Source organism: Demequina silvatica, from assembly GCF_000971215.1.
Classification (GTDB): Bacteria; Actinomycetota; Actinomycetes; order Actinomycetales; family Demequinaceae; genus Demequina; species Demequina silvatica.
Genome location: NZ_BBMA01000002.1, coordinates 113,686 through 225,477, shown reverse-complemented (window position 1 = coordinate 225,477; position 111,792 = coordinate 113,686). Strand labels below are relative to the sequence as shown.

Below are 111,792 nucleotides of genomic sequence, written 5' to 3'. Positions count from 1 at the left end.
GCCGTGGTCGTCGGTGAGGTCGTCGACGGACGGGCTGTGGGGGACCGTGGTGAGGGAGTCGTCGGGGGTCGCGCTCGAGGACGACGACGGCTCGGGGGTCGAGTCGTCCGACGAGTCGACGACGACGGCGTCGCCCACCGTGGGGTCCGGCTCCGCGCCGGAGCCGGAGCGCGACAACGCCGTCGCCCCGACGCCGACCCCGAGCAGGACCGCGGATGCTGCGGCGATCGTCGCCGCGAATCTTGCTGCTGAGGTGTTCATGGCTCCAGCCTGCTCGCCGGAGTCTGAGAGCTCTCTCAGGCTGCCGCCGCGGCTCGGGCACGCGCCCGGTCGGGGAGGATGGCGACGACCTCGGGGATGCGCTGGCCCGCCACGTGGCGGGGTGCGTCGCGCCTCGGTGGGCTGGGGACCGAGGTCGCCGCCGCATCGTCCCGTGACGGCGTGTACGGTGCGCGTGCCGCGACCGCGGGCGGTCCGGCGAGGAGCGAGCCCGTGGCGATGAGCGTGACGGCGATGCGGGTGGCGGTGCGCTTCATGCCGTCAGCATGGGGCGCGGACCCTGGCAGGCGCCGCAGAGGCCGCTCAGGGGAGGCTGTCAGTTGTCGTCGTGCCGGGTCCACCGGAAGGTGCGCACCGCGACGATCAGGCCCAGGACCATCCACGCGGCGAGCACGATCGCCGTCGCGGGATGCTGCCACGACCCGCTCGCCTCGGCCGCCTCGAAGCTCTCGGGCAGGAACACCGACCGCATGCCCTGCGCGAGCCACTTGAGCGGGAACACCGCGGCGACGTGCTGAAGGAACGTCGGGATCTGCGTGTAGACCAGGAACACGCCGGACGTGAACTGCAGGAAGAGCACCAGCGGGGTGAGGATCGCGGACGCGGCCTTCGCGTTGCGGAGCAGCGAGGACATCGCGATGCCGAGCGTGGTCGACGCCGCGGTGCCCAGCAGGAAGACCCAGGCGAACGTCCACCAGCCGCTGCCGGACGGCAGCTGCGCGTCGTAGAACGCGACGCCGATCGCGACCAGCGCCGCGATCTGGACCACCGACACCGCGAGCACCTGGGCCACCTTCGCCGCGAAGAACGCGGTCGCCGGCAGCGGCGTCGCGTGGACGCGCTTGAGCGCGTCCGAGTCGCGGTCGATCGCGATCGAGATCGCCAACGACTGGAAGCCCGTGTTGAGGATTCCCGAGGCGATCATGCCCGGCAGGAAGTACTGCGCGAACGACACCCCGTCCGCGATCTCCTGCCCGCCGAACACCGACCCGAACAGCACGAGCAGCATGATCGGGAAGAAGAAGATGAAGACCATCTGCTCCCGGGTGCGCGTGAACTCCTTCACCTCGACCACGAAGCGCCCACGGGTCATGGACATCCAGGTGGGGGCGGACGATGCGGTGGTCGCGGTCATGCCGAGGCCTCCTCGGTCGCGGTGCCGGTGGGGTGGGCGGCCGCGCTCGCGGCATCGCCGATCAGCCGCAGGTACACGTCCTCGAGGGAAGGGTGGACCACCTCGAGGCCCTCGATCTCACCCGACGTGCGGGCGAGCAGGTCGCGCAGCAGCGCGGTGGGCGTCGGGGTCTCCTCGGTGCGGGAGGTGCCGTCCTCGACCCACGTGACCCGCGCATCGGCCGCCCGCGCGCGCAGCCCCGCGGGGGTGTCGAGCGCCACCATGCGGCCCGCGGCGATGATGCCGATGCGGTCCGCGAGGTGGTCCGCCTCGTCCAGGTAGTGGGTGGTGAGGAGGATGGTGGTGCCGTCGCCGCGGACGGACTCGATGAGCGTCCAGAACTGGCGGCGGGCCTCGGGGTCGAAGCCGGTGGTCGGCTCGTCGAGGAACACCATCTCCGGGCGGCCGATCAGCGCGAGGGCGACGTCGAGCCGCCGCCGCTGGCCGCCCGACAGCGTCGCCGGCTTCGACCCGGCCTTCTCCGTGAGCCCCACCGCCTCGAGCATCTCGTCGACGCCGCGCGGGGACGGGTACAGGCTCGCGGCGTACCCCAGCGCCTCGCGCGCCGTGAGCGAGCCGCGCTCCGACGTCCCCTGGAGCATGATGCCGACGCGGTCGCGCCACTGCTTGGTCGCGTGGTGGGGGTCGACGCCCAGCACGCGCACGTCGCCGGCGGTGCGCTTGCGGAAGCCCTCGAGGATCTCGACCGTGGTGGACTTGCCGGCGCCGTTGGGGCCCAGCAGCGCGAACACCTCGCCGCGCGGGATCTCGAGGTCGAGGCCGTCGACGGCGTGCAGGTCGCCGTAGTGCTTGCGCAGGCCGGCGATGGCGATCGCGGGTTCCGTCATGCCGTCGAGCCTAGCCAGCCCGCGCGCCGGGTGCCTCCGCCGGAAGACGGAAGGGGCGCATCGTCCCGGGGGACGATGCGCCCCTTCCGGGCGTCGCAGACGCGTGCGGGCGGTCAGCCCGCGAGCAGGTTCTGGATGCGGCCGACGCCCTCGACCAGGTCCTCGTCGCCGAGCGCGTAGCTGAGGCGCAGGAAGCCGGACGGGCCGAACGCCTCGCCGGGGACCACGGCGACCTCGGCCTGCTCGAGGATGACGGTCGCGAGGTCCGCGCTGGACGCGATCTCCACGCCGCCGACGGTGCGGCCGATGAGGCCCTCGACGCTCGGGTAGGCGTAGAAGGCGCCCGTCGGGGTGGGGCACACGACGCCGTCGATCTGGCGCAGCATGTCGACCATGGTGCGTCGGCGGCGGTCGAACGCCTCGCGCATCTGGTGGACCTCCTCGAGACCGCCCTCGAGCGCCGCGATGGCCGCGCGCTGGGACACGTTGGCGACGTTGGACGTGAGGTGGCTCTGGAAGTTCGCGGCCGCCTTGGTGACGTCGGCGGGGGAGATCATCCAGCCCACGCGCCATCCGGTCATCGCGTAGGTCTTGGCGACGCCGTTGAGCACGATGGTCTGGTCCGCGAGCTCGGGGACCGCCTTGACGATCGGGGTGAACGCCGCGTCGTCGTAGGTGAGGTGCTCGTAGATCTCGTCGGTGAGGACCCAGATGCCGTGCTCGAGGGCCCACTCGCCGATCGCCTTGGTCTGCTCGGGCGAGTAGACGGCGCCGGTCGGGTTGGACGGGCTGCAGAACAGGAGGGCCTTGGTCTTGTCGGTGCGGGCCGCCTCGAGCTGCTCGACGGTGACCAGGTACTCCTGGTCGGCGCCGGCGAACACCTCGACGGCGCTGCCGCCGGCGAGGGCGATCGCCTCGGGGTAGGTGGTCCAGTACGGGGCGGGCAGGAGGACCTCGTCGCCCGGGTCGACGATCGCGGCGAAGGCCTGGAACACGGCCTGCTTGCCGCCGTTGGTCACGATCACGTTCGCGGGGTCGATCTCGTAGCCGGAGTCGCGCAGCGTCTTCGCCGCGATCGCCTGCTTGAGCTCGGGAAGGCCCGCCGCCGGGGTGTAGCGGTGGTTCTTGGGGTCGCGCGCGGCCGCGACGGCGGCCTCGACGATGAACTCGGGCGTGGGGAAGTCGGGCTCGCCCGCGCCGAACCCGATGACGGGACGGCCGGCGGCCTTGAGCGCCTTCGCCTTGGAGTCGACGGCGAGGGTGGCGGACGGCGCGATGGCGCCGAGGCGGGCAGAGACGCGGCGTGCGGGCTTCATGCGCGCCATTGTTCCACCTGAGCCCTCGAGGCGGTGTCCGCGATGTGGGACGCGCGGGCGCGAGTGCGGTGCGGGTGGTTCGGCGGGCGTGTCGACGGGTGTCAGGCGAGCGCGCGCGCCTTGAGCTGCGCGAACTCCTCCGGGGTGATGGCGCCGGAGTCGAGCAGCGCCTTGGCGCGGGAGATCTCGGTGGCGGGCTGCCGCTTGAGCGCGTCGATGTCCGCGTCGTCGTACGCGAGGCTGCGGGTGAACTCGACCTCCGCCGCGCGGTAGTCGCGCGCCGCCGCCATGTCGCGCTCCGTCATGCCCTTGCCGCGCGCGAGGAGGTAGATGAGCGCGCCGAGCGCGGGCAGCAGGATCAGCAGCAGCGTCCAGCCGACTTTCGCGCCGGTGCCGATCTCGTTGTCGCGCCACGCGTCAATGACGAACCTGATCATCAGGAAGATGAACATCACCCAGATCGTGACCCACAGGGACCACCAGAGGATGTCGAGGAAGTTGTCGAAGAAGTCCATGACGGTGCCCCCTTGTGTCGCGCGCGAATCGCACTCGATCTCACGGTAGTCCCTGGCACGTCCAGGCGCGCGGGGTGGTGAGGGAGTGGTGAGGGTGGTGGTGAGCGCCGCGGCGGCGACTCCCCATGACACTTGTGACGGATGGGACACGGATCGACTCGTGAGACGGTCACATCCTTCACGCGTGAACACACGAGTCCCAAGTGTCATGGGGAGTCCACGCGATGCACCCACCCGACGCACGCGGCGCTCGCACCCTGTGCCGTCCGCTACTCTGGTCCGGCGCACATGGCGGGCGGCGACGAGGCCTCCCAGCAACCCGGGTTCGACTTCTCTCCCGGAACCGCGTAACATGTGACGTCGGCGATTGACTTTCGTCAGGCTGGTTCGCGCCTTCGGGCGGGTCGCAGCATGGTGAAGGCGGACGTCGCGGGGCCCCGTCAGGGATCCCGAAGGGCAGTGGCGCAATTGGTAGCGCACCGGTCTCCAAAACCGGCGGTTGTGGGTTCGAGTCCCTCCTGCCCTGCGTACGCGGGGATCTCCCGCGAGCGCAATCCAGAGAGAAGGACTTTTCGGTGAGCGAATCTGCCGTGACGGATTCTGGAGAGAAGGACCCGCGGCACGAGTCGCGCGAGGGTCTGAACATCTTCGGACGCATCGCGCTGTTCGTGCGCCAGGTCATCTCCGAGCTGCGACGTGTGGTCACCCCCACGCGCCAGGAGCTGATCCGCTACATCTGGATCGTTCTCGGCTTCGTGGCCGTGATGATGATCCTGGTGTTCGGGCTGGACTTCGTGTTCGGCTGGGTCTCGGCGAAGGTGTTCGGCGGCTGAGGCCGCCTCAAGGGGAGTGAGTGATGAGCGACGAGAAGACTGACGAGACTGTGACGACCGAGATCGACGGCCTGGAGCCCGAGGTCGCCGAGGCGACCCCCGCGGACGAGCAGATCGCGGACGCCCCGGTCGAGGACTCGACCGAGACCGACGCCGAGGTCGAGGCCGACATCGACGCCCCGATCGCCGACCCGGTCGCCGAGTTCAAGTCCCGCCTCCGCACCCTCGAGGGCGACTGGTACGTGGTGCACAGCTATTCGGGTCACGAGAAGCGCGTGAAGGCCGCGATCGAGCACCGCATCGAGAGCCTCCACATGGAGGACTACATCTTCCAGGTCGAGGTGACCATGGAAGAGGTCGCCGAGATCAAGGGCGGCCAGCGCAAGCTCGTCACCCGCGTCCGGATGCCCGGATACGTCCTGGTGCGCATGTACCTCACGGACGAGTCCTGGGGCGCCGTGCGCAACACCCCGGGTGTGACCGGCTTCGTCGGCCACGCCCACAACCCCGTCCCGCTCACCATCGACGAGGTCTACTCGATGCTGGCGCCCAAGGAGGTGGCCGAGGCGGCCGCAGCCGAGGAGTCCGCCACCACGCAGACCCCCGTCGAGGTCGAGTTCGAGGTCGGCGAGTCGGTCACCGTCATCGACGGCCCGTTCGCGACCCTCCCGGGCACGATCTCGGAGATCTCGGCTGAGAGCCAGAAGCTCCACGTGCTCGTCTCCATCTTCGGCCGGGAGACCCCGGTCGAGCTGTCGTTCACCCAGGTCACCAAGATCTAGCTCGCGACAGCGAACCAGCGGCCGCCAAGCCGCACAGGCAACAAGATAAGGACCCTCAACATGGCACCCGCGAAGAAGAAGAAGGTCACTGGGCTGATCAAGCTTCAGATCCAGGCCGGCGCCGCCAACCCTGCCCCGCCGGTCGGTCCGGCGCTCGGTCAGCACGGCGTCAACATCATGGAGTTCTGCAAGGCGTACAACGCCGCGACCGAGTCGCAGCGTGGCAACGTCGTGCCCGTCGAGATCACGGTGTACGAGGACCGCTCGTTCACGTTCGTGCTCAAGACGCCTCCGGCCGCCGAGCTCATCAAGAAGGCGGCCGGCGTCGCCAAGGGCTCGTCGACCCCGCACACCGTCAAGGTCGCGAACCTGACCGACGCTCAGGTGCGTGAGATCGCCGAGGCCAAGATGGCCGACCTCAACGCCAACGACATCGACGCCGCCGCGAAGATCATCGCCGGCACCGCCCGCTCCATGGGCATCACGGTCTCCTAAGGACCTCCCACCTCAGTGGCAGGGCCGCGCTGGCCCGCACCACGAACTGCAAAGGAACAACGCAGATGACCAAGCGCTCCAAGGCTTACCGCGACGCAGCCCAGCTCGTCGACCGTGGCCAGCTGTACACGCCGATCGAGGCCCTCCGCCTCGCTCAGAAGACGTCCTCGAAGAACACCGACTCGACCATCGACGTCGTGTTCAAGCTCGGCGTCGACCCCCGTCACGCGGACCAGATGGTCCGTTCCACCGTCATCCTGCCGAACGGCACCGGCAAGACCGCCAGGGTCCTGGTCTTCGCCAACGGTGACAAGGCAGAGGCTGCCCGCGAGGCGGGCGCCGACATCGTCGGTGGCGACGAGCTCATCGAGGAGGTGGCCGCCGGCCGCCAGGACTTCGACGCCGTCGTGGCGACGCCCGACCTCATGGGCAAGGTCGGCCGCCTGGGCCGCGTGCTCGGCCCCCGTGGCCTCATGCCGAACCCGAAGACCGGCACCGTGACGATGGACGTGGCCAAGGCCGTGTCCGACATCAAGGGCGGCAAGATCGAGTTCCGCGTCGACAAGCACGCCAACCTGCACACCGTGCTGGGCAAGGCGTCCTTCGGCGACGCGAAGCTCCTCGAGAACTTCCAGGCCGTGATCGACGAGGTGCTCCGCGCCAAGCCGTCCGCCTCGAAGGGCCGCTACATCGTCAAGGCCTCGATCTCGGCGACGCAGGGTCCCGGCATCCCGATCGACGCCCTCGCGAAGTCCGAGGCGTAAGCAGCGGGCAACCCCAGACTCTCGCGCCCCGACCGGCGACCCCGGCACGGACGCGGAGCACGAGCGGCCCACGCGACGCCACCGCGTCCCGCGCGCCGCTCCTGGCCCGGCTCCCCTTTCGGGGGAGCCGGGCCTTCTCGCTTCCCCGGGCACGATGCGCGGGTCACCCGGGCGCGCGGGGCGACCGCCGCATCGTCCCCCACCTTCGATTTGCGGACGATGCGCTGGTCCCGTACCATGGACGAGCCCAAGACCGCCGGTCGTCGGGCCCGGGTTCCCCGGGTTCGGCCGAAGTCCCGCTCATGCGGGGTCCAGCGCAGGTGAAGCTGAAGCGCCGAGTGCGCGAACGTCTGGGCGGCCCACGGGCCGCCCTTTCTGTTCGCGGGCCAGGCCCCCGGCCCCGCCTGCGCGGGGCCTTTCTCATGTGGGGGATGGGACGGGCGGTCATCCGAAGGAAGGACAAACATGGCGACGCCAGACAAGGTGAACGCTGTTGCAGAGCTCGCGGACGACTTCCGCAGCTCCGCGGCGGTGCTGATCACCGAGTACCGCGGCCTCTCCGTCCCGCAGCTCGCGAAGCTGCGCGGTGAGATCCGTGGCGCCGCGACCTACAAGGTCGCGAAGAACACTCTGACGGCGCTCGCGGCCAAGGACGCCGGCATCGAGGGTCTCGACGACCTTCTGACCGGCCCCACGGCCATCGCATTCGTGACCGGTGACCCGGTCGAGGCTGCGAAGGGTCTCAAGGCTTTTGCCAAGGAGAACGACAAGCTCGTCATCAAGGGCGGCGTTCTCGAGGGCAAGGTGATCTCTGCTGATGAGGTCAAGAAGCTGGCGGACCTCGAGTCCCGCGAGGTTCTGCTCGCCAAGGCTGCCGGCGCCATGAAGGCGTCGCTCTTTGGTGCTGCATACCTGTTCCAGGCGCCGCTCGCTCAGGCAGCGCGCGCCGTCGACGCCCTGCGTGCGAAGCAGGAAGACGCGGCCTAAGGGCCGCACCCCACTACACACATCTGCTTCACGCAGGCAAGAGAGAAGGAAGTCATCATGGCTAAGCTCACCACCGAGGAGCTCATCGAGCAGTTCAAGGAGCTCTCGCTCATCGAGCTCTCGGAGTTCGTGAAGGCGTTCGAGGAGACCTTCGAGGTCACCGCCGCCGCTCCGGTCGCCGTTGCCGCCGCCCCCGCCGCCGGCGGCGAGGCTGCTGCCGAGGTCGAGGAGAAGGACGAGTTCGACGTCTTCCTCGCCGCCGTCGGCGACAAGAAGATCCAGGTCATCAAGGAGGTCCGCGCGCTCACCGGTCTCGGCCTGGGCGAGGCGAAGGCGCTCGTGGACGAGGCCCCCAAGGCCGTCCTCGAGGGCGCGAAGAAGGACGACGCCGAGAAGGCCAAGGCTCAGCTCGAGGCCGCCGGCGCGACCGTCGAGCTCAAGTAGCTCGTCCGGCTTCAGCCGAACCTTCTGAACGGGGTCGGGTCCGCGAGGACCCGGCCCCGTTCTGCCGTTCTCGGGGGACGATGCGGTGGTTCCGTGCGCGCCCGGGCCCGCCCGTGCATCGTCCCGGGTCGCAATTCGGGAACCCTCGGCGTGTCGGCTGGCGCTGCGGCGGCGCGGGAGTGGACAAACCTTGCGCGGCGCTGTAGTCTGACGACTTGCGCTGTCTATCGCCCTGCCCTCAAATGCCTACCTGGCGTGCGTCCGCTTGTAGCGGGTTTCGCCCCAGGATCCGGTGGAGCCGCGGCTAGGCATCGTGGTCACGCACGATCATAAAGGGAAGGAACCACCCTTGGCTGCCTCGCGCACCGATTCCGCCATCTCCAACCGTTCCGCATCGCGCCGTATCTCCTTCGCACAGATCCAGGACCCCATCGAGGTCCCGAACCTGATCGGTCTCCAGACCGAGAGCTTCGACTGGCTTCTGGGCAACACCGCGTGGCAGGCCCGTGTGGCCGCCGCCAAGGAGCACGGCCGGAACGACGTCCCGGAGGTGGCAGGCCTCCAGGAGATCTTCGAGGAGATCTCTCCGATCGAGGACTTCGGACAGACCATGTCCCTGTCCTTCTCGGACCCGTACTTCGAGGAGCCCCGCTACACGCCGGAGGAGTGCAAGGAGAAGGACTTCACCTACTCCGCTCAGCTGTTCGTGACCGCCGAGTTCATGAACAACACCACCGGCGAGATCAAGTCGCAGACCGTCTTCATGGGCGACTTCCCGCTGATGAGCAGCCAGGGCACGTTCATCGTGAACGGCACCGAGCGCGTCGTCGTGTCGCAGCTGGTCCGTTCGCCCGGCGTGTACTTCGAGCGCACGCCCGACAAGACGTCCGACAAGGACATCTTCACCGCGAAGGTGATCCCCTCGCGCGGCGCCTGGCTCGAGTTCGAGATCGACAAGCGTGACGCCGTGGGCGTCCGCGTCGACCGAAAGCGCAAGCAGCCCGTCACGCTCTTCCTCAAGGCCCTCGGCATGACCGAGGACCAGATCGCCGAGGAGTTCGCGCAGTTCCCGGCCGTCCTCGAGACCCTCGCCAAGGACACCGTCCACGGCCACGAGGAGGCGCTCGTCGACCTGTACCGCAAGCTGCGTCCGGGCGAGCCGCCGACCGTCGAGGCGGGCCAGAACCTGCTCGACAACTTCTACTTCAACTCCAAGCGCTACGACCTCGCCAAGGTGGGCCGCTTCAAGCTCAACAAGAAGCTGGGCCTCGCGAAGGAGCTCGGCGACTCGGTGCTGGGCCTCGACGACATCGTCGCGACCATCAAGTACATCGCCGCCGCCCACGCGGGCGTCGCGACGCTGGACGGCGCCGAGGGCGACGTGCGCGTCGAGACCGACGACATCGACCACTTCGGCAACCGCCGCATCCGCGCGGTGGGCGAGCTGATCCAGAACCAGATCCGCACCGGCCTGTCGCGCATGGAGCGCGTGGTGCGCGAGCGCATGACCACGCAGGACGTCGAGGCGATCACGCCGCAGACGCTCATCAACACGCGCCCGGTCGTCGCCGCCATCCGCGAGTTCTTCGGCACGTCGCAGCTGTCGCAGTTCATGGACCAGAACAACCCGCTCGCGGGCCTCACGCACAAGCGCCGCCTCTCGGCGCTCGGCCCCGGCGGCCTCTCGCGTGACCGCGCCGGCATGGAGGTCCGTGACGTCCACGCGTCGCACTACGGCCGCATGTGCCCGATCGAGACGCCTGAGGGCCCGAACATCGGCCTCATCGGCTCGCTCGCGTCCTTCGGCCGCATCAACCCCCTCGGCTTCGTCGAGACCCCGTACCGCAAGGTCGTCAAGGGTGTCGTGTCGGAGCAGGTCGACTACCTGACCGCGGACGACGAGGACCACTTCGTCATCGCGCAGGCGAACGCCGGGCTCGACGCCAACGGCCGCTTCACCGACGAGCGCGTGCTCGTGCGTGGCCGCGGCGGCGAGGTCGAGTTCGTCGCCCGTGAGGCCGTGGACTACATGGACGTCTCGCCGCGCCAGATGGTGTCGGTGGGTACCGCCCTCATCCCGTTCCTCGAGCACGACGACGCGAACCGCGCTCTCATGGGCGCGAACATGCAGCGCCAGGCGGTGCCGCTGGTCCGCTCCGAGGCGCCGCTGGTCGGCACCGGCATGGAGCGCCGCGCGGCGATCGACGCCGGCGACGTGGTCATCGCGACCAAGGAGGGCGTGGTCACCGAGGTGAGCTCGGACCTCGTCACCGTCGCGAACGACGACGGCACCACCGGCTCGTACCGCATCGCGAAGTTCCAGCGCTCGAACCAGGGCACGTCCTACAACCAGCGCGTCGTGGTCGACGAGGGTGCCCGTGTGGTCCCCGGCTCGGTCATCGCCGACGGTCCCGCGACGGACGAGGGCGACCTCGCGCTCGGCAAGAACCTGCTCGTGGCGTTCATGTGCTGGGAGGGTCACAACTACGAGGACGCGATCATCCTGTCGCAGCGCCTCGTGCAGGACGACACGCTCTCCTCGATCCACATCGAGGAGCACGAGGTCGACGCGCGCGACACCAAGCTCGGACCCGAGGAGATCACCCGCGACATCCCCAACGCCTCCGAGGAGGCGCTGGCTGACCTCGACGAGCGCGGCATCATCCGCATCGGCGCCGAGGTGCGTGCGGGCGACATCCTGGTCGGCAAGGTCACCCCCAAGGGTGAGACCGAGCTGACCCCGGAGGAGCGCCTGCTGCGCGCGATCTTCGGCGAGAAGGCCCGCGAGGTCCGCGACACGTCCCTCAAGGTGCCCCACGGCGAGTCCGGCACCGTCATCGGCGTGCGCGTGTTCACCGAGGAGGACGGCGACGACCTCCCCGCCGGCGTGAACCAGCTGGTCCGCGTCTACATCGCGCAGCGCCGCAAGATCCAGGAGGGCGACAAGCTCGCCGGCCGCCACGGCAACAAGGGCGTCATCTCGACGATCCTGCCGGTCGAGGACATGCCGTTCCTCGAGGACGGCACGCCGGTCGACGTCATCCTCAACCCGCTCGGTGTGCCCGGCCGTATGAACGTCGGCCAGGTCCTCGAGACCCACACGGGCTGGATCGCGAAGCACGGCTGGGACGCCACGGACGCCAAGGGCGAGTGGACCAAGAACCTGCCCGAGGGCGCCGTCACGTCGGAGCCGGGTACCCCGGTCGCGACGCCGGTGTTCGACGGCCTGCGCGAGGACGTCCTCGGCGGCCTCCGCACGGTGGTCAACCCCAACCGTGACGGCGTGCGCCTGGTCAACCAGGAGGGCAAGGCCCGCCTGTTCGACGGCCGCACCGGAGAGCCGTTCCCGGAGCCGATCGCGGTGGGCTACAAGTACATCCTCAAGCTCCACCACCTGGTCGACGACAAAATCCACGCGCGCTCGACCGGTCCGTACTCGATGATCACGCAGCAGCCCCTGGGCGGTAAGGCCCAGTTCGGCGGCCAGCGGTTCGGCGAGATGGAGGTGTGGGCCCTCGAGGCGTACGGCGCCGCCTACGCGCTTCAGGAGCTCCTGACCATCAAGTCGGACGACGTCACCGGTCGTGTGAAGGTCTACGAGGCGATCGTCAAGGGTCAGAACATCCCGGAGCCGGGTCTGCCCGAGTCGTTCCGCGTCCTCATGAAGGAGATGCAGTCGCTCTGCCTCAACGTCGAGGTCCTCAACCACGAGGGCCACGTCATCGAGATGCGCGAGACCGACGACGACGCCTACCAGGCGGCAGAGTCGCTCGGCATCTCCCTGTCCAGCCGTCCCGATGCCTCGAGCGTCGACGAGATCTGACGAGCTTCGAGCTCACTCCGTACAGAAGAAGTTTTCGGTGCCGGCACACCAGCCGGCAGTAAGGAAGTAGAACCTTGCTCGACGTCAACGAGTTCGGCGACCTTCGCATCGGCCTCGCGACCGCGGATGAGATCCGCAACTGGTCGCACGGTGAAGTGAAGAAGCCCGAGACGATCAACTACCGCACGCTCAAGCCGGAGAAGGACGGCCTGTTCTGCGAGAAGATCTTCGGCCCCACCCGCGACTGGGAGTGCGGCTGCGGCAAGTACAAGCGCGTCCGCTACCGCGGCATCGTCTGCGAGCGCTGCGGTGTCGAGGTGACCCGCTCGAAGGTCCGCCGTGAGCGGATGGGCCACATCGAGCTCGCCGCCCCCGTCACCCACATCTGGTACTTCAAGGGCGTCCCGTCGCGCCTCGGCTACCTGCTCGACCTCGCCCCGAAGGACCTGGAGAAGGTCATCTACTTCGCGGCGTACATGGTCACCGAGGTGGACGACGAGGGCCGTCACGAGGACCTCCCGCAGCTCCGCAACGAGCTGGAGAAGGAGAAGAAGGTCCTCGCGAACGACCGCGACGTGCAGATCAACGCGCGTGCCGAGAAGCTCGAGAAGGACCTCGCCGAGCTCGAGGCGGAGGGCGCGAAGTCCGACGTCAAGCGCAAGGTCAAGGACGGCGCGGAGCGCGAGATGGCGAACGTGCGCAAGCGCGCCGACGCCGAGATCGAGCGCCTCGACGCGATCTTCGACCGCTTCGCAGGCCTCAAGGTCCAGGACCTCGAGGGCGACGAGATGCTCTACCGCGAGATGTCGCGCCGCTACGGCTCGTACTTCAAGGGCTCGATGGGTGCGGAGGCGATCCAGAAGCGCCTCCAGACCTTCGACCTCGAGGCCGAGGCGGAGAAGCTGCGCGAGATCATCGCGACCGGCAAGGGCCAGCGCAAGACCCGCGCGCTCAAGCGCCTCAAGGTGGTCAACGCGTTCCTCACGACCACCAACTCGCCCGAGGGCATGGTGCTCGACTGCGTGCCGGTCATCCCGCCGGACCTGCGTCCAATGGTGCAGCTGGACGGTGGCCGCTTCGCGACGTCCGACCTGAACGACCTGTACCGCCGCGTGATCAACCGCAACAACCGCCTCAAGCGCCTGCTCGACCTCGGTGCGCCCGAGATCATCGTGAACAACGAGAAGCGCATGCTGCAGGAGGCCGTGGACTCGCTGTTCGACAACGGCCGTCGCGGCCGCCCCGTCACGGGCCCCGGCAACCGCCCCCTCAAGTCCATCTCGGACATGCTCAAGGGCAAGCAGGGTCGCTTCCGTCAGAACCTGCTCGGCAAGCGCGTCGACTACTCGGGCCGTTCGGTCATCGTGGTCGGCCCGACCCTCAAGCTGCACCAGTGCGGCCTGCCCAAGCAGATGGCGCTCGAGCTGTTCAAGCCGTTCGTCATGAAGCGTCTGGTCGAGCTCAACCACGCGCAGAACATCAAGTCCGCGAAGCGCATGGTCGAGCGGTCGCGCTCCGAGGTGTGGGACGTCCTCGAAGAGGTCATCCGCGAGCACCCGGTGCTGCTCAACCGCGCGCCCACGCTGCACCGCCTCGGCATCCAGGCCTTCGAGCCCCAGCTGGTCGAGGGCAAGGCCATCCACCTGCACCCGCTCGTCTGCGGCGCGTTCAACGCCGACTTCGACGGTGACCAGATGGCCGTGCACCTGCCCCTGTCGGCGGAGGCGCAGGCCGAGGCCCGCGTGCTGATGCTCTCGAGCAACAACATCCTCAAGCCGTCCGACGGCCGCCCGGTGACCATGCCCTCGCAGGACATGATCATCGGCCTCTACCACCTGTCGCTCCTCAAGGAGGGCGAGAAGGGCGAGGGCCTGGTCTTCGGCACGCAGTCCGAGGCCGTCATGGCGCTCGACGCGGGCACCATCCACCTCAACTCGGAGATCCGCCTGCGCGTGGACGGCGACACCGTCCCGCCGGTCGACTTCGAGCTGCCGGAGGGCCACGTCGAGGGCGAGCCGTTCATGCTCACCACCACGCTCGGCCGCTCGCTGTTCAACGACCTGCTGCCGGTGTCGTACCCGTACGTCAACCGCAACGTCGACAAGAAGGTGCTGGGCGACATCGTCAACACCCTCGCGGAGCGCTACCCGAAGGTCGAGGTCGCGGCCTCGCTCGACGCCCTCAAGGCGGCGGGCTTCCACTGGGCCACGCGCTCGGGCGTGACGATCGCCATCGGCGACGTCGCCACCCCGGCGAACAAGCAGGAGATCCTCGAGCGTTACGAGGCGCAGGCCGCGAAGGTGCAGGACCAGTTCGACACCGGTCTCATCACCGACGACGAGCGCCGTCAGGAGCTCATCGAGATCTGGACCCAGGCGACCAACGAGGTCGACAAGGCCATGCGCGAGTCCTTCCCCAAGCACAACACCGTCCACACCATGGTCGGCTCGGGTGCTCGTGGTAACTGGATGCAGGTCCGCCAGATCGCCGGTATGCGCGGCCTCGTGGCGAACCCGAAGGGTGAGATCATCCCGCGCCCGATCAAGTCGAACTACCGCGAGGGTCTGTCCGTTCTCGAGTACTTCATCGCGACCCACGGTGCCCGCAAGGGCCTCGCGGACACCGCGCTGCGTACCGCGGACTCCGGCTACCTCACGCGTCGCCTGGTCGACGTCTCGCAGGACGTCATCGTCCGCGAGGAGGACTGCGGCACCGAGCGCGGCCTGGCGATGCCCATCGCCGAGCTCACCGCCGCCGGCGATCGTGTGAAGCACGACCGCGTCGAGACCTCGGTGTTCGCCCGCACGCTGGCGACCGACGTCGAGGACGCGGACGGCACCGTCGTGGCGAAGGCCGGGGCGGACGTCGGCGACGTCATCATCGACGCGCTGATCGAGGCCGGCGTCGACTCGGTGAAGGTCCGCTCGGTCCTCACCTGCGAGTCGGTGGTCGGCACCTGCGCGAAGTGCTACGGCCGTTCGCTCGCGACCCGCGAGCTCGTCGACATCGGCGAGGCCGTCGGCATCATCGCGGCGCAGTCGATCGGCGAGCCCGGCACCCAGCTCACCATGCGTACGTTCCACACCGGTGGTGTGGCGTCCGCGGACGACATCACGCAGGGTCTGCCGCGTGTCCAGGAGCTCTTCGAGGCCCGCACCCCCAAGGGTGAGGCACCGATCTCCGAGGTCACCGGCAAGCTCAAGGTCGACGACTCCGAGGCGACCCGTCGCCTCGTGGTCACCCCCGACAACGGGGACGAGCCGGTCGAGTACCCGGTCACCAAGCGTGCGCGCCTCCTGGTCCAGGACGGCGAGCACGTCGAGGTGGGCCAGCAGCTCGTCGCCGGTGCGGTCGACCCCAAGAACGTGCTCCGCATCCTCGGTCCCCGCGCCACCCAGAAGCACCTGGTGGACGAGGTCCAGAACGTGTACCGCTCGCAGGGTGTGGAGATCCACGACAAGCACATCGAGGTCATCGTGCGGCAGATGCTGCGTCGCGTGACCGTGCTGGACTCGGGCGAGACGAACCTGCTTCCGGGCGAGCTCGTCGAGCGCAGCCGCTTCGAGACCGCGAACCGCGAGACCGTGACCGCCGGCGGCAAGCCCGCCTCTGCGCGTCCCGAGCTCATGGGCATCACGAAGGCGTCGCTCGCGACGGAGTCGTGGCTGTCGGCGGCCTCCTTCCAGGAGACCACCCGCGTGCTCACCGAGGCCGCGATGTCGGGCAAGTCCGACTCGCTGCTGGGCCTCAAGGAGAACGTCATCATCGGAAAGCTCATCCCCGCCGGTACGGGCCTCGCCCAGTACCGCACGGCGACGGTCGAGCCGACCGAGGAGGCGAAGGCCAACCTGTTCCCGACCTTCGGTTACGAGGAGTGGGACGGCCAGTTCTTCGGAGAGGGCACCGGCGAGGCCGTGCCGCTCGAGGAGTTCGACATCCGAGACTGACCTTACGACGGGGCCGGCGGACGCCGTCCGCTTTTGACGGCGGCGCGGAGCGCAGGTATCTTAGATGCTTGTGCCCGCGTCGCCGGGCCCCCGAGTCGCGCCCACGGTGCGACACCCGATGGAACGACACGCCCGGGCGCGGGGGTCGGGCCGACACGAATAGAACGTTCCCGCAGAACCACAGAGACACGGAGAAGTAGTGCCTACGATTCAGCAGCTGGTCAGGAAGGGCCGCCACCCCAAGGCCTCGAAGACCAAGACCCCGGCTCTTCAGTCGAGCCCCCAGCGTCGCGGCGTGTGCACGCGCGTCTACACGACGACCCCCAAGAAGCCGAACTCGGCGCTCCGCAAGGTGGCGCGTGTCCGCCTGTCGACCGGCATCGAGGTCACCGCGTACATCCCCGGTGAGGGCCACAACCTCCAGGAGCACTCGATCGTGCTCGTGCGCGGCGGTCGTGTGAAGGACCTCCCCGGTGTCCGCTACAAGATCATCCGTGGCTCGCTCGACACCCAGGGTGTCAAGAACCGCAAGCAGGCTCGTAGCCGCTACGGCGCGAAGATGGAGAAGAAGTAATGCCTCGCAAGGGACCGGCCCCCAAGCGGCCGATCATCAACGACCCCGTCTACGGCGCTCCGGTCGTCACGCAGCTCATCAACAAGGTCCTCCTCGACGGCAAGAAGTCGACGGCTGAGGCCATCGTGTACGGCGCCCTCGAGGGTGTCCGCGAGAAGTCGGGCCAGGACCCCGTCGTCGTGCTCAAGCGCGCGCTCGACAACATCCGCCCGGCGCTCGAGGTCCGCAGCCGCCGCGTCGGTGGCGCGACCTACCAGGTCCCCGTCGACGTGCGCCCCGTGCGTCAGACCACGCTCGGCCTGCGCTGGCTGGTCGACTTCTCGCGCCAGCGTCGCGAGAAGACCATGACCGAGCGCCTCATGAACGAGATCCTCGACGCCTCGAACGGCCTCGGCGCCGCTGTCAAGCGCCGCGAGGACATGCACAAGATGGCCGAGTCGAACAAGGCGTTCGCGCACTACCGCTGGTAGTCGCTGACCCGTTCGACGGAACACCAAGGAGATCCCACGTGGCACAGGACGTGCTCACGGACCTGAACAAGGTCCGCAACATCGGCATCATGGCTCACATCGATGCCGGCAAGACGACCACCACCGAGCGCATCCTGTTCTACACGGGTGTCAACTACAAGATCGGTGAGACCCACGACGGCGCGTCGACGACCGACTGGATGGAGCAGGAGCAGGAGCGCGGCATCACCATCACCTCTGCCGCGGTGACCTGCTTCTGGAACAACAACCAGATCAACATCATCGACACCCCCGGCCACGTGGACTTCACGGTCGAGGTGGAGCGCTCGCTGCGCGTCCTCGACGGCGCGGTCGCCGTGTTCGACGGCAAGGAGGGCGTCGAGCCCCAGTCGGAGACCGTCTGGCGTCAGGCCGACAAGTACGACGTCCCGCGCATCTGCTTCGTCAACAAGATGGACAAGCTCGGTGCGGACTTCTACTTCACCGTCGACACCATCAAGTCGCGCCTCGGTGCGAAGCCGCTCGTCATCCAGCTGCCCATCGGCGCGGAGAACGACTTCCTCGGCGTGATCGACCTGGTGCAGATGAAGGCCCTCGTGTGGCCCGGCGACGCCAAGGGCGACGTGACCATGGGCGCCAAGTACGAGATCGAGGAGATCCCCGCGGACCTGGCCGACAAGGCCGAGGAGTACCGCGCGGAGCTGCTCGAGACCGTCGCGGAGTCCGACGAGGCGCTGCTCGAGAAGTACCTCGGCGGCGAGGACCTCACGGTCGACGAGGTCAAGGCCGCCATCCGCAAGATGACGATCAACTCGGAGCTCTACCCGGTGCTCTGCGGCTCGGCGTTCAAGAACCGCGGCGTGCAGCCGATGCTCGACGCGGTCGTGGACTACCTCCCGGGCCCGCTCGACGTCCCCGCCATCCAGGGCCACGACGTCCGCGACGAGGAGAAGATCGTGGAGCGTCACGCCGACGCCGACGAGCCCTTCTCGGCCCTCGCGTTCAAGGTTGTCGCGCACCCGTTCTTCGGTCGCCTCACCTACATCCGCGTGTACTCGGGCAAGCTCGAGTCGGGTGCGCAGATCATCAACTCGACCAAGGGCAAGAAGGAGCGCATCGGGAAGATCTTCCAGATGCACGCCAACAAGGAGAACCCGGTCGACGGTGTGACCGCCGGTCACATCTACGCCGTGATCGGCCTCAAGGACACCACCACGGGTGACACGCTGTGCGACCCGAGCGACCAGGTGGTCCTCGAGTCGATGACGTTCCCCGAGCCCGTCATCCACGTCGCGGTCGAGCCCAAGACCAAGGGCGACCAGGAGAAGATGTCGGTCGCGATCCAGAAGCTCGCCGAGGAGGACCCGACCTTCCGCGTCCGCCTGGACGAGGAGACCGGTCAGACCGTCATCTCCGGCATGGGCGAGCTGCACCTCGACATCATCGTCGACCGCATGCGTCGCGAGTTCAAGGTCGACGCCAACGTGGGCAAGCCGCAGGTCGCGTACCGCGAGACCATCCGCGGCAAGGTCGAGAAGTACGACTACACCCACAAGAAGCAGACGGGTGGCTCCGGCCAGTTCGCGAAGGTTCAGATCACCATCGAGCCGCTCGACGCCGACTCGGAGCTCATGTACGAGTTCGACAACGCCGTGACCGGTGGTCGCGTGCCGCGCGAGTACATCCCGTCGGTCGACGCCGGTATCCAGGACGCCATGAACGTGGGCATCCTCGCCGGCTTCTCCATGGTCGGCGTCAAGGCGACCCTGGTCGACGGCGCGTACCACGACGTCGACTCGTCGGAGATGGCGTTCAAGATCGCCGGCTCGATGGCCTTCAAGGAGGCCGCGCGCAAGGCCAACCCGGTCCTGCTCGAGCCCGTGATGGCCGTCGAGGTCCGTACGCCCGAGGACTACATGGGCGACGTGATCGGCGACCTCAACTCCCGCCGTGGCCAGATCCGTGAGATGTCCGACGCCGCCGGCGTCAAGGTCATCAACGCTCTGGTCCCGCTGTCGGAGATGTTCGGCTACGTCGGCGACCTGCGTTCCAAGACGCAGGGCCGCGCGGTGTACTCGATGACCTTCGACAGCTACGCCGAGGTTCCTCGCAACGTTGCCGAGGAGATCATCGCAAAGACCCGGGGCGAGTAGTCCCACCGGTTGAGAATCAGCAACAATAACGACCAGTAGGGATGCGCCCCACGATGGCAGCGGCCATCGGCAGTCGGATCCTCTACCCGAGTCTCACAACCCAATCAGGAGGAAGCCACCATGGCTAAGGCCAAGTTCGAGCGGTCCAAGCCGCACGTGAACGTCGGTACGATCGGTCACGTCGACCACGGCAAGACCACGCTGACCGCTGCGATCTCGAAGGTCCTGCACGACAAGTACCCGGACCTCAACCCCTTCACGCCTTTCGAGGACATCGACAAGGCTCCCGAGGAGCGCGAGCGCGGTATCACGATCAACATCGCGCACATCGAGTACCAGACCGAGAAGCGCCACTACGCGCACGTCGACGCGCCGGGTCACGCCGACTACATCAAGAACATGATCACCGGTGCCGCGCAGATGGACGGCGCGATCCTCGTGGTCGCGGCGACCGACGGCCCGATGGCCCAGACGCGTGAGCACGTGCTGCTCGCCCGCCAGGTGGGCGTGCCCTACCTGCTCGTGGCCCTCAACAAGTCCGACATGGTCGACGACGAGGAGATCCTCGAGCTCGTCGAGGTCGAGGTGCGCGAGCTCCTCTCCTCGCAGGGCTTCGACGGCGACAACGCCCCCGTGATCCGCGTCTCCGCGCTCAAGGCGCTCGAGGGCGACCCGGAGTGGGTCGCCTCCGTGCAGGCGCTCATGGACGCCGTGGACGAGAACGTCCCGGAGCCCGTCCGCGACATGGACAAGCCCTTCCTCATGCCGATCGAGGACGTCTTCACGATCACCGGTCGTGGCACCGTCGTCACCGGCAAGGTGGAGCGCGGCAAGCTCAAGATCAACTCGGAGGTCGAGATCCTCGGCATCCGCTCGCCGCAGAAGACCACCGTCACCGGCATCGAGATGTTCCACAAGCAGATGGACGAGGCGTGGGCCGGCGAGAACTGCGGTCTGCTGCTCCGCGGCACCAAGCGTGAGGACGTCGAGCGCGGCCAGGTCGTGGTCGCCCCCGGCACCACCACGCCGCACACCCAGTTCGAGGGCAAGGTCTACATCCTCAACAAGGACGAGGGTGGCCGCCACAACCCCTTCTACACGAACTACCGTCCGCAGTTCTACATCCGCACCACGGATGTGACCGGCGTCATCTCGCTGCCCGAGGGCACCGAGATGGTCATGCCGGGTGACACCACCGAGATGTCGGTCGAGCTCATCCAGCCGATCGCCCTCGAGGAGGGTCAGGGCTTCGCGATCCGCGAGGGTGGCCGCACCGTCGGTTCGGGCACCGTCACCAAGATCATCAAGTAGGTCCACGGCTTACTGAGAGCGAGGGCCCTCGGCTTCGGCCGGGGGCCCTCGTCCTTGCCCCGGGACGATGCGGTGACCACCGCATCGTCCCGTAGCAGGGGAGCGCCGGGTTCCGTTTGCGCGCCACGCGCGAATCTGGCACAATATTCAGGTTGCCTATCGCGGGCAGCCACACCTTCACCCGAGGCCCGGCAGAGATGTCACAGGCGCGCGTGTGTCCCACTTAGGCGACACGCCCGAGCGCGGGGGTCGGGGTGATGACCATAGTTGTATCGAGAGATAAGGCAGAACCACGCCATGGCGGGACAGAAGATCCGCATTCGGCTGAAGAGCTATGACCACGAGGTCATCGACTCGTCGGCCCGGAAGATCGTCGAGACGGTCACGCGCGCAGGTGCCTCGGTCGTGGGCCCCGTGCCGCTGCCGACCGAGAAGAACGTGTTCTGTGTGATCCGTTCGCCCCACAAGTACAAGGACTCCCGCGAGCACTTCGAGATGCGCACGCACAAGCGCCTCATCGACATCGTGGACCCGACGCCCAAGGCCGTCGACTCGCTCATGCGTCTCGACCTGCCCGCGGACGTCAACATCGAGATCAAGCTCTAAGAGCTTCTACAGAAGGACTACCACCGACATGACTACGACTTCCAATGCCCAGCGCGCGGTCACCGCGCTGCTCGGTACGAAGCTGGGCATGACGCAGGTGTGGGACGCCGAGGGCCGCGTTGTGCCCGTCACGGTGATCCAGGTCGACACCAACGTCATCACCCAGGTGCGGGACGCCGAGCGCGACGGCTACGCCGCCGTTCAGCTCGCCTTCGGCGCCGTTGACCCGCGCCGCGTCACCAACCCGCTCAAGGGCCACTTCGAGGCCGCCGGCGTCACGCCGCGCCGCCACGTCGCCGAGGTCCGTACCGACAACGCGTCCGAGTACGCGCTCGGCCAGGAGATCACCGCCGAGGTGTTCGAGGCCGGCCAGCTCGTCGACGTGACCGGTACCACCAAGGGCAAGGGCACCGCCGGTGTCATGAAGCGTCACGGCTTCTCCGGCGTGGGCGCCTCGCACGGTGCGCACCGCAACCACCGCAAGCCGGGCTCCATCGGTGGCGCGTCGACGCCTTCGCGCGTCTTCCGCGGCCTCAAGATGGCCGGCCGCATGGGCAACGCCCGCAAGACCGTCCAGAACCTGCGCGTCCACTCGGTGGACGTCGAGAAGGGTCTCGTGCTCGTCAAGGGCGCGGTTCCCGGCAACAAGGGCGGCGTCGTTCTCATCCGTTCCGCCGTGAAGGGCGCGTGATAGCCATGGCTACCGCTAAGACCGTCGAGCTCCCCGCCGACATCTTCGACGTCGACACGAACGTCCCCCTCATCCACCAGGTCGTCGTGGCGCAGCTCGCTGCCGCGCGTCAGGGCACGCACGCCACCAAGACCCGCGGCGACGTCCGCGGTGGTGGCAAGAAGCCCTACAAGCAGAAGGGCACCGGCCGCGCCCGTCAGGGCTCGACCCGCGCCCCGCAGTTCGCCGGCGGTGGCACCGTCCACGGCCCGCAGCCGCGGGACTACTCGCAGCGCACCCCCAAGAAGATGAAGGCCGCCGCTCTCCGTGGCGCCCTGTCCGACCGGGCCCGCGCGAACCGCGTGCACGTGGTCGACTCGATCGTCTCGGGTGACGCTCCGTCGACCAAGGCCGCCATCGAGGCGCTCGCCGCGATCACCGCGGGCCGCTCGGCCCTCGTGGTCATCGAGCGCTCGGACGAGCTCACGATCCTCTCGCTGCGCAACGCGGCGAGCGTGCACCTCATCGCGGTCGACCAGCTCAACACCTACGACGTTCTCGTGAACGACGACACGGTCTTCACCAAGGGTGCCTTCGACGCGTTCGTCGCCGGCCCCGCCACGGGCAAGTCCGTGAAGGCCGTCGCGACGGAGTCCGAGGCGGAGGAGAAGTAACGTGACCACGCTGAACAAGGACCCGCGCGACATCATCGTCCGCCCGATCGTCTCCGAGAAGACGTACGGCCTCATGGACGAGGGCAAGTACACCTTCGAGGTGGACCCGCGCTCGAACAAGACCGAGATCAAGATCGCCATCGAGCAGATCTTCGGTGTCAAGGTCGCGTCCGTGAACACCATCAACCGCAAGGGCAAGGCGCGCCGCACCCGCTTCGGCCTGGGCAAGCGCAAGGACGTCAAGCGCGCGATCGTCACCATCGCTGGCGACGCGGGCATCGACATCTTCAGCGGCCAGGCCGGCTAGAAGGACAGGTAAGCACTCATGGCTATTCGCAAGTACAAGCCGACGACGCCGGGCCGCCGTGGCTCGTCCGTCGCCGACTTCGTCGAGGTCACCCGTTCGGAGCCCGAGAAGTCGCTCGTCCGCCCGCTGCACAAGAAGGGCGGCCGTAACAACACCGGTCGCATCACCACCCGTCACCAGGGTGGCGGTCACAAGCGCGCCTACCGCGTGATCGACTTCCGTCGTCACGACAAGGACGGCGTGCCCGCGACCGTCGCGCACATCGAGTACGACCCCAACCGCACGGCGCGCATCGCGCTCCTGCACTACGCGGACGGCGAGAAGCGCTACATCATCGCCCCCGAGAAGCTCGGCCAGGGCGACCGCGTCGAGGCCGGTGCCGGTGCCGACATCAAGCCCGGCAACAACCTGCCGCTGCGCAACATCCCGGTCGGTACGGTCATCCACGCCATCGAGCTCAAGCCCGGTGGCGGCGCCAAGATCGCGCGCTCGGCCGGTGCCTCGGTCCAGCTCGTGGCGAAGGACGGCCCGTACGCGCAGCTGCGCATGCCGTCCGGCGAGATCCGCAACGTCGACGCGCGCTGCCGCGCGACCATCGGCGAGGTGGGCAACGCCGAGCAGTCGAACATCAACTGGGGCAAGGCCGGCCGCATGCGCTGGAAGGGCAAGCGCCCGACCGTCCGCGGTGTCGTCATGAACCCGGTCGACCACCCGCACGGTGGTGGTGAGGGCAAGACGTCCGGTGGTCGTCACCCCGTCTCGCCGTGGGGCAAGCCCGAGGGCCGCACCCGCAAGGCCAACAAGGAAAGCGACAAGCTCATCGTGCGTCGCCGCAAGACCGGCAAGAACAAGCGATAAGGGAGCCTGGACATGCCTCGTAGCCTCAAGAAGGGCCCCTTCGTCGACGACCACCTTCAGAAGAAGGTGGACGCCCAGAACGACGCGGGTACCAAGAACGTCATCAAGACCTGGTCGCGTCGTTCGGTCATCACGCCGGACTTCCTGGGTCACACCTTTGCCGTGCACGACGGCCGCAAGCACGTCCCGGTGTTCGTCACCGAGTCGATGGTCGGCCACAAGCTGGGCGAGTTCGCCCCCACGCGCACGTTCAAGGGCCACGTCAAGGACGACCGCAAGGGCCGCCGCTAAGGCGCCCGAGCGAAGTAAAGGGAGTAAAGAACATGGAAGCCAAGGCGCAGACGCGGTACATCCGCGTGACCGCCCAGAAGGCTCGCCGCGTCGTGAACCTGGTCCGTGGTCAGAACGCCGTGGAGGCCTCGGCCTCGCTCAAGTTCCAGCCGCAGGCCGTCGCGACCGATGTGCGCAAGCTCATCGACTCGGCGATCGCCAACGCGCGTGTCAAGGCCGACAAGGCCGGCGAGCGCTTCGACGAGCGTGAGCTCGTCATCAAGGAGATCTTTGTGGACGAGGGTCCGACCATGAAGCGCATTCAGCCGCGCGCTCAGGGTCGTGCGAACCAGATCCTCAAGCGCTCCTGCCACATCACCGTCACCGTCGCGACCCCGGTCGCTGCCAAGTAAGGGGCCAAGTAATGGGACAGAAGGTCAACCCCCACGGCTACCGCCTGGGCATCACGACCGACCACCGTTCGCGCTGGTTCGCCGACTCGACCAAGACGGGCGAGCGCTACCGCGACTACGTGAACGAGGACGTCAAGATCCGCAAGATGATGTCGGAGGGCCTCGAGCGCGCCGGCGTGTCGAAGGTCGAGATCGAGCGCACCCGTGAGCGCGTTCGCGTCGACCTGCACACCGCGCGTCCGGGCATCGTCATCGGTCGCCGCGGCGCCGAGGCCGACAAGCTTCGCGCCAACCTCGAGAAGCTGACCGGCAAGCAGGTCCAGCTCAACATCCTCGAGGTCAAGAACGCCGAGGTCGACGCGCAGCTCGTCGCGCAGGGCATCGCGGAGCAGCTCGCCTCGCGCGTGTCCTTCCGCCGTGCGATGCGCAAGGGCATGCAGTCCGCGCTCCGCGCCGGTGCGAAGGGCATCCGTGTGCAGTGCTCCGGCCGTCTCGGCGGCGCCGAGATGTCGCGCTCGGAGTTCTACCGTGAGGGCCGCGTGCCGCTGCACACCCTCCGCGCGAACATCGACTACGGCTTCTTCGAGGCCCGCACCACCTTCGGCCAGATCGGCGTGAAGGTGTGGATCTACAAGGGCGACATGACGGAGAAGGAGTGGGCCGCCGAGCAGGCGAAGGCTCCTCGTCCCCAGCGCGGCCGTGGCGGCCGCGGCGACCGCGGTGACCGCGGTCCGCGTCGTGACTCCGCCCCCCGTCAGGCCGAGGCCCCCGCGGCCGAGGCCCCCGCTGCCCCGGCTGCCGCCGAGGCCGGTAAGGAGAGCTGAGCATGCTTATCCCCCGTCGAGTGAAGCACCGCAAGCAGCACCACCCGAAGCGTTCGGGCGCCGCGACCGGTGGCACCAGCATCGCCTTCGGCGACTTCGGCATCCAGGCCCTCGAGCCCGCCTACGTCACCAACCGCCAGATCGAGGCGGCCCGTATCGCGATGACCCGCCACATCAAGCGTGGCGGAAAGGTCTGGATCAACATCTACCCGGACCGCCCCCTGACCAAGAAGCCCGCCGAGGTCCGCATGGGCTCCGGTAAGGGCTCGCCCGAGTGGTGGGTCGCCAACATCAAGCCGGGTCGCGTGATGTTCGAGCTCGCCGGCGTGCCGGAGGAGCTGGCCCGCGAGGCCATGCGCCGCGCGCAGCACAAGCTCCCCATGAAGACCCGTTTTGTGACCCGTGAGGGTGGTGACATCTAATGGCCATCGGTACCAAGGACCTCATGCCCTCCGAGCTGGACGGCATGGAGAACGAGCGCCTCGTCGAGGAGCTGAAGAAGGCCAAGGAGGAGCTGTTCAACCTGCGCTTCCAGTCGGCCACCGGTCAGCTCGAGAACCACGGTCGCCTCAAGGCCGTCAAGCGCGACATCGCGCGCATCTACACGATCCTGCGTGAGCGCGAGCTCGGTATCCGCACCGCGCCCTCCGCGAAGGCATAAGGAACAGACATGTCGACCAAGAAGCACACGACGGCGACCGAGGAGCACCGCGCCTACCGCAAGACGCGCCGCGGGTACGTCACGTCGGACAAGATGGACAAGACCATCACCGTGGAGATCGAGGACCGCGTCAAGCACCCGCTCTACGGCAAGGTCATGCGCCGCACCAGCAAGATCAAGGCCCACGACGAGCTCAACACCGCCGGCATCGGCGACCTCGTCGTCGTGATGGAGACCCGCCCGCTGTCCGCTTCCAAGCGGTGGCGCCTGGTCGAGATCGTCGAGAAGGCCAAGTAACTAGGTTCGACCAGGCTCGCTGAGGACTCGGCGAGAACCAGACGACAGGAGACAAAGACATGATTCAGCAGGAGTCGCGACTCCGCGTCGCCGACAACACGGGTGCGAAGGAAGTCCTCTGCATCCGCGTGCTCGGTGGCTCGCACCGTCGCTACGCCGGCATCGGCGACATCATCGTCGCCACCGTCAAGGACGCGATCCCCGGCGGCAACGTCAAGAAGGGCGATGTTGTCAAGGCGGTCGTCGTGCGCACCACCAAGGAGCGCCGCCGTCCCGACGGTTCGTACATCCGTTTCGATGAGAACGCTGCGGTGATCCTCAAGAACCTCGATGGTGACCCCCGTGGCACCCGCATCTTCGGCCCCGTGGGCCGCGAGCTGCGCGACAAGAAGTTCATGAAGATCATCTCGCTGGCACCGGAGGTCATCTGATGGCGAAGATCAAGAAGGGCGACCTCGTCGTCGTCATCGCCGGCCGTGACCGCGGTCAGCAGGGCCGCGTGCTGTCGGTCGACCCCGTGCGCGAGCGCATCGTGGTCGAGGGCATCCAGCGCGTCACCAAGCACATCAAGCCGGGTACCCGCCGCGACAACGCCGAGGGTGGCCTCGTGACCGTCGAGGCCGCGATCCACATCTCGAACGTGATGCTCGTGGACCCGGAGACCAAGAAGGGCACCCGTGTGGGCTACCGCACGGAAGAGGTCGAGCAGGACGGCCGCACGCGCACCAAGCGCGTCCGCGTCGCCAAGCGCTCGGGTAAGGACGTCTGATGGCCACCGCGACCACCGCTCCGCGCCTCAAGGACAAGTACCGCAACGAGATCATCGCGCAGCTGCGCGAGGAGTTCGCGCACGAGAACATCAACCAGGTCGGCGGCCTCGTCAAGGTCGTCGTCAACATGGGTGTGGGCGACGCCGCGAAGGACTCGAAGCTGATCGAGGGCGCGATCGCGGACCTCACCGCGATCACCGGCCAGAAGCCGCAGGTCACCAAGGCCCGCAAGTCCATCGCGCAGTTCAAGCTGCGCGAGGGTCAGCCGATCGGCGCGCACGTCACGCTGCGCGGCGACCGCATGTGGGAGTTCCTCGACCGCCTGATCTCGATCGCGCTGCCCCGCATCCGCGACTTCCGCGGCCTCAGCCCCAAGCAGTTCGACGGCAACGGCAACTACACCTTCGGTCTCACCGAGCAGTCGATGTTCCACGAGATCAACCAGGACAAGATCGACCGCGTGCGCGGCATGGACATCACCATCGTGACGTCCGCCACCACCGACGACGAGGGCCGCTCGCTGCTCAAGCAGCTGGGCTTCCCGTTCAAGGAGAAGTAGGACATGGCCAAGACCGCGCTGAAGAACAAGGCCGCCGGCAAGCAGAAGTTCGCCGTCCGCGCCTACACCCGGTGCCAGAAGTGCGGCCGTCCGCACTCGGTGTACCGCAAGTTCGGCCTCTGCCGCGTGTGCTTCCGCGAGATGGCTCACCGCGGTGAGCTGCCCGGCATCACCAAGAGCAGCTGGTAAACCACTACGCCACAGGTCCCCTAGGGAAACCACGGCGAGGAAGAGTTCAACACTCATGACGATGACTGACCCGATCGCAGACATGCTGACGCGTCTGCGCAACGCGAACGCGGCGTACCACGAGACCGTGTCGATGCCGCACTCCAAGCTCAAGGCGAACATCGCCAAGATCCTGGAGGCCGAGGGCTACATCTCCGGCTCCGCCGTCGCGGACGCCGAGGTGGGAAAGACCCTCACCCTCACGCTGAAGTACGGCCCCAACCGCGAGCGCTCGCTCGCCGGTGTGCGCCGTGTGTCGAAGCCCGGTCTCCGCGTCTACGCGAAGTCCACGAACCTGCCCAAGGTTCTCGGCGGCCTCGGCGTGGCCATCCTGTCCACCTCCTCCGGTCTGCTGACCGACCGTGAGGCCGAGAAGAAGGGCGTCGGCGGCGAGGTCGTCGCGTTCGTCTGGTAACCGGAAAGGAAGCACTGAACAATGTCTCGCATTGGAAAGATCGCCGTTCCGGTTCCCGCCGGAGTGGACGTCACCATCGAGGGTGCCGACGTCACCGTGAAGGGCCCGAAGGGCACCCTCACGCACGTCGTGCCGTCGCCGATCACCGTGGAGAAGGGCGACGAGGGCCTCGAGGTCAAGCGCCCGAACGACGAGCGCGTCTCGAAGTCGCTTCACGGCCTCACCCGCACGCTCATCGCGAACATGGTGACCGGCGTGACCGCCGGTTACGAGAAGAAGCTCGAGATCGTCGGCACGGGTTACCGCGTCGCGCTCAAGGGCTCGGACCTCGAGTTCGCGCTCGGCTTCTCGCACCCCGTCGTGGTGAGCCCGCCGCAGGGCATCACCTTCACGGTCGAGGGCCCCACCAAGTTCACCGTTGCCGGCATCAGCAAGCAGCAGGTGGGCGAGGTCGCGGCGAACATCCGCAAGATTCGCAAGCCCGAGCCGTACAAGGGCAAGGGCGTCCGCTACGCCGGCGAGCAGGTTCGCCGCAAGGCAGGAAAGACGGGTAAGTAAGACATGGGTATCGCAATCAAGGGCAAGGGCAAGGCGATCCAGCGCAAGCGTCGCCACTTCCGCCTGCGCAAGAAGATCTCCGGCACCGCTGCTCGTCCCCGCCTCGTGGTCTCCCGTTCCTCGCGCCACATGGTCGCGCAGATCGTGGACGACACCGTCGGCAAGACCATCGCGTCCGCGTCGACCCTCGAGGCCGACGTCCGCGCGATGGACGGCGACAAGTCTGCCAAGGCGTCGAAGGTCGGCCAGCTGGTCGCCGAGCGCGCCAAGGCCGCGGGCATCGAGGCCGTGGTCTTCGACCGTGGCGGCAACAAGTACCACGGCCGCGTGGCTGCCGTGGCCGACGGTGCCCGAGAGGCGGGCCTCGCCCTCTAGGGCGCGGCCAGGAGTGAGGAATTATGGCTGACAACAACAGCGGCCGCCGGGGCGGCAACCGCCGCGACAGCGAGCCGGAGAACAAGTTCGTCGAGCGCGTCGTCACCATCAACCGCGTCGCCAAGGTCGTGAAGGGTGGTCGTCGCTTCAGCTTCACCGCTCTCGTGGTCGTGGGCGATGGCGAGGGCAACGTCGGCATCGGCTACGGCAAGGCGAAGGAGGTGCCGGCCGCGATCTCGAAGGGTGTCGAGGAGGCCAAGCGCAACTTCTTCCGCGTCCCCCGCATCCAGGGCACCATCCCGCACGCCGTGCAGGGTGAGGCCGCCGCGGGCGTCGTGTTCCTGCGTCCCGCGTCGCCGGGTACCGGTGTGATCGCCGGTGGTCCGGTGCGCGCGGTGCTCGAGTGCGCCGGCATCCACGACGTGCTGAGCAAGTCGCTCGGCTCGTCCAACGCGATCAACATCGTGCACGCGACCGTCGACGCCCTCAAGCGCCTCGAGCGCCCCGAGGCCGTCGCGGCCCGTCGCGGCAAGGCCGTGGAGGACGTGGCTCCGGCCGCGATGCTCCGCGCCCAGGCAGCGGGGGTGAACTAGTCATGGCACGACTCAAGGTCGTTCAGAAGAAGTCGGCGATCGGCACGAAGCCGCAGCACCGCGAGACCCTGCGGTCGCTCGGGCTGAAGCGCATCGGCGACATCGTCGTCAAGGAGGACCGTCCCGAGATCCGCGGGATGGTCAAGGCGGTGGACCACCTGGTCACCGTTGAGGAGGTTGACTGATGGCTGAGGCCAAGAAGCCGGCGGACGACGCCGTCGAGGAGAAGCCCGCCAAGAAGCCGGCCGCCAAGAAGGCTCCGGCGAAGGCTGCGGCTGACAAGCCCGCTGCCGCGAAGAAGCCCGCTGCCAAGAAGGCCGCGACCGACGAGGCCAAGCCGGCCGCCAAGAAGCCGGCCGCCAAGAAGGCCGAGCCCAAGGTGGAGGAGCCCGCGGAGAAGGTGGCGACCCTCAAGGTCCACCACCTCCGTCCGGCCCCCGGCTCGCACACCAAGAAGACCCGCGTGGGTCGTGGTGAGGGCTCGAAGGGCAAGACCGCGGGTCGCGGTACCAAGGGCACCGGTGCCCGCTACCAGGTTCCGGAGCGCTTCGAGGGTGGTCAGACGCCCATCCACATGCGCATCCCGAAGCTGCGTGGCTTCAAGAGCCCGTTCAAGGTGTACTACCAGGTCGTCAACGTGGGTCAGCTCTCCGAGCTGTTCCCGCAGGGCGGCGACGTGACCAAGGCGGACCTCGTGGCGAAGGGCGCGGTGCGCCGCAACCAGCCCGTCAAGGTCCTGGGTGACGGCGAGATCGCCGTCAAGGTCACCCTGGTCGACGCCGACAAGGTCTCGCAGTCCGCGAAGACCAAGATCGAGGCCGCTGGCGGCTCGGTCAACGAGGGCTAGCAGTGATCGCACCGGGCCCGTCCTGAAGGACGGGCCCGGTCGCGTATCCTCTTCCTGTTCTGATTTCCCTGGAGGATCAATGCTGAGTGGCTTCATGAGTGCGTTCCGCACTCCGGATCTTCGGAAGAAGCTCCTCTTCACCATCGGCATCATCGCCGTCTACCGCCTCGGCGTCGCGATCCCCACGCCCGGCGTGGACTACGGCAACGTCGAGCTCTGCCTGGCGCAGACGAGCACCAACGCCGGCTTCGCGATCCTCAACCTCTTCTCGGGCGGCGCGCTCCTGCAGCTGTCCATCTTCGCGCTCGGCATCATGCCGTACATCACCGCGTCGATCATCGTGCAGCTGCTGCGCGTGCTGATCCCTCGTTTCGAGACGCTCCACAAGGAGGGCTCCGAGGGTCAGGCCAAGCTGACGCAGTACACGCGCTACATCACCGTCGGCTTCGCCGCGATCCAGTCCGCCTCGTACATCACGATGGCGCGCAACGACATCTTCTTCCCCGGCTGCTCGGTCCCGGTCATCCCGAACGACTCGTGGAACGTCATCCTCACCATGGTGCTCACCATGACCGCGGGCACCATCTTCATCATGTGGCTCGGCGAGCGCATCACGGAGCGCGGCGTCGGCAACGGCATGTCGCTCCTCATCTTCACGTCGGTCGCGGCGGGCTTCCCCGGCATCGTCTCCTCGATCTGGAACTCGTCGAACGGCCCGCGCAACACGCTGTTCACCGCGATCGTGCTGCTGATCGTCATCGCCGCGGTGGTCTTCGTGGAGCAGTCCCAGCGCCGCATCCCGGTGCAGTACGCGAAGCGCATGGTCGGCCGCAAGATGCTCGGCGGCTCGTCGACCTACATCCCGCTGAAGATCAACATGGCGGGCATCATCCCCGTGATCTTCGCGTCCTCGCTGCTCACCATCCCGCAGGTGATCATCCAGTTCCAGGCGGACGACCCGTCCGGCTGGGTCGTGTGGCTCAACGACCACGTCGCCTCGCCGAGCGCTCCGCTGCACATCGCGCTCTACATCCTCCTGATCGTGTTCTTCGCGTACTTCTACACCGCGATCACGTTCAACCCGACCGAGGTCGCCGACGACATGAAGAAGTACGGCGGCTTCATCCCTGGCATCCGTCCCGGCACCCCCACCGCGGAGTTCCTCGACTACGTGCTCTCCCGCATCACGGCCGCCGGCTCGCTGTACCTCGCTCTCGTCGCGCTGGTGCCGACCCTGCTGTTCGTCGCGCTCGGCCTGTCCGCCTCGATCCCGTTCGGCGGCACCTCGATCCTCATCCTCGTGGGCGTGGGTCTCGACACGGTGAAGCGCATCCAGTCCCAGCTCGAGCAGCACCACTACGAAGGGTTCCTCAAGTAATGCGTGCAGTCCTCCTTGGTCCTCCCGGTGCCGGCAAGGGCACCCAGGCCGCCCGCCTCACGGAGCGGTTCGGCGTCCCCGCGATCTCGACGGGCGACATCTTCCGCGCGAACGTCAAGGGCGGCACCGAGCTCGGCCGCAAGGCACAGGAGTACATGAACGCGGGCCAGCTGGTCCCCGACGAGGTCACGAACGCCATGGTGCGCGCCCGCCTCGCGGAGGACGATGCGGCGGCCGGGTTCCTCCTGGACGGTTACCCGCGCAACCCCGAGCAGGCGGTCGAGCTCGACTCGATGCTCGCGGACCTGGGCGTCGAGCTCGACGTCGCCATCGAGATCACGGCCGACTTCGACGTGGTGACCGAGCGCCTCCTCAAGCGCGCCGAGATCGAGGGCCGCGCCGACGACACCGAGCCGGTGATCCGCAAGCGCCTCGAGGTGTACGCGACCTCCACCGCGCCGCTGACCGCGTTCTACGCCGGCCGCGGGCTGCTGGTCCAGGTCGACGGCCTGGGCGAGATCGACGAGGTCACCGAGCGCCTCGTCGCCGCCGTCGCCCGCTGACGATGTCGGGACGCATCCAGCTGAAGTCCCGCGAGGAGATGCGGGTGATGGCCCGCGCCGGCGTGATCGTCCAGCGCGCGCTCGCCGCCGCGAAGGAGGCCGCCGTGCCCGGCGCCACCACCGGCGACCTGGATGCCGCCGCGTCACGCGTCATCGCGGAGGCCGGCGCCACGTCGAACTTCCTCGGCTACCACGGCTTCCCCGCGACCGCGTGCGTCTCCGTCAACGAGGAGGTCGTCCACGGCATCCCCGGCGACCGGGTGCTCGCCGAGGGCGACCTGGTGTCGGTGGACTGCGGTGCGATCGTCGAGGGCTGGCACGGCGACAGCGCGATCTCCTTCATCGTGGGGGAGCCGCTCGCGAAGGCCGACCTCGCGCTCGTGAAGGCGACCGAGCGCGCGCTGTGGGCCGGCATCGCCGCCCTCGCCACCGCGGATCGCATCTCCGACGTCTCGGCCGCGATCGAGGACGTGGCCGACGAGGCCAGGCTCCACCCGCTCGAGGGCTATGTGGGCCACGGCATCGGCACCGAGATGCACATGGAGCCCGACGTCCCCAACTACCGGGTGCGCGGCCGCAGCCCGCGCGTGAAGCCCGGCATGTGCCTCGCGATCGAGCCCATGCTGGTGATCGGCACCCCCGATTCGGCGGTCCTCAACGACGAGTGGACGGTCGTCTCGCTCGACGGCTCGCGCGCCGCCCACTGGGAGCACTCGATCGCCGTGCACGAGGACGGCATCTGGGTGCTGACCGCCGCCGACGGCGGCGCGTCCCGGCTCGCGCCCCTCGGCGTCACGCCCGTCGCGCCCTAGGGGAGCGGCGACCCGCGCATCGTCCCTGGTGTGGCCCACCGCACACGCGTTCACGCAAGCGTTACCTCCGCGGTATCCAGGCGCAAAACAGGCGGGTTAGCGTCGCCTCAACCGGCGCTCCCGACGCCGGCCTGCTGAGGAGGGGCGCCATGGCGCGAGGGTTTTCCTATGCTCCCGGAGCGAGCGCGGACGTCGAGGAGGCGGCCGCACCGGGGCTGGCCAAGGAACGGATCCAGGAGCTGGGCGGATCGCGCAACGCGCTGGTGCGTGAGGCGATCGCCCGGCGCGAGGACTGCCCGTTCGGGCTGATGGTGACGCTCGCGCACGACCACGCGGTGCCGGTACGGGCCGCGATGGCCGCGAACCCCAAGGTGCTGCACTCGATCCTCGATTACCTCGCCCACGACCGCCAGCCGGCGGTGGCGTGCGCGGTCGCGGGCAACCCGGCGGTCACGCAGGACGTGCTCGAGATCCTCGCGTCGCACAGGAAGGGCGAGGTGAGGACGGCGGCCGGCGCGGCCCTCGACGCCCGTGCCCTCGCCGCGGCGGGCGAGGACCGGCACACGCCCGAGCTGCGTGACCGCGTGTTCGAGGAGTCGCAGGCGCGCCGCGCGGCGATGCTGGCGGAGAGCGCCGCGGCGAGCCTCGAGGCGGCCGCCGATGAGGCGATGGCGGCGGCCGATCCGCACGTCGAGCAGGGTGAGCCGCTGATGCCCCGGCCCACGCGCACGGCGCCGGTCCGCGGCTTCCGTCCGCCCATCGACGCTTAGGCCCGCTACCCACGCTTCGCCCGCTCGCAACCGGCCCGTCACCTGAGCGACAGGCGTTGCTCATCCGCGGCGCCTAGCCTCCCGTCACCGAGAGCGGGAGGACACGGTGGGCGACGACGGGTGGTCCCGGGCGCTGATGGCAGCATCCGGAGTGCCGGTGGCGGGCGAGGCGCGCGACGACGGCCTGCGGGCGGTGGTCATGGAGGCGCGGTCCGACGGGCTGCCGCGCGAGCGCCTGTTCGTGCTGGTGGAGCACCGTGAGCCCGCGGTGCGCGAGGCGATCGCGGCGCGTCCCGACTGCCCGCTGGGCATGCAGGCCACGCTCGCGCACGACAGGCGCGCCTCCGTGCGGGTGGCGCTCGCGTCGGGCGCGGGACTCGCGGGAGCGATCGCGGGGGTGCTCGCGCTCGACCGCGATCTGTCCGTGCTCAAGGCGCTGGCGCGGAACTCGGCCACGCCGCGCACGGTGCTCGAGCGGCTCGCGGCTCACCGTCGCGAGGAGGTGGCGCGGCTCGCGCGCCGTTCGCTCTCGGGCGAGGTGGTCGCCGCCCCGGGCGGGACCTCCGGCGTCGCGCGGGGCGCGGGCCTCGCCGAGCTCGCGGACCGCCCGTCGACCCCGCGGGGCGCGCCGCCGCAGGAGCGCTCGCCCGTGGGGGACCGCCCCGACCGCGTGCTCCCGCCTAGGCCCGCCGTGCCGCCTCGGCAGCCCCCGCGACCCGCGCACTGACGGGAGCGCGCGGGCCCCCGCCGGAGGAGCCGTGTGTCGGATACGTGACGGCATGTCTGATTCCTCACAGAGATTTGCCCGGATCCAGGGGACTCGGAGGATACTTTCCCAAAGGACAAGTGCGGGAGGTACGCGGTGGTGGTTCCGGCCAGCGGGGCATCCGAGGACGTGGTGCGGGCGCTCAACCCTGAGATCAGCGGCTCCGAGCTCCTGCCGCTCGCGGTCCATCGCGACCCGCACGTGCGGGCGGCCGTCGCCGCCCGCAGCGACTGCCCCATGGGCGCCCTCGTGTCGCTGGGACACGACTCGAGCCTCGACGTGCTGAGCGCGCTGCTCGGCAACGCGCGCACCCCCTCGTCGGTGGTCCGCCGGCTCGCCGACCACCGCGACCCGCGCATCTCGGGTCTCGCGGTGCAGCGCCTGCGCAACTCGTTCCGCTGACAGGCTGACGGGGCGGCGTCGCCCGGCGTCCCCGTGCCCGCGCGACGATGCGCGGCGCCGGTTGAGACGGGCCGGAGATTGCCGTATAGTTTTCCGTTGGGCGTTTTTGCGCGCCCGCATTCCCTGTCAACCAACGTTAGCGGAGTAATGGCCAAGAAAGACGGAGTCATCGAGGTCGAGGGCGTGGTGGTGGAAGCACTGCCGAACGCTTCGTTCCGAGTGGAGCTGACGAACGGGCACCTGGTGCTCGCTCACATCTCCGGCAAGATGCGCCAGCACTACATCAGGATCCTCCCCGAGGACCGCGTGGTGGTGGAGCTCAGCCCCTATGACCTGTCCCGCGGCCGGATCGTCTACCGCTACAAGTGAGCCGCCGTCCGAGCGCACCCGTGCGCGACGACGACGCAGGAAAGAACCATGAAGGTTAAGCCCAGCGTCAAGCCCATCTGCGACAAGTGCAAGGTGATCCGACGCAATGGCCGAGTGATGGTCATCTGCGAGAACCTGCGCCACAAGCAGCGTCAGGGCTAGACACACCCAGAACATCCTCGTTCGACCCTATGCATCAAACCCCCGGCTCGGAGGCCGGGGCCCGCGACTGATCAGCGGGGCGGTCGAGCGTCAGACCTCCGACTACTGATGGAGTAGAACCAGCAATGGCACGCATCGTCGGTGTCGACATCCCGCGCGACAAGCGCATGGTGATCGCACTTACCTACATCTACGGCGTCGGCCGCACCCGCGCCGAGCAGATCCTCGCAGCGACCGGCATCAGCCCGGACCTGCGCGTCAAGGACGCGGACGACGACCAGCTCGTCGCGATCCGTGACTACATCGAGGCCAACTTCACCGTCGAGGGCGACCTGCGCCGCGAGGTGGCCGCCGACATCCGCCGCAAGGTCGAGATCGGTAACTACCAGGGTCTCCGCCACCGCCGCGGCATGCCCGTCCGTGGTCAGCGCACCAAGACCAACGCCCGCACCCGCAAGGGCCGCAAGAAGACCGTCGCCGGAAAGAAGAAGTAAGACATGGCCGCTCCTACTCGCAAGCCGCGCAAGAAGATCAAGAAGACCGTCGCGCACGGTCAGGCGCACATCAAGTCCACCTTCAACAACACGATCATCTCCATCACGGACCCCTCGGGTGCCGTCGTGTCGTGGTCGTCGTCGGGCCAGGTCGGCTTCAAGGGCTCCCGCAAGTCCACCCCGTACGCCGCGCAGATGGCCGCCGAGGCCGCCGCGCGCCGTGCGCAGGACGCGGGCATGAGCAAGGTCGACGTGTTCGTCAAGGGCCCGGGCTCGGGCCGCGACACCGCGATCCGCTCGCTGACCGCCGCCGGCCTCGAGGTGACCTCCATCAAGGACGTCACCCCGCAGGCGCACAACGGCTGCCGCCCGCCGAAGCGCCGCCGCAACTAGCACGCCCGCGCGTGGAGACACGCGCTCCCGGTCGCGGGCCGATGCAGCGCATCGGCCCGTGGCCGCACCATTCCAGGCTTCTGGCCCCCGCCGGACCGAACCCGGCGGGGAACGCTCGAGCATCAGATAGCGGATGCTCGGAAAGGAAACAACCGTGCTGATCGCACAGCGTCCCACGCTGACCGAGAAGGTCATCTCGGAGAACCGTTCGCAGTTCTCGCTCAAGCCGCTCGAGCCGGGCTTCGGCTACACGCTCGGCAACTCGCTCCGCCGCACGCTCCTGTCGTCCATCCCGGGCGCGGCCGTGACGTCGGTGCGCTTCGAGGGCGTCCTCCACGAGTTCACCACCATCGACGGGGTGAAGGAGGACGTGACCGAGATCCTGCTCAACCTCAAGAACCTCGTGGTCTCGTCGGAGAACGACGAGCCCGTCGTGATGTACCTGCGCAAGTCGGGCGCGGGCGTCGTCACCGGTGCTGACATCCAGCCCCCGGCCGGCGTCGAGATCCACAACCCGGACCTCCACATCGCGACCCTCAACGCGAAGGCGAAGTTCGAGGTCGAGCTCACGGTCGAGCGTGGTCGCGGCTACGTGCCCGCGGCGATGAACAAGAGCTACGACGCGGAGATCGGCCAGATCCCCGTCGACTCGATCTACTCGCCCGTCCTCAAGGTGACCTACAAGGTCGAGGCCACCCGTGTCGCGCAGCGCACGGACTTCGACGAGCTGGTCATCGACGTCGAGACCAAGTCCTCGATCTCGCCCCGTGACGCCGTGGCGTCCGCAGGCGCGACGCTCGTCGAGCTCTTCTCGCTCGCCCGCAGCCTCAACGAGGCCGCCGAGGGCATCGAGATCGGCCCGTCGGACACGGACGAGTCGCTCGAGGAGGACTACAACCAGCCGATCGAGGAGCTCAACCTCACGCAGCGGTCCTACAACTGCCTCAAGCGCGAGGGCATCCACACCGTGGGCGAGCTCACCGCGCGTTCCGAGGCGGACCTCATGGACATCCGCAACTTCGGCCAGAAGTCGATCACCGAGGTCAAGGAGAAGCTCGCCGAGCTGGGCTTCTCCCTGAAGGACAGCGCTGTCGAGTACGACAGCAGCTCGTCCGTGTACTTCTCGGGCAGCGACGAGTAACAAGGAGAATTCTCAATCATGCCTACCCCCACCAAGGGCGCCCGCCTGGGCGGCGGTCCCGCGCACGAGCGTCACATGCTCGCGAACCTCTCGCAGAGCCTGTTCGAGCACGGCCGCATCACCACCACCGTGACCAAGGCCAAGCGCCTGCGCCCGTACGCCGAGCGTCTCGTCACCTTCGCCAAGCGCGGCGACCTCGCCTCGCGCCGCAAGGTGCTCGGGATCATCTCGGACAAGGGCGTCGTCCACAAGCTCTTCGCGGAGATCGGCCCCGGCTTCGCCGAGCGTGACGGCGGCTACACCCGCATCACCAAGGTCGGCAACCGCAAGGGCGACAACGCCCCCATGGCCGTCATCGAGCTCGTCGAGTTCGGTGCCCCTGCCAAGAAGGCTGTGACCAAGGAGGCCGAGAAGGCCGCCAAGAAGGCCGCGCCGAAGAAGGCCGAGAAGGTCGAGGAGGCGCCCGTCGCCGAGGAGACCGTCGAGGTTGTCGAGGAGACCGAGGCCCCCGCGGCCGAGGCGACCGACGACGCCGCCGAGACCAAGTAGTCTCCGCCTTCCTTGAAGGTGACCCGAGGCGGGTCCGCATGATCACATCCGGGATCGTGCGGGCCCGCCTCGACCTTTCCTACGACGGCACCGAGTTCTCCGGCTGGGCGACCCAGCCGGGGCTGCGGACCGTCCAGGGCGTCCTCGAGGACGCCCTCGCGCGGATCATCCGTCAGGACGAGCGTCCCCGCGTGACCGTGGCCGGCCGCACCGACGCGGGCGTCCACGCCCGCGGCCAGGTCGCCCACGTCGACATCGACGCCGCCGCCTGGGAGCGGATGCCCGGGCGCGCGCAGCGCACCCCCGCGGAAGGCCTCCTGTCGCGCCTCAACGGCGTGCTTCCGGACGATGCGGTGGTCCGGGCGGTCTCGATCGCGCCGGAGGGATTCGACGCCCGTTTCTCCGCGACCCAGCGGCGGTACGCCTACCGCGTCACGGACGGGGTGCCCGACGTGCTGACCCGGCGCCACGTCCTGACCGTCGACCGCCCGGTGGATGTCGAGGCCCTCAACCGCGCATCGTCCACCCTGCTGGGCCTGCGCGACTTCGCGGCCTTCTGCCGCGGCCGCGAGGGCGCCACCACCATCCGCGACCTGACCGAACTTTCGTGGCGCCGCGAGACCGAGGGCCCCGACACGGGCCTGGTGGTCGCGACGGTGCGCGCGGACGCGTTCTGCCACTCGATGGTGCGCTCGCTCGTGGGCGCGCTGCTCGCGGTGGGGCAGGGCAGGCGCGACGTCGACTGGCTCGCCATGGTGGCGGCCACCGAGGGCCGCTCGCAGGCGATCGCCGTGGCGCCGGCGCACGGCCTCACGCTCGAGGAGGTGGCGTATCCGGACGATGCGCTGCTCGCCGCGCGCGCCGAGGCTACCCGAGGGCGTCGCACCCTCCCGTGACCGACGCGCGTCACGCCCTCGCCCGGATTGAGATTCCCGCCTGACGCGCGTATGATGGTGCGTCGTTGTGCGTTCCCTCGTGGACGGTGCCTCCCACTCGCCGCCGCAGGACCCGCCGACCGAATTGCTTCGCGGTGCCTCGGCACCGTCCACCGAATCGAGTAGAAGTAAGGCTTCACAGTGCGTACGTTTTCTCCCAAGCCGGGTGACGTGACCAAGAACTGGTACGTCATCGACGCTACTGACGTGGTCCTCGGTCGTCTGGCCTCCCAGGCCGCTTCGCTGCTCCGCGGCAAGCACAAGGCGACCTTCGCGCCCCACGTCGACGGCGGTGACTTCGTCATCGTCATCAACGCCGAGAAGATCGCGATCTCCGGCAACAAGCTCACCGACAAGATGGTGTACCGCCACTCGGGCTTCCCGGGCGGCCTCTCCGCCGTCCCGATCGGCGAGCTCCTCGAGAAGAACCCCCGTCGCGTGATCGAGAACGCGGTCAAGGGCATGCTCCCGAAGACCAAGCTCGGCGCCGCCCAGCTCAAGCACCTCAAGGTCTACGCCGGCGCGGAGCACCCGCACGCCGCGCAGCAGCCCGAGGTCTTCGAGATCTCCCAGGTCGCGCAGTAAGCGCCGCAGCAGTTAAGGATTGATGAAAGTGGCAGATGTGACGACCGAGGTCGACAACGAGACCCCGACCGAGTACACCTCCGAGACCGCGGTCGAGCGCGGCAAGGGTGTCACCAACCTCGCCCCCGGCGCCGGCCTCGGCCGCCGCAAGGAGGCGGTGGCCCGCGTTCGCCTGGTGCCCGGCACCGGCAACTGGGTCATCAACGGGCGCACCCTCGAGGACTACTTCCCGAACAAGGTGCACCAGCAGCTGGTGAACTCGCCGTTCGCGCTCCTCGACATCGAGGGCAAGTTCGACGTGCACGCCCGCATCCACGGTGGCGGCCCGTCCGGCCAGGCCGGCGCGCTCCGTCTGGGTGTCTCCCGTGCGCTCAACGAGATCGACGAGGACAACAACCGCCCGGCGCTGAAGAAGGCCGGCTTCCTGACCCGCGATGCCCGCATCGTGGAGCGCAAGAAGGCCGGTCTCAAGAAGGCCCGCCGCGCGCCGCAGTACTCGAAGCGTTAACCTCTCGCGCATGGCGCGACTCTTCGGCACGGACGGTGTCCGGGGCCTTGCCAACCGTGACCTCACCGCGGAGCTGGCCGTCGACCTCTCGGTCGCGGCGGCTCACGTGCTGGGCGAGCGGGGCGAGTTCTCCGGCCACCGTCCCCGTGCCGTCATCGGCCGCGACACCCGCGTCTCAGGCGAGTTCCTGAGCGCGGCTGTCGCGGCCGGTCTTGCTTCCGCCGGCGTCGACGTGCTCGACGTGGGCGTGGTGCCCACCCCCGCGGTGGCGTACCTCACCGCCTCGACCGAGGCGGACCTGGGTGTGGTGATCTCCGCGTCCCACAACCCCATGCCGGACAACGGCATCAAGTTCTTCGCGCGCGGCGGCCACAAGCTCGACGACTCCGTCGAGGAGGCCATCGAGGCGCGCGTGGGCGAGGCCTGGGAACGGCCGCTCGGCAAGGCCGTCGGGCGGATCGTGCCGTCCGCCGCGCTCGCCGGCGAGTACGTCGACCACGTGGTCTCCGCCGTCCGCTCCTTCGCGGGCTCCGACGCCCCGCTCGATGGCGTCCACGTGGTGGTCGACGCCGCGCACGGCGCCGCGTCCTCCGTGGGTCCCGCCGCCCTCGCGGCCGCGGGCGCCCGCGTGACCACCATCAACGCGTCCCCCGACGGGCTGAACATCAACGAGGGCGTCGGCTCGACGCACCTGGGACCGCTGCAGGCGGCCGTGGTCGAGCACGGCGCCGACCTGGGCGTCGCCTTCGACGGCGACGCCGACCGCTGCCTCGCGGTCGACCACACCGGCGCCGTGGTGAACGGCGACCAGATCATGGGCCTGCTCGCCATCGCGATGCGCGATGCCGGCACGCTGTACCGCTCCACGTTGGTCGCGACGGTGATGAGCAACCTCGGGCTGCACCAGGCGATGCGCCGCGAGGGGATCGACATCGTCGAGACCGCGGTGGGCGACCGCTACGTGCTCGAGGCGATGCGCGACGCCGGGTACACGCTCGGCGGCGAGCAGTCCGGCCACATCATCGTGTCCGACTACGCGACCACCGGCGACGGCGTGCTCTCCGCGCTGCTGGTGGCGGCGCGCGTGGCGGCCAAGGGCCGCCTGCGGACCCAGTGCGCCGGCATCGAGACGCTGCCGCAGGTGCTCATCAACGTGCGCGGCGCGGACCGCTCGCGGGTGCACACGGACCGTCCGCTGCACGACGCGGTCGCCGCCGCGCGCCGCGAGCTGGCAGACTCGGGCCGCGTGCTGCTGCGCCCGTCCGGCACCGAGCCGCTGGTGCGCGTGATGGTCGAGGCGTCCACGCCCGAGGACGCGCAGCGGCACGCGGAGGCGCTCGCGGCCGTGGTGCGCGACCGCCTCTCGCTGTAGGCGTCCGGCGCGAGGCGCGCGGCCTGCGGTTCATCCCCGCGGCGCCGCCGATCAGGTGATCCCCCCATCGCGGGGCCCGCACCCACCTGGGAGACTGAGCGCGTGAACGAGCTCTGGCACATCCTGGTCGACGGCATCGACGCGGTCGAGGTCTGGGTCGAGTCCCTCATGGAATCGCTGTGGATCTACCCGAGCGTCTTCGTGCTCTCCCTGGTCGACGGCATCTTCCCCGTCCTGCCCAGCGAGTCGGTGGTCATCGCGACCGCGACCGCGTGGAAGCAGACGGGTTCGCCGTGGGTGTGGCTGATCTGGATCCTCGCGGCGGCGGGCGCCTGGTGCGGCGACCAGCTGGCTTACTTCATCGGGTCCAAGTTCGATGTGCGCAAGCACCCGTTCTTCGCGCGCGCCGGGATGCGCAAGACGCTGGACTGGGCGGAGTCGACGCTCGAGCGCCGCGGCACCACGTTCATCATCGCGGCCCGCTTCATCCCGATGGGGCGCGTGGCCGTCAATCTCACGGCGGGCGCGCTGCGGTATCCGCGGCAGTGGTTCATGATCGTCGACGCGGTCGCCGTGGTGATCTGGGCGACCTACGGGACCGCGCTCGGCATCTGGGCGGGATCGATCTTCGAGAACCTCCTCGTGTCCATCTCGGTGGGCGTCGTCGGCGGCATCGTGATCGGGATCCTCATCGACAAGATCCTGGCGCGGCTGGGCTTCGCGGAGCCCGAGATGCCCGACCTGTCCGCGCAGATCGAGGAGCGCATGATGACCGGCGAGCTCCAGGTGCGCCCGCCGCGCCGCGAGCGTCGCCGGGGCGAGGACGAGGACGGCGCCTGATGGCGGACCCCGTCGACGGCGTCGACATCCCCTGGGAGCAGGCGCGCGCGACCAACCTCGCCAACTGGGACTCGCGTGTCGCGCTCCATGTCGAGGCGTACGGCCTCGAACGCTACCGCGAGGACCCCGCGCACCTGTCGACCGTGGTGCGCACGGACCTCCGCACCCTCGAGCGCCACCTCCCGGCGGGCACGCTCGAGGGGCTGTCGCTGTGCCACCTGCAGTGCCACATCGGCACCGACACCGTCTCGCTCGCCCGGGCCGGCGCCGCGGTGGTCGGCGTGGACTTCTCCGCGCCGGCGCTCGAGGCCGCCGCGGCCTTCGCGAGCGAGCTCGGCGTCGACGCGACCTGGGTCCATGGCGACGTCCTCGAGGCCCGCGCGCTCGTGGACCGCGAACTCGGCGCGGACGTCCGCTTCGACGTTGTCTACACGAGCATCGGCGCCATCACGTGGCTCGAGGACCTGGCGGCGTGGGCGCGGCAGATCGCCGCGCTGCTGCGTCCCGGCGGGGTCTTCTACATCCGCGACGGGCACCCGTTCCTCTACTCGCTCGACGAGACGCGCGAGGAGCTGGTCGCGAGGTACCGCTACTTCACCGACGGCCGCGCGCTGCAGTGGGAGGACGCCACCACCTACGTGGGCGACGGCGTGGTCACCGCGCCCCGCACGTACGAGTGGAACCACCCGCTCTCCGAGACCGTGACGGCGCTGCTCGACGCCGCGCTGGTCATCGAGGCGATGGAGGAGGGGCGGACGCTGCCGTGGCGCTTCGCCGACCGGATGGTCGAGCTCGAGGACGGCGACTTCGCGTGGCCGGGCGCCGAGGCGGACGTCATGCCCTGCACCTTCACGATCGTCGCGCGCCGCCCCGCCTGAGACGGCGTGCGAGCACGTTCTTGATGCGATTCAGCAATGCGCTTTGTGTTTTCTTTACGTTCTATTGTAGAATGATTCTCAAGAAGCGGACCTGATCGCTGGCCCCGACGCGTGAGCTCCGCCCGACTGAGGAAGAGGACACCCCATGGGACCAGCGATCATCTTCGCGCGCCCGCGCGCGCTCATCACCGGTGCGGCCGTGCTCACGCTCGCGTGCGGCGCCGTCGTCGCGGCCGCGCCCGGTGCGACCGCGGACGGCGACACCATCCACCCGTTCGCGGATGCGGGTGGCTTCAGCGTCTACGTACGCGAGGACGCGACGCTGCTCAACTCCGAGATCGAGGGCGCGCTCGCCGTCGGCGGCACCCTCCAGGGTGCGGTCTCCGGCTCGCGCCTGCCGATCATGCACAAGATCGCCGGCACGTCCGCGTACGACCTGCCGCTGGTCGACGGCGACGCTACGAGACTGCTGGTGGGATCCGTGTCCGCTAGAAGCGGCATCATCGACGTCGCCGGCCGCGACGCGGACACGGGCACTGCGTGGGGGTTCGCCAAGGTGGTCTCGCCCGACGAGCCCGCTTGGACGTTCGCGGCGCGCGGCGACTACACCCAGTACCGGCTCGACGTCTCGGGAAGCGAGGCGACCGGGCCCGTGGTCGAGGCGAAGAACCAGGAGTGGGCGACCGGCGGTCGTGACTCGATGCTGACGGCGGGCGATTCCGTCGCGGGCTATGTCGAGGGCGGCGAGGGCTTCTCGGCGACCTCGCGGTGCCTCGCGGACCTCGCGACCGGTGAGCGCGAGGACGTGCACCGCGTCGGCGTGACCGAGGATGGCGGCAAGGCGGTCCTCGACCTCGAGGCCGGGAGGGTCAACGTGCTCGACTACGCCGACCTCACGATCGCGACGGGCTTCGCTTCCCAGGTGGTGTACCTCGACGACGTCCCGGCGGCCGACACGCCCGTGATCGTGCGGGTGGCGCCGGGCACGACGGCGATGCACGGCATGGAGTTCGGGACCGAGGGCCAGTACCCGCGGTATGTGATGTGGGACCTTTCCGCGGTCACCGGTGCCGTATCGATCACGGACAAGAGCGGCGGCGTGGGGCGGATCGATGGATCGATCTACGCGCCGTACGCCGCGCTCACCGCGTCCTTCGGGCCGCTCGACGGACAGGTCATCGCACGTAGCCTCACCACCACGATGGGCAGCGGCGAACTGCACGCCTACATGTTCGCCTCGCCGCTCGACTGCGGCGCCGCGCCGGCGCCGGAGCCGACGCCCGAGCCGACGGCGGAGCCGTCGGCCACACCTACGGTCCAGCCGACGCCCGAGCCGACGGCGGAGCCGTCGGTCACACCTACGGTCCAGCCGACGCCCGAGCCGACGCCCGAGCCGACGCCCGAGCCGACGCCCGAGCCGACGCCCGAGCCGACGGCGGAGCCGTCGGTGGCGCCCGGACAGACGCTCCCGACCCCGCAACCGACGGAGCCGACGTTGCCAGAGTCCGAGGTCGCGGCCGAGGGCGGGGCGCAGGGCGGCGCGGGCACGTCGGACGATGCCGTGGACGACGCCGCCTCAGCGCAATCCGGGGGCGCGCTCGCGTGGACGGGTGCCGCCGTGGTGCCGTGGCTGCTCGCCGCCGGCGCGACGATGGCTGCGGGAGCCGCCCTTCTCCGGGCCGCCGCGTCGCGCAGGCGGTGACCCGCTCATCGTCCCTCCCGACCGCCGCGTCAGAGCTTGCGCATGCGCACCGACTCGACGCGGTGGTCCGGCCCCTTGCCCAGGATGATGGTCGCGCGCGAGCGCGTCGGCGCGATGTTGCGGGCCAGGTTGGGCGCGTTGACCGTGTCCCAGACCTGTCCGGCGACGGCGACCGCCTGCTCGTCGGTGAGCGTCGAGTACGAGTGGAAGTAGGAGTCCGGCTTCGCGAACGCTGACTCGCGCAGCGCGAGGAAGCGCTCGATGTACCAGCGGCGGATGTCGTCGGGATGGGCGTCGACGTAGATCGACACGTCGAAGAAGTCGCTCACCGCGAGCTGCGACGCGCCCGGCTCGCGCGCGCCGGAGGTCTGCAGCACGTTGAGCCCCTCCACGATGAGGACGTCGGGCTGGCGGACCACCACCTGCTGGTCGGGCACGATGTCGTAGACCTGGTGCGAGTACACCGGCGCCCGCACCTCCGCCGCGCCCGACTTCACCTTGAGGATGAAGTCGCGCAGCGCGCGCCGGTCGTAGGACTCGGGGAAGCCCTTGCGGGCCATGATGCCGCGCTCGGTCAGCACCTCGTTGGGGTAGAGGAAGCCGTCCGTGGTGACGAGCGCAACGTGCGGCGAGCTGGGCCAGCGGGCCATGAGCTCGCGCAGCAGGCGCGCGGTGGTGGACTTGCCCACCGCGACCGAGCCGGCGACCCCGATCACGAACGGCGTGCGTGACGCGCGCTCGCCCAGGAACTGGCTGGTCGCGCTGTGAAGCAGGCCCGTCGCGCCCGAGTACAGGTCGAGCAGGCGGGACAGCGGCCGGTAGATGCGGTCCACCTCGGCGATGTCGATCGGGTCGCCCAGTCCGCGCACGCGGGCGACGTCCTCCGCGGTGAGCGGCAGCGGCGTCGCGTCCGCGAGGGCGGCCCACTCGTCGCGCGTCAGGGTGACGTAGGGGGTCCCGGCGTCGGACCGTCGTGCCTCGTTCACCCGCCCATTGTTGCGCATGGTCCGGGAGGGTCGGGTGCGGAGGGACGATGCGCGGGTCGGGCCTGCGCGGGAGGTCCGGGGGCGGCATCTAGACTGGCGCGCATGTGCGGAATCGTCGGATATGTGGGGTCGGGCGCGCCCGGCGGCCGCCCGCAGGGCGTGGTGATGTCGGGTCTGGCGCGGCTGGAGTACCGCGGATACGACTCCGCCGGCGTCGCCGTGGTGACCGAGGACCCGTCCCGCGTGGGCATGCGCAAGAAGGCCGGCAAGCTGGTCAACCTCGAGAAGCAGCTCGCGGAGCGCCCGCTCGACGCCGCCACGGCGGCGATCGGCCACACGCGCTGGGCCACGCACGGCGCGCCCACGGACGCGAACGCGCACCCGCACCTCGCGGCGGGCGGTCGCATCGCCATCATCCACAACGGCATCATCGAGAACTTCGGGGCGCTGCGCGCGGAGCTGCTCGACCAGGGCGTCGAGTTCCTGTCCGAGACCGACACCGAGGTCGCGGGGCACCTGCTCGCGCGCGAGGTGGACTCCGGCAAGTCGCTCGCCGACGCGATGCGCGCCATCACACGCCGCCTCGACGGCGCCTTCACGCTGCTCGCCGTGGACGCGCACGAGCCGCGCACCGTGGTGGGAGCGCGCCGCAACAGCCCGCTGGTGATCGGCCTGGGCGAGGGCGAGAACTTCCTGGGCTCCGACGTGGTCGCGTTCATCGAGCACACCCGCACGGCGCTCGAGCTGCACCAGGACGAGGTGGTCGAGATCACCCCGGACCACGTCACCATCACCGACGTGCGCGGCCTGGTGGTCGAGCGCGAGCCGTACCACGTGGACTGGGACGCCTCCGCGGCGCAGAAGGGCGGCTTCGCCACCTTCATGGAGAAGGAGATCCACGATCAGCCCACGGCGGTCGCGGACACGCTCCGCGGCCGGATCGACGAGCACGGCCGCCTCCAGCTCGACGGCGGCATGATCGACGAGTACGTCCTCAGGTCCATCGACAAGATCATCATCATCGCGTGCGGCACCGCGTCGTACGCGGGCCTGACCGCGCGGTACGCGATCGAGCACTGGACGCGGATCCCCGTCGAGGTCGAGCTCGCGCACGAGTTCCGCTACCGCGACCCGATCGTGTCGATCAAGACGCTCGTGGTCGCCATCAGCCAGTCGGGCGAGACCATGGACACGATCATGGCCGTCCGCCACGCGCAGCAGCAGGGCGCGCCCGTGATCGCGATCGTCAACGCGCAGGGCTCGACCATCGCGCGCGAGGCCGACGCGGTGCTCTACACCCGCGCCGGGCCGGAGATCGCGGTCGCGTCGACCAAGGCGTTCCTCGCGCAGATCACCGCGGGCTACCTCCTCGGCGTCTACCTGGCCGAACTGCGCGGCAACAAGTTCCCCGACGAGATCGAGGCGCTGCTCGAGCAGCTGGACGCGATCCCCGCGAAGATCCAGCGGGTGCTCGACACCTCGGAGCCCATCCGGGAGCTCGCGCGCTCCATGGCGGACGAGCGGACGGTCCTGTTCCTGGGCCGCCACGTGGGCTTCCCCGTGGCGCTCGAGGGGGCGCTCAAGCTCAAGGAGCTCGCGTACATCCACGCCGAGGGCTTCGCCGCCGGCGAGCTCAAGCACGGGCCCATCGCGCTGGTCGAGGAGGGCCAGCCGGTGTTCATCGTGCTGCCCAGCCCGCGCGGCCGCGAGTCCCTGCACTCCAAGGTGATCTCCAACGTCCAGGAGGTCCGCGCGCGCGGCGCCCGCACGTTCGTCATCGCGGAGGAGGGCGACACCGAGGCCGCGAACTATGCGGAGCAGGTGTTCTACGTGCCCTCGGCGCCCGTGCTCATGACGCCGCTGCTGTCGGTGGTGCCGCTGCAGATCTTCGCCCTCGAGCTCGCGGCCGCCAAGGGCTACGACGTCGACCAGCCTCGCAACCTCGCCAAGTCCGTCACGGTGGAGTGAGCGTGGCGATCCTGGGGCTCGGCATCGACGTGGTCGAGATCGCCCGCTTCGAGGACGCTCTCGAGCGCTCGCCGGGCTTCCTCGACCGCGTGTTCACGCCCGCCGAGCGCCACCTGGGCCACGCGAGCCTCGCCGCCAACTGGGCGGCCAAGGAGGCGCTCGCGAAGGCGCTCGGCGCGCCCGCGGGCCTCAGCTGGCACGACTGCGAGGTGCTCCGCGAGGACGGCGGCCAGCCCCGCCTGTCCGTCACCGGCACGGTCGCGGCGCGCGTCGCCGCGCTCGGCATGACGCAGCTGCACGTGTCGCTGTCCCACGACGCGGGGATCGCCTCCGCCGTGGTCATCGGGGAGGGCTGATGTCCCGTCTGAACGTCACCGTCGACCACGCCGCGATCACGCGCAACGTCGAGCGCCTCGCGGCGCACGCTCCCGGCGCGGAGGTCATGGCCGTGGTCAAGGCCGACGCGTACGGCCACGGCCTGGTCGGCGCCTCGGCGGCCGCGCGCGCCGGAGGCGCGACCTGGCTCGGGGTCGCGCAGCCCGACGAGGCGATCGCGCTTCGCGAGGCGGGCGACGCCGGCCGCCTGCTGTGCTGGCTCTACGGCCCCGAGGCGCCGTTCCGCCTCCTGATCCGCCGTGGCGTGGACCTCAGCGCGTCCTCGCTCGAGGTGCTCGACATGATCGTCGCGGCCGCCCGCATGGCCGGCGAGGTCGCGCGCGTCCACGTGTGCCTCGACACCGGGCTGTCCCGCGAGGGCGTGCGTCCAGAGGGCCTGTCCGCGCTCCTGGACGCCGCGCTCGCGGCGGACGATGCGGTGGTGGTCGTGGGCGCATGGTCGCACCTGGCGTGGGCGGACCAGCCCGGCCACCCCACCATCGACCGCCAGGCCGACGTGTTCCGCGACGGCGTCGCCGCCATCGAGGCGCGCGGCATCGCCCTCGAGGTGCGTCACCTCGCGAACTCCGCCGCCACCCTCACCCGACCCGACCTCCACTTCGACCTGGTGCGCCCCGGCATCGCCGTGTACGGCCTCCCGCCGGTGCCCGACGCCGACGGCGGCGACTGGGGTCTCGAACCCGCGATGCGCGTGACGGCGTCGCTCGCGCTCGTCAAGGACGTGCCGGCGGGGGAGGGCGTGAGCTACGGCCACGAGTACACGACTCCGCGCGACACGCGCCTCGGGCTGGTCACCGCGGGCTACTCCGACGGCATCTTCCGTGCCGCCGGCAGCGGCCGCGGGCCTGTCGCGATCGGCGGCCGCCGCCACGTGATCGCGGGCCGGGTGTGCATGGACCAGGTGGTGCTGGACCTGGGCCCCGACGCGCCCGAGCGCGCGGGCGACGAGGTGGTGCTCATCGGCGCCGACGGCCCCTCCGCCCGCGAGTGGGCCGAGGCCGCGGGCACCATCGACTACGAGATCGTCTGCCGCTTCGGCGGCCTGAAGGAGAAGCTGCCGGCATGACCGACCCGACCCCCGCATCGTCCACCTTCACCGTCGCCGACGGCGACGCCATGCGCGCCCTCGCGCGCGACGTGCTCGCCCCGCAGCTGCGCGCGGGCGACGTGGTGATCCTCAGCGGCGACCTGGGCGCTGGCAAGACCACGTTCACCCAGGGGCTGGGCGCCGCGCTGGGCGTGCGCGGGCCGGTCGCGAGCCCCACGTTCATCATCGCGCGCACCCACCCGTCCGAGGTGGGCGGGCCCGCGCTCATCCACGTGGACGCGTACCGCCTCAACTCGCTCGCCGAGCTCGACGACCTCGACCTGGACACCACCGTCGAGTCCTCGGTGACGGTGGTCGAGTGGGGCGAGGAGAAGGCCGAGCAGCTGTCGCAGGACCGTGTGCACGTGGTGATCGCGCGCGAGGTGGGCGGCGAGGTCGACATGGAGCGCCCCGACGAGGGCCTGCGCACCGTCACGTTCACCACCCACGGCGACCGCTGGGCCGGCGTCGCGCTCGTAGGCTAGACCCGTGATCCTCGCCCTCGACACGTCCTCCGCCATCGCCGTCGCGCTCGTCTCCGAGTCGGGGGAGGTGCTGGCGCGTCGCTCCGAGTTCAACCCGCGCGGCCACTCCGAGCTGCTCGCCGGACTCATCGAGTCCGTGCTGGGCGAGGCCGGCGTCGCGGGTACGGAGGTGACGCGGATCGTGGTGGGCACGGGGCCGGCCCCGTTCACCGGGCTCCGGGTGGGCCTCATGACCGCCCGCACCCTGGGCCACGTGTGGGGCGTGCCGGTCGACGGCGTGTGCTCGCTCGACGCGCTGGGCGCATCCGCAGCGGGCGAGGTCACCGCGGTGGGCGACGCGCGCCGCCGCGAGGTGTACTGGGCGACCTACCGCGACGGCGTGCGGGTGTCCGGCCCCGAGGTGAGCGCGCCGGGCGACGTGCCCGTCGCCGGTGCCGTGGTGGGCCGCGGCGCGCTGCTCTACCCGGACGCCTTCCCCGGCGCGGTCGAGGGTGACCCGGACCCGGCGCTGCTGGTGAGCGTGGCCGCGCGGCTCCGCGCGGCCGGATCCGATCTGCCGACGGAGCCGCTCTACCTGCGCCGCCCCGACGTGCACGGGGTTCCCGGCGCGTGATCGAGCTGCGCGATCTCACGGAGGCGGACCTTCCGTGGATGGCGGAGGTCGAGCGGGAGCTGTTCGGCGCGTCCGCGTGGTCGCGTGAGCTGATCGAGCACGACTACCTCTACGGGCTCACCCGGTATCGGGGGCTCTGCGTCGATGGCGAGCTGGTGGGCTACGCGGTCTACGGCTACGACGGCGACGCGTTCCACCTCATGAACCTCGCGCTGGTGCCCTCGGTGCGGGGGCGGGGGCTGTCGCGCGTCCTCATGGACGACTTCCTCGCGGAGGCGCGTCGCGAGGGCGCCGCGGATGCCTGGCTCGAGGTCGCCGTCGACAACGTGCCGGCGCTCGCGCTGTACCGGGCGTACGGATTCGAGGACGTCCGCATCCGCCGCAAGTACTACCAGCCCGAGGGCGTGGATGCGCTGGTCATGAGGGTGGAGCTGGCGGGGTATCAGCCGGGGGTGTGACGCGACCGGGCGGGTGGGTGGGCGGGCGGGTGTCGCCCGCGGCGCCCCGATCCGGGCGGGACACTCACCGTGCTCTTTCGCGCCGGTGTGTGCCGGGCGGGAAGCTTGCGCAGGACCGGACGGCGGGCATTCTGAGGGAGTGTCCCGTGCGGCGCATGAGCCCGAGGAAAAGCACGGTGAGCGTCCGGGCGGGCACCGGGGCTGGCGGGCGAGCGCTCAGACCTCGCGGACGCCCGTCTCCGCCGGGATGCGGCCGCGGCGGTCGCCCGACTGGTCGTCGCCCTCGGCGGGGTGGCCGACGCCCAGGATGACCTCGGACCGCCAGCCCTCGGGCATGAGCGCGGAGTCCAGCGCGGCCTTGTCGAAGCCGCCGTACGGGCGCAGCGCGAGACCCTCCGCGCGCAGCGCGATGATCAGGTAGCCCAGCTGCAGCATCGCGCCCGAGTGCGCGAGCGAGGCGCGCATCTCCGGGTTCGCCTCGAAGCGCTCCGCGATCTGGGGCATGCCGGGCGCCCAGGTCTCGTGGAGGTCGTGGAACCGGTCGTCGTGCGCGGCGACCAGCAGCAGCGGGGCCTGCTCGAGCTTGGGCCGGTTGAACGGCGCCGCGGCCTCGATCACGGCGGCGCGGGCGGCCGGGGTCCGGGCCGCCACCACGCGCAGCGGCTGCGTGTTGTTGCTGGTGGGTCCGAACTTCGCGAGGTCCCACGCGCGGGTCACGAGGTCCGCATCCACCTCGCGCCCGTCGAACGCGATCGCCGAGCGCGCCTCGGTGAACAGCGCCTCGCGCGCGTCCTGGTCGAGGGAGAAGGCGAAGGTCGGCTGGGGGAGGTTCGCGGTTGTCATATCAACAATTGTGCGCCTGCAAGGGGCGTGCTCGCGACGGCCGGAGGTCCCGGCCTCCACAGGCGTGGGCGTGGCGCTGGACCGCGTGGTAATACCGGGTGATACTCGAAGGGTGAAGACGGCGATCTCCCTTCCCGACCCCGTGTTCGAGGCGGTCACGGCACGCGCCAGGCTGCTCGGGGTGAGCCGCTCCGAGTTCCTCGCCGTCGCCGCGCGGCGCTACCTGCGCGAGCTCGACGAGCAGGCGCTGACGGGACGGATCGACAGCGTGCTCGAGCGCATCGCTGTCGCCGAGGACGAGTCGACACGGTTTGTTGCGGAGGCCGGTCGCGGCCTGCTGGAACGCGAGGAGTGGTGACTCCGCGGGAGCCCGTGCTGCGTGGGTCGATCCGGTGGGTGGACCTGGGTCCGGCGGTCGGCAGCGCACCCGCACGCCGCCGCCCCGTGCTCGTGGTGCAGTCCGACGCGTACAACCGGTCCCGGCTCGGCACCGTGAGCGTGCTCGCGATCACCGGCAACAACGCGCTGGCCGAGCTGCCGGGCAACGTGTTCCTGCCTGCGGATGCGACGGGCCTCGCGAAGGACTCCTGTGTCAACGTCACGGCGGTCGCGACGGTCGACAGCGCCGCGCTCGAAGGTGCAGCAGGGCACCTTCCCGCGCACCTCATGGACGAGGTCGACCGTGGCCTGCGCACCTTCCTCGCCCTCTGACCGCGCCCGCCGCACGCCCGACTACAGTTGACCCGTGGCATTGGTACTGGGACTCGAGAGCACCTGCGATGAGACGGGCGTCGCGCTCGTCGAGGACGGCGAGCTGCTCGCCGACGTCGTCGCCTCCTCCATGGACGAGCACGCCCGCTTCGGCGGCATCGTCCCCGAGGTCGCCTCCCGCGCGCACCTCGAGGCCGTGCTGCCCACGCTCGACGAGGCGCTGAGCCGCGCCGGCCGCACCCTGTCCCAGGTGGACGCGGTCGCCGTCGCCGCCGGCCCGGGCCTGGTCGGCTCGCTCACCGTCGGCAACTCCGCCGCGAAGGCCCTCGCGCTCGGCCTCGGCAGGCCGCTCTACGGCGTCAACCACGTGATCGGCCACGCCGCCGTCGACCAGCTGGTGCACGGCGCGTTCCCCGACCGCACCATGGCGCTGGTGGTCTCCGGCGGCCACACGTCGCTGCTCATGGTCGACGACATCGCGACGAACGTCCGCGAGCTCGGGCACACGCTGGACGATGCGGCGGGCGAGGCCTTCGACAAGGTGGGACGCCTGCTGGGGTTGCCTTACCCCGGCGGGCCGCACGTCGACCGGCTGGCGCGCGAGGGCGACCCCGAGGCCATCCCGTTCCCGCGCGGGCTCTCCAAGCCCAAGGACATGGCGAAGCACGCCTACGACTTCAGCTTCTCCGGGCTCAAGACCGCGGTTGCCCGCTGGGTCGAGGCGCGCCGCGCGTCCGGCCAGGACATCCCCGTCGAGGACGTGTGCGCGAGCTTCGCGGCCGCCGTCGCCGACGTCCTGGTCACCAAGACCCTCAACGCGTGCCGCGAGCACGACGTCGAGACGCTCGTCATCGGCGGCGGCTTCTCCGCCAACAGCCAGCTGCGCGAGCTCGCGCAGGCGCGCGGAGAGGCGGCGGGCATCGACGTCCGCATCCCGCCGCTGCGCTACTGCACCGACAACGGGGCGATGATCGCCGCGCTCGGCCACGCCGTGGTCGAGGCGGGGGTGCGTCCGAGCGACCTCGGCATCGGCGTCGACTCCTCGATGCCGCTGTCCACCATCACGGTCTGATGCGCCTCGCCGCGACCGCCGCGGCCGTCGCGGCGGTCGCCGTCCTCGCGGGCTGCACCGGCGCCGATCCCGCGCCCTCGCCCACCGCCACCGCGAGCCCGGCCCCGACCGCGCCCACCTCGCCCGCGCCGACCCCGAGCGTCGCGACGCCCTCGCCCGCCGCATCGTCCACCCCGACGCCGGCGCCCGAGACGCTCGCCTGGGGCCCCACGGTCGAGGAGTGGGACGCGGCACTCGCGACCGCGCGCGCCCTCCCGCTCGCGCACGCGGCCGGGCAGGTGATCGTCACGGACCTCTACACGCCCGACGTCGACGTCGCCGTGCAGCGCGTGAGGGAGCACCACCTGGGCGGCGTCATCCTCATGGACGGCGCCGCGCCGTCCGCCGCGGAGGTCGCCGCCCTCACCGACGCGCTGGGCCGCGTCGACGACCGCGACTGGCCCGTGTGGATCTCCGCGGACGAGGAGGGCGGCTGGGTGTCGCGCCTGTCCGCGGCGGTGCCGAGCCTGCCGGGCTTCATGGCGGCGGGCGCCGCGACGGACAAGGCCGCAGTGACGGACGCGTACCGGTCCTCGGCGGCGGACATGCGGGCGCTCGGCGTGAACGTCGACTACGCGCCGGTGGCCGACGTGACCGTGGGGCCCGCGGACCCGACCATCCGCACGCGCAGCGCCGGCTCGGACCCGGAGACCGTGGCGGAGACCGTGGTCGCGGCGGTCGACGGGTTCGTCGACGGCGGCGTGGTGCCCGTGATCAAGCACTTCCCCGGCCATGGCTCCGTGACCGTCGACTCGCACACCGGGCTGCCGGTGCAGTCGCGCTCCGTGAAGCGGCTCGCGCGCACGGACCTGGTGCCGTTCGCGGCGGCCGTCGACGCGGGCGCCCCGGTGGTGATGATGGGGCACATCGCCGTCCCGGAGTGGGGCGACGGGCCCGCCACGCTCGAGCGCGCCGCGTACCGGTACCTGCGCGACGACCTCGGCTTCACCGGCGTCACCGTCACGGACGCGCTCAACATGGCGGCCGTCGCGGAGGGACGCACCCCGGGTCAGGCCGCCGTCCAGGCGCTCCGCGCCGGCGCGGACGTGCTCCTCATGCCCAAGGACGTCGACGGCACCGTGGACGCGATCGTGTCCGCGGTCCGCGACGGCAGTCTGTCGCGCGCGCGCCTCGACCAGGCCGCGGCGCGGTCCATCCTGCTCATGCGGTGGTCTGAGGGGCTCGGCGGGGACGCCGCCACGCCGGGTTATCCGCGCGCGCTCGCGGCAGCGGGCACCACCGTCGCGACCGACGACTGCGACGCGCCCCTGGTGCGGCGGCGCGCCACGGTGGTCGGCGGCCCGGACGATGCGGTGGCCGCGCTGGAGGGCGCGCTCCGCCGGCGCGGGGTAACGGTGGGCGAGGGGGGCACGTCGATCGCGCTGCTGACCTCGGGCGCGTACCGGGCCGACGCCGACGTGGTGGTGGCGCTCGGCGACCCGTGGGGGCTGTTCGACTCGCGCGCCGACGCCCACGTGGCGGTCTACGGCGACTCCGACGCGACGCTCGCGGGCCTCGCGGACGTCCTGGTCGGGGACGCCGCGCCCGGCGGCGCCTGGCCCGTCGAGCTCCGCGGCGCGCGCCGCTCCTGCGCCGCGTCCTGACGGCTACGGCGCGGTGAGCGCCGCCGCGGCCGCCGCGCGCACGGCGTCCGCGATCGCGGTGAGGCTCGCGGACTGCACGCGCCACTGCTGCCAGTGCAGCGCGACGTCGAGCTCGGGCCCGCCCAGCCCGACCAGATCGCGCCCTTCGCGCTGCGCCGCGGGCAGGAGCCCCCAGCCCAGGCCCAGGGCGATGGCCTCCGCGAACTCGGTGGAGGAGGGCACGCGATGGCGAGGCGGCGCGGCCGGATCCGCGCCCGCCGCCGCCAGCCACCGGGACTGCAGGTCGTCGCGCGCGTCGAAGTCGACCACCGGCGCGGCGGCGAGAGACAAGGGCGCGGCGCCGTCGGGGAACCACCGCGCCGCGAACGCCGGAGCCGCGACCGCGCGGTAGCGCATCCGCCCGAGCGGCGTCACCGAGCACCCGGGCACCGCGGCCTCCCGCGTGGTGACCGCGGCCACCACCTCGCCGCGCGCGAGCAGCTCCGCGGTGTAGGACTCGTCCTCGCGGTGCAGGTGCACGGTCGCGCCGAGCATGGGCAGCACGTCCGCCAGGGGCCGCAGCAGCCACGTCGCGAGCGAGTCCGCGTTGACGGCGATGCGCAGGGGTGCGGGACCGTCCGCGGGGAGCCCGAGCGCCGCGACCGCGTCGGACTCGAGCAGCGCCACCTGGCGCCCGAACCGCACCACCGCCTCGCCGGCCGGCGTCGGGCGGACCGGCCGGGAACGCACCAGGAGCACCTGACCCGTGAGCCGCTCGAGGGTCGCGAGCCGCTGGCTCACCGCCGACTGGGTGACGTGGAGCGCGCGCGCGGCCGCGTCGAGCGAGCCCTCGTCGACCACGGCAGCGAGCGTCTGCGCGAGGTCGGCCGGGATCTTCACATAAGCAAACCTAATAGAGCATCCACAATTGTGAGTAGTGCTGTGGATAATTGGCGCCTACCGTGTCGCCATGACCTATCTCGCCGGGCTCGGCCTCGGACTGTCCCTCATCGTCGCGATCGGCGCGCAGAACGTGTTCGTGCTGCGCCAGGGCCTCCGCCGCGAGCACGTCGGGCTCGTGGTGCTCATCTGCGCGATCTCCGACGCCGTGCTCATCGCGGCAGGCGTCGCCGGCGTGGGCGCCGCGATCGAGGCGGTGCCGTGGCTGGTGACCGCCGCGCGGTGGGCGGGCGCGGCGTTCCTGCTGGGCTACGCGGTGCTCGCCGCGCGACGGGCGCTGCGCCCCGAGGGCGAACGTCTCGAGGCGGACGATGCGACGGTCGCCCCCGCCTCCCCGGCCCCCGGCGGCCGGACGGCCACCGCGACGGCGACCCGCGCATCGTCCCTCCGGGCCGTCGCCCTCACGTGCCTCGCGCTCACGTGGCTCAACCCGCACGTCTACCTCGACACGGTGGTGCTGCTGGGGACCGTCGCGACCACGCACGACGCGCGCTGGCTGTTCGCGGCGGGCGCGATCACGGGCAGCGTGCTGTGGTTCACGGCGCTGGGGTACGGGGCGCGCCTGCTGTCGGGCGTGCTCGCGCGGCCGGGCGCGTGGCGCGTGCTCGACGGCGCGATCGCCGCGGTGATGGCGGGGCTCGCGGTCTCGCTCGTGCTGGGGGCGTGAGCCGCGGGCTCGCGCGGCTCGGACCCGTAGTCTGGCCGCATGGCACGGATCACGGAGGCGCAGGTCGCGGACGTCAGGCGCCGCGTCGAGGAGGGCGAGGCGCGCACGGCCGTCGCGGAGGCGGTCGGGATCTCGAAGGCGAGCGTCGACTCGATCATGAGCGGCCGTCGCGGCGGGCCGTCTCGCCGGTCGGGGACCCTCACCCCGGATCAGCTCGCGCGCATCGCGGAGCTCGCCGGGGCCGGCATGTCCCAGACGGCCATCGCGCGCGAGGTGGGCACCAGCCAGCAGATGGTCTCGAAGACCCTGAAGGCGGGCGGCTAGCTAGGCGGGAACGGCCTCGACCAGGAGGGCCGCGTGGCGGCCCTCGAGTCGGGTGAGCACCAGTGTCGCGCGGCCGGAGCCGCGCAGCTTGAGCCGCGGACGGAGCTGCTCGGGGGTGAGGTCCACGCCCCGCTTCTTGATGTCGACGGTGCCCACGTCCCGGGCGCGCAGCTCCTTCGCGAGCACCTTGACGTCGAGCGGCAGGCGCTCGATCACGCGGTAGGCGCGGGCGAACGGCGTCGCGGGAGGCACGGCGTCGCACGTGAGGTACGCGATCTGCGGGTCGACCAGGCGCGCTTCCAGGCGCTCCGCGAGCACGCCCACCAGGCCGGCGCGGATCACCGCGCCGTCGGGCTCGAGCAGGTAGGCGCCCAGCGCGCCCGCGTCCGCGCGGTCCGTGGGCCCGGCGATCCGATGGTGCCGGTCGCCGCGGATCACCAGCGCGGCGTGGCCTTCGCCGTGGGCGGCGGCGCCGGCCCACAGGCCCACCTCCACGACGTCGCCGTCCACGCTCACCCACTCCGCCTCGAAGCCGGGCGGCACCGCCTCGTGCGGCAGCCCCGGGCCGGCCTTGACGCCCAGCGCCCGGTAGCGCGGCGCGAGGTCCAGGACGCGGTCGAGCGCGGGGGAGTAGTCCGCGGGATCGTGGCGGCGGCCGCGGGCGTTGCGCCGCGCGGGGTCCGCGAACACGCCATCGACGTCCGCCTCCGCGAGCAGCGCGAGCGAGTCGCCGTGGACCACGCGGGCGGCCGGCCAGGGGGCGAGGTTGTGGGCGGCGAGGTTGTGGGCGGCGAGGATGGCGGTGGCCTCGTCGGCCTCGAACGCGACCACGCCGAGCCCGCGCGCCGCCACGGCCCTCGCGTCCGCGCCCAACCCCGCGGTGAGGTCCGCGACGGCCGTGCATCCGGCGGCGGCGAAGCGCTCGGCGTGGAGCCCCGACACCACCGCGCGCGAGGCCTGCTCGAGCCCAGCGCGGTGGAACACCATCGCGTCCGCGGCGTCTCCCAGCCGGGGGCGCGCCTCGCGCCGCAGCTCCGCGAGAGACATCGCGGCGGCGACCAGCGCGGGCTCGTGGCCGTCGCGGCGCAGCCGCGCGGAGGTCGCGAGGGCGTCCTTCGGGTCGAAGTCCCGCAGCGAGCCGGCGAGCGCGAGGCAGGCGGGGCTCACCGTGAGGCGCGCGGCGACGGGGTCCATGCCCGGATCATTTCACGGGTCGCGAACACCGCACCGTCCATTAGCACTCGCCTAGGGCGAGTGCTAGATTGAGGGTGCTCTTCAGAGCGCGGCACCTTGGGATCGACCCCCGCGACGGCGATCCCGCAGGTCCGCACCCCGAACTTCGAGAACGGAAGGTGAGGTCCGCATGTCGGTCTCCATCAAGCCCCTGGAGGACAAGGTCGTTGTCAAGGCGGCAGCCGCCGAGACGACCACCGCGTCCGGACTCGTGATCCCCGACACGGCCAAGGAGAAGCCCCAGGAGGGCGAGGTCGTGGCGGTGGGCCCGGGTCGCATCGACGACAACGGCAACCGTGTCCCGGTCGACGTCAACGTCGGCGACAAGGTGATCTACAGCAAGTACGGCGGCACCGAGGTCAAGTACGCGGGCGAGGAGTACCTCATCCTCTCCGCGCGCGACCTGCTCGCCATCGTCGGCTGAGCAGCCACGCAGCGACGGGCCCCGGGGCGTCAGCCCCGGGGCCCGTTCGCGTCTCCGGGTGCGGCCGGGTACGGGAGGCGACCGCCGCATCGTCCCCGAGGAGATGGACGATGCGGCGCCTCCCCGGCGTCTAGCTCGCCTTCTTGAGGCGGCCGGCGAGGATGGCATGACGCTCGTCCTCGCTCAGCCCGCCCCACACCCCGAACGGCTCGCGCGCCTGGAGCGAGCGCTCGCGGCACGTGTCGAGCACGGGGCAGTTCGCGCAGAACTCCTTGGCCGCCTCCGCCCGGCGGCGGCGTGCGGCGCCGCGTTCGCCCTCGGGGTGGAAGAACAGGTTCGGATCGGCGGAGCGGCATGCGCCTTCGTATTGCCACTCCCACTGATCCTGAGTCGGTGCGGGCAGTTTCGCCACGGCCTCCATCACGCCCCCTCTATGGGTTCGTCACCGGCTCGCCCCCAGATGGCGCCTTTGCCACCCGAACCGTCATCGATCCTGGTCAATGTGCTCCCGGAAGGCTTGTGGCCCCCGATCGCGCAATCCCTCATTGCCATTCTTAACACCGTCGGCGGGCGATGGGAAGGCCCGATTTGCCTGGTTTTCCCGCCACCGGCGAGAGCCTAGAATGTGCCAATGGTTCCGCTCGAGAACGATCCCTTCGCCTTCACCGGACTCACCTACGACGACGTGCTCCTGCTCCCCGGAGAGTCGGATGTCATCCCGTCCGAGGTCGACACCACCACCCAGCTCACCAAGGGCATCTCCGTGGCCGTCCCGCTGCTGTCCGCGGCCATGGACACCGTCACCGAGGCCCGCATGGCGATCGCCCTCGCGCGCCTGGGCGGCCTGGGCGTGCTGCACCGCAACCTGTCCATCGAGGACCAGGCCCACCAGGTCGAGATCGTCAAGCGATCCGAGTCCGGCATGATCACCGATCCCGTGACCGTGGGCCCCGAGGCGACGCTCGCCGAGCTCGACGCGCTGTGCGCGAAGTACCGTGTCTCCGGCCTCCCCGTGGTCGACGAGGACCAGCGCCTGCTGGGCATCATCACCAACCGCGACCTGCGCTTCATCAACCCCGCCGAGTTCGCGTCGCGCCTGGTCAAGGACCAGATGACGCCCATGCCGCTGATCACGGCGCGCGAGGGCGTGTCCAACGCGGAGGCCTCGGAGCTGCTGGCGAGGCACCGCGTCGAGAAGCTCCCGCTGGTGGACGGCGACGGCCGCCTCACGGGCCTCATCACGGTCAAGGACTTCGTCAAGACCGAGCGCTACCCGCTCGCGTCCAAGGACTCCGAGGGCCGCCTGCGCGTGGCCGCGGCCGTGGGCTTCTACGGCGACGCCTGGGAGCGCGCGACGGCCCTGGTCGAGGCCGAGGTCGACTGCCTGGTGGTCGACACCGCGCACGGCCACGCCCGCGCCATGATCGAGATGATCCAGCGCCTCAAGTCCGACCCGGCCACCGCGCACGTCCAGGTGATCGGCGGCAACGTCGCGACCCGCGCGGGCGCGCAGGCGCTCGTCGACGCGGGCGTCGACGCGGTCAAGGTGGGCGTGGGCCCGGGCTCGATCTGCACCACCCGCGTGGTCGCCGGAGTGGGCGTCCCGCAGGTCACGGCGGTCCACGAGGCGTGGAAGGCCGCGCACCCCGCGGGTGTGCCCGTGATCGCCGACGGCGGCCTCCAGTACTCGGGTGACATCGCGAAGGCCTTGGTGGCCGGCGCCTCGTCCGTGATGCTCGGCTCGCTGTTCGCCGGCTGCGCCGAGACCCCGGGCGACCTGGTGCTGGTCAACGGCAAGCAGTTCAAGAGCTACCGCGGCATGGGCTCGATGGGCGCCATGGCGTCCCGCGGCCGCGTGTCCTACTCGAAGGACCGCTACTTCCAGGCGGACGCCCCCAGCGACGACGACCTCATCCCCGAGGGCATCGAGGGTCGCGTGCCCTACAAGGGTCCCCTGTCCTCCGTGGTTCGCCAGCTGGTCGGCGGCCTGGGCCAGTCCATGTTCTACGTGGGCGCGCGCTCCATCCCGGAGCTGCAGGCGAAGGGCAAGTTCGTGCGCATCACGCCGGCGGGGCTCAAGGAGTCGCACCCGCACGACGTCCAGATCACCGTCGAGGCGCCCAACTACGCCGGCCGCGGCTAGCGCGGCCCGCTAGGTGGAGCCCGCCTGGCAGACGCTCGCGATCCTCGCGGTCGTCGCGCTGATCGCCGGGTTCCTCGACACGCTCGCGGGAGGGGGCGGGCTGCTCACGCTGCCCGCCCTGCTCCTTGCCGGGGTGCCGCCGCTGCAGGCGCTCGGGACCAACAAGCTCCAGGGATCCTTCGGCACGGGCATGGCCACGTGGCAGGTGATCCGTCGACGCCGCGTGCGATGGCCCGATGCCCGGTGGCCCATGCTGTGGGCGTTCCTCGGGTCCGTGGCAGGGTCGGTCGCGATCCAGTTCGCGGACGCCGAGGCGCTGCGGGTTCTCATCCCCGTGGTGCTCGGGGTGATCGCCGCCTACTTCGCCTTCGTGCCCAAGGCGCATGTGCCGCCCGCCCGCGCGCGGATGTCCGCGGCGCCGTACGAGGCGACCGTGGTGCCCGCAATCGGGGCCTATGACGGCGCGTTCGGGCCCGGCACCGGGTCGCTGTTCGCGCTGTCCGGCGTGACGCTGCGCGCGTACGACCTGGTGCGCTCGACGGCCGTCGCCAAGACGCTGAACTTCGCGACCAACGTCGCGTCGCTCCTGGTGTTCGCGTTCGTCGGGCAGATCGCCTGGGTGGTGGGCGGCGCGATGATCGCCGGCCAGCTGGTCGGGGCGTACGTCGCCTCGCATGTGCTGTTCCGGGTGTCGCCCGTGGTGCTGCGCGTGCTCATCGTGGTGATGAGCACGGGCATGCTGGTGCGCTACCTGATCGGGTAGCGCACCAGCATCCCGCTCGACCGTGGTGCACGCGCGATCGGGATGTGATCCTGCATGCAGGTCTCGCTCGACCCGCATGCAGGACCGACCGGTAGGTGCTCCTGCATGCGGGTCGAGCGTCTCCGGCGCGCGCGGGCGCGCCCGCCGGGGACGGGTGTCGCACCGTGGCTCAGGGGTAGAGCCCCCGTAGCCGGTGGGCCTCGGTGACGCGCTGGACCGCGAGCGCGGTGGCGGCCTCGCGGTAGGACAGGCCGTGCGCGGTCGAGTAGTCGACCACCGCGTGCCACGCGGTGGTCATCTTCTCCTCGAGGCGGTTGTTCACGTCCCGTTCCGCCCAGGTGATGGCCTGGTTGGCCTGCACCCATTCGAAGTACGACACGACCACGCCGCCGGCATTCGCGAGGATGTCGGGCACCACGAGCACGCCGCGGTCCGCGAGGATCGCGTCGGCCTCGCGGGTGGTGGGCCCGTTCGCCCCCTCGACCACGATCGTCGCCTGGATCCGCTCCGCGTTGGCGGCGGTGAGGACGCCCTCGACCGCGGCGGGGACGGCCACGTCGACGTCCAGGAGCAGCACCGACGCGGGGTCGATCGCCTCGGTGCCGGGGAAGCCCGCCACGGACCCGGTCCGGTCGACGTGCTCCGCGAGGCGCCCGATGTCGAGACCCCGCTCGTCGTACACGGCGCCATCGATGTCGGAGACGGCCAGGATCCGCACACCCTCCGCGGACAGGAAGCGGGCGGCGTCGCGACCGACCTTTCCGAAGCCCTGGACGGACGCGGTGGTGCGTGCGGGGTCGAGGCCGTGCGAGGCCATCGCCATCAGAGCGATGTGCGCGACGCCGCGCGACGTCGCGGACGCGCGTCCCAGCGAGCCACCCAGGCTCACGGGCTTGCCCGTCACCACGCCAGGGACGGTGTAGCCGACGGACGCCGAGTAGGTGTCCATGATCCACGCCATGGTCCGCTCGTCCGTGCCGATGTCCGGCGCCGGGATGTCCTTGGTGGGCCCGATGATCGGCAGGATCTCCGACGTGTAGCGGCGCGTGACGCGCTCGAGCTCGGCGACCGAGTGCTCGCGCGGGTCGATCGCGATGCCGCCCTTCGCGCCGCCGTACGGGACGTCCACGAGGGCGCACTTCCAGGTCATCCACATGGCGAGCGCGCGGACCTCGTCGAGGTCGACGTTGGGGGCGAAGCGCAGGCCTCCCTTGGCGGGGCCGCGCGAGAAGTTGTGCTGCACCCGGTAGCCCGAGTACACCGCGATGGAGCCGTCGTCACGGCGCAGCGGGACGCTCACCATGAGCTCGCGTCGCGGGGTTGCCAGCATCTGGCGGGTCCCGCCGTTGTAGCCGAGGTGGGCGAGCGCGGCCTCGAGTTGCGAGTGCGCGTCCGCGAGAGGACCGGCCCCCGAGGGGGCGGCCGTCGTGGTGGTGGACCACGTCATTGTGACCTCCGAGTTGTCGGTCCCTCGACACTAACGCCGCGTTCGCGGCCGACCGTTGGCCGTCCGGGCCAATGCAAGGGGCGCGATTGGCCCGGATGTCCAGTGCGGAGGGACGATGCGGCGGCTAGAAGAGCGCACCGGTCTCACCTCCCGCGGTGGTCGGGGCGGCGGTGGTCGAGGACGGCGCGGCCGTCACCCGGGCGACGGGCCATGCGGGCTCGGGGAGGTCCTCGGTGGTGCCCTTGGACTTGAGCCAGGCGCCGAACCGCACGGCCCACGCGTGGTGCGCGTCGGCCTGGAGGTCGTGGAGCGAGTCCAGCGGGGTGTCGCGCATCGCGGGGAAGGCGGCGGCGAGCGCGTGGACCAGCTCGAGCGTGGCGAGCACGTCCGCATCCGCGGCGTGAAGGTCATCGGCGACCACGCTGACGGAGTAGAGGGTGCACAGGTCGATGAGCTTGCGCTTGCCCTTGCGGTACTGGTCCATCTTGCGGTCGAGCACCAGGGGGTCGATCACCGGGCGGACCTCTCCGCGCGACAGGCGTGAGGCGAGCGACGGCAGGCCGTGACGCGCGAGCTCGTTCTCCAGCAGCGTGAGGTCGAACTGCGCGTTGAACGCCACCACGGGGTGGCCGGCGTCCAGCGCCGAGGCGAGCGCCGTCGCGATCTCCTCGAGCGCCGCGGGTGGCTGCACGCCCTCCGCGCGCGCCTGCGAAGTCGAGATGCCGTGCACCGCGCTCGCGGCCTCGGGGATGGGGATCCCCGGGTCGATCAGCCACGTGCGCGTCGACACCTCTCCGCCGCGCCGCGTGATCACCGCCGCGGTGACGATGCGGTCCCGCTCCGTGGACACGCCTGTGGTCTCGGTGTCGAAGCCCACCATGGTCTCGTCGAGCCAGTTCATGGTCCTAGCCTGGCACGACCCGCCGACACCGGAGGCGAGGTTGTCCACAGGCCCGGCCCCCGCATCGTCCCGCGTCGGCGTCCGAGCCGGACGATAGGGTGGAGCCCGTGAGCAACGAGATCGAGATCGGCCGCGGCAAGCGCGGCCGCCGGGCCTACTCCTTCGACGACATCGCGGTGGTGCCGTCGCGGCGCACGCGCGACCCCAAGGTCGTGAGCCTGGGCTGGCAGATCGACGCGTTCCAGTTCGAGATCCCCGTGATCGGCGCCCCGATGGACTCGGTGATGAGCCCCGCGACCGCGATCGCGCTGGGCAACGCCGGCGGCCTCGGCGTGCTGGACCTCGAGGGCCTGTGGACGCGCTACGAGGACCCGACGGCGGTGCTCGCGGAGATCGCCGCGCTCGAGCCCGCGCAGGCGACCGCGCGCATGCAGGAGCTGTACCGCGAGCCCATCAAGGACGCGCTCATCACCGCGCGCCTCCAGGAGATCCGCGCGGCCGGCGTGGTGGTCGCGGGTGCGCTGAGCCCGCAGCGCACGCAGGAGCACTACGCGACGGTGCTCAAGGCGGGTGTGGACCTCTTCGTCATCCGCGGCACCACCGTGAGCGCCGAGCACGTCTCCGACGGCGCGGAGCCCCTCAACCTCAAGAAGTTCATCTACGACCTCGACGTGCCCGTGATCGTCGGCGGCGCCTCCACCTACCAGGCGGCGCTCCACCTCATGCGCACGGGCGCGGCCGGCGTGCTGGTCGGCTTCGGCGGCGGCGCGGCGCAGACCACCCGCACCACGCTCGGCATCCACGCGCCCATGGCGACGGCGGTGTCCGACGTCGCGGCCGCGCGCCGCGACTACCTCGACGAGTCGGGCGGCCGCTACGTGCACGTCATCGCGGACGGCGGCCTGGGCCGCTCGGGTGACATCGTCAAGGCGATCGCCTGCGGCGCGGACGCGATCATGCTCGGCGCAGCGCTCGCGCGCGCCGAGGAGGCTCCGGGGGCCGGGTTCCACTGGGGCCCCGAGGCGCACCACCCGGAGCTGCCGCGCGGCGAGCGCGTCCACGTGGGCACCTACGGCACCCTCGAGGAGATCCTCTTCGGGCCCGGCACGCACGCGGACGGCTCCTCCAACCTCATGGGGGCGCTGCGTCGCTCGATGGCGACCACCGGCTACTCGGATCTCAAGGAGTTCCAGCGCGTCGACATCGTGGTGAGCCCCTACCAGGCGGGATAGCCGCACCACCGATTCTCCGGACGCCCGGGCGAGCGATCGCCCGGGCGTCCGTGCGTGCGGGTGGGAATACGGGCCCTCCGATGCGTGTCATGATCTAAGAGACACGTGTCAAGCAATGGCGCCGTGGCCGTGCCGATCAGTCCCCTGGGCGCCACGAAGGAGTCCCCGCCATGAAGGCATTGCGGTTCACCGACTGGAAGACCAAGCCGTCCCTCCAGGAGGTCGAGCGACCCGTCCCGGGTCCTGGAGAGGTGCTGCTCAAGGTGGCCGGCGCCGGTGCCTGCCACTCGGATGTCGCCGTGTACGAGCAGTTCGACGCGACCACGGTAGGCGCGCAGCTCGCACCCACCTACACCCTCGGTCACGAGACCGCCGGCTGGATCGAGGAGGTGGGCGAGGGCGTCCTCGGTCTCACGCAAGGCGACGCCTACCTGGTGTACGGCCCCATGGGCTGCGGCCACTGTCCCGCCTGCTCGCGCGGTCAGGACACCTATTGCGAGAACGCCGCGCAGACGCCGTTCCTCGCCTCCGGGCTCGGGCGCGACGGCGGGATGGCCGAGTACATGACGGTTCCCGCGCGCAACCTCGTGCCGCTCGGCGACGCGGACCCGGTCGCCGCCGCGCCCCTGGCCGACGCGGGGCTGACGCCGTACCACGCGATCAAGCTCGCCCTGCCCAAGCTCGCGGGCGGCGGCAAGACCGCGCTCGTGATCGGCCTCGGCGGGCTGGGCCAGCTCGCGGTGCAGATCCTCAAGGCCACCACCGCGGCGACCGTGATCGCGACCGACATGAAGGCGGACGCGATGGCGCTCGCCGCGTCGCGAGGCGCCGTCACCGTCGCCGGCGGCGAGGGTCAGGCGGAACGCATCCGGGAGCACACCGGGGGCAAGGGCGTCGACGCGGTCTTCGACTTCGTGGGCCTCACGCCGACCATCCAGCTGGCCCAGAAGGTGGTGGCGAAGCAGGGGCGCATCACCGTGGTGGGTATCGCCGGCGGCCCCGTCACCTGGGACTTCTACTCGAACCCCTACGAGGCGGAGCTGACCAACACCTACTGGGGAACCATCGAGGAGCTCCACGAGCTCGCGGCGCTCTACCACGACGGGCACCTCCGGGTCGACGTCACCACGTTCGGCATCGACCAGGCGCTCGAGGCGTACGAGCACCTCGAGAACGGAACGCTCCTCGGTCGCGCCGTGGTGGTGCCGCATCCCGATGCCGCCGGGGTGGTGATCGGCGCCGCGACGGCGTCCGTGACCGCCTAGGGCTCGGCGTCAAGTGGGGCGCGGTTCACCTCGGCAGCGTCCGTAGGATGCCCAGAAGTGAATTGCGCTTCACATTCGCCCGGCACCTGTGCCATGCTCGAACCGCGCGGCGAGCAACGGCGCCCGACCCGCGTGAACCCACGAGCGGGTGCCGGTCAGGAGTCCCCATGAAGGCCGTCCGCTTCGACGCGTGGAAGACGCGTCCCGCCCTGGTCGACGTCGAGCGTCCCGTCCCCGGCCCGGGCGAGGTGCTGCTCAAGGTGGCCGGCTCCGGCGCCTGCCACTCGGACGTCGCGCTCTACGCGCTGTTCGACCAGGACATCGCGATGCCGCAGCTGCGGCCCGCCTACATCCTGGGCCACGAGGTCACCGGCTGGGTCGAGGAGGCCGGGCCCGGCGTGGTCGGCATCGAGCACGGCAGCGCGCACATGGTCTACGCCGCGCGCGGCTGCGGCCACTGCGCGTCCTGCGCGCGCGGCGAGGACACGCTGTGCGACAACGTCGCCTCGATGACGTCGCTCGGCAGCGGCCTGGGCCTCGACGGCGGCATGGCGGAGTACATGACCGTCCCGGTCCGCAACCTGGTGCCGCTCGGCGACGCCGACCCGATCAAGGCGGCCCCTCTGGTCGACGCCGGCCTCACCGCGTACCACGCGGTCAAGCTGGCGCTGCCGCGGCTCGACGCCGGGGGCCGCACGGCGCTGGTGATCGGGCTCGGCGGCGTGGGCCAGTTCGCGGTCCAGATCCTGCGCGAGATGACGGCCGCGACGGTGCTCGCGACCGACATCAAGCCGGAGGCGTGCGCGTTGGCCGAGGCCCGCGGTGCGACGGTGGTCGCGGCCGGCGAGGACCAGGCGGCACGCATCCGCGAGCTCACCGGCGGGCACGGCGTCGACGCGGTGTTCGACCTGGTCGGCAGCGAGGACACCATCCGGCTCGCGCAGTCCGCGGTCGCCGTGCGCGGCCGCATCACCGTGGTGGGGCTCGCGGGCGGCCGCACCGACTGGGGCTTCTACACCACCCCGTTCGAGGCGGAGCTCACCGGCACCTACATGGGCACCCTCGAGGAGCTCCACGAGCTCGCCGCGCTCTACCGCGACGGCCGCCTCGAGGTCGACGTCACTCCGTTCGCGCTCGAGGACGCGCTCGACGCCTACGCGCGGCTCGAGGCGGGGACCATGCTGGGACGCGCGGTCGTCGTGCCGCACGGCGCGGTGATGGGGCACGATGCGGCGGTCGCCGCGGGCGCGGAGGCCGTCCCGGTCGGGGGCTGAGGGGGCTGAGAGGGCTGCGCGTCAGCGGGGCGGGAGGACCGAGACGGCCACCGGGGGCCGCCCCGCGGCGCGCAGCCGGTCCACCGTGCTCTCGACGGCGCTCACCGAGCCGGACAGCACCATGAGATCCGCCTCGGCATCGGCCCATGCCGCCACCCCCTCGCCCGCCTCCGCGGGCGCCACGGCGCCCGGAAGGACCGCGACGGCCCTGACCCGCGCATCGTCCGCGCGCACCAGGTCGACGTCGCGCACCACGGCGAGCCGCGCGAGCGTGCGGACCAGCACCTGGGCCAGCCGCTCGGACGCGGCGAACTCCACGCACAGCGTGCCCACGCCGGCGTGCACCGCGAGGGTCGAGAGCGATCCGAAGCTCACGCCGCGCTCCGAGAAGACGCCGGTGAGGGCGGCGGAGGCGCCGCTGCGGTCCTCGACCCGCACGAACGCGAACCACCGGCGCGTGAGGGCGCTCATGACGCGCCCCCGCCCCACGCGACCACGGACTCGTTGATGGACTGCGCGACCTCCCACAGGACGCGGCTCTCGTCCGCGGCCAGAGCGTCGACCATCACGCGCGACCAGCCGTCCGGCCCGACGGCCACCGGGACACCTAGGACGCCGCGCCACGGCGACCCTCCGAGCTCGATCTCGCCGTCGAGCAGCACCTGGCCGGCCACCACGATGTCGCGGCCGTCGAGCACCGTCCGCACCAGGTCCGCGGTCGCGTTGGCGGTGCCGTGCGCGGTCTTCGCGCCGCTCTGGTGGGTGAGGTACGGGCGGATCACCGCCTGCACGTCGGGCGGGTAGGCGTCCACGGCGGCGAACGCCGCGGCGATGTCGGGCGCCTCCGAGATGCGCTGCTTCGCGGCCGTGACCTCGGTGCGGAAGGAGGCGAGGGTGCGGTCGCCGCGCAGGCGGTCGACGATCTCCGCGCGCTCGTCGGGGTCGAGCCCCCGGAGTCGCACCGAGGACCACAGCGGGACCATGCGGTCGCCGTGCAGGCGGTCGACGAACCCGCTCACGCGGTGGCGTCGGATGCCCAGGGTCGCCGCGATCTCGCGGCGGAACCGCAGGGTGTCCAGCCACGCGCCCATGCCGATCACGCGGTGGCGGCCCAGGCGGCGGGCGAACACCTCGACGGCGAGCTCGAGGGGGTTGGAGACCACGATCACGACCTCGTGACCGCTGCCATGCGCGGCGAGGGCGTCGGCGTACTCCTCGAACACGCGGCGGTTGTCCTGGGCGAGGCGGTCGCGGTCGATCGGCTGCCCGGTGCCCGTGGGCAGGGTGCGGCCGGCGGTCATCACCACCACGTCCGCGACCACGTCCTCGGGGCGGGTCGCGACGTCGATGTGGGGTGCGTGCTCGTCGTGCGCGTCGATGAGGTCGACCCGGAGCCCGTGCACGGCCTCGCCCGACGCGCCGCCGGGCCGGCCCACCAGCTGCAGGCGCGAGGTGGGGCCCAGGTCGCCACGCTCGATCAGCGCGCCGCAGACCGCGCGGCCCACGTCTCCGGTGGCTCCGACGATCGCGACATCCATGCGCTCGACCCTACGGGGTGCATGTTTCGCGCGCGTGGCCGTGCAGGTCAGGCGAGGCGGCTCAGGCCGCGGGGCGGTCGATCACCACGATCGCGCCGGTGAACATGCCCATGGTGCACGCGTACGGGTAGGTGCCGGTCTCGGTGGGGGTGAACTCGACGGTCGCGTCTCCGCGCAGCACGTCGATGCTGTCGAGGCCGAGCGACCGCGCGTCGACCACGTTGGCGCATCCGTAGAACTCCGGCGACAGGGTCCAGCGCACGGGCTCGTCCGCGTAGACCACGGTGACGGCGGGGGAGTACCCGTCCGCGACCACCGCGGTGCTCACCTCCTGCACGCCGGCGACGTCGACCACGTTGGCGGTCCGCTCGGTGGCGGTGACGGTGCCGACCCGCAGGCCCGGGGCGAGCTGGGTGAGCGCGCCGGTGCCGGTCACCAGCGCGAAGGCGAGGACCACCACGCCCACCACCCGGAGCGCGCGTCCGGATCCTCGCTGGGCGGTCGACGCGGCGGCGCCCGCGGCGAGCAGCCCGGGCGTGGTGCCGAGCGCGAACACCGCCATCACCGTCGCGCCCGCGACGGGGCTGCCCGTCGACAGCGCGTACAGCTGGACCGCCTGCGTGAAGCCGCAGGGCAGGAAGAAGGTCGCCGCGCCCACCGCCATGGTGCGCGCGAAGCCGGCGCCGCCCACGTCCGCGCGCGCCCAGCCGCCCCAGCGGCCAGGAAGCGACAGCTGCCACGCGGCGAGCCGCGGAGAGGCGCCCGTGAGGCGCACGCCCACCACGGCCATCACCAGCGCGGCGGCGAGCACCAGCAGGCCGAGCATCACGCCGGACGGCGCGACGGTCCGCCCCACGGCTCCCACCAGCCCGCCGAGCACGGCGAAGCCAGCCACCCGTCCCGCGTTGAACGCCAGGTGCGGCCGCATCCGCGCGAGACCGGTCGCGTGCGACGGCACGGACGCGGCGAGCGACACCACGAGCCCGCCCACGAGCGCCATGCACGTCGACACGCTCGCCGCGACGCCGAGCCCCAGCACCACCACCAGCGAGCCGGCCGAGGCGCCCGCGGTGAGCTCCTGCACCCGCTGGTCCAGTCCGAGCGCCCACGCGAGGATCGCGATCGCGCCCACGCCCGCGACGGACAGCGCGAGATCCCGCCAGACGCGGTGCTCGCGGCTGAACCACGGGCGCGTGCCGACGCTGTACGGGCCGTCGGCGAGCGCGCGGTCGATGTCGGTGTCCGACGGCAGGCGCGACCCGGTGAGAGTGAGGCGCCCGCTGCGCCGGTCCGCGACGGCGGACTCCACCCCCGGCAGGGACAGCGCGGCGGCCGCCACCGTGCCCTCGCACGCGGCACAGGTCATCCCGGCGATGGGGACCTCGCGTGCGGACATGGGGACGCTCCTTGACTCCACGTCAGGCTATGCGACCGCGTGGGCGCCCCGCCCGGGACCGAGGTCGCGAGCCTGCCCGGGGGGCAACGTTCAGCCGAGCTGCTCGCCGAGCTCCAGCCAGCGCTCCTCGAGCTCCGCGTTCTCGTCCTCCAGCGCCTGCAGGCTCTTCAGGAGCGTCGCGAGGCCCGCGAAGTCCGCCTGGTCGTGCATCACCATCTCGTGATGCGTGCCCTCGGTGAGCTCCTGGATCTTCGCCATGCGGCGCTCGACGGCCTTGAGCTCCTTCTCCACCTCGCGGCGCGCGGCGCCGCTCAGTGCGGGCACGGCGTGGGTGGACGATGCGGCGGTGACCGGGGCGCCAGCCGTCGCCTGCCCGCCCGACCCGGCCGGCGCATCGTCCCCCTGTCCGAACGTGCCGATGCCGGACGTCCCGGCACGGCGCTCGCGGGACAGCTCGACGTACTCGTCGACGCCGCCGGGGAGGTGGCGGAGGCCGCCGTCGACCACCGCGTACTGCTGGTCGGTGATGCGCTCCATGAGGTAGCGGTCGTGGCTCACCACGATGAGGGTGCCGGGCCAGGAGTCGAGCAGGTCCTCGAGCGCGGCGAGCATGTCGGTGTCGAGGTCGTTGGTGGGCTCGTCGAGGACCAGCACGTTGGGCTCGCTCAGCAGCACCACCAGCAGCTGGAGGCGGCGGCGCTGGCCGCCGGACAGGCGGCCCACGGGCGTCTTGAGCTGCGCGGACGTGAAGCCCATGCGCTCGAGCAGCTGGCTGGGGGTCATCTCCTGGCCGTCGCTCAGCTGGATCGAGGAGTACTGCTTCACCACGGCGGACACGCGCTGGTCCGCGAGGTCCTCGAGCTCCGCGAGCTGCTGGCTGAGCTGCGCGACGCGGACCGTGAGGCCGGTCTTGACGCGGCCGCTGGTGGGCTCCTGCTCGCCGGTGACGAGGCGCAGGAAGGTCGACTTGCCGGCGCCGTTCTCGCCGAGGATGCCGATGCGGTCGCCGGGGCCGATGTTGAAGTCCAGATCGCGCAGGACCTCCTTGTCGCCGTAGCTCACGCCCACGCGGATGAGCTCGACCACGTCCTTTCCCAGGCGTGCGGCGGCCATGCGGTGGAGCTTGACGGCGTCGCGGATGGGCGGCACGTCCGCGATGAGGGCGTTGGCGGCGTCTATCCGGAACTTGGGCTTCGAGGTGCGGGCGGGGGCGCCGCGGCGCAGCCACGCGAGCTCCTTGCGCATGAGGTTCTGGCGGCGCTGCTCGGTGACGGCGGCGATCCGGTCGCGTTCGACGCGCTGGAGCACGTACGCGGCGTAGCCGCCCTCGTACATGTCGACCTCGCCGTCGTGGACCTCCCACGTGCGGGTGGACACCTCGTCAAGGAACCAGCGGTCGTGGGTGACGATGAGGAGGGCGCCCCTCGACGCCGGCCAGCGGCGCTTGAGGTGGTCCGCGAGCCACGTCACGCCCTCGACGTCGAGGTGGTTGGTGGGCTCGTCGAGGAAGACGACGTCGTGGTCGCCCACGAGCACGTGGGCCAGGGCGACGCGCCGCTGCTGGCCACCCGAGAGGTCGCCGACGATCGCCTCGGCGGGCAGGTCGGGCACCAGGCCGGACATGATGTCGCGGACGCGGGGGTCGGCCGCCCACTCGTGCTCGTCGCGGTCGCCCACGATCGCCTGGGCGACGGTGAGGTCCTCGTCGACGTGATCCGACTGGTCGAGGACGCCGATGCGCGTGCCGCGGGCGACGGTGACGCGGCCGTCGTCGGGCTCGACGCGTCCCGCGAGCACCTTGAGGAGCGTCGACTTGCCCGCGCCGTTGGTGCCGACCATGCCGATCCGGTCGCCGTCGTCGAGGCCGAGCGTGATGCCGGCGAGCACCGGTCCGGTGCCGAAGTCCAGGTGAAGCGCCTCGGCGCCAAGCAGGTGTGCCACCCGGCGATTTTAGTCGCGCCGCGTGGGGGCGGGTTCCGCGCGGGCCTAGGCTCCCAGCCATGAGATGCGTCGCGATCCGTCATGTGGCCTTCGAGGACCTCGGAATCTGGGAGGCGGAGATCGCGGCCCACGGCTACGAGGTGGTCTACCTCGACGCCGGCGTCGACGACCTCGCGCCGTTCGCCTCCGCGGACCTCGGCGTGGTGCTCGGCGGGCCCGTCGGAGTCGGCGACATCGACGACTACCCGGTGCTCGCCGAGGAGGCGGCGCTGCTCGCCTCCCGCGTCGCGTCCGCGATGCCCACGCTCGCGGTGTGCCTGGGCGCGCAGCTGCTCGCTCATGCGCTGGGCGGTCGGGTGGAACCCGGCCGGCCCGAGGTCGGGTGGGGGACGGTGGATCTGGCGCCCGGCGCATCGTCCACCCCGCTGCGCCACCTCGACGGCGCGCCGGTCCTCCACTGGCATGGCGACCGGATCGTGGCGCCGGACGGCGCGACGGTGCTCGCGTCGACGCCCGCGACGGCGTGCCAGGCGTTCGCGTACGGCAGCGCGCTCGCGGTCCAGTTCCATCCGGAGGTCGATGCCGAGCGCATCGAGCGCTGGCTGATCGGGCACACCGGCGAGCTGCGCGGGCTGGGTATCGCGCCTGGCGACGTGCGCGAGCGGTCGCGCGAGGTGGGGGACGATGCGGCGGTCGCGGGCATCCTGATGATCAGGGAGTATCTGCGCGGGCTGGAAGGGAGTCGGTCATGAATCTGCGGCAGGCGGCGCTCGGCGCCGCGGCGCTGGACCTCGGGGCGATCGTGGTGTTCGCCGCCGTGGGCCGGGCGAGCCACGACGAGGGGATCCTCGGCGAGAACGGCTGGGGGCTGCTCGAGACGGTGTCACCGTTCGCGACCGGCGCCGCGATCGGGTGGCTGATCGCGCGGGCGTGGCGGCGGCCGTGCGACTGGAAGCGCACGGGCGTGACGGTGTGGGCGTCGACGCTGGTGGGTGGCATGGCGCTGCGCGCGGTCTACGGCCAGGGGGTGCAGGTCTCGTTCGTGATCGTGGCCGCGACGGTGCTGGCGGCGTTCCTCATCGGCTGGCGCGTGGTCTCCGGGGCGATCGCGAAGCGCCGCGGGCTCAAGGGCTGAGGGGGCGTCGCTGTCCACATGCCGTTGTAGGCGGAGGAGCGCCCAACTAGACTAAGTCCGCTTAGTCCAGTGGAGGTGGCCCATGCGCACCGTGAACGTGCACGAGGCGAAGACGCACCTGTCGAAGCTGTTGGCGGCGGTCGGGCGAGGCGAGACCGTCATCGTCGCGAGGGCAGGTGTGCCCGTCGCGCGCCTCGTCCCCATCGAGGGCGCGGACACGGTGGGGCAGCGCGTCGGGTTCATGCCCGACCTGCTCGAGATCCCCGACGACTTCGATCGCATGGGTGCTGACGACATCGAGCGGCTCTTCGGTTCCGCCTCGTGAGGGTGCTCCTCGACACGCATCTGCTGTTGTGGGCGGCGCGCGACGACGCGAGGCTTTCGCGGGAGGCGCGGGCATGGCTGCTCGACCCGGCCCACGAGCTCCTGGTGAGCCCCGTGTCGACGTGGGAGATCGCGATCAAGGCGTCGCTCGGGCGCCCGGACTTCACGCTCGACGCGGCGGTGCTGAGGCGCCGGCTTCTGGACGCCGGCTACCTGGAGCTCGACGTGACGGGTGCGCATGCCGCCGAGGTAGCACAGCTGCCCCTGCTGCATCGCGACCCGTTCGACAGGATGCTCGTCGCCCAGGCGCGCCTCGAGGGCGCCGTGCTGCTCACCGCCGATGACGCCGTGGCGGCGTACGGGGAGCCGGTGCGGCGCGTCTAGACGGTCAGCACGACCTTGCCGAGGTGATCCCCACCCGCCACGCGGGCGATCGCGTCGCACGCCCGCGCGAGCGGGTAGGTCGAGTCGATGGTGGGGCGCAGGCCCGTGCGGGCGAGGAAGGCCAGCAGCGCCGCGAGGTCCTCGCGCGTGCCCATGGTGACGCCCTGGATGCGGAGCTCGTGGAAGAACACCCGGGTGAGGAGCGCGGGTTCCGGGTCGCCCGTGGTGTGGCCCGCGATCGCGATGGTGCCGCCGTTCCTGACGCTCGCGATCGAGTGCTTCCACGTCGCCCGGCCCACGGTCTCGATGACTGCGTCGACGCGGCGGGGGAGGCGAGCGCCGGGCTCCACGGCCGCGGACGCGCCCATGCGGAGCGCCGCCTCGCGCTTGGCCTCCGACCGGGACGTCGCGATCACGTCGAGGCCGGCCGCTGCGCCGAGGGCGATGGCCGCGCTCGCGACCCCGCCGCCCACGCCCTGCACCAGCACGGACTGCCCAGGGGTGAGGGCAGAGGCGTGGAAGAGCATCCGGTACGCCGTCAGCCACGCGGTCGGCAGGCAGGCGGCCTCCTCGAAGCTCAGCTCCGTCGGCTTAGGGATGAGGTTCGCGGTCGGGACCGCGACCCGCTCGGCGAACGTGCCCGGGTATCGCTCGGACAGGAGGCTCCGCGGCTCGCTCGGACCCACGCCGTGGCCGTCGGCGCCGATGACGCCGTGCACCACCACCTCGGTCCCGTCGGGCGCGATGCCCGCGGCGTCGCAGCCGAGGATCATCGGCAGCTGGCCCTCAGCGAGGCCGACGCCCTTGAGGCTCCACACGTCGTGGTGGTTGACGGAGGCGGCGCGCACCTCGACCGTCGACCAGTGCTCGCGCGCCTCAGGCTCCGGTCGGTCGCCCACCTCGAGCGCGCTCGCGGGATCGGACGGGCTGAACCGGGTGGCGTAGGCGGCGAGCATGGCACCCAACCTACGGGGCCCCGGGCGCGGGTGCCGGGACCCAGGTCACCGGCGGACGCGCCCGGGGGAAACCGTTAGACGAGCGCCTGGTAGGTGTACGTCATCGTGAAGCCGGTCACGTGCGCTCGGGCGCTGTAGCCGAGCATGACCGTCAACGAGAACCACGTGCCACCGGTCCTGAGCTTGAGCGGCGTCAGCGACTGGGCGCCCTCCTTCGCAGCGGCGCTCTGGTCGCAGTTGCCGCGGTAGTAGTTCGAGACGCACCACGACACCGGGCCGTCGACGTCTCTCCAGTTCGCCGTCACCTTGACGCGCGTGGCGCCGTACCTCTGTGCGTCGACTACGGCGGTCGGGACGTCGATCTCGCCCCATCCCAGCAAGGCTTGTCCGCTCGAGGCGCTGTCCGCACTGGAGCAGTAGGAGTCACCCGCGACGTAGACGTCGCTGCTGCAGCTTCCGGAACCGCGTGCGATCACCTCCTGATACTGGATCACCTGGTCGGCGGCGTAGCTCACCGTCCTGGTGGTGGCGACGAGCCTCCGCTTGCTCACGTCGATCGTGGTCCTGGCGGTCCTGGTGGTGCCCTCGGGGCCCTTGATGGAGACCGACACCCGGTACGTGCCGGGGACGATCCTGCCGCCGTTGAGGCCGTCCCAGGTGCCCGTCCACTTCGTGGCGGATGTCAGCTTCCACGACTTCACGGTCCTGCCGTCGTAGGTCACCTTGACGGTGCCGGTCGCAGGGAAGATCACCGGGCGCGACTTCGCGGGTATCACCGTGAGCCTGACAGAGTCGCGGTAGCCGTCCTTGGCCGGGTAGACGTTCGTCCGGCTGGGGACGAGCGAGACGCCCGTGATGGCGGTCTTCTTGATCGTGATCGGTGCGGATGCCGTCGAGCCGGTCAGGGTGGGGCCGTCGAGCCTGGCCGTCACGGTGCCGGTGCCTGCCGCGAGCTGCGAGGCGTAGACCTTGCGCGAGGCGGACGCGCCGGTGGCCGAGCCGATCGAGGTGGTCGAGCTCTTGCCGCCGGCCTTGGCGATCACCGTGCCGGTGAAGGGCACCCTGAGGCCCGTCTCGTCAGTGGCGCGGACCGTCGCGACGGCGGTGCGTGGGCTCGCGCCGCTCCACGTGTACAGCTTCGAGTCCGAGAGTGCCAGCGTGACCTTCTTCGGGTCCCCGGACCCGACCGTGATGCGCCTGACCACGGGCTCGCCCGAGGCGGGCGTCACCACGAGGTCGTAGGTGCCGGCGCTCGGCAGCCCATCCAGGGGCACCGTGACGCGAACGGCAACCGCCGGATCGGTGATCTCGACGGGCGCGAGGGGGAGCGGCTCGAGGCCCGTGCCGATCAGCGCGACGTCGGCGGTGGTGGCGACGTCGGAGGAGACCGACACCGACGTCGAGTCCCGCACCCCGTCGCCCGCGGGCAGCGTGAGGACGGTCGCGGTCCCCAATGTCAGCGTGGCGGCGTCCTCCGCGGAGGCGCCCGAGGCGATCCCGATGAGCGCCAGCGACGCGACGGTGGCGGCCGCGATGCCGCGAGCGCCGACGAGATTCTTCACCGGTGGTTCCCCCAGTCTCAAGTGAGCGTGCGCGCGACGGTATCGCGCCCGGGTGCCACTCACAAGCGACCTGTGGGCACCGTCACCCCGGCCCGCCCGCCGGATCCGGGCAAAGGGGGCGAAATGCCTGCGTCGGGCCGGAACCCGGGGCATGCGGAAGGGGGACGATGCGCGGGGCCGGCCCGCGCATCGTCCCCCAGGGAGGAGAGGGAGAGGAGTCCCTACTCGTTGTCGCCGTCGGTCGCGAGCGCGCCCGAGAGCTTGGCCTGCACCTCGGTGCCGGCGCCGGACCAGACCCACTCGGCGACCTCGGGGAGGTCGGCGCCGGTCTCGTAGGCGTAGCGCTGCGCCTCGAAGCGCTTGTCCTGCAGCCTCTGGCGCAGCGACGCCGCCCGCGAGCCGAGCGACGGGACGCGGTCGATGACGTCCATCACCAGGTGGTAGCGGTCGATGTCGTTGACCATCGCCATGTCGAAGGGCGACGTGGTGGTGCCCTCCTCCTTGAAGCCGCGCACGTGCAGGTTCGCGTGGCCGTTGCGGCGGTACGTGAGCCGGTGGATGAGCCACGGGTAGCCGTGGTAGTTCATGATGATCGGCTTGTCCGCGGTGAACAGCTGGTCGAACTCGCGGTCCGTCATGCCGTGCGGGTGCTCCTTGGGCGGCTGCAGGCGCATGAGGTCGACCACGTTGACCATGCGGACCTTGAGCTCGGGCAGCTCCTCGCGGATGATGTCGATCGCCGCGAGGATCTCCATGGTGGGTACGTCGCCGATGCCGCACATCACCACGTCGGGCTCCTCGCCCAGCGGCACGTTGGACGCGAAGTCCCAGATGCCGGCGCCGCGCGCGAAGTGGTTCTCCGCCTCCTCGATGGTGAGCCACTGGGCCTGCGGCTGCTTGCCGGCGACCACCACGTTGACGCGGTCGCGGCTGCGCAGGCAGTGGTCGTAGGTCGCGAGCAGGGTGTTGGCGTCGGCGGGGAGGTAGACGCGCACCACCTCGGCCTTCTTGTTCACCACGTGGTCGATGAAGCCCGGGTCCTGGTGCGAGAAGCCGTTGTGGTCCTGACGCCACACGTGGCTCGACAGCAGGTAGTTGAGCGACGGGATGGGGCGGCGCCACGGCAGCTCGTGCGCGACCTTGAGCCACTTGGCGTGCTGGTTGAACATCGAGTCGACGATGTGGATGAACGCCTCGTAGCTGGTGAACAGGCCGTGCCGGCCCGTGAGGTTGTACGCCTCGAGCCAGCCCTGGCACTGGTGCTCGGAGAGCATCTCCACCACGCGGCCCTCGTGGCTCATCTTGCCGTCGTCGGGGTCGATCTCCGCGTTCCACACCTTGTCGGTGACGTCGAGGACGGCCTGGATGCGGTTCGAGGCCAGCTCGTCGGGAGCGAAGATGCGGAAGTTGTCGGGGTTGTTGCGCATGACCTCGCGCAGGAACTCGCCCAGGGTGCGGGTCGCCTCGCCGATCTCGGCACCGGGCGCGGGCACGTCCACCGCGAAGTCGCGGTAGTCGGGCATGACCAGGTCCTTCATGAGGACGCCGCCGTTGGCCTCGGGGCGAGCCGACATGCGCAGCTCGCCCTGCGGGACGGTCGCGAGCACCTCGGGCTTCACGACGCCCGCCTCGTCGAACAGGTCCTCCGGGCCGTACGACTGCAGCCACGCCTCGAGGGTGTGGAGGTGGTCGTCCGTGTCGCGGGCGTTCGACAGCGGCACCTGGTGCGCGCGCCACGAGCCCTCGGTGCGCTTGCCGTCGATCTCGGGCGGGCAGGTCCAGCCCTTGGGGGTGCGCAGCACGATCATGGGCCACATCGGGCGGTCCATGTCGGGGTTGACCTTGGCCTCGGCCTTGATCGCGGCGATCTCGTCCATGACCTCGTCGAGCACGGCGGCGAAGCGCGCGTGGAACGAGGCCGGGGTCTCGTCGTCGAAGCCTGCGGTGAACACGTGCGGCTTGTGGCCGTAGCCCACCATGAGCGCCGTGAGCTCCTCCTCCGAGATGCGGCTGAGGACCGTCGGGTTCGCGATCTTGTAGCCGTTGAGGTGCAGGATCGGGAGGACCACGCCGTCGGTGGCGGGGTTGATGAACTTGTTCGAGTGCCAGCTGGTGGCGAGCGGGCCGGTCTCGGCCTCGCCGTCGCCCACCACGGCCGCGACCAGCAGGTCCGGGTTGTCGAACGCGGCGCCGTACGCGTGGCTGAGCGCATAGCCCAACTCGCCGCCCTCGTGGATCGAGCCGGGGGTCTCGGGCGCGACATGCGACGGGATGCCGCCGGGGAAGGAGAACTGCTTGAACAGGCGCTGGAGGCCGCGAGCGTCCTCGGAGATCTCCGGGTACGTCTCGTTGTAGGTGCCCTCGAGGTAGCTGGCCGCCACCAGACCGGGGCCGCCGTGGCCCGGGCCGATGATGTACATGGTCGGCTGCTGGCGCGACGTGATCATGCGGTTGAGGTGCGTGTAGATGAAGTTGAGGCCGGGCGTGGTGCCCCAGTGGCCCACCAGACGCTTCTTCACGTGGTCGCGGTGCAGCGGCTCCCGCAGCAGCGGGTTGTCGAGCAGGTAGATCTGCCCGACCGACATGTAGTTGGCCGTCCGCCACCACAGGTCGATCGCCTCGACCTCGGCATCGCTGACGGAATCCGCGGTGCGGCTGGACCAGGGCGTCGGTGCCATGTTTTCCTCCATCTCGGGTACCTGGTCAGCATGGCATGGTGAACGTTCACACGGCGCGGCGAAGGTCCTGATTCGAAGCTGAACTTCGGGTGACCCCCGTCCGCCGCGGGCACCTATCCACGCACTGGCGTGCGTCTGACGCGAATCCAGGGTGTCTTTGCCGCGACTCGCCGACGACACGCCCGGACTCGGGTGGGGGAGTGCCTCATCCGCGTGGATAGGTGCTCGGGGTGCGCGGCGCGGAACGCACCGAGGGCCGGCCTCCCTGGTGGGAGACCGGCCCTCGGGACGATGCGGTGGCCGGCTAGGAGACCGAGGCGATCGACTGGAGCGCGATCTCGCGCTCCTCGTTGGTCGGGATCACCCACACCTGGACGCGCGAGGTCGGTGTCGAGATGAGCGTCGCCTGCTTCTTGCGGCCCGCGTTGACGTCGAGGTCGAGCTCGATGCCCAGCTCCGCGAGGCCCGACAGCGACTCGGCGCGCACGATGTCGTCGTTCTCGCCCACGCCGGCGGTGAACACGATCGCGTCGAGGCCGCCCAGCTGCGCCATGTACTGGCCCACGTAGCCCTTGATGCGGCGCGTGTAGATGTCGAGCGCGACCTTGGCCTCGTGGCTGCCCTCCTCGATGGCCTTGTGGACGTCGCGCATGTCGGAGTAGCCGGTAAGGCCGAGCATGCCGGAGCGCTTGTTGAAGAGGTCGTCGATCTCGTCGATGTCCATGCCGGCGGCGCGGTGCAGGTGGAACACCACGGCGGGGTCGATCGCGCCGGTGCGCGAGCCCATCACCAGGCCGTCGAGCGGGGTGAGGCCCATCGAGGTGTCGACCGCGACGCCGCCCTTGACCGCGTCCGCGGAGGCGCCGTTGCCCAGGTGCAGCGTGATGATGCGCAGCTCCTTGGGGTCGCGGTCCATGAGGCGCGCGGCCTCGCGCGACACGTAGCCGTGCGAGGTGCCGTGGAAGCCGTAGCGGCGGATGCCGTGCTCGTGCGCGAGGCGCTGGTCGATCGCGTACGAGTACGCCGCCTCGGATAGCGTCTGGTGGAACGCCGTGTCGAACACCGCGACGTGGGGGATGTGCGGGAACGCGGCGCGGGCGGCCGCGATGCCGGCGACGTGGCCCGGGTTGTGCAGCGGCGCGAGGACGGACAGCTTCGCGATGGCGTCCTGGACCTCGTCGTCGATGATGGTGGGCGCGGAGAACTCCGCGCCGCCCTGCACCACGCGGTGGCCCACCACGGTGAGCTGCGACAGGTCCACGCCCGAGTCGGGCTGCGACAGGGACTCGATGACGGCGCCGACGCCCTCGCGGTGGTCGGTCACGCGCTCGACCAGGCCCGACGCGAGCGGCGCGTCGAGGGTGGTGTCGACCACCTGGTACTTGATCGAGCTGGAGCCGCAGTTGAGGACGAGGGCGATGCCGTTGTAGTTGACGCTCACGCGTTGCCTTCCGGGGAGTCGAGGTTCTGGGCCTGGATCGCGGTGATCGCGACCGTGTTGACGATGTCCTGCACGAGCGCGCCGCGCGAGAGGTCGTTGACCGGCTTGCGCAGGCCCTGCAGGACGGGGCCGACGGCGACCGCTCCCGCGGAGCGCTGCACGGCCTTGTAGGTGTTGTTGCCGGTGTTGAGGTCGGGGAACACCAGGACGGTGGCCTGACCCGCGACGGGGGAGCCGGGCGCCTTCGACGCCGCGACCGAGGGCTCGACCGCCGCGTCGTACTGGAGCGGGCCGTCGACCAGCAGGTCGGGGCGGCGCTCCTTCACCAGGCGGGTCGCCTCGCGCACCTTGTCGACGTCCGATCCGGTGCCGGACTCGCCCGTCGAGTACGACAGCATCGCGATGCGCGGCTCGACGCCGAACTGCGCGGCGGTGTCCGCGGAGGAGATCGCGATGTCCGCGAGCTGCTCGGCGGTCGGGTCCGGGTTGACGGCGCAGTCGCCGTAGACCAGCACGCGGTCCGCGAGGCACATGAGGAACACCGACGAGACCACCGAGACGCCGGGCACGGTCTTGATGATCTGGAACGACGGCAGGATGGTGTGCGCCGTGGTGTGGGCCGCGCCCGACACCATGCCGTCCGCGAGGCCCAGCTCGACCATCATGGTGCCGAAGTAGCTGACGTCCTGGACGCGGTCGCGTGCGGCCTCGAGGGTCGCGCCCTTGTGCTTGCGCATCTCGTAATAGTCGTGGGCGAAGCGCTCGACGTACTCGGGGTCCTTGGGATCGATGACGGTCGCGTCCTCGATGTCGAGGCCCAGCTCCGCGGCGCGGGCGCGGATCGCGGTCTCGTTGCCGAGGATGATGAGCTCGACCACGTCGCGGGTGAGCAGGGAGGACGCGGCGCGCAGGATGCGGTCGTCGCCGCCTTCCGGCAGGACGATGCGCTGCTTGCGCGAGCGGGCACGGTCCAGCAGGCCGTACTCGAACATGAGCGGGGTGATGACGTCGGTGCGGGCGAGGTCGAGCGCCGCGGTGAGGCGGTCCGTGTCCACGCGCTGGTCGAACATCGCGAGCGCGGTGTCGACCTTGAGCTGGCTCTCGCGCGACAGGCGGCCGCGGGTGGTGGAGCAGCGGCGCGCGGTCTCGAACGTGTCGAGCGCCGTGCGCACCACGGGCAGCGGGGAGCCGAGGCCCTCGACCAGGCGGCGCACCGCCGAGCGGGGCTCGAGGCCGCCGGTGAGGATGACGCCCGACAGCGAGGGGAAGCCCTCCGCGCCGTGCGCGGCCAGCAGCGCGAGCACCGTGTCGGAACGGTCACCCGGGACGATCACCACGGAGCCGTCCTCGAGGCGGTCGAGCAGGTTCGACGTGGTCATCGCGCCCACGATGATGCCGCGCGTCTCGCGCGACAGCAGCGCCGGGTCGCCCGTGACGAGCGTGCCCTCGACCGCGTCGACCAGCTGGTTCATCGACGGCGCGATGAGCAGCGGGTCCTCGGGAAGCACGCCCAGGCGCAGGTCCTCGGGAAGGAGGGCGGCGATCGCGTCCACGTCCGCGAGGTCCGCGCGGTTGACGAAGATGCCGGCGACGGTCGCGTGCGAGCCGGCGAGCTCGAGCCGCGCCTGGTCGATCACCTGCGCGACCTCGGCGGGGGTGCGCTCGCTGCCGTGCACCACGAGCACCACGGGCGCGCCCAGGTTCGCGGCGATGCGGCCGTTGAACTCGAGCTCGGCGGCGGCGGAGACGTCCGTGTAGTCGGTGCCGACGATCACGACGGCGTCGCAGCGGCGCTCCACCTCGTGGAAGCGCGACACGATGGTCGACAGCGCCTTCTCGGGGTCCGCGTGGACGTCCTCGTAGGTGACGCCGATCGCCTCCTCGTAGGACAGGTCGATGCTGTCGTGCCCGAGGAGGAGCTCGAGGACGTAGTCGGAGCCGTCGGCGACGCGGGCCACGGGCCGGAAGATCCCGACGCGTCCCACCTGCTTGGCGAGGAGATTGGTGATGCCGAGCGCGATGGTCGATTTTCCGGTGTCGCCTTCGGCCGATGCGATGTAGATGCTTCGTGCCACGGACCCTATGGTTTCACGAACTCCCGGGACCCACGTGGTCGAAGGTCCTACGCGGGCCGTGCGATGGTGACCCCGCGCCCGTGCGGCCCTCGTGCTTTCGGCGTCGCCCGCCTAGGCTGGGCGGAGGCCGCGCTGAGGGGTCAGGCCCGATGCTCCCCTGCGCGCGCGGCCGCGCGACGCGAGGGAGGGACCATGGCAGCCGACGACGCCGACGAGCGGCTCTCCCGCGTCTCCGCGCTGCTGTCCGGGTTCTTCGACCGCAGCGCGGGAGGCCTCACCGGTGCCGAGGGCGCCGCCGCGGGCACCGTGCGCAGCTTCGCGCTCGTGTCCGTCCTGTCCACCGTCGCCTACACGGCCCGCTACGTGCTCGGGTCCCCCGTGGAGCCCGGGCCGCTGCCGTGGCTCAACGGGGTGCTGGTCGTCGCGTTCGTCGCGACGCTGGTGATGGTCGCCCGCGGCCGGCAGCTCGCCGCCGCGGTGGTCTACCTCACCGCCGCGACCGCGGGCATGGTCTACATGGCCTTCCTGTACGGCTGGGGCTCGGGCCACCACCTCTACCTCATCACGGCCGCGCAGCTGGTGTTCCTCATGTTCACCGACGCGCAGCGCGCGTGGCGCTGGACCTTCGTGGTCGCGTCCGCCGCGGCCTTCCTGGTCTCGCAGCTCGGCACCCCCGCGGTGGGCCCGTACGCCGACGCCGCGCAGATGTCCGGGATCTTCGCCGCCAACGCGGTAGGCACCGCGACGCTGATGTTCATCCTGTCGGTGGTCGCGCACTACCGCGCCGGCGCGGCCCGGGCCGAGGTCGCGCGCTACGCCGAGCGCGCCGCCTACCTCGCGAACACGGACCCGCTCACGGGGCTCGCGAACCGCCGGCCGGTCATCGCGCGGCTCGAGGAGCTGGGCGCCGCCGCCGTGGGCGCGTACGCCGTCGCGATCGCGGACCTCGACCGCTTCAAGGAGCTCAACGACGAGCACGGCCACGCGTGCGGAGACCGCGTGCTCGCCGCGCTCGGGGAGCGCCTGCGCGGGCAGGTCCGCGCCTCCGACGAGCTGGGCCGCTGGGGCGGCGAGGAGTTCATCGTGGTGCTCGCGGAGACCTCGGTGGCCGACGCAGCCGTCATGATGGAGCGCATGAGAAGCATCGTCGGAGCGCGCCCCGTGCAGTGCGGGGACCACACCCATCGCGTGACCCTGTCCATCGGAGTCGCCGGGGGAGTCGCGGACGGCGCGAGCCACCGCGTGGTCAAGCGGGCCGACGACGCGCTCTACGACGCGAAGCTCGCCGGCCGCGACCGCGTGTGCGTGCGCTCGCTCGACGACGCTCCGACGGCGCCGACCCCCGTGGTGCGCGGCCGGTGACGGCCGCCACCGACCGCGGCGCCATCCTCTGGGGCCGCGTCCTCTCCGCCGTGCTCATCGCGCTGCTCGCCGTCGGCGTGTGCGGCGCGCTCGGCTGGTGGCAGTGGTCGCGCGCCTCGACCACGGGCCGCACCGTGCAGCCCGAGCCGGCGGTGCCGCTCGCCGAGGTGCTGCTCCCCGCGGAGACCGGCGGCCTCGCCTACGGCCGCCAGGTCACCGTGACCGGCACGTGGGCCGACGAGGACGCCGCCGTGGTGACGGGCCGCGAGGTCGACGGCAGGCCCGCGGAGATGCTCGTGCGTGCGCTCACCGTCCCCGCCTCCGAGACCGGCACCGGCGAGGAGGCCACCCTCGCGGTCGTGGTCGGGTGGAGGCCCGAGGGCGACGTCGCGGGGGTGGACGATGCGCCGGGAACCCAGGCGACCATCGAGGGCTATCTCCGGGCGCCCGAGGCGTCCGCCGCATCGTCCACCCCGACGGCCGACCCGGCCGACGGCACCTTCTGGGCCTCCGCGATGGCGACCTCGGAGCTCGCTCAGACCTGGCCCGCGCCGCTCTACAGCGCGCTGCTGGTGTCCTACGAGGGCACCGAGACGTGGACGGCGCTCGAGCCGCTGCCGCCCACCACCGAGCTCAACTTCCGGTCGGCCGCGTACGCGCTCGAGTGGTGGCTGTTCGGGGCGTTCGCGCTGTTCATCACCGTGCGCTGGATACGGGACAATGGACGCGTTCCCCCAACCCGAGAGGACGGCGCGTGAGCGACGCTTCCAGCAAGATCCCCGGCGCGCTGCAGCGGTACCGCGTCATGGCGTTCATCACCGGGACGCTGCTGCTGATCGTGACGGTCGGCATGCTCCGCTACCTCCCCGGCCTCGCGGACGTCAAGGAGACGCTCGACCCGATCCTGGGGCCCGTCGCGATCCTGCACGGGTGGGTGTTCATCGTCTACCTCGCCACGGTCACGCAGCTGTGGATGCTCATGAAGTGGAACCTCGGACGCCTGGTCTACATGGCCGCCGGCGGCGTGGTCCCGCTGCTCTCGTTCTTCGCCGAGCGCCGCGTGCACGCGGAGGTCTCGGCCCAACTGGAGGAGGCTCGCCCGTGAGCGAGACCCAGCACCGTCCCGTCCTCGTGGTCGACTGCGGCGCGCAGTACGCGCAGCTCATCGCCCGTCGCGTGCGCGAGGCCAGCGTCTACTCCGAGGTGGTGCCGCACTCGATGAGCGCGGCCGACATGCTCGCCAAGAACCCCGCCGCGGTCATCCTCTCCGGCGGCCCCTCCTCCGTGTACGAGGACGGCGCTCCGCAGATCGACCCCGCGCTGTTCGAGGCCGGCGTGCCCGTCATGGGTATCTGCTACGGCTTCCAGGCGATGGCGCAGGCCATGGGCGGCACCGTCGCCAAGACCGGCCTGCGCGAGTACGGCCGCACCCAGGCGTCCGTCGGCACGGCCGGCACCGCGCTCGCGGGCAGCCCCGCCGTCCAGGAGGTCTGGATGAGCCACGGCGACTCCGTCCAGGAGGCGCCCCCCGGCTTCGCGGTGCTCGCCACCACCGAGGGCGCGCCCGTCGCGGCCTTCGAGAACCTCGACAAGCGCATGTGCGGCGTGCAGTGGCACCCCGAGGTCAAGCACTCGCCGCTGGGCCAGCACGCGATCGAGAACTTCCTCTACAACGTCGCGGGCCTGCAGCCCGACTGGACGCCGTCCAACGTCATCGACGAGCAGGTCGAGCTGATCCGCGCGCAGGTGGGATCCAAGCGCGTCATCTGCGCCCTCTCGGGCGGCGTCGACTCCGCCGTCGCGGCCGCGCTGGTCCAGAAGGCCGTGGGCGACCAGCTCACCTGCATCCACGTGGACCACGGCCTCATGCGTGCCGGCGAGGTCGAGCAGATCGAGAAGGACTTCGTCGCCTCGACCGGCGTGCGCCTCATCATCCGTGACGAGAAGGACCGGTTCCTCTCGGCGCTGGCCGGCGTGTCCGACCCGGAGACCAAGCGCAAGATCATCGGCCGCGAGTTCATCCGCGTGTTCGAGGACGCCGCGCGCCAGGTGGTCGAGGAGGCCGGCGCGCACGGCGAGTCCGTGGACTTCCTGGTCCAGGGCACGCTCTACCCCGACGTGGTCGAGTCCGGCGGCGGCGAGGGCGCGGCCAACATCAAGAGCCACCACAACGTGGGCGGCCTGCCCGACGACCTCCAGTTCTCGCTGGTCGAGCCGCTGCGCGCGCTGTTCAAGGACGAGGTCCGCGCCGTGGGCCGCGAGCTGGGCATCCCCGAGGAGATCGTGGGACGTCAGCCGTTCCCGGGTCCCGGTCTGGGCATCCGCATCATCGGCGAGGTGACGTGGGAGCGGCTCGAGATCCTGCGCCGCGCCGACGCGATCGCGCGCGAGGAACTGACGCGCGCGGGGCTCGACCAGGAGATCTGGCAGTGCCCCGTGGTGCTGCTCGCGGACGTCCGCTCGGTGGGCGTCCAGGGCGACGGCCGCACCTACGGCCACCCTGTGGTGCTGCGTCCCGTGTCCTCCGAGGACGCGATGACCGCGGACTGGTCGCGCGTGCCCTACGAGGTGCTCGCGCACATCTCCAACCGCATCACCAACGAGGTGGCCGAGGTCAACCGCGTGGTGCTCGACGTCACGAGCAAGCCGCCGGGCACCATCGAGTGGGAGTGAGTCGAACAGAACGGGCCCCGAGCTGATGCTCGGGGCCCGTTCTGCTGTGCGGGGGATCGGGGCCGGCTGATGCCGGTCCTGCATGCAGGAGAGATCGATCCCGCATGCAGGACCAGCTACTGGTCCGTCCTGCGCTCGCCGTCGGCGGTGTCGGGGTCGGGGGTGTCGGGGGTGTCCGACGCGGACTCCGCGGCGATGACCTCGGTGTCCGCGGTCTCGTCCCACCGCTGCGCGGGCTCGGCCCACGTGTGGCCGGCGGTCTGCGAGCGGGGAACGGGCATCTCCGCGGTGGGGGCGAGAGGGGCCTCGCCCGCGAGCGGGGAGCCGGAACCCTCGGGGGCCCCGACCTCGTCGACCGCGGCGACCGGCGCATCGTCCCCCGCCGTGCCCGCGGCACCGTCGGTACCGACGAAGGCCGCCCGCTCCTGGCGCGACTGCCGCGACGCCGCGGCGAGCGCGGAGGCGAGCAGCCAACCGCCCAGCACCACCAACGCGACGATCGCGAGGACCTCGAGGTCCACGTCGTAGCCGGACAGCGCGGCGATGGTGAGGGCGCCGGTCGCGGCCACGATGGCCCCCCAGATGATGCCGGTGACGCGCTCGGCGGCGCCGCGGCGGGGTCGGATCTCGGCGCTCATCGCGCCACCTCCTCGGACTCCTCGATGATGATGGTCATGTAGCCGTCCACCGGGGCGGCGGTGAGCGCCGCGTCGGTGGCGCCGGGGTTGGACAGCGTGACGCCGTCGCCGTCCCACAGGTCGCACGCGACCTCGCGCTCGGGCCAGTACACGGTCGCGGAGGCCGCGCCCTCGGTGGTGAGCGTGAAGGACGTGTCCTCTGCCATGCGGACGGTGGTGAAGGCCGCCGTGAGCGTCTCCGCGCCCGGGTCCTCGGCGTCGACGCTCACCAGCCCGCGCGACTCGCCGCTCGAGCTCGGGACGTCCTCGGTGGCGTAGCAGCCGGACGGCAGCGCGATGGTCGCGTAGTCGCCGTCGAACGCGGACAGGGCGTCGAAGGTGGCGTCGTGGGCCGGCGTCGCGGAGGCGACCGATCCTCCGGTCTCCTCGTACGGCCCGGTGGCGAAGCCGCCGACCTGGATCTCGGGCAGGTACTGGTCGGCCCAGCCGTCGCGGAAGTCGTCGGCCTCGGCGATGAGGATCGCCGCCGGGATCAGCCCCACCGCGGACAGGAACGCGAGGAAGCCCATCCGGCGGCCCGTCGCCGCGACCAGCATGAGGATGACGCCCAGGCCGGTGAGGAACAGCGGTCCCCACGCGATCACGGGGTGCACCGCGAGGAGCTCCTGCCAGTCCGCCCACACGATCCCGGCGGCGGAGATCACCAGCCACGCGAGCGTGAGCAGGTAGAACGGCGCGCCCGGGCCCGGCACCCGCGGCTGGCGCGGCGGGCGGGCGGCGTACTGGACGCCCTGATGGGCGGGGGACGATGCGGGGGCCGGCTGAGCGGCCGGCGGCGCGTAGGCCGGGGGCGGGGTGCCGTAGCCGGTCGCGGCGTACGCGGTCGAGGTCGTGGCGGCGGCCTGCTCGGCGGCGGCGTTGGCGGCGGTGACGGCCTCGTCGACCGCGGTTGCGGCGTACGCGGCGGCACTCGCGCGCTCCTGTGCGCGCTGCTCGGCGCGGGCCTCCCGGTAGGCGTCGCGCTGGGCGCGGCGGTCCGCGGCCCACGCCGGCGGCACCGCGTAGACGGGCGGCGTGCCGGGAGGCTGCTGGCCGCGCTCGCGGTTGCGGCGCGACATCATGACGATGAAGAAGATGACCCCGGCGATCACCGCGAGCGGGACCAGGACCGCGAGCATCACCGCGAACGCGCTGAGGAGCCCGTGCGCCGGGCCGCTGTCGAGGGCGGTCCACGGCCAGCTGCCCGTGTCGACCCGGAACGGCCCACCCGCGTCGCCGATCCCGATGAGGCCGAGGATCGCGATGATGCCGATGCCCACGAGCGCGCCCACGTTGGGCACGCCGCGCCCGAAGTCCTGGACCACGATCCGCCCCTGGCGGTCCGGCAGCAGCGCCCAGGCCGCCGCGTAGGCGAGGAGCACCACCCCGTTGAGGAAGACGGCGAGCGCCACCAGGCCCACGCGCGTCCAGGCACGCGACCAGTTCAGGCGCTCGGCGATGCCGCCGGCGACGCCGCTGAACACGCGGGCGTCGCTGCGGGTGATGCCCCATCCGCGGATGGTGGCGAAGAACCCCGCCTCGGCGGGAGGGGTCTGCGGTTGAGTCATGGTCTCTCCTTGTGGATCTTCCTCGAGTCTCGCGCCGCGGCGGGTGGGCCCGCTATGAGGGAGCACCCTGATTCGCACCCTGATCCTGGGGTGCGCCACGCATCGTCCCGGTGGCCGAGGAGCGAAGCCCCGCCGCTGTGCGAAGGTGGTGCCATGACCGCCCCCGCGACCCGCCTGGCGCGGCCGCTGGAGCGTCGCTCCCCGGCCGTGCAGTGGTGGCGCGCCACCGTGGGCGTGGTGCTGCTCGGCATCGCCGCGGCGCTGCTGGTCCGCAAGTACGAGTGGGCGCATCTGGCCTGGTGGCTGCTGCCTCTCCTGCTGTTCGTGGTGGCCGTGGTGCTGGTGTGGAGCCCGCTCGAGAACGCGGTGCAGCTCGACGCGCGACGGCCCGACGTGGGCGGGCTGTTCTCGCGCGACGCGTGGCTGCGCGCCGTGGCGGGCGTCGCGCTCGCGCTGGGTGCGCTGGGCTGGTTCGCCATGGGGACGGCCGGATGGAACCCCGTGGTGCGCGCCGTGGTGGTCCCGGTGGTGGTGATCGCGGGGGTCGCGCTGGTGCTCGCCCCGTGGTGGCTGCGCCTGCTGCGCCAGGTGGGGGTCGAGCGCGAGCGCCGCGTGCGGGAGTTCGAGCGCGCCGAGATCGCCGCCCACCTGCACGACTCCGTGCTGCAGACCCTCACGCTCATCCGCGCGAAGGCGGACGATCCGGCGGCCGTGTCGCGCCTCGCGCGCGCCCAGGAGCGCGACCTGCGCGCCTACCTCTACCAGGACCGTCGCACCTCGGAGGAGTCGGTGGCGACGGCGCTCGCGGCCGTGGTCGCCGAGGTCGAGGACGCGCACGCCGTCGAGGTCGAGGTGGTGACGGTGGGCGATGCTCCCACCACGCCGGGCCTCGCGGCCGCCGTGCGCGCGGTGCGCGAGGCCGTCCTCAACGCGGCGCGCCACGCTCGCGGGCCGTACTCGGTCTATGCCGAGGTGACCGCCGCGGGGCTCGAGGTCTTCATCCGCGACGGCGGACCCGGGTTCGACCTCGCGGCCGTGCCCGCGGGCCGGCTGGGGATCCGCGATTCGATCATCGGGCGCGTGGCCCGCCACGGCGGCACCGCCGAGGTCACGTCCGCGCCGGGCGGCCGCACCGAGGTCGCCATCACCATGCCCCGGGAGGAGCAGCCATGACCGTGTCCGTGGTGATCGTGGACGACCACGACGTCATCCGAGTGGGGGTTCGCGAGAGCCTCGAGGCCGACATCTCCGTGATCGGGGAGGCGCGCGACGTCGAGTCCGCCGTCGCGGAGGTCCGCGCCAAGGAGCCCCAGGTGGTGATCCTCGACGTGCACCTGCCCGGCGGCACTGGCGGCGGGGCGCTCGACGTGCTCGCCGAGATCCTTCACCGCCCGGGCGCCCCCAAGGTGCTCGCGCTGTCCGTGTCCGACTCCGCCGAGGACGTGGTCGCGACCGTGCGGGCGGGTGCGCGCGGCTACGTCACCAAGTCCATCTCGGGCCCCGACCTCTCGGACGCGGTGCGCCGCGTGGCCGGCGGCGACGCGGTGTTCTCCCCGCGCCTGGCCGGGTTCGTGCTCGACGCGTTCGGCGCGGCGGGAGGCGAGGTGGCCGCGGCGGACGAGGACCTCGACAAGCTCACCGAGCGCGAGCAGGAGGTCATGCGGCTCATCGCGCGCGGGTACACGTACCGCGAGGTGGGCGAGAAGCTGTTCATCTCCATCAAGACGGTCGAGACGCACGTGGGCAAGGTGCTGCACAAGCTCCAGCTGTCCAACCGTCACGAGCTCGCCCACTGGGCCGCGCAGCGGCGGATCGTCTAGGACGCGCTCACCAGCGACACGGCCCGAGCGATCACGAGCGCGAGCAGCACGAATCCGGAGAACGCCTGCAGCCCCATCAGTGCCTTCGCGCGCCCCGACAGCGGGATCGAGTCGGAGGCGGAGAACGCCATCGAGTTCGACAGGGACGAGTAGAGGTAGTCGCCGAAGCGGGGGCGCCAGCCCGCGACGCGGGACGATGCGGCGGCCACCTCCTCGATCGCGTCGTGGTCCTCGTCCTGGGCGAAGCGGATGTCCGCGGGCGGCAGGGCGGCGCGGTCGAGCGCGCGTCGCACCACGGGACCGCCCCGGTCGAGCTCCCACATCACCAGGGCGAACGCGATCACGTTGGTGAGCCACACCTGCGCGGCGGACAGCAGCAGGCGCGTCCCCGAACCCGTGGCCGGCTCGACGAGCGACACGATCAGCTCGACCAGCATCACCTGGTTCGCGGCGGCCAGCAGCAGCGCCTGCGCGACCGAGATCCCGCGCGTCCACGCGGTCTGCCGGTGCATGCGCACCGGGTTGACCACCAGGAGGGGGATGAGCAGCAGCAGCCCGATCCCCACCACCGCGTAGCGCAAGACCGGGAGGAACGTCGACGGCAGCGCGAGGTAGAGGGCCAGGGCGACCAGCAGCGCGGCCACCGCGGGCCAGCGGTGCTCGCCGCTGGCGCCCTCAGGGATGGCCGTCATGAGGTGATTCTGCCGCGCCTGCTACCCTTGGGGGTACTTGCAGGGTCGATACCGGCCCTCCTGCGTCGCAGATTGCTTCCACTTCTCGCCAGCGCCCGGGGATCCCGGCTGCGCGGCTCGTAGAAATTCTCTTCGGCGAACGAGAGCGGACACCTCCGCCTTCGCCACCACTGAAGGTGCGCTCGCCCGCCCGGGCGACGTGCGCATCGTCCCCTGCCCGAAAGGCACACGCATGTCCTCCACCACCTTCGCCGAGCTCGGCGTGCCCGTCCAGCTGACGGACGTCCTCGAGCGCGAGGGCAAGACCCACGCGTTCCCCATCCAGGTGGGAACGCTGCCCGACACGCTCGCCGGTCGCGACGTGCTGGGCCGCGGCCGCACCGGCTCCGGCAAGACCCTCGCGTTCTCGCTGCCCACCGCAGCGCGCCTGGGCGCCCGCGGCGGCCGCGCGAAGCCGGGCCGCCCCCGCGCGCTCATCCTCGCGCCCACCCGCGAGCTCGCCACCCAGATCGACGCCGTCATCGCCCCGCTCGCGGAGGCGTTCGGCATGCGCACCACCACCATCTTCGGCGGCGTGAGCCAGCAGCGCCAGGAGCGCGCCCTGCGCGCCGGCGTCGAGATCGTGGTGGCCTGCCCCGGCCGCCTCGAGGACCTCATGGGCCAGGGCCACGTGTCGCTCGACGCCGTCGAGGTGACCGTGCTCGACGAGGCCGACCACATGGCGGACCTGGGCTTCCTGCCCGGCGTCACCCGCATCATGTCCAAGACCCCGCAGCGCGGCCAGCGCCTGCTGTTCTCCGCGACGCTCGACAACGGCGTGGACAAGCTGGTCAAGAGGTTCCTGAACGACCCGATCACGCACGCGGTGGACTCCGCCGACAGCCCCGTCGAGGCGATGACGCACCACGTGTTCCACGTGGCCGGCGCGGACGCCAAGCGCGACCTCATCCACACGCTCGCGTCGGGCACGTCGCGCCGCATCCTGTTCACCCGCACCAAGCACCAGGCAAAGAAGCTCGCGAAGCAGCTGACCGCGGCCGGCATCCCGGCGGTCGACCTGCACGGCAACCTGTCGCAGAACGCCCGCGACCGCAACCTCGCGGCGTTCGCCGGCGACACGGTCCGCGTCCTGGTCGCCACGGACGTCGCGGCGCGCGGCGTCCACGTCGACGGGGTCGAGCTGGTGGTCCACGTGGACCCGCCGGCCGAGCACAAGGCGTACCTCCACCGCTCCGGCCGCACCGCGCGTGCCGGCTCCGCGGGCGACGTGGTCACCGTGGTGACGCCCGAGCAGCGCCGCGAGACCCAGCAGCTGCTGCGCAAGGCCAACATCACCGTGAAGCCGCAGGAGGTCAGCGCGGCTTCCTCGCAGGTCACCCGCCTGGTGGGCGAGGTCGCCGCGTTCGTCGCGCCGACCGCCGCCGGACCGGTGCCGCAGCCCGCACAGCGCTCGAAGGCGCCGCGGAACGGCGCGGGCTCGGGTGCGGGTTCGGGCTCGGGCGACCAGGCCCGCGGCGGCGGTCGCCGTCGGGGCCGCGGTCACGGCGGCGCGGGCGCCTCGAACGGTGCCGGCTCCTCCACGGGCGGCTCGCAGCAGCGCACCCAGCGCCCCGCCTCGCGCGGCGGCGCCGGCGGCCACGCCGCGTCCGCCGGCAGCACCGGGGGCGCCGCGGCGTTCTCGTCGCGCGGCGGTTCCGGCGTGTCGCGCCGACGTCGCGCACGATAACGGTGATATCCCTGCTAGGTAGCGTCGCAGGGGTTGTGCCCTGACACGGTCCGTCCTATGGTCGGACCCATGGGGGGCAATGAGGCTGAGGGGCTGATGCGGACCGCCGCGCCGCCGGCGGGCGCGGTCGCGCCCGGCGACGACGGGTTCGTAGGCAGGCGCGCGCGGCGCAACCGCGCACACGAGTACTGGAACGCGCGGCCGTGGTCCGTGCGCCAGCAGGATCGGGAGGCGAATCCCTCGCCGCCCGCGCCGCCGCCGCTCGCCGCGGTCCCGCAGCACGTGGGCCCGTTCGAGCAGTCCTCGGCCGGCCTGCCCATGCGGGTGGGCCCGGCCGCGCCCCCGCGCATCGAGCCCGACGAGGTCATCCGGCTCCCTCGCCAGTCCGGCGAGGTGCCGGTGGTCGTGCCGGTCCCCGAGACCGTCGCGACGCCGGAGCCGTCGCTGCCGACGCTCGCGTTCCCGCTCGCCGTGGTGCCGGACCTGGTGTTCGAGCCCGAGGATGAGACGGGGGACGATGCCCCGGTCGCGTCGGGCGACGAGGTCTCCGAGGCGGTGGGCGAGGGGGCGGCCGGCCAGGTGTTCGACGCCGCCGACGCGGAGGCGTCCGAGGCTCCCGTCGCGGAGCCCGAGGGCGTGGACGAGGCGCTCGAGATGCTCGTCGCGCTCGCGCCGCACCTGGGCTGCCTCGCCGCCGACGAGGTCGCCGAGGGCCGCGTCACGTTCGCGCGCTGCCACGAGCTGCTGGCTCGCATGCACCGCTCCGTGAGCGACCGCAACGTGTGGCGCGACCTCATCCGCCTGTGCGACGCGGACCCGGATCCCGAGGTCCGGCGTGCGGCGGACGAGGCGCTCGAGGCGCTCGAGGCGTTCGGCACGGCCCCGAAGGCCTGATCGCGCCGAGTTCGCTCAGCACGGTCCGGGCCGCGACACGCGGGCCTGGACACGTTCACAGGCGGGACCCGGCGGCGTGTCGCGCGTGCGACTGTGCGCAGCGAACCGGACCGAACCTTGGCGGGGGCGGGGGTCGGAGGCAGCGCCTAGACTTTCCGGGTCATGGATGCGCTCTTCGAACTCGACGGCACCGATCCTTCGGAGCCCCAGCCCGCCACGCCCGCGAACGCCGCGCCCGAGCCCGTCGAGCCGGAGCCGGTCGAGCCCGAGCCGGAGGAGTGGTTCGCGCCCGCACCCGACGAGGCGTACGAGCCCGAGCCCGAGGACGCGTGGATCCCGCCGGCCCCCATCCTCTCGGGCCACCACAGGCCCGCCCCGGCCGCGAACCGGCCGGTGCGCGACGCATCGTCCCTGGTGGAGGGCCTCAATCCGCCGCAGGCGGAGGCCGTCACCCACCAGGGCGAGGCGCTGCTCATCATGGCCGGCGCCGGGTCGGGCAAGACGCGCGTGCTCACGCACCGCATCGCGCACCTGCTCGAGACGCATCGCGCGCGCCCGCACCAGATCCTCGCGATCACCTTCACCAACAAGGCCGCGGCGGAGATGCGCGAGCGCGTCGAGGCGCTCGTGGGGCCCGAGGCGCGCGGCATGTGGGTCGCGACGTTCCACAGTGCGTGCGTCCGGATCCTGCGCGCGGACCACAAGCTCGCCGGCCTGAGCAGCACGTTCTCGATCTACGACACGTCCGACCAGGTCAACCTCATGAAGCTCGTCATGAAGGAGCTGAACCTCGACCCCAAGAAGTTCACGCCCAAGGCGATCCTGGGGCGGATCGGCAAGTTCAAGGACGAGCTCATCGACCCCGAGATCGCGCTCGCGGGCGCCTCGATGGCCAGCAAGTTCTCCATCGAGCACGCCGCCGCGACCGCCTACCCGCTGTACCAGCGGCGGCTCGAGGCTGCCAACGCGGTCGACTTCGACGACATCATCGTGAAGACGGTCGCGCTGCTCCAGAACCACCCCCAGGTGGCGCGCGCCTACCGCGAGCGGTTCCGCCACATCCTGGTCGACGAGTACCAGGACACCAACCACGCCCAGTACATCCTGGTGCGCGAGCTGGTGGGGCCGTCCGACGACGCGAGCCTGCCGGCCGGCGAGCTCACCGTCGTGGGTGACGCGGACCAGTCGATCTACGCGTTCCGCGGCGCCACCATCCGCAACATCATGGAGTTCGAGAAGGACTACCCGAACGCGCACCTGGTGCGCCTCGAGCAGAACTACCGCTCCACGCAGAATATCCTCACCGCCGCGAACACGGTCATCCAGAACAACGCGGACCGCCGCCCCAAGAACCTGTGGACCGACTCGGGCGCGGGGGAGAAGATCAAGGGTTACGCCGCGGACACCGAGCAGGGCGAGGCGCAGTACATCGCGACCGAGATCAAGCGCCTCATGGACGAGGACGGCGTCGCGCCCACCGACATCGCCATCATGTACCGCGCCAACGCGCAGTCCCGCGCCGTCGAGGAGCGCTTCATCCGCGCCGAGATCCCCTACAAGGTGGTCGGCGGCACGCGCTTCTACGAGCGCCGCGAGATCAAGGACATGCTCGCGTACCTCGCCGCCGTGGTGAACGAGGACGACGACGTCGCCACCCGCCGCATCATCAACGAGCCCAAGCGCGGCATCGGCGACACGGCGGTCGAGGCGGTCGAGGGCGTGCGCCGCACGCTGGTGGCCGCGGGCGAGACGGCCAGCTTCGGCACGGCGCTGCGTCGCCTGGACGATGCCCCGATCCAGGCCCGCTCGCAGCGCGCCATCGCGGACTTCGTGCGCCTGATGGACGACCTCCGGGCGCTCGCGGCGGACAACGGCCCGGCGGGCGTGCTCGACGCGATCGCCGACCGCACCGGCCTGCTGGCGGCGCTGCGGAGCTCCGAGGACCCCCAGGACGCGAGCCGGATCGAGAACATCATGGAGCTCGTGGCCGTGGGCCGCGAGTTCTCCGAGGAGAACCCCGAGGGCACGCTCGCGGACTTCCTCGAGAAGGTCGCGCTGGTCGCGGACGCGGACCAGGTCCCCGACACCGACGGCACGGGCGGCGTGGTCACCATGATGACGCTCCACACCGCGAAGGGCCTCGAGTTCCCCGTGGTGTTCCTCACCGGCATGGAGGACGGCACGTTCCCGCACATGCGATCCATCGAGTCCGGCGACACCAAGGACATGGAGGAGGAGCGCCGCCTCGCCTACGTGGGCCTCACCCGGGCCCGCGAGCGCCTCTACCTCACGCGCGCGGAGGCCCGTTCGAGCTGGGGCGCGCCGCAGTACTTCACCGCGAGCCGGTTCGTCGAGGAGATCCCCGCGGAGCTGATGGAGTGGACCCGCGCCGCGGTGACCATGTCCTCGCTGCGCGCACAGTCGGACCGCGGCTCCTCCCGGGGTGGCGCGTGGTCCGGGATGGGCTACGGCTCGGGTGGCTACGGCGGCAACCAGGACCGCGAGGACGGCAACTCGTACTCGCGCGCCGGCGCCGTCACCACGCGCCGCGTGCCCCCGAGCCCGCCGGGCGCGGGCGCGGGCGACATCGGCTTCGAGGTGGGCGAGCGCGTGCTTCACGACAAGTTCGGCATGGGCAAGGTGGTCGGCACCGAGGGCGTGGGCCGCAACGCGGTGGTGAAGGTCGACTTCGGCGGAGACGTCAAGCGGCTGGTCCTGCGCTTCAACTCCCTCGACAAGCTGTAGCCGCCGGCGCTAGCGTTCCCCCAGGTAGGCGTCGGTGCCGAGCCTCAAGGGGGGACGATGCGCGGGTGGGCCTGGGCGGGAGCGGTCGCCGTGGCGGTGGTCGTGGCGGCGCTCGCGGTGCCGTGGGTGCCGGCGGCGGCCGTCACGAAGGTGCCGGTCGAGCGCGAGTGGACGCTCACCGATGAGGAGTCGGGGCACTGCGTCGACGTCGCCTTCTCCACCACCCTCGAGGGCACGGAACGGCGCCCGGTGATCGCGGCGCTGCCGTGGCGCGCGTGGACCGACACCTCGCTCGCGGGCGACACCGTCGCGAGCGTGCACGCCGGCACGGGCTGCGAGGGCACGGGCGGACTCTCGGCGCTGGACGCCGGGATCGTGGTGGGCGACGCGACGTGCGGCGAGTGGGACTTCGGGCCGCCGTCGATGGGCGACTCGCTCGCGGAGATGACGTTCGGCTGCGGCGAGACCTCGCTGCGCTTCGAGGTGGGCACCCTGGACGCGGCGACAGGCATGGAGTCGCACCAGGAGGTCTACCCGTGGTGGGGGATCGGCCGCGACGGCTGCGTCGACGTGGCCGCATGGGCGACCATCAACTCGACCCAGGGTGACGGCGCGCTCTCGGCCAGCGTCCCCGGTCCCGAGCCCGAGACCTCCTGCCTGTCGGACGCGGGCTGAACCGCCGCATCGTCCCTGACGCGCGACGCGCATCGTCCCCCGCCGCTAGGCTCGACCTGGACCGTTACCCCAGGAGGATGGCATGTCGGACAAGACCTCGAAGGTGTCGATCGTCGGCGCAGGAGCCGTGGGCTCGACCCTCGCCTACGCAGGCCTGATGCGCGGATTCGCGCGGACCGTCGCGCTGTACGACATCAACACCGCGAAGGTCGAGGCGGAGGCGCTCGACCTGGCGCAGGGCATCCAGTTCATGCCCGAGGCGACGGTGCTCGGCTCCTCGGACATCGGGGTGGTCGAGGACTCGGACGTGGTGGTCATCACCGCCGGCGCGAAGCAGCAGCCCGGCCAGACCCGCATGGACCTCGCCGGCGCGACCATCTCCCTCATGGACAAGGTGCTGCCGCCGCTGCTCGAGGTCGCGCCCGACGCCATCTACATCCTGGTGACCAACCCGGTCGACGTGGTGACGTACGCCGCGATCAAGAAGTCCGGCATGGACCCGAGCCGCATGTTCGGCTCCGGCACCGCGCTCGACACGTCGCGCCTGCGCCACCAGGTGGCCAAGTACTGCGACATCGCGGTGGGCAACGTGCACGCGTACATCGCGGGCGAGCACGGCGACTCCGAGGTGGCGCTGTGGTCCTCGGCCACCATCGGCGGCCAGCCGCTCATGGAGTGGCGCGGCCGCGACGGCGAGATCGTCATGACGCCCGAGGTGCGTGAGCAGATCCACCACGACGTGATGCGCTCCGCGTACACGATCATCGAGGGCAAGGGTGCGACCAACTACGCCGTCGGCGCCGCGGGAGCGCGGATCGTCGAGGCGGTCCTGGGCGACCAGCGCCGCATCATGCCGGTCTCGACGCTCATCGACTACCCGGGCGTCGGCGAGGTCTGCATGTCGCTGCCCGCCGTGATCGGCCGCAACGGCATCGAGCACCAGGCCACCACCCCGATGGACGACTCGGAGAAGGCCCTCCTCGAGGCGTCCGCCCGCTCCATCAAGGAGACCGCGAACCGCTTCGGGGTCGGCTGACCCCACCCCACCACGCGGAACGATGCGCCGGGAGCGTGAGGCTCCCGGCGCATCGTCCCTTCTCGGGGTTCAGACCCCCACGAGCTCCTTCTCGCGCGGCGGCTCGGGTGCCGCGCCCTCGATCCGGACCTGCGGGAGCCAGCCGAGCCAGCGCGGCAGGGACCAGTTGTGGCGGCCCAGCAGCGTCATGATGGACGGCACCAGGACGGTGCGGACCACGGTCGCGTCGATGATGACCGCGGCGGCGAGCCCGAAGCCCATCTGCTGGAACTCGGCGAGGTCGCCGAGCGCGAAGCCCAGGAACACCGCGACCATGATGAGCGCCGCGCCCGTGATGAGCGAGCCGGTACGCGACAGGCCGTGGACCACGGCGTCGCGGGTGTCGCCGGTGACGTCGTAGCGCTCCTTGATGCGGCTGATGAGGAACACGTGGTAGTCCATCGACAGCCCGAAGAGCACCGCGAACAGGAACAGCGGGAGCCAGGGGGCGATGCCGTCGACCTGCGCGAACCCGAACAGCTCCGCGCCCCAGCCGTACTGGAACACCCCGACCAGGAGGCCCAGCGCCGCGCCCGCGGAGAGCACGTTGAGCGCGATCGCGGTGAGGGGGATCGCGAGCGTGCGGAATGCGAGCAGCAGCAGCACGAACGTCGCGCCGAGCACCGTGAGCAGCACCCACGGGGTGTAGTCGAGGATGGTGTCGGTGAAGTCGTCCGACTCCGCCTGGTCGCCGCCCACGTACGCGACCGCGTCGGTGCCGTCGAGCGCCGCGGGCGCCATGACGGTGCGGAGGCGGTCGATGGCCTGCTCGGCCTCGATCGAGGAGGCGTCGTTGACGTCGCGGGTGTCGATGAACGCGGCGTCGCCGTGCCAGTCGACGGCGGTCTCCGCGAACGCGGCGTCCTCCTCGATGGTGCGGGCGAGCTGCTCGACCTGGACGGTCGCGGAGCCCGCGTCGTCGATCGCGACCACCGTGCCGCTCTGGCCCTGGCCGAACTGGTCGACCAGCACCTCGGAGGCCTGGCGCATCTCGTTGTCCGCGGGCAGGGACTCGACGCCCGCGAAGGTGAGGCGCATCGACAGGAACGGCAGCGCGAGCGCGACCAGCAGCGCGAGGCCCACGCCCGCGGAGATCGCCGGGCGCGCGATGACGGCGCGCGCGATGGCGGTCCACGTCTTGGGCTCGCGGCCCGGGTGGGCGGTGGGGATGCGGCCGCGGTTGACGCGGTGGCCCAGGAGGCGCAGCACCGCGGGCAGCAGCGTGAGCGCCGCGATCACGGACATGATGGCGACCAGGATCGCGCCCGCGCCGAGCGAGCGCATGATGGTCGACGGGACCAGCAGCAGGCCGATCAGGGAGATCACCACGGTGATCCCTGAGAACATGACGGCGCGGTTGGCGGTCGAGCCGGTGATCGCGACGGCCTCCTTGACGGTGCGGCCGTGCGCGAGCTCCTCGCGGAAGCGCTGCACCGCGACCAGGCTGTAGTCGATGCCGAGCGCGAGGCCCATCATCGTGATCATGTTGACGATGAAGAAGGACAGCTCGAACACCTGACCGACGATCGCGGTCGCGCCGAGGGCCGTGACGATGGACACCGCGGCGACCATGAGCGGCAGGCCGGCTGCCACCAACGCCCCGAACACCACCACCAGGATCACCAGCGCCACCGAGATGCCGATCATCTCGCCGCGCATGAGCGACTCCTCCGCGATCGCGTCGAACGCCTGCTGCGCCGTGACCTCGCCCATGTTGAGCAGGGTGAAGCCCTCGACGTCGGCGGCGGCGGTCGCGCGCTGGATCTCGAGAGCGACGGCGTCCTCCTCGTCGGGCATGACCTCGGCGGTGACGAGCGCCGCGGTGCCGTCCTCGGAGACCGGGAACGGCTGGTCGGCGGTCGGTGCGGCCACCTCGACCACGCCGGGGATGGCGTCGAGGCCCGCGACCACGTCCGCGATCACCTTGTCGAAGGAGGCGTCGCCGAAGGTCGCGCCGTCCGCGCGGACCACCACGGTCTCGCTCTCGGTGGCGGAGGCGCTGCCGCGCAGCTCCTGGTTGCGGTCGTCCGCCTCCTGCGAGTCGGTGGCGACCAGGACGCGGTCGTCCTGGGTGAGGCTGTCGCCCAGCCCCCCGGCGGCGAGCACGGCGGCGGCGATCGCCACCAGCCACGCCGCGATGGTCAGCCACGGCCGGGCGGCCGCGCCTCGGGCGATGCGCCCGGTCAGTCCGATGTTCATGGGTCCTCCCCCTGTGGGTGCCGCGGTGGGGCAGGGTGGCCCGTATGCGGCTTTCTCGAACGTAGGCAGCGGTGGTGCCGCGCCGCGGCCCGCTTCCGGATGAATCGTGGGGCTCGCGCGGGTGAAGAGTCGTGTGACCCTCCCGAGGGATTCGTGCGTTCGTCTCCCCCGCCCGGGGGAAGGGTTCCCTCCGCGGGAACGAGGACACCGGGTGCCCCCGCGCGGCACCATGGCCTCATGGACCTGATCCGCACGTACTTCGCCGCCTCGTGGGAGGCGCGCACCTGGACCGCGATCGGCTACCTGCTCATCTCGCTGCCGATCGCGATCGTGCTGTTCGTCTACGCGGTCACCATGTATGCGCTCGGGGTGGGGCTCGCGGTGCTGTGGGTGGGGCTGGTGCTGCTGGTGGCGATGCAGGCGTCGCTGCGGCCCATCCAGACGTTCGAGCGCGGCCTCGCGAACGCGCTCATCGACGCGTGCGTGCTGCCGCCGGCCCCCATGCGCGTGCCGCAGGGCGGGCGCATCAAGCGCGCGCTCGCGCCGTTCCACGACGTGCCCTCGTGGCGGACGCTCGCGTGGATCGCCGGGCGGCTGCTGCTCGCCCCGATCGCCTTCGCGGTCGCGGTGATCGCGCTGGTGGTGCCGGTGTCGCTGATCGCGGCCGTGGTGATCGCGCTCGCGTATCAGACCGGGCTGCTCGACGCGCTCGGGTGGGGCACCGTCGACGCCGAGGCCCGTGCCGTGGTCGACACCGTCACCTTCTGGGTCGCGGTCGGCAGCCCGGTGGTGCTGGTGGTGGCGCACCTGCCGGCGTGGGCGGTGCGCGGCATGGCGGCGCTGCACGTGATGATGGCGCGCGGCGCGCTCGGGCTGTGCGACACCGACATCGCCAAGGCCGCGACCGCGCGCGCCGAGCTCGCCGAGGAGCAGGTCCGGATCGACCAGGAGCTGCACGACAGCATCGGGCACATGATCACCATGAACATCGTGCAGGCCGGCGCGGGCGCGCACGTGTTCGACTCCGACCCGGAGTTCGCGCGCCAGGCGCTGAGGAACATCGAGGAGCGCGGCCGCGCCGCGATGGGCGAGCTCGACCGGATCATCGCCACCATCCGCGGCGAGCAGGCCGAACGCGCGCCCCTGCCCACGCTCGCCGACATCCCCCGCTTCATCGACGCCGCCCGCGAGGCCGGCATGACCGTGGACGCGGAGGTCGACGTGGTGACAGTGCCGCCCGCGCTCGGGCGCGCGGCCTTCGGGATAGTCCGCGAGTCGCTCACCAACGCGGCGCGGCACGCGCCCGGCGCGACCGTGCGGGTGAGGGTCGCGCGGGAGGACGATGCGCTGGGCATCGAGGTGGTCAACGGCGCCCCGGTCGGGGAGCGGGTGGGCGGCGGCACCGGCCGGCGGCACGGTGTGTCGGGGATGCGCGACCGGGTCACGCTGCTCGGCGGGCGCACCGCGATCGGCCCCACCTCGGACGGCGGGTACCGGGTGATGGCGCTGCTGCCGCTCGAGGCGACCTTGCGCACGGCGCCGGTCGGCTCTCCGTGGGACGATCTGCGCGTGGAGGTGGACGCGTGAGGGTGGCGATCGTCGACGACGATCCGCTGGTGCGCATGGGCCTGCGCGCGATCGTCGGCTCGGAGCCGGGCTGGGAGGTCATCGGCGAGGCCGGCGACGGCGCCGGGGCCGTCACGCTGGCCGCGCGCGAGCGGCCCGACGTGGTGCTCATGGACATCCGCATGCCCGGCGTGGACGGGCTCACCGCCACCCGGGAGATCGTGGCCGCGGGGGTGCCCACCCGCGTGCTGGTCCTCACCACGTTCGAGGTGGACGAGTACGTGTTCGAGGCGATGCGCTCGGGTGCCTCCGGGTTCGTGCTCAAGCGGGTCCCGCCGGCGGAGCTCATCGAGTCCATCCGGGTGGTCGCATCCGGGCAGTCGCTGCTGTTCCCCGCCTCGACGCGCGCGGTGATCGAGCGGTTCGCGACGGCCGGCTCGCAGCGCCTGCCCGACCTCACCGAGCGCGAGCAGGACGTGCTGCGGGCGCTCGCGCGGGGACGGTCCAACGGCGAGATCGCGTCGGAGCTGTTCGTGTCGGTGGAGACGGTGAAGTCGCACGTCGCGTCGATCCTCATGAAGCTCGGGGTGCGCGACCGCACGCAGGCCGTGATCGTGGCCTACGAGAGCGGGTTCGTGTCCCCGGGCGACGTGACCCCCTGACCCGCTACCCACTTCGCCCCGCACGGTCTGGTGCCTGACACGCGGAGCCGGCCCGCGCATCGTCCCCCTGCCCGCGGGGTGTCGCGGGCGAAACCGTGCTGAGCGAACTGACCGTGCTGAGCGAACTGACCGCGCTGAGCGAACCGGTGGGGCAGGGGACCTTGGTCCCGCGATCGTGTACGACGTGGGTAGGCTGAGCCTGCACCAACGGACCCGCGCGCCGACGAGGGCGCGCACTCTCGCGTGAGGACAGTGCATGGACCTGTACGAGTACCAGGCGCGCGACATGTTCGAGAAGCACGGCGTACCCGTGCTCCCCGGCATCGTCGCCGAGACCCCCGCCGAGGCACGCGCCGCGGCCGCGCAGCTGGGCGGCATCGTCGTCGTCAAGGCTCAGGTGAAGGTGGGCGGACGTGGCAAGGCGGGCGGCGTCAAGGTCGCCAAGAACCCCGACGAGGCCGAGGCGCACGCCGCCGCGATCCTCGGGATGGACATCAAGGGCCACACGGTCCACCGCGTGATGATCGCCGCCGGCGCCGCGATCGCCGAGGAGTTCTACTTCTCCGTGCTGCTGGACCGCGCCGAGCGTCGCTACCTCGCGATGTGCTCCGTCGAGGGCGGCATGGAGATCGAGCAGCTCGCGGTCGAGCGCCCGGACGCCCTCGCGCGCGTCGCGGTCGACCCGCTGGTGGGCATCGATGAGGCGAAGGCCTACGAGATCGTGGACGCCGCGCGTTTCCCCGCGGACCTGCGCGACCAGGTCGCCGGCGTCATCCAGACCCTGTGGACCGTGTACAAGGAGGAAGACGCGACGCTCGTCGAGGTCAACCCCCTGGTCCGCACCGAGGACGGCTCGATCATCGCGCTCGACGGCAAGGTCACCCTGGACGAGAACGCCGAGTTCCGTCACGCGGACCACGCGGCGCTCGAGGACAAGGCCGCGGCGAATCCGCTCGAGGCCAAGGCCAAGCACATGAACCTCAACTACGTGAAGCTCGACGGCTCCGTGGGCATCATCGGCAACGGCGCGGGCCTGGTCATGTCGACGCTCGACGTGGTCGCGTACGCGGGCGAGCAGTTCGGCGGCCAGAAGCCGGCGAACTTCCTCGACATCGGCGGCGGCGCCTCGGCCGAGGTGATGGCCAACGGCCTCGACGTGATCCTGCACGACCCGCAGGTCAAGAGCGTGTTCGTCAACGTGTTCGGCGGCATCACGTCGTGCGTCGCGGTCGCGGACGGCATCGTCGGCGCGCTCCAGGCGCTGGGTGACAAGGCGACCAAGCCGCTGGTGGTGCGCCTGGACGGCAACGCCGTCGAGGAGGGGCGCGCGATCCTCGCGCACGCCGACCACCCGCTCGTGACCATCGTCGACACCATGGACGGCGCCGCGGCCAAGGCCGCCGAGCTCGCCGCCGCCGCTTCCTAAGGAGACAACGTGGCAATCTTCCTCACCGCAGAGTCCAAGGTCATCGTCCAGGGCATGACCGGCTCCGAGGGCATGAAGCACACGCAGCGCATGCTCGCCTCCGGCACCACGATCGTCGGCGGCGTCAACCCGCGCAAGGCGGGCGCCGAGGTCGAGTTCCCCGGCGACGTGCTGGTGCCCGTGTACGGCACGGTCGCGGAGGCCATGGCCGAGACCGGCGCGGACGTGTCCGTGCTGTTCGTGCCGCCGCCGTTCACCAAGGCCGCCGTCATGGAGGCCGTCGACGCCGGCATGCCGCTGGTGGTCATCATCACCGAGGGCGTCCCGGTCGCGGACACCGCCGAGTTCTTCGCGTATGCGCAGTCCAAGGGCACCCGCCTGATCGGCCCCAACTGCCCGGGGCTCATCACGCCCGGCGCGTCGAACGTGGGCATCACGCCGGCCACCATCACGGGACCCGGCCGCATCGGGCTGGTCTCGAAGTCGGGCACGCTGACCTACCAGATGCTGTTCGAGCTGCGGGATATCGGCTTCTCGACGGCCGTGGGCATCGGCGGCGACCCGATCGTCGGCACCACCCACATCGACTGCCTCGAGGCGTTCCAGAACGACCCGGACACGGACGCGATCGTCATGATCGGCGAGATCGGCGGCGACGCCGAGGAGCGCGCCGCGGCGTACATCAGGGAGCACGTCACCAAGCCCGTGGTGGGCTACGTGGCCGGCTTCGAGGCGCCCGAGGGCAAGACCATGGGCCACGCCGGCGCGATCGTGTCCGGCTCGGCCGGCACCGCGCAGGCCAAGAAGGAGGCCCTCGAGGCCGCCGGCGTCCGCGTGGGCAAGACCCCGTCGGAGACCGCGCGCCTCATGCGGGAGATCCTCACCGGCGCCTGATCGCGCGGGAACGATGCGGGGCTCGGGCGATCGCCCGGGCCCCGTCGTCGTGGGGTCGGCTCAGAGATCGAGCCGGTAGCCGACGCCCGGGACCGTGATGAGGTGCCGCGGCTCGGCGGGCACGGGCTCGAGCTTCGCCCGCAGCTGCTGCACGTAGACCCGCAGGTAATGGGTCCGGTGCGGCACCGACGGCCCGCGGAGGCTCGCGAGCAGGTCCTCCCTCGCCACCACCCGCCCGGGCTCGCGCGCGAGCATCTCGAGCAGGCGCCACTCGGTCGGGGTGACGCCCACCTCGGCGCCGTCGCGCACCACCCTCCGCGCGGCGAGATCCACGGTGAACGATGCGGTGCGCACCTCCCGCGTCGCGGTCTCGCCGGCGCGGCGCCGGGTCGCGGCGCGTAGGCGCGCGAGCAGTTCGTCGACGTCGAACGGCTTGGTGACGTAGTCGTCGGCCCCGGCGTCGAGCGCGCGGACCTTCTCGCGAGGCTCGTGGCGGGCGGACAGCACCACGATCGGCATGGCGCTCCAGCCGCGCACCGCCTCGATCACCGCGAACCCGTCCATGTCGGGCAGCCCGAGGTCGAGGATCATCGCGGCGGCATCCACCTGCGCCGCGAGCGAGATCGCCTCGCGGCCGGTGGTCGCGACCACGGGCTCGTCGCCGTGGGCGCGCAGCACGATCGCGAGCGCCCTCGCGAGCACCCGATCGTCCTCGACGATCAGCACGGTCATGGCGCCGACCCTACCGCCGGGGGCTCGTCGCCGAGCGGCACCGTCACCACCATGGTGAGGCCCCCACCAGGGGTGTCGTCGGCGCGCAGGTCCGCGCCGATCGCCGTCGCGAGCCCGCGCGCGACGGCGAGCCCGAGGCCCAGACCCGCACCGCCCGGTGCGTCCCCGAGCCGCTGGAAGGACTCGAACATCCGGTCGCGGTCCGCCTCCGGCACCCCCGCGCCGCGGTCGACGATCGCGATCACCAGCTCCGTGGCGGACCGCCGCGTGCTCACGCGCACCGGCACATCCGCAGGCGAGTGGCGCACGGCGTTCTCCACCAGGTTGGCGATCACCCGCTCGAGCAGCCCGCCGTCGATCTCCACCTGGCCCACGTCGTCGGCCACGTCGAGCTCGACCGCGTCGGGGTCGACGCCCGCGCAGGCGGCGACCAGCGTGTCCATGATCCAGGTGGGCTGCGCGGTCGCGGTCACCGCGCCGGTGTCGATGCGCGTCATGTCGAGCAGGTCGTCGACCAGGTGCTGCAGCCTGTCGGCGCTGATGCGGATGTCCGCGAGCAGCGCGCGGGCGTCGGCCTCGTCGACGTCGAGGCTCGGGCTTGACAGCGCGCTCGCGGCTGCGACGATCCCCGCGAGCGGCGTGCGCAGGTCGTGGCTCACGGCCGCGAGGATCGCCCGCCGCACCTCCCCGCGCTCGCGGTCCGTGCGGGCTCGCGCCCGATCCACGGCGGCGTCGCGCCGCTCGGCGAGCGCCGCGGCCTGGGCGCACACCGCGAGCACCACGCGCATCGAGCGAGGCGGGAGCGGTTCCCCCCAAAGTAGGACGCGCGCGCCGTCCTCGAGGGGCAGCACCGCGGCGGGCTCGCCCGCGGGCGCGGCCGGGTCCGTGCCGATGGTGGCGCCGTCGGCCGTGACGATGCGCAGCCCGGCGAGCCCGAAGCCCTCGCGCAGCCGCGCGAGCAGCGCCGGGATCGCGTCGCCGCCCGCGATCACGTCGAGCGACGCCGAGGTCACGAGGTCCGCCTCGGCGCGCGCGGCGGTGGCCTCGCGGGCGCGCGTCGCCGCGCCCGACACCAACCGCGAGACGCCCACCGCCACCAGGAACAGCAGCGCGATCGCGATGGCGTCCTCGGGGCGCGCGATGTGGAGGGTGAGGCGCGGCTCCGAGAAGAAGAAGTTGGTGCACACCGCCGACAGCGCGGCCGCGAGCAGCGCGGGTCCGAGCCCGCCCACCGCGGCGACGCCGACGGTCAGCGACAGGAACGCCATCAGCGCGAAGGAGAGCTCGTCGGAGGAACCCGACCACACGAGCAGGCCCGCGAGCGCGGGCACCCCGACCGCCGCCATCGTCCATCCCGCGGCCACGCGGCGTCCGCTCAGGCGGCCCTCCCGCCGGCGCCTCAGCCGCCCGGTCTCGACCCCGTGGTGGCTCACCACCAGCACGTCGATGTCCTCCGAGCCGCGGATGATCCCGCGGGTGTCCGTGAGCGAGAACGCGGCCCGTACCCGCGACCGGGTGGACTCGCCCACCACGATCTGGGAGGCGTTGACGCCGCGTGCGAAGTCGAGCACGGCCTCCGATACGCGCTCGCCCGCGACCACGTGGAAGGTGCCGTCCGCGTCCTCGACCAGCCGCCGCTGTCGCGCGAGGTCGTGCTCGCTGCCGGAGGTGAGGCCGTCCGCGTGGGTGACGTGGACCGCGTAGAGCTGCCCACCGCTCGCGCGCTCCACGATCCGGATGGCGCGTCTCACCAGCGCGTCTCCCTCGGGGTCGCCGCTCAGCGCGACCACCACGCGCTCGCGGGCGCGCCACGGCTGGGAGATCTCGTTGGCCTGGCGGTACTGCTCGAGGGCGGCGTCGACACGGTCGGCGAGCCACAGCAGCGCGATCTCGCGCAGCGCGGTGAGGTTGCCCTCGCGGAAGAACTGCGCGAGCGCCGCGTCGATCCGGTCGGGCGGGTAGACGTTGCCGTGCGCGAGTCGACGGCGCAGCGCCTGCGGGCTCATGTCGACCAGCTCGATCTGGTCCGCGGCGCGTGCCACGTGGTCGGGGATGGTCTCGCGCTGCACCACGCCGGTGATGTCCCGCACCACGTCGTTGAGGGACTCGAGGTGCTGCACGTTGAGGGTGGTGATGACGTCGATACCCGCCGCAAGCACCTCCTCGACGTCCTCCCAGCGCTTGGGGTGCCGACCGCCGGGTGCGTTGGTGTGCGCGAGCTCGTCGATGAGGGCGATGTCCGGGTCGCGCGCGATCAGCGCGTCGACGTCGAGCTCGCCCAGGTCGATCCCCCGATGCGCGTGGACGGCGCGGGGGAGCACCTCGAGCCCGGCGATCGCGGCCTCGGTCGCCGCTCGGCCGTGAGTCTCGACGAAGCCGACCACCACGTCCGCCCCGCGCTCGAGGCGCCGGTTGCCCTCGTCGAGCATGGCGAAGGTCTTGCCCACGCCGGGCGCGGCGCCCAGGTAGATGCGCAGCCGGCCCCGGCGGACGCGCGACGGTTGCTCGCTCACGTCCTCATTGTGGTGCCGGGGGCGGCCGTGCATGGTCGGTGACGCTCCGGTCATCCGAGCGCCGCGAGGGACGCGTTGAGCACGGTGACGTTCACCGTCGCGTCCCCGAGGGCCAGCCACGGCTCGCCGGAGGTCGCCTCCGCGACGAGCGCCTCGACCTCCTCGACCTCGAGCCCGCGCTCGCGCGCGACGCGCTCGACCTGCAGCGCGGCGTACGCGGCGGAGATGTGCGGGTCCAGGCCGGAGGCCGACGCGGTGACCGCGTCGGCGGGCACGCTCGCCGGGTCGACGCCCTCGCGGGCGGCCACCTCCGCGCGGCGCTCCTCGATCGCGGCCACGAGGTCGGGGCTGTTCGGGCCGGCGTTCGAGCCGCCGGAGGCCATCGCGTCGTTGTCGACCGCGGACGGCCGGCCGTGGAACCACGCGTCGCCCTCGACCGCCTGTCCGATGAGGGAGGAGCCGACGGCCGTGCCGTCGACCTCGATGAGCGAGCCGGCGGCGCGGGCGGGCATGAGGGCGCCGACGGCGACCCCGGCGAGGGGGTAGAGGATGCCGAGGACCACGGTCGCCACGAGGAGCATGCGGAGCGCCGCGCCGACCGTGCGGGGGTGGGCGGTCGCCCGGAACGATGCGCCGAGCCGGCCGGCGGACGAGCGGCCGGTGGGCCGGGTGGTGGTGGTCATGTCAGGCTCCGATCCCGGGGATGTGGCGGACGACGAGGTCGATGAGCGCGATGCCGACGAACGGCGCGATCAGACCCCCGAGGCCGTAGGTGAGGAGGTTGCGGCGCAGCAGCACGTCGGCGCTGGCGGGCCGGAAGCGCGCCCCGCGCAGGGCGAGCGGGACCAGCGCGACGATCACGAGCGCGTTGAAGATCACCGCGGACAGCACCGCGGACTCCGGGGTCGCGAGGCCCATGATGTTGAGCGACGCGAGTCCCGGGATCGTGGCGGCGAACAGCGCGGGGAGGATCGCGAAGTACTTCGCCACGTCGTTCGCGATCGAGAAGGTGGTGAGCGCGCCGCGGGTGACGAGCAGCCGCTTGCCCACGTCGACGATGTCGATGAGCTTCGACGGGTCGGAGTCGAGGTCGACCATCGAGGCGGCCTCCTTCGCGGCCGCGGTGCCGGAGTTCATGGCGACGCCGACGTCCGCCTGCGCGAGCGCGGGCGCGTCGTTGGTGCCGTCGCCCGTCATCGCGACCAGGCGGCCCGCGGACTGCTCGTGCCGGATGCGCGCGATCTTGTCTTCGGGGGTCGCCTCGGCGAGCACGTCGTCGATGCCGGCCTGGCGGCCGATCGCCTGCGCGGTCAGCAGGTTGTCGCCGGTGGCCATCACGGTGGAGATGCCCATCGCACGGACCTCGGCGAACCGCGCGGGCAGCCCTTCCTTGACGATGTCCTCGAGCGCGATCACGCCCATCACCTCGACGGGCCGATCGGTGAGGCGCCGGGCGACCACCAGCGCGGTGGCGCCCTCGCGGCTGACCCGGCGCACCGCATCGTCCACGTCGCGCGGCAGGTCGCCGCCCGCCCAGGCACGCACCGCGGATGCCGCGCCCTTGCGTACCGACATGCCCGCGGGGCCGGGGATGTCGACGCCCGACATGCGGGTGGTGGCGCTGAAGGGGACCACGATCGCGTCGGCGGGCGCGACGGCGGCGTCGCCCGTGAGGCCGTCCACGAGCGTGACGATGGACCGCCCTTCCGGGGTGTGGTCCGCGAGCGAGGCGAGCCTGGCCGCGCGGGCGAGGTCCTCCTCGCGCTCGTCGCCGGCGGGGATGAGGCGGCGCGCCTGACGGTCGCCCAGCGTGATGGTGCCGGTCTTGTCGAGCAGCAGCACGTCGACGTCGCCGGCCGCCTCGACCGCGCGGCCCGAGGTGGCGAGCACGTTCCTCGCGAGCAGGCGGTTCATGCCGGCGATGCCGATCGCCGGCAGCAGCGCGCCGATGGTGGTGGGGATGAGGCACACCAGCAGGGCGACCAGGGTGACGAGGGGGATCGCGCCGCCGCCCGCACCCTCGGACATGGCGGGTAGCAGCGCCACCACCACCAGGAACACCAGCGTGAGGGCGCTGAGGAGGATCCCGAGCGCGATCTCGTTGGGGGTGCGCGTGCGCTCGGCGCCCTCGACCAGTGCGATCATGCGGTCGACGAAGCTCTCGCCGGAGGCGGCGGTCACCCGCACGTCGATCTGGTCCGACAGCACGCGCGTGCCGCCGGTGACGGAGCTGCGATCGCCGCCCGACTCGCGGATCACGGGGGCGGACTCGCCGGTGACGGCGGACTCGTCGACCGTCGCGGCGCCGTCGATGACGTCGCCGTCGGCGG

Annotated in this window: 119 protein-coding genes and 1 tRNA gene (2 of these 120 cut by a window edge); 90 read left to right on the top strand and 30 right to left on the bottom strand. The window is 71.3% G+C overall.

Annotated elements, in window-relative coordinates; genetic code table 11:
• The 6 genes from AOM05_RS01095 to AOM05_RS14360 all read right to left on the bottom strand — a co-directional run.
• Positions 1-261: the 5' portion of a hypothetical protein gene (locus tag AOM05_RS01095; RefSeq protein WP_062518770.1), read on the bottom strand. The gene continues 264 nt to the left of window position 1, outside the view; 261 of the gene's 525 nt are visible here — the first part of the coding sequence; it begins with the start codon at positions 259-261; its stop codon lies off the left edge, out of view.
• Between the two features lie 35 nt (positions 262-296).
• Positions 297-536, bottom strand: coding sequence for a hypothetical protein (locus AOM05_RS01090; protein ID WP_062518769.1), 240 nt, complete (start codon positions 534-536; stop codon positions 297-299).
• 59 nt (positions 537-595) lie between these two features.
• Positions 596-1,414 (bottom strand): ABC transporter permease, encoded by an 819-nt coding sequence (locus AOM05_RS01085; RefSeq protein ID WP_062518768.1) that lies wholly within the window; start codon positions 1,412-1,414, stop codon positions 596-598.
• Positions 1,411-2,301 (bottom strand): ABC transporter ATP-binding protein, encoded by an 891-nt coding sequence (locus tag AOM05_RS01080; RefSeq protein WP_062518767.1) that lies wholly within the window; start codon positions 2,299-2,301, stop codon positions 1,411-1,413. The genes AOM05_RS01085 and AOM05_RS01080 overlap by 4 nt, the downstream gene beginning before the upstream one ends.
• 113 nt (positions 2,302-2,414) lie before the next feature.
• Complete coding sequence (locus AOM05_RS01075; protein ID WP_062518766.1) at positions 2,415-3,617, bottom strand: pyridoxal phosphate-dependent aminotransferase; 1,203 nt, start codon at positions 3,615-3,617, stop codon at positions 2,415-2,417.
• 101 nt (positions 3,618-3,718) lie between these two features.
• Entirely contained in the window at positions 3,719-4,132 is a 414-nt protein-coding gene (locus AOM05_RS14360) for an SHOCT domain-containing protein (RefSeq protein ID WP_062518765.1), read from the bottom strand.
• Positions 4,133-4,585: 453 nt separating this feature from the next.
• Here AOM05_RS14360 and AOM05_RS01065 point away from each other — a divergent pair.
• The 53 genes from AOM05_RS01065 to AOM05_RS00810 all read left to right on the top strand — a co-directional run bounded on the left by AOM05_RS01065 (position 4,586) and on the right by AOM05_RS00810 (position 45,259).
• Positions 4,586-4,658, top strand: a tRNA-Trp gene (locus AOM05_RS01065).
• Positions 4,659-4,707: 49 nt separating this feature from the next.
• Positions 4,708-4,965 carry a preprotein translocase subunit SecE gene (gene secE, locus AOM05_RS01060; RefSeq protein WP_082097161.1) on the top strand — a complete coding sequence of 86 codons (258 nt, stop codon included), beginning with the start codon at positions 4,708-4,710 and terminating at the stop codon, positions 4,963-4,965.
• Between the two features lie 23 nt (positions 4,966-4,988).
• Positions 4,989-5,747 (top strand): transcription termination/antitermination protein NusG, encoded by a 759-nt coding sequence (gene nusG, locus AOM05_RS01055; RefSeq protein WP_062518763.1) that lies wholly within the window; start codon positions 4,989-4,991, stop codon positions 5,745-5,747.
• Between the two features lie 60 nt (positions 5,748-5,807).
• Positions 5,808-6,242 carry a 50S ribosomal protein L11 gene (gene rplK, locus AOM05_RS01050; RefSeq protein ID WP_062294006.1) on the top strand — a complete coding sequence of 145 codons (435 nt, stop codon included), beginning with the start codon at positions 5,808-5,810 and terminating at the stop codon, positions 6,240-6,242.
• Between the two features lie 65 nt (positions 6,243-6,307).
• Positions 6,308-7,006 (top strand): 50S ribosomal protein L1, encoded by a 699-nt coding sequence (rplA, locus tag AOM05_RS01045; protein WP_062518762.1) that lies wholly within the window; start codon positions 6,308-6,310, stop codon positions 7,004-7,006.
• A gap of 465 nt (positions 7,007-7,471) precedes the next feature.
• A complete protein-coding gene (gene rplJ / locus AOM05_RS01040) occupies positions 7,472-7,993 on the top strand; it encodes a 50S ribosomal protein L10 (RefSeq protein ID WP_062294000.1) in 522 nt (173 codons plus the stop codon).
• 57 nt (positions 7,994-8,050) lie between these two features.
• Complete coding sequence (rplL, locus tag AOM05_RS01035; RefSeq protein WP_062293997.1) at positions 8,051-8,437, top strand: 50S ribosomal protein L7/L12; 387 nt, start codon at positions 8,051-8,053, stop codon at positions 8,435-8,437.
• A 349-nt stretch (positions 8,438-8,786) separates the two neighbouring features.
• Positions 8,787-12,260: a DNA-directed RNA polymerase subunit beta gene (rpoB, locus tag AOM05_RS01030; RefSeq protein WP_062518761.1), complete on the top strand. Its 3,474-nt coding sequence runs from the start codon at positions 8,787-8,789 to the stop codon at positions 12,258-12,260.
• A gap of 74 nt (positions 12,261-12,334) precedes the next feature.
• Positions 12,335-16,207 (top strand): DNA-directed RNA polymerase subunit beta', encoded by a 3,873-nt coding sequence (locus tag AOM05_RS01025; RefSeq protein ID WP_062518760.1) that lies wholly within the window; start codon positions 12,335-12,337, stop codon positions 16,205-16,207.
• A gap of 199 nt (positions 16,208-16,406) precedes the next feature.
• Positions 16,407-16,781, top strand: coding sequence for a 30S ribosomal protein S12 (gene rpsL, locus AOM05_RS01020; protein WP_062293987.1), 375 nt, complete (start codon positions 16,407-16,409; stop codon positions 16,779-16,781).
• Positions 16,781-17,251, top strand: coding sequence for a 30S ribosomal protein S7 (gene rpsG / locus AOM05_RS01015; protein WP_042213191.1), 471 nt, complete (start codon positions 16,781-16,783; stop codon positions 17,249-17,251). Before rpsL ends, rpsG begins: the two co-directional genes overlap by 1 nt.
• Positions 17,252-17,289: 38 nt before the next feature.
• Positions 17,290-19,404: an elongation factor G gene (gene fusA / locus AOM05_RS01010; protein ID WP_062518759.1), complete on the top strand. Its 2,115-nt coding sequence runs from the start codon at positions 17,290-17,292 to the stop codon at positions 19,402-19,404.
• 120 nt (positions 19,405-19,524) lie between these two features.
• Positions 19,525-20,715 (top strand): elongation factor Tu, encoded by a 1,191-nt coding sequence (gene tuf, locus AOM05_RS01005; RefSeq protein ID WP_062518758.1) that lies wholly within the window; start codon positions 19,525-19,527, stop codon positions 20,713-20,715.
• A gap of 297 nt (positions 20,716-21,012) precedes the next feature.
• Positions 21,013-21,321: a 30S ribosomal protein S10 gene (gene rpsJ / locus AOM05_RS01000; protein WP_042213186.1), complete on the top strand. Its 309-nt coding sequence runs from the start codon at positions 21,013-21,015 to the stop codon at positions 21,319-21,321.
• A 28-nt stretch (positions 21,322-21,349) separates the two neighbouring features.
• Complete coding sequence (gene rplC, locus AOM05_RS00995) at positions 21,350-22,012, top strand: 50S ribosomal protein L3 (RefSeq protein WP_062518757.1); 663 nt, start codon at positions 21,350-21,352, stop codon at positions 22,010-22,012.
• A gap of 5 nt (positions 22,013-22,017) precedes the next feature.
• Positions 22,018-22,665, top strand: coding sequence for a 50S ribosomal protein L4 (gene rplD, locus AOM05_RS00990; protein WP_062518756.1), 648 nt, complete (start codon positions 22,018-22,020; stop codon positions 22,663-22,665).
• Between the two features lies 1 nt (position 22,666).
• Entirely contained in the window at positions 22,667-22,972 is a 306-nt protein-coding gene (gene rplW / locus AOM05_RS00985) for a 50S ribosomal protein L23 (protein WP_062293976.1), read from the top strand.
• A gap of 18 nt (positions 22,973-22,990) precedes the next feature.
• The gene (gene rplB, locus AOM05_RS00980; protein ID WP_062518755.1) at positions 22,991-23,830 is read left to right on the top strand and encodes a 50S ribosomal protein L2; all 840 of its coding nucleotides are present in this window, start codon (positions 22,991-22,993) and stop codon (positions 23,828-23,830) included.
• A 12-nt stretch (positions 23,831-23,842) separates the two neighbouring features.
• On the top strand, positions 23,843-24,121 hold the full coding sequence (gene rpsS, locus AOM05_RS00975) for a 30S ribosomal protein S19 (RefSeq protein WP_062293970.1): 279 nt from the start codon (positions 23,843-23,845) through the stop codon (positions 24,119-24,121).
• A 32-nt stretch (positions 24,122-24,153) separates the two neighbouring features.
• Positions 24,154-24,513, top strand: coding sequence for a 50S ribosomal protein L22 (rplV, locus tag AOM05_RS00970; RefSeq protein WP_062293967.1), 360 nt, complete (start codon positions 24,154-24,156; stop codon positions 24,511-24,513).
• Between the two features lie 11 nt (positions 24,514-24,524).
• Entirely contained in the window at positions 24,525-25,337 is an 813-nt protein-coding gene (gene rpsC, locus AOM05_RS00965) for a 30S ribosomal protein S3 (protein WP_062518754.1), read from the top strand.
• A 2-nt stretch (positions 25,338-25,339) separates the two neighbouring features.
• Positions 25,340-25,759 (top strand): 50S ribosomal protein L16, encoded by a 420-nt coding sequence (rplP, locus tag AOM05_RS00960; protein WP_062518753.1) that lies wholly within the window; start codon positions 25,340-25,342, stop codon positions 25,757-25,759.
• Positions 25,759-25,998, top strand: coding sequence for a 50S ribosomal protein L29 (gene rpmC / locus AOM05_RS00955; RefSeq protein ID WP_062293959.1), 240 nt, complete (start codon positions 25,759-25,761; stop codon positions 25,996-25,998). The genes rplP and rpmC overlap by 1 nt, the downstream gene beginning before the upstream one ends.
• A gap of 9 nt (positions 25,999-26,007) precedes the next feature.
• The gene (gene rpsQ, locus AOM05_RS00950) at positions 26,008-26,295 is read left to right on the top strand and encodes a 30S ribosomal protein S17 (RefSeq protein ID WP_062293957.1); all 288 of its coding nucleotides are present in this window, start codon (positions 26,008-26,010) and stop codon (positions 26,293-26,295) included.
• A gap of 59 nt (positions 26,296-26,354) precedes the next feature.
• Entirely contained in the window at positions 26,355-26,726 is a 372-nt protein-coding gene (rplN, locus tag AOM05_RS00945; RefSeq protein WP_062293953.1) for a 50S ribosomal protein L14, read from the top strand.
• On the top strand, positions 26,726-27,064 hold the full coding sequence (gene rplX, locus AOM05_RS00940; protein WP_062293951.1) for a 50S ribosomal protein L24: 339 nt from the start codon (positions 26,726-26,728) through the stop codon (positions 27,062-27,064). Before rplN ends, rplX begins: the two co-directional genes overlap by 1 nt.
• Positions 27,064-27,624 (top strand): 50S ribosomal protein L5, encoded by a 561-nt coding sequence (gene rplE / locus AOM05_RS00935; protein ID WP_062518752.1) that lies wholly within the window; start codon positions 27,064-27,066, stop codon positions 27,622-27,624. Before rplX ends, rplE begins: the two co-directional genes overlap by 1 nt.
• Before the next feature lie 3 nt (positions 27,625-27,627).
• Entirely contained in the window at positions 27,628-27,813 is a 186-nt protein-coding gene (locus AOM05_RS00930; protein ID WP_042213145.1) for a type Z 30S ribosomal protein S14, read from the top strand.
• 55 nt (positions 27,814-27,868) lie between these two features.
• On the top strand, positions 27,869-28,267 hold the full coding sequence (gene rpsH / locus AOM05_RS00925) for a 30S ribosomal protein S8 (RefSeq protein WP_062518751.1): 399 nt from the start codon (positions 27,869-27,871) through the stop codon (positions 28,265-28,267).
• A 21-nt stretch (positions 28,268-28,288) separates the two neighbouring features.
• Positions 28,289-28,825: a 50S ribosomal protein L6 gene (gene rplF / locus AOM05_RS00920; protein WP_062518750.1), complete on the top strand. Its 537-nt coding sequence runs from the start codon at positions 28,289-28,291 to the stop codon at positions 28,823-28,825.
• Between the two features lie 3 nt (positions 28,826-28,828).
• Positions 28,829-29,200: a 50S ribosomal protein L18 gene (rplR, locus tag AOM05_RS00915; RefSeq protein WP_062518749.1), complete on the top strand. Its 372-nt coding sequence runs from the start codon at positions 28,829-28,831 to the stop codon at positions 29,198-29,200.
• A 23-nt stretch (positions 29,201-29,223) separates the two neighbouring features.
• Positions 29,224-29,793, top strand: coding sequence for a 30S ribosomal protein S5 (gene rpsE, locus AOM05_RS00910; RefSeq protein ID WP_062518748.1), 570 nt, complete (start codon positions 29,224-29,226; stop codon positions 29,791-29,793).
• 2 nt (positions 29,794-29,795) lie between these two features.
• The gene (gene rpmD / locus AOM05_RS00905; RefSeq protein WP_062293932.1) at positions 29,796-29,978 is read left to right on the top strand and encodes a 50S ribosomal protein L30; all 183 of its coding nucleotides are present in this window, start codon (positions 29,796-29,798) and stop codon (positions 29,976-29,978) included.
• Positions 29,978-30,640 (top strand): 50S ribosomal protein L15, encoded by a 663-nt coding sequence (gene rplO / locus AOM05_RS00900; RefSeq protein ID WP_082097160.1) that lies wholly within the window; start codon positions 29,978-29,980, stop codon positions 30,638-30,640. The genes rpmD and rplO overlap by 1 nt, the downstream gene beginning before the upstream one ends.
• A 79-nt stretch (positions 30,641-30,719) precedes the next feature.
• The gene (gene secY, locus AOM05_RS00895) at positions 30,720-32,018 is read left to right on the top strand and encodes a preprotein translocase subunit SecY (RefSeq protein WP_062518747.1); all 1,299 of its coding nucleotides are present in this window, start codon (positions 30,720-30,722) and stop codon (positions 32,016-32,018) included.
• Positions 32,018-32,581 (top strand): adenylate kinase, encoded by a 564-nt coding sequence (locus tag AOM05_RS00890; protein ID WP_062518746.1) that lies wholly within the window; start codon positions 32,018-32,020, stop codon positions 32,579-32,581. The genes secY and AOM05_RS00890 overlap by 1 nt, the downstream gene beginning before the upstream one ends.
• Positions 32,582-32,583: 2 nt before the next feature.
• Positions 32,584-33,393: a type I methionyl aminopeptidase gene (gene map / locus AOM05_RS00885; RefSeq protein WP_062518745.1), complete on the top strand. Its 810-nt coding sequence runs from the start codon at positions 32,584-32,586 to the stop codon at positions 33,391-33,393.
• A 149-nt stretch (positions 33,394-33,542) separates the two neighbouring features.
• Positions 33,543-34,163, top strand: a complete 621-nt coding sequence (locus AOM05_RS00880) for a hypothetical protein (protein WP_062518744.1) — start codon at positions 33,543-33,545, stop codon at positions 34,161-34,163.
• Between the two features lie 136 nt (positions 34,164-34,299).
• Positions 34,300-34,890 carry a hypothetical protein gene (locus AOM05_RS00875; RefSeq protein WP_156164977.1) on the top strand — a complete coding sequence of 197 codons (591 nt, stop codon included), beginning with the start codon at positions 34,300-34,302 and terminating at the stop codon, positions 34,888-34,890.
• Between the two features lie 138 nt (positions 34,891-35,028).
• Positions 35,029-35,331 carry a hypothetical protein gene (locus AOM05_RS00870; RefSeq protein ID WP_169746703.1) on the top strand — a complete coding sequence of 101 codons (303 nt, stop codon included), beginning with the start codon at positions 35,029-35,031 and terminating at the stop codon, positions 35,329-35,331.
• Between the two features lie 147 nt (positions 35,332-35,478).
• The gene (gene infA, locus AOM05_RS00865; RefSeq protein WP_042213122.1) at positions 35,479-35,700 is read left to right on the top strand and encodes a translation initiation factor IF-1; all 222 of its coding nucleotides are present in this window, start codon (positions 35,479-35,481) and stop codon (positions 35,698-35,700) included.
• A 48-nt stretch (positions 35,701-35,748) separates the two neighbouring features.
• Entirely contained in the window at positions 35,749-35,862 is a 114-nt protein-coding gene (gene rpmJ, locus AOM05_RS13890; RefSeq protein WP_062069916.1) for a 50S ribosomal protein L36, read from the top strand.
• 125 nt (positions 35,863-35,987) lie between these two features.
• Complete coding sequence (rpsM, locus tag AOM05_RS00860; RefSeq protein WP_062518741.1) at positions 35,988-36,356, top strand: 30S ribosomal protein S13; 369 nt, start codon at positions 35,988-35,990, stop codon at positions 36,354-36,356.
• Between the two features lie 3 nt (positions 36,357-36,359).
• The gene (rpsK, locus tag AOM05_RS00855; protein WP_061963598.1) at positions 36,360-36,749 is read left to right on the top strand and encodes a 30S ribosomal protein S11; all 390 of its coding nucleotides are present in this window, start codon (positions 36,360-36,362) and stop codon (positions 36,747-36,749) included.
• Between the two features lie 154 nt (positions 36,750-36,903).
• The gene (locus tag AOM05_RS00850; protein ID WP_062293909.1) at positions 36,904-37,890 is read left to right on the top strand and encodes a DNA-directed RNA polymerase subunit alpha; all 987 of its coding nucleotides are present in this window, start codon (positions 36,904-36,906) and stop codon (positions 37,888-37,890) included.
• Positions 37,891-37,908: 18 nt separating this feature from the next.
• Complete coding sequence (rplQ, locus tag AOM05_RS00845) at positions 37,909-38,439, top strand: 50S ribosomal protein L17 (RefSeq protein WP_062518740.1); 531 nt, start codon at positions 37,909-37,911, stop codon at positions 38,437-38,439.
• Between the two features lie 38 nt (positions 38,440-38,477).
• Positions 38,478-39,335, top strand: coding sequence for a tRNA pseudouridine(38-40) synthase TruA (truA, locus tag AOM05_RS00840; protein ID WP_062518739.1), 858 nt, complete (start codon positions 38,478-38,480; stop codon positions 39,333-39,335).
• 180 nt (positions 39,336-39,515) lie between these two features.
• Positions 39,516-39,959, top strand: a complete 444-nt coding sequence (rplM, locus tag AOM05_RS00835) for a 50S ribosomal protein L13 (protein ID WP_062518738.1) — start codon at positions 39,516-39,518, stop codon at positions 39,957-39,959.
• Between the two features lie 28 nt (positions 39,960-39,987).
• Positions 39,988-40,467 carry a 30S ribosomal protein S9 gene (rpsI, locus tag AOM05_RS00830; protein ID WP_439644553.1) on the top strand — a complete coding sequence of 160 codons (480 nt, stop codon included), beginning with the start codon at positions 39,988-39,990 and terminating at the stop codon, positions 40,465-40,467.
• Positions 40,468-40,477: 10 nt separating this feature from the next.
• Entirely contained in the window at positions 40,478-41,839 is a 1,362-nt protein-coding gene (gene glmM / locus AOM05_RS00825) for a phosphoglucosamine mutase (protein ID WP_062518736.1), read from the top strand.
• 102 nt (positions 41,840-41,941) lie between these two features.
• Complete coding sequence (locus tag AOM05_RS00820; RefSeq protein ID WP_062518735.1) at positions 41,942-42,679, top strand: DedA family protein; 738 nt, start codon at positions 41,942-41,944, stop codon at positions 42,677-42,679.
• Positions 42,679-43,557, top strand: coding sequence for a class I SAM-dependent methyltransferase (locus AOM05_RS00815; protein ID WP_062518734.1), 879 nt, complete (start codon positions 42,679-42,681; stop codon positions 43,555-43,557). The genes AOM05_RS00820 and AOM05_RS00815 overlap by 1 nt, the downstream gene beginning before the upstream one ends.
• A 145-nt stretch (positions 43,558-43,702) precedes the next feature.
• Positions 43,703-45,259, top strand: a complete 1,557-nt coding sequence (locus AOM05_RS00810) for a collagen-binding domain-containing protein (protein WP_062518733.1) — start codon at positions 43,703-43,705, stop codon at positions 45,257-45,259.
• A gap of 29 nt (positions 45,260-45,288) precedes the next feature.
• Here AOM05_RS00810 and coaA read toward each other — a convergent pair whose 3' ends face one another.
• Positions 45,289-46,263, bottom strand: a complete 975-nt coding sequence (gene coaA / locus AOM05_RS00805) for a type I pantothenate kinase (RefSeq protein ID WP_062518732.1) — start codon at positions 46,261-46,263, stop codon at positions 45,289-45,291.
• Positions 46,264-46,347: 84 nt separating this feature from the next.
• Here coaA and glmS point away from each other — a divergent pair, with 84 nt between their 5' ends.
• Genes glmS through rimI form a run of 6 tightly spaced genes read left to right on the top strand, consistent with a single transcriptional unit; the run spans position 46,348 to position 51,252 of the window.
• Positions 46,348-48,213: a glutamine--fructose-6-phosphate transaminase (isomerizing) gene (gene glmS / locus AOM05_RS00800; protein WP_062518731.1), complete on the top strand. Its 1,866-nt coding sequence runs from the start codon at positions 46,348-46,350 to the stop codon at positions 48,211-48,213.
• A 2-nt stretch (positions 48,214-48,215) separates the two neighbouring features.
• Positions 48,216-48,569: a holo-ACP synthase gene (locus AOM05_RS00795; protein ID WP_062518730.1), complete on the top strand. Its 354-nt coding sequence runs from the start codon at positions 48,216-48,218 to the stop codon at positions 48,567-48,569.
• Positions 48,569-49,675 carry an alanine racemase gene (gene alr, locus AOM05_RS00790; protein WP_062518729.1) on the top strand — a complete coding sequence of 369 codons (1,107 nt, stop codon included), beginning with the start codon at positions 48,569-48,571 and terminating at the stop codon, positions 49,673-49,675. Before AOM05_RS00795 ends, alr begins: the two co-directional genes overlap by 1 nt.
• Positions 49,672-50,181: a tRNA (adenosine(37)-N6)-threonylcarbamoyltransferase complex ATPase subunit type 1 TsaE gene (gene tsaE, locus AOM05_RS00785; protein ID WP_062518728.1), complete on the top strand. Its 510-nt coding sequence runs from the start codon at positions 49,672-49,674 to the stop codon at positions 50,179-50,181. The genes alr and tsaE overlap by 4 nt, the downstream gene beginning before the upstream one ends.
• A 4-nt stretch (positions 50,182-50,185) precedes the next feature.
• On the top strand, positions 50,186-50,794 hold the full coding sequence (gene tsaB / locus AOM05_RS00780) for a tRNA (adenosine(37)-N6)-threonylcarbamoyltransferase complex dimerization subunit type 1 TsaB (protein ID WP_062518727.1): 609 nt from the start codon (positions 50,186-50,188) through the stop codon (positions 50,792-50,794).
• Positions 50,791-51,252 carry a ribosomal protein S18-alanine N-acetyltransferase gene (gene rimI, locus AOM05_RS00775; RefSeq protein ID WP_062518726.1) on the top strand — a complete coding sequence of 154 codons (462 nt, stop codon included), beginning with the start codon at positions 50,791-50,793 and terminating at the stop codon, positions 51,250-51,252. Before tsaB ends, rimI begins: the two co-directional genes overlap by 4 nt.
• Before the next feature lie 216 nt (positions 51,253-51,468).
• Here rimI and AOM05_RS00770 read toward each other — a convergent pair whose 3' ends face one another.
• Complete coding sequence (locus AOM05_RS00770; RefSeq protein ID WP_062518725.1) at positions 51,469-52,095, bottom strand: malonic semialdehyde reductase; 627 nt, start codon at positions 52,093-52,095, stop codon at positions 51,469-51,471.
• A gap of 112 nt (positions 52,096-52,207) precedes the next feature.
• On the opposite strand from AOM05_RS00770, the gene AOM05_RS00765 reads away from it, so the two are divergent.
• Genes AOM05_RS00765 through AOM05_RS00750 form a run of 4 tightly spaced genes read left to right on the top strand, consistent with a single transcriptional unit; the run spans position 52,208 to position 55,521 of the window.
• Positions 52,208-52,453, top strand: coding sequence for a ribbon-helix-helix protein, CopG family (locus AOM05_RS00765; RefSeq protein WP_062518724.1), 246 nt, complete (start codon positions 52,208-52,210; stop codon positions 52,451-52,453).
• Positions 52,450-52,806, top strand: a complete 357-nt coding sequence (locus tag AOM05_RS00760; RefSeq protein ID WP_228373164.1) for a type II toxin-antitoxin system PemK/MazF family toxin — start codon at positions 52,450-52,452, stop codon at positions 52,804-52,806. The genes AOM05_RS00765 and AOM05_RS00760 overlap by 4 nt, the downstream gene beginning before the upstream one ends.
• 34 nt (positions 52,807-52,840) lie before the next feature.
• On the top strand, positions 52,841-53,878 hold the full coding sequence (tsaD, locus tag AOM05_RS00755; RefSeq protein WP_062518722.1) for a tRNA (adenosine(37)-N6)-threonylcarbamoyltransferase complex transferase subunit TsaD: 1,038 nt from the start codon (positions 52,841-52,843) through the stop codon (positions 53,876-53,878).
• Positions 53,878-55,521 (top strand): glycoside hydrolase family 3 protein, encoded by a 1,644-nt coding sequence (locus AOM05_RS00750; RefSeq protein WP_062518721.1) that lies wholly within the window; start codon positions 53,878-53,880, stop codon positions 55,519-55,521. Before tsaD ends, AOM05_RS00750 begins: the two co-directional genes overlap by 1 nt.
• 3 nt (positions 55,522-55,524) lie before the next feature.
• Here AOM05_RS00750 and AOM05_RS00745 read toward each other — a convergent pair whose 3' ends face one another.
• Complete coding sequence (locus AOM05_RS00745) at positions 55,525-56,400, bottom strand: ArgP/LysG family DNA-binding transcriptional regulator (protein WP_062518720.1); 876 nt, start codon at positions 56,398-56,400, stop codon at positions 55,525-55,527.
• 70 nt (positions 56,401-56,470) lie between these two features.
• On the opposite strand from AOM05_RS00745, the gene AOM05_RS00740 reads away from it, so the two are divergent.
• Positions 56,471-57,127, top strand: a complete 657-nt coding sequence (locus AOM05_RS00740; RefSeq protein ID WP_062518719.1) for a LysE/ArgO family amino acid transporter — start codon at positions 56,471-56,473, stop codon at positions 57,125-57,127.
• Between the two features lie 39 nt (positions 57,128-57,166).
• On the top strand, positions 57,167-57,451 hold the full coding sequence (locus AOM05_RS00735) for a COG3415 family protein (RefSeq protein WP_062518718.1): 285 nt from the start codon (positions 57,167-57,169) through the stop codon (positions 57,449-57,451).
• Here AOM05_RS00735 and AOM05_RS00730 read toward each other — a convergent pair whose 3' ends face one another.
• Positions 57,452-58,645 carry a class I SAM-dependent methyltransferase gene (locus AOM05_RS00730; protein WP_062518717.1) on the bottom strand — a complete coding sequence of 398 codons (1,194 nt, stop codon included), beginning with the start codon at positions 58,643-58,645 and terminating at the stop codon, positions 57,452-57,454.
• Between the two features lie 169 nt (positions 58,646-58,814).
• On the opposite strand from AOM05_RS00730, the gene groES reads away from it, so the two are divergent.
• Positions 58,815-59,108 (top strand): co-chaperone GroES, encoded by a 294-nt coding sequence (gene groES, locus AOM05_RS00725; protein ID WP_062518716.1) that lies wholly within the window; start codon positions 58,815-58,817, stop codon positions 59,106-59,108.
• A gap of 130 nt (positions 59,109-59,238) precedes the next feature.
• Here the strand turns inward: groES and AOM05_RS00720 are convergent, their stop codons facing one another.
• Positions 59,239-59,529 (bottom strand): WhiB family transcriptional regulator, encoded by a 291-nt coding sequence (locus tag AOM05_RS00720; RefSeq protein WP_062518715.1) that lies wholly within the window; start codon positions 59,527-59,529, stop codon positions 59,239-59,241.
• 210 nt (positions 59,530-59,739) lie between these two features.
• On the opposite strand from AOM05_RS00720, the gene guaB reads away from it, so the two are divergent.
• Both guaB and AOM05_RS00710 read left to right on the top strand, forming a co-directional pair.
• Positions 59,740-61,251, top strand: a complete 1,512-nt coding sequence (gene guaB / locus AOM05_RS00715; RefSeq protein WP_062518714.1) for an IMP dehydrogenase — start codon at positions 59,740-59,742, stop codon at positions 61,249-61,251.
• A 13-nt stretch (positions 61,252-61,264) separates the two neighbouring features.
• Entirely contained in the window at positions 61,265-62,014 is a 750-nt protein-coding gene (locus AOM05_RS00710; RefSeq protein WP_062518713.1) for a TSUP family transporter, read from the top strand.
• 169 nt (positions 62,015-62,183) lie between these two features.
• Here AOM05_RS00710 and AOM05_RS00705 read toward each other — a convergent pair whose 3' ends face one another.
• Together AOM05_RS00705 and AOM05_RS00700 are read right to left on the bottom strand one after the other, a co-directional pair.
• Complete coding sequence (locus AOM05_RS00705; RefSeq protein WP_062518712.1) at positions 62,184-63,461, bottom strand: Glu/Leu/Phe/Val family dehydrogenase; 1,278 nt, start codon at positions 63,459-63,461, stop codon at positions 62,184-62,186.
• Positions 63,462-63,585: 124 nt separating this feature from the next.
• Positions 63,586-64,362, bottom strand: coding sequence for an exonuclease domain-containing protein (locus tag AOM05_RS00700; protein ID WP_062518711.1), 777 nt, complete (start codon positions 64,360-64,362; stop codon positions 63,586-63,588).
• 107 nt (positions 64,363-64,469) lie between these two features.
• On the opposite strand from AOM05_RS00700, the gene AOM05_RS00695 reads away from it, so the two are divergent.
• From AOM05_RS00695 to AOM05_RS00685, 3 genes are all read left to right on the top strand, one after another.
• On the top strand, positions 64,470-65,594 hold the full coding sequence (locus tag AOM05_RS00695; RefSeq protein WP_062519585.1) for a GuaB3 family IMP dehydrogenase-related protein: 1,125 nt from the start codon (positions 64,470-64,472) through the stop codon (positions 65,592-65,594).
• Positions 65,595-65,764: 170 nt separating this feature from the next.
• Entirely contained in the window at positions 65,765-66,859 is a 1,095-nt protein-coding gene (locus tag AOM05_RS00690; protein WP_062518710.1) for an NAD(P)-dependent alcohol dehydrogenase, read from the top strand.
• A 167-nt stretch (positions 66,860-67,026) separates the two neighbouring features.
• On the top strand, positions 67,027-68,133 hold the full coding sequence (locus tag AOM05_RS00685) for an NAD(P)-dependent alcohol dehydrogenase (protein ID WP_062518709.1): 1,107 nt from the start codon (positions 67,027-67,029) through the stop codon (positions 68,131-68,133).
• Between the two features lie 21 nt (positions 68,134-68,154).
• Here the strand turns inward: AOM05_RS00685 and AOM05_RS00680 are convergent, their stop codons facing one another.
• The 4 genes from AOM05_RS00680 to AOM05_RS00665 form a co-directional block, all read right to left on the bottom strand.
• Positions 68,155-68,604: an ACT domain-containing protein gene (locus AOM05_RS00680; RefSeq protein ID WP_156164976.1), complete on the bottom strand. Its 450-nt coding sequence runs from the start codon at positions 68,602-68,604 to the stop codon at positions 68,155-68,157.
• On the bottom strand, positions 68,601-69,671 hold the full coding sequence (locus AOM05_RS00675) for a lactate/malate family dehydrogenase (protein WP_062518707.1): 1,071 nt from the start codon (positions 69,669-69,671) through the stop codon (positions 68,601-68,603). Before AOM05_RS00675 ends, AOM05_RS00680 begins: the two co-directional genes overlap by 4 nt.
• Before the next feature lie 61 nt (positions 69,672-69,732).
• Positions 69,733-71,067: an urease accessory protein UreH domain-containing protein gene (locus AOM05_RS00670; RefSeq protein ID WP_062518706.1), complete on the bottom strand. Its 1,335-nt coding sequence runs from the start codon at positions 71,065-71,067 to the stop codon at positions 69,733-69,735.
• A 90-nt stretch (positions 71,068-71,157) separates the two neighbouring features.
• Positions 71,158-73,008: an ABC-F family ATP-binding cassette domain-containing protein gene (locus AOM05_RS00665; protein WP_062518705.1), complete on the bottom strand. Its 1,851-nt coding sequence runs from the start codon at positions 73,006-73,008 to the stop codon at positions 71,158-71,160.
• Positions 73,009-73,067: 59 nt separating this feature from the next.
• On the opposite strand from AOM05_RS00665, the gene AOM05_RS00660 reads away from it, so the two are divergent.
• The 4 genes from AOM05_RS00660 (at position 73,068) to AOM05_RS00645 (ending at position 74,851) form a co-directional block, all read left to right on the top strand.
• Positions 73,068-73,760 (top strand): glutamine amidotransferase-related protein, encoded by a 693-nt coding sequence (locus AOM05_RS00660; RefSeq protein ID WP_062518704.1) that lies wholly within the window; start codon positions 73,068-73,070, stop codon positions 73,758-73,760.
• Positions 73,757-74,143, top strand: coding sequence for a DUF3054 domain-containing protein (locus tag AOM05_RS00655; RefSeq protein WP_062518703.1), 387 nt, complete (start codon positions 73,757-73,759; stop codon positions 74,141-74,143). Before AOM05_RS00660 ends, AOM05_RS00655 begins: the two co-directional genes overlap by 4 nt.
• Before the next feature lie 82 nt (positions 74,144-74,225).
• Positions 74,226-74,468, top strand: coding sequence for a type II toxin-antitoxin system Phd/YefM family antitoxin (locus tag AOM05_RS00650; RefSeq protein ID WP_062518702.1), 243 nt, complete (start codon positions 74,226-74,228; stop codon positions 74,466-74,468).
• Positions 74,465-74,851: a type II toxin-antitoxin system VapC family toxin gene (locus AOM05_RS00645; RefSeq protein ID WP_062518701.1), complete on the top strand. Its 387-nt coding sequence runs from the start codon at positions 74,465-74,467 to the stop codon at positions 74,849-74,851. Before AOM05_RS00650 ends, AOM05_RS00645 begins: the two co-directional genes overlap by 4 nt.
• Here AOM05_RS00645 and AOM05_RS00640 read toward each other — a convergent pair.
• The 5 genes from AOM05_RS00640 to pta form a co-directional block, all read right to left on the bottom strand.
• Positions 74,848-75,807, bottom strand: a complete 960-nt coding sequence (locus AOM05_RS00640) for a zinc-binding dehydrogenase (RefSeq protein WP_062518700.1) — start codon at positions 75,805-75,807, stop codon at positions 74,848-74,850. The genes AOM05_RS00645 and AOM05_RS00640 overlap by 4 nt on opposite strands.
• A 74-nt stretch (positions 75,808-75,881) precedes the next feature.
• Positions 75,882-77,369, bottom strand: coding sequence for a hypothetical protein (locus tag AOM05_RS00635; RefSeq protein ID WP_062518699.1), 1,488 nt, complete (start codon positions 77,367-77,369; stop codon positions 75,882-75,884).
• A 221-nt stretch (positions 77,370-77,590) separates the two neighbouring features.
• Positions 77,591-80,047 (bottom strand): phosphoketolase family protein, encoded by a 2,457-nt coding sequence (locus AOM05_RS00630; RefSeq protein WP_228373163.1) that lies wholly within the window; start codon positions 80,045-80,047, stop codon positions 77,591-77,593.
• A 304-nt stretch (positions 80,048-80,351) separates the two neighbouring features.
• On the bottom strand, positions 80,352-81,488 hold the full coding sequence (locus tag AOM05_RS00625; protein WP_062518697.1) for an acetate/propionate family kinase: 1,137 nt from the start codon (positions 81,486-81,488) through the stop codon (positions 80,352-80,354).
• Positions 81,485-83,563 carry a phosphate acetyltransferase gene (gene pta, locus AOM05_RS00620; protein WP_062518696.1) on the bottom strand — a complete coding sequence of 693 codons (2,079 nt, stop codon included), beginning with the start codon at positions 83,561-83,563 and terminating at the stop codon, positions 81,485-81,487. The genes AOM05_RS00625 and pta overlap by 4 nt, the downstream gene beginning before the upstream one ends.
• A 192-nt stretch (positions 83,564-83,755) precedes the next feature.
• Here pta and AOM05_RS00615 point away from each other — a divergent pair, with 192 nt between their 5' ends.
• Genes AOM05_RS00615 through guaA form a run of 4 tightly spaced genes read left to right on the top strand, consistent with a single transcriptional unit; the run spans position 83,756 to position 87,598 of the window.
• On the top strand, positions 83,756-84,925 hold the full coding sequence (locus AOM05_RS00615; RefSeq protein ID WP_062518695.1) for a GGDEF domain-containing protein: 1,170 nt from the start codon (positions 83,756-83,758) through the stop codon (positions 84,923-84,925).
• On the top strand, positions 84,922-85,683 hold the full coding sequence (locus tag AOM05_RS00610; RefSeq protein ID WP_062518694.1) for an SURF1 family protein: 762 nt from the start codon (positions 84,922-84,924) through the stop codon (positions 85,681-85,683). The genes AOM05_RS00615 and AOM05_RS00610 overlap by 4 nt, the downstream gene beginning before the upstream one ends.
• Positions 85,680-86,030 (top strand): DUF3817 domain-containing protein, encoded by a 351-nt coding sequence (locus tag AOM05_RS00605; protein WP_062518693.1) that lies wholly within the window; start codon positions 85,680-85,682, stop codon positions 86,028-86,030. Before AOM05_RS00610 ends, AOM05_RS00605 begins: the two co-directional genes overlap by 4 nt.
• Positions 86,027-87,598: a glutamine-hydrolyzing GMP synthase gene (guaA, locus tag AOM05_RS00600; RefSeq protein WP_062518692.1), complete on the top strand. Its 1,572-nt coding sequence runs from the start codon at positions 86,027-86,029 to the stop codon at positions 87,596-87,598. The genes AOM05_RS00605 and guaA overlap by 4 nt, the downstream gene beginning before the upstream one ends.
• A gap of 116 nt (positions 87,599-87,714) precedes the next feature.
• Here the strand turns inward: guaA and AOM05_RS00595 are convergent, their stop codons facing one another.
• On the bottom strand, positions 87,715-88,236 hold the full coding sequence (locus AOM05_RS00595) for a hypothetical protein (protein WP_062518691.1): 522 nt from the start codon (positions 88,234-88,236) through the stop codon (positions 87,715-87,717).
• The gene (locus AOM05_RS00590) at positions 88,233-89,843 is read right to left on the bottom strand and encodes a PspC domain-containing protein (RefSeq protein ID WP_062518690.1); all 1,611 of its coding nucleotides are present in this window, start codon (positions 89,841-89,843) and stop codon (positions 88,233-88,235) included. The genes AOM05_RS00595 and AOM05_RS00590 overlap by 4 nt, the downstream gene beginning before the upstream one ends.
• 153 nt (positions 89,844-89,996) lie before the next feature.
• Here AOM05_RS00590 and AOM05_RS00585 point away from each other — a divergent pair, with 153 nt between their 5' ends.
• Positions 89,997-91,016, top strand: coding sequence for a sensor histidine kinase (locus AOM05_RS00585; protein WP_062518689.1), 1,020 nt, complete (start codon positions 89,997-89,999; stop codon positions 91,014-91,016).
• Complete coding sequence (locus AOM05_RS00580; RefSeq protein ID WP_062518688.1) at positions 91,013-91,663, top strand: response regulator; 651 nt, start codon at positions 91,013-91,015, stop codon at positions 91,661-91,663. The genes AOM05_RS00585 and AOM05_RS00580 overlap by 4 nt, the downstream gene beginning before the upstream one ends.
• Here the strand turns inward: AOM05_RS00580 and AOM05_RS00575 are convergent.
• Positions 91,660-92,355, bottom strand: coding sequence for a hypothetical protein (locus tag AOM05_RS00575; RefSeq protein WP_062518687.1), 696 nt, complete (start codon positions 92,353-92,355; stop codon positions 91,660-91,662). The genes AOM05_RS00580 and AOM05_RS00575 overlap by 4 nt on opposite strands.
• Before the next feature lie 232 nt (positions 92,356-92,587).
• Between AOM05_RS00575 and AOM05_RS00570 the strand changes: the two genes are divergently transcribed.
• The 5 genes from AOM05_RS00570 to AOM05_RS00550 all read left to right on the top strand — a co-directional run bounded on the left by AOM05_RS00570 (position 92,588) and on the right by AOM05_RS00550 (position 99,431).
• A complete protein-coding gene (locus tag AOM05_RS00570) occupies positions 92,588-94,081 on the top strand; it encodes a DEAD/DEAH box helicase (RefSeq protein ID WP_082097153.1) in 1,494 nt (497 codons plus the stop codon).
• Between the two features lie 69 nt (positions 94,082-94,150).
• A complete protein-coding gene (locus AOM05_RS00565; protein ID WP_156164974.1) occupies positions 94,151-94,975 on the top strand; it encodes a hypothetical protein in 825 nt (274 codons plus the stop codon).
• A 162-nt stretch (positions 94,976-95,137) separates the two neighbouring features.
• Entirely contained in the window at positions 95,138-97,720 is a 2,583-nt protein-coding gene (pcrA, locus tag AOM05_RS00560) for a DNA helicase PcrA (RefSeq protein WP_062518685.1), read from the top strand.
• A 57-nt stretch (positions 97,721-97,777) separates the two neighbouring features.
• Positions 97,778-98,395, top strand: a complete 618-nt coding sequence (locus tag AOM05_RS00555) for a hypothetical protein (RefSeq protein WP_062518684.1) — start codon at positions 97,778-97,780, stop codon at positions 98,393-98,395.
• Positions 98,396-98,477: 82 nt separating this feature from the next.
• Positions 98,478-99,431 carry an L-lactate dehydrogenase gene (locus tag AOM05_RS00550; RefSeq protein WP_062518683.1) on the top strand — a complete coding sequence of 318 codons (954 nt, stop codon included), beginning with the start codon at positions 98,478-98,480 and terminating at the stop codon, positions 99,429-99,431.
• Positions 99,432-99,500: 69 nt separating this feature from the next.
• Here the strand turns inward: AOM05_RS00550 and AOM05_RS00545 are convergent, their stop codons facing one another.
• Positions 99,501-101,669, bottom strand: a complete 2,169-nt coding sequence (locus AOM05_RS00545) for an MMPL family transporter (protein ID WP_062518682.1) — start codon at positions 101,667-101,669, stop codon at positions 99,501-99,503.
• 237 nt (positions 101,670-101,906) lie between these two features.
• On the opposite strand from AOM05_RS00545, the gene AOM05_RS00540 reads away from it, so the two are divergent.
• The 4 genes from AOM05_RS00540 (at position 101,907) to sucD (ending at position 106,217) form a co-directional block, all read left to right on the top strand.
• On the top strand, positions 101,907-103,256 hold the full coding sequence (locus tag AOM05_RS00540; RefSeq protein ID WP_062518681.1) for a sensor histidine kinase: 1,350 nt from the start codon (positions 101,907-101,909) through the stop codon (positions 103,254-103,256).
• Entirely contained in the window at positions 103,253-103,897 is a 645-nt protein-coding gene (locus AOM05_RS00535; RefSeq protein ID WP_082097150.1) for a response regulator transcription factor, read from the top strand. Before AOM05_RS00540 ends, AOM05_RS00535 begins: the two co-directional genes overlap by 4 nt.
• Before the next feature lie 256 nt (positions 103,898-104,153).
• Positions 104,154-105,323, top strand: coding sequence for an ADP-forming succinate--CoA ligase subunit beta (sucC, locus tag AOM05_RS00530; protein ID WP_062518680.1), 1,170 nt, complete (start codon positions 104,154-104,156; stop codon positions 105,321-105,323).
• 9 nt (positions 105,324-105,332) lie between these two features.
• The gene (gene sucD / locus AOM05_RS00525; protein ID WP_062518679.1) at positions 105,333-106,217 is read left to right on the top strand and encodes a succinate--CoA ligase subunit alpha; all 885 of its coding nucleotides are present in this window, start codon (positions 105,333-105,335) and stop codon (positions 106,215-106,217) included.
• Positions 106,218-106,277: 60 nt separating this feature from the next.
• Here sucD and AOM05_RS00520 read toward each other — a convergent pair whose 3' ends face one another.
• The 4 genes in view from AOM05_RS00520 to kdpB are tightly spaced (at most 50 nt apart) and all read right to left on the bottom strand, a layout consistent with a single transcriptional unit that may run on beyond the window.
• On the bottom strand, positions 106,278-106,949 hold the full coding sequence (locus AOM05_RS00520; RefSeq protein ID WP_062518678.1) for a response regulator: 672 nt from the start codon (positions 106,947-106,949) through the stop codon (positions 106,278-106,280).
• Positions 106,946-109,462: a sensor histidine kinase gene (locus AOM05_RS00515; protein ID WP_062518677.1), complete on the bottom strand. Its 2,517-nt coding sequence runs from the start codon at positions 109,460-109,462 to the stop codon at positions 106,946-106,948. The genes AOM05_RS00520 and AOM05_RS00515 overlap by 4 nt, the downstream gene beginning before the upstream one ends.
• 50 nt (positions 109,463-109,512) lie before the next feature.
• Positions 109,513-110,145, bottom strand: coding sequence for a potassium-transporting ATPase subunit KdpC (gene kdpC / locus AOM05_RS00510; RefSeq protein ID WP_082097149.1), 633 nt, complete (start codon positions 110,143-110,145; stop codon positions 109,513-109,515).
• A gap of 1 nt (position 110,146) precedes the next feature.
• Positions 110,147-111,792, bottom strand: the 3' portion of a protein-coding gene (gene kdpB / locus AOM05_RS00505) for a potassium-transporting ATPase subunit KdpB (RefSeq protein WP_062518676.1). Its footprint extends 373 nt past the window's final position; the window shows 1,646 of its 2,019 coding nt (coding positions 374-2,019); the start codon falls outside the window, past its right edge; it ends in the stop codon at positions 110,147-110,149.

Coding starts and splice junctions, on each gene's coding strand:
- AOM05_RS01090 (WP_062518769.1), bottom strand. CDS start 536: ATGAAGCGCACCGCCACCCGCATCGCCGTCACGCTCATCGCCACGGGC.
- AOM05_RS01085 (WP_062518768.1), bottom strand. CDS start 1,414: ATGACCGCGACCACCGCATCGTCCGCCCCCACCTGGATGTCCATGACC.
- AOM05_RS01080 (WP_062518767.1), bottom strand. CDS start 2,301: ATGACGGAACCCGCGATCGCCATCGCCGGCCTGCGCAAGCACTACGGC.
- AOM05_RS01075 (WP_062518766.1), bottom strand. CDS start 3,617: ATGAAGCCCGCACGCCGCGTCTCTGCCCGCCTCGGCGCCATCGCGCCG.
- AOM05_RS14360 (WP_062518765.1), bottom strand. CDS start 4,132: ATGGACTTCTTCGACAACTTCCTCGACATCCTCTGGTGGTCCCTGTGG.
- nusG (WP_062518763.1), top strand. CDS start 4,989: ATGAGCGACGAGAAGACTGACGAGACTGTGACGACCGAGATCGACGGC.
- rplK (WP_062294006.1), top strand. CDS start 5,808: ATGGCACCCGCGAAGAAGAAGAAGGTCACTGGGCTGATCAAGCTTCAG.
- rplA (WP_062518762.1), top strand. CDS start 6,308: ATGACCAAGCGCTCCAAGGCTTACCGCGACGCAGCCCAGCTCGTCGAC.
- rplJ (WP_062294000.1), top strand. CDS start 7,472: ATGGCGACGCCAGACAAGGTGAACGCTGTTGCAGAGCTCGCGGACGAC.
- rplL (WP_062293997.1), top strand. CDS start 8,051: ATGGCTAAGCTCACCACCGAGGAGCTCATCGAGCAGTTCAAGGAGCTC.
- rpsG (WP_042213191.1), top strand. CDS start 16,781: ATGCCTCGCAAGGGACCGGCCCCCAAGCGGCCGATCATCAACGACCCC.
- tuf (WP_062518758.1), top strand. CDS start 19,525: ATGGCTAAGGCCAAGTTCGAGCGGTCCAAGCCGCACGTGAACGTCGGT.
- rpsJ (WP_042213186.1), top strand. CDS start 21,013: ATGGCGGGACAGAAGATCCGCATTCGGCTGAAGAGCTATGACCACGAG.
- rplC (WP_062518757.1), top strand. CDS start 21,350: ATGACTACGACTTCCAATGCCCAGCGCGCGGTCACCGCGCTGCTCGGT.
- rplD (WP_062518756.1), top strand. CDS start 22,018: ATGGCTACCGCTAAGACCGTCGAGCTCCCCGCCGACATCTTCGACGTC.
- rplB (WP_062518755.1), top strand. CDS start 22,991: ATGGCTATTCGCAAGTACAAGCCGACGACGCCGGGCCGCCGTGGCTCG.
- rpsS (WP_062293970.1), top strand. CDS start 23,843: ATGCCTCGTAGCCTCAAGAAGGGCCCCTTCGTCGACGACCACCTTCAG.
- rplV (WP_062293967.1), top strand. CDS start 24,154: ATGGAAGCCAAGGCGCAGACGCGGTACATCCGCGTGACCGCCCAGAAG.
- rpsC (WP_062518754.1), top strand. CDS start 24,525: ATGGGACAGAAGGTCAACCCCCACGGCTACCGCCTGGGCATCACGACC.
- rplP (WP_062518753.1), top strand. CDS start 25,340: ATGCTTATCCCCCGTCGAGTGAAGCACCGCAAGCAGCACCACCCGAAG.
- rpmC (WP_062293959.1), top strand. CDS start 25,759: ATGGCCATCGGTACCAAGGACCTCATGCCCTCCGAGCTGGACGGCATG.
- rpsQ (WP_062293957.1), top strand. CDS start 26,008: ATGTCGACCAAGAAGCACACGACGGCGACCGAGGAGCACCGCGCCTAC.
- rplN (WP_062293953.1), top strand. CDS start 26,355: ATGATTCAGCAGGAGTCGCGACTCCGCGTCGCCGACAACACGGGTGCG.
- rplX (WP_062293951.1), top strand. CDS start 26,726: ATGGCGAAGATCAAGAAGGGCGACCTCGTCGTCGTCATCGCCGGCCGT.
- rplE (WP_062518752.1), top strand. CDS start 27,064: ATGGCCACCGCGACCACCGCTCCGCGCCTCAAGGACAAGTACCGCAAC.
- AOM05_RS00930 (WP_042213145.1), top strand. CDS start 27,628: ATGGCCAAGACCGCGCTGAAGAACAAGGCCGCCGGCAAGCAGAAGTTC.
- rpsH (WP_062518751.1), top strand. CDS start 27,869: ATGACGATGACTGACCCGATCGCAGACATGCTGACGCGTCTGCGCAAC.
- rplF (WP_062518750.1), top strand. CDS start 28,289: ATGTCTCGCATTGGAAAGATCGCCGTTCCGGTTCCCGCCGGAGTGGAC.
- rplR (WP_062518749.1), top strand. CDS start 28,829: ATGGGTATCGCAATCAAGGGCAAGGGCAAGGCGATCCAGCGCAAGCGT.
- rpsE (WP_062518748.1), top strand. CDS start 29,224: ATGGCTGACAACAACAGCGGCCGCCGGGGCGGCAACCGCCGCGACAGC.
- rpmD (WP_062293932.1), top strand. CDS start 29,796: ATGGCACGACTCAAGGTCGTTCAGAAGAAGTCGGCGATCGGCACGAAG.
- rplO (WP_082097160.1), top strand. CDS start 29,978: ATGGCTGAGGCCAAGAAGCCGGCGGACGACGCCGTCGAGGAGAAGCCC.
- secY (WP_062518747.1), top strand. CDS start 30,720: ATGCTGAGTGGCTTCATGAGTGCGTTCCGCACTCCGGATCTTCGGAAG.
- AOM05_RS00890 (WP_062518746.1), top strand. CDS start 32,018: ATGCGTGCAGTCCTCCTTGGTCCTCCCGGTGCCGGCAAGGGCACCCAG.
- map (WP_062518745.1), top strand. CDS start 32,584: ATGTCGGGACGCATCCAGCTGAAGTCCCGCGAGGAGATGCGGGTGATG.
- AOM05_RS00880 (WP_062518744.1), top strand. CDS start 33,543: ATGGCGCGAGGGTTTTCCTATGCTCCCGGAGCGAGCGCGGACGTCGAG.
- AOM05_RS00875 (WP_156164977.1), top strand. CDS start 34,300: ATGGCAGCATCCGGAGTGCCGGTGGCGGGCGAGGCGCGCGACGACGGC.
- infA (WP_042213122.1), top strand. CDS start 35,479: ATGGCCAAGAAAGACGGAGTCATCGAGGTCGAGGGCGTGGTGGTGGAA.
- rpmJ (WP_062069916.1), top strand. CDS start 35,749: ATGAAGGTTAAGCCCAGCGTCAAGCCCATCTGCGACAAGTGCAAGGTG.
- rpsM (WP_062518741.1), top strand. CDS start 35,988: ATGGCACGCATCGTCGGTGTCGACATCCCGCGCGACAAGCGCATGGTG.
- rpsK (WP_061963598.1), top strand. CDS start 36,360: ATGGCCGCTCCTACTCGCAAGCCGCGCAAGAAGATCAAGAAGACCGTC.
- rplQ (WP_062518740.1), top strand. CDS start 37,909: ATGCCTACCCCCACCAAGGGCGCCCGCCTGGGCGGCGGTCCCGCGCAC.
- truA (WP_062518739.1), top strand. CDS start 38,478: ATGATCACATCCGGGATCGTGCGGGCCCGCCTCGACCTTTCCTACGAC.
- glmM (WP_062518736.1), top strand. CDS start 40,478: ATGGCGCGACTCTTCGGCACGGACGGTGTCCGGGGCCTTGCCAACCGT.
- AOM05_RS00815 (WP_062518734.1), top strand. CDS start 42,679: ATGGCGGACCCCGTCGACGGCGTCGACATCCCCTGGGAGCAGGCGCGC.
- AOM05_RS00810 (WP_062518733.1), top strand. CDS start 43,703: ATGGGACCAGCGATCATCTTCGCGCGCCCGCGCGCGCTCATCACCGGT.
- coaA (WP_062518732.1), bottom strand. CDS start 46,263: ATGCGCAACAATGGGCGGGTGAACGAGGCACGACGGTCCGACGCCGGG.
- glmS (WP_062518731.1), top strand. CDS start 46,348: ATGTGCGGAATCGTCGGATATGTGGGGTCGGGCGCGCCCGGCGGCCGC.
- alr (WP_062518729.1), top strand. CDS start 48,569: ATGTCCCGTCTGAACGTCACCGTCGACCACGCCGCGATCACGCGCAAC.
- tsaE (WP_062518728.1), top strand. CDS start 49,672: ATGACCGACCCGACCCCCGCATCGTCCACCTTCACCGTCGCCGACGGC.
- AOM05_RS00770 (WP_062518725.1), bottom strand. CDS start 52,095: ATGACAACCGCGAACCTCCCCCAGCCGACCTTCGCCTTCTCCCTCGAC.
- AOM05_RS00750 (WP_062518721.1), top strand. CDS start 53,878: ATGCGCCTCGCCGCGACCGCCGCGGCCGTCGCGGCGGTCGCCGTCCTC.
- AOM05_RS00740 (WP_062518719.1), top strand. CDS start 56,471: ATGACCTATCTCGCCGGGCTCGGCCTCGGACTGTCCCTCATCGTCGCG.
- AOM05_RS00735 (WP_062518718.1), top strand. CDS start 57,167: ATGGCACGGATCACGGAGGCGCAGGTCGCGGACGTCAGGCGCCGCGTC.
- AOM05_RS00730 (WP_062518717.1), bottom strand. CDS start 58,645: ATGGACCCCGTCGCCGCGCGCCTCACGGTGAGCCCCGCCTGCCTCGCG.
- groES (WP_062518716.1), top strand. CDS start 58,815: ATGTCGGTCTCCATCAAGCCCCTGGAGGACAAGGTCGTTGTCAAGGCG.
- AOM05_RS00720 (WP_062518715.1), bottom strand. CDS start 59,529: ATGGAGGCCGTGGCGAAACTGCCCGCACCGACTCAGGATCAGTGGGAG.
- guaB (WP_062518714.1), top strand. CDS start 59,740: ATGGTTCCGCTCGAGAACGATCCCTTCGCCTTCACCGGACTCACCTAC.
- AOM05_RS00705 (WP_062518712.1), bottom strand. CDS start 63,461: ATGACGTGGTCCACCACCACGACGGCCGCCCCCTCGGGGGCCGGTCCT.
- AOM05_RS00700 (WP_062518711.1), bottom strand. CDS start 64,362: ATGAACTGGCTCGACGAGACCATGGTGGGCTTCGACACCGAGACCACA.
- AOM05_RS00690 (WP_062518710.1), top strand. CDS start 65,765: ATGAAGGCATTGCGGTTCACCGACTGGAAGACCAAGCCGTCCCTCCAG.
- AOM05_RS00685 (WP_062518709.1), top strand. CDS start 67,027: ATGAAGGCCGTCCGCTTCGACGCGTGGAAGACGCGTCCCGCCCTGGTC.
- AOM05_RS00680 (WP_156164976.1), bottom strand. CDS start 68,604: ATGAGCGCCCTCACGCGCCGGTGGTTCGCGTTCGTGCGGGTCGAGGAC.
- AOM05_RS00675 (WP_062518707.1), bottom strand. CDS start 69,671: ATGGATGTCGCGATCGTCGGAGCCACCGGAGACGTGGGCCGCGCGGTC.
- AOM05_RS00670 (WP_062518706.1), bottom strand. CDS start 71,067: ATGTCCGCACGCGAGGTCCCCATCGCCGGGATGACCTGTGCCGCGTGC.
- AOM05_RS00660 (WP_062518704.1), top strand. CDS start 73,068: ATGAGATGCGTCGCGATCCGTCATGTGGCCTTCGAGGACCTCGGAATC.
- AOM05_RS00655 (WP_062518703.1), top strand. CDS start 73,757: ATGAATCTGCGGCAGGCGGCGCTCGGCGCCGCGGCGCTGGACCTCGGG.
- AOM05_RS00650 (WP_062518702.1), top strand. CDS start 74,226: ATGCGCACCGTGAACGTGCACGAGGCGAAGACGCACCTGTCGAAGCTG.
- AOM05_RS00640 (WP_062518700.1), bottom strand. CDS start 75,807: ATGCTCGCCGCCTACGCCACCCGGTTCAGCCCGTCCGATCCCGCGAGC.
- AOM05_RS00630 (WP_228373163.1), bottom strand. CDS start 80,047: ATGGCACCGACGCCCTGGTCCAGCCGCACCGCGGATTCCGTCAGCGAT.
- AOM05_RS00615 (WP_062518695.1), top strand. CDS start 83,756: ATGGCAGCCGACGACGCCGACGAGCGGCTCTCCCGCGTCTCCGCGCTG.
- AOM05_RS00595 (WP_062518691.1), bottom strand. CDS start 88,236: ATGAGCGCCGAGATCCGACCCCGCCGCGGCGCCGCCGAGCGCGTCACC.
- AOM05_RS00590 (WP_062518690.1), bottom strand. CDS start 89,843: ATGACTCAACCGCAGACCCCTCCCGCCGAGGCGGGGTTCTTCGCCACC.
- AOM05_RS00585 (WP_062518689.1), top strand. CDS start 89,997: ATGACCGCCCCCGCGACCCGCCTGGCGCGGCCGCTGGAGCGTCGCTCC.
- AOM05_RS00580 (WP_062518688.1), top strand. CDS start 91,013: ATGACCGTGTCCGTGGTGATCGTGGACGACCACGACGTCATCCGAGTG.
- AOM05_RS00575 (WP_062518687.1), bottom strand. CDS start 92,355: ATGACGGCCATCCCTGAGGGCGCCAGCGGCGAGCACCGCTGGCCCGCG.
- AOM05_RS00570 (WP_082097153.1), top strand. CDS start 92,588: ATGTCCTCCACCACCTTCGCCGAGCTCGGCGTGCCCGTCCAGCTGACG.
- AOM05_RS00565 (WP_156164974.1), top strand. CDS start 94,151: ATGGGGGGCAATGAGGCTGAGGGGCTGATGCGGACCGCCGCGCCGCCG.
- pcrA (WP_062518685.1), top strand. CDS start 95,138: ATGGATGCGCTCTTCGAACTCGACGGCACCGATCCTTCGGAGCCCCAG.
- AOM05_RS00555 (WP_062518684.1), top strand. CDS start 97,778: ATGCGCGGGTGGGCCTGGGCGGGAGCGGTCGCCGTGGCGGTGGTCGTG.
- AOM05_RS00550 (WP_062518683.1), top strand. CDS start 98,478: ATGTCGGACAAGACCTCGAAGGTGTCGATCGTCGGCGCAGGAGCCGTG.
- AOM05_RS00545 (WP_062518682.1), bottom strand. CDS start 101,669: ATGAACATCGGACTGACCGGGCGCATCGCCCGAGGCGCGGCCGCCCGG.
- AOM05_RS00540 (WP_062518681.1), top strand. CDS start 101,907: ATGGACCTGATCCGCACGTACTTCGCCGCCTCGTGGGAGGCGCGCACC.
- sucC (WP_062518680.1), top strand. CDS start 104,154: ATGGACCTGTACGAGTACCAGGCGCGCGACATGTTCGAGAAGCACGGC.
- AOM05_RS00520 (WP_062518678.1), bottom strand. CDS start 106,949: ATGACCGTGCTGATCGTCGAGGACGATCGGGTGCTCGCGAGGGCGCTC.
- kdpC (WP_082097149.1), bottom strand. CDS start 110,145: ATGACCACCACCACCCGGCCCACCGGCCGCTCGTCCGCCGGCCGGCTC.